At 64.9% G+C, this 115,343-nt stretch carries 99 protein-coding genes and 1 pseudogene (1 of these 100 running past the window's edge); 43 read left to right on the plus strand and 57 right to left on the minus strand.

Annotated elements, in window-relative coordinates; translation table 11 throughout:
- Positions 1-103: 103 nt before the first annotated feature.
- Positions 104-229 carry a transposase gene (locus OK349_RS19555; RefSeq protein ID WP_372340581.1) on the minus strand — a complete coding sequence of 42 codons (126 nt, stop codon included), beginning with the start codon at positions 227-229 and terminating at the stop codon, positions 104-106.
- Between the two features lie 317 nt (positions 230-546).
- On the opposite strand from OK349_RS19555, the gene OK349_RS17270 reads away from it, so the two are divergent.
- The 3 genes from OK349_RS17270 to OK349_RS17280 all read left to right on the plus strand — a co-directional run bounded on the left by OK349_RS17270 (position 547) and on the right by OK349_RS17280 (position 4,967).
- The gene (locus OK349_RS17270; RefSeq protein ID WP_265119146.1) at positions 547-1,881 is read left to right on the plus strand and encodes a right-handed parallel beta-helix repeat-containing protein; all 1,335 of its coding nucleotides are present in this window, start codon (positions 547-549) and stop codon (positions 1,879-1,881) included.
- Between the two features lie 106 nt (positions 1,882-1,987).
- Positions 1,988-4,051 carry a polysaccharide biosynthesis protein gene (locus OK349_RS17275; RefSeq protein WP_265119147.1) on the plus strand — a complete coding sequence of 688 codons (2,064 nt, stop codon included), beginning with the start codon at positions 1,988-1,990 and terminating at the stop codon, positions 4,049-4,051.
- Positions 4,052-4,301: 250 nt separating this feature from the next.
- Positions 4,302-4,967: a transposase gene (locus OK349_RS17280; RefSeq protein WP_265119148.1), complete on the plus strand. Its 666-nt coding sequence runs from the start codon at positions 4,302-4,304 to the stop codon at positions 4,965-4,967.
- A gap of 102 nt (positions 4,968-5,069) precedes the next feature.
- Here OK349_RS17280 and OK349_RS17285 read toward each other — a convergent pair whose 3' ends face one another.
- From OK349_RS17285 to OK349_RS17315, 7 genes are all read right to left on the minus strand, one after another.
- Positions 5,070-5,462, minus strand: a complete 393-nt coding sequence (locus OK349_RS17285) for a hypothetical protein (protein ID WP_265119149.1) — start codon at positions 5,460-5,462, stop codon at positions 5,070-5,072.
- On the minus strand, positions 5,459-6,709 hold the full coding sequence (locus tag OK349_RS17290; RefSeq protein ID WP_265119150.1) for a tetratricopeptide repeat protein: 1,251 nt from the start codon (positions 6,707-6,709) through the stop codon (positions 5,459-5,461). Before OK349_RS17290 ends, OK349_RS17285 begins: the two co-directional genes overlap by 4 nt.
- Entirely contained in the window at positions 6,709-8,925 is a 2,217-nt protein-coding gene (locus OK349_RS17295; protein ID WP_265119151.1) for a GumC family protein, read from the minus strand. Before OK349_RS17295 ends, OK349_RS17290 begins: the two co-directional genes overlap by 1 nt.
- 11 nt (positions 8,926-8,936) lie before the next feature.
- On the minus strand, positions 8,937-9,512 hold the full coding sequence (locus OK349_RS17300; RefSeq protein ID WP_265119152.1) for a polysaccharide biosynthesis/export family protein: 576 nt from the start codon (positions 9,510-9,512) through the stop codon (positions 8,937-8,939).
- 174 nt (positions 9,513-9,686) lie between these two features.
- The gene (locus tag OK349_RS17305; protein WP_265119153.1) at positions 9,687-11,069 is read right to left on the minus strand and encodes an O-antigen ligase family protein; all 1,383 of its coding nucleotides are present in this window, start codon (positions 11,067-11,069) and stop codon (positions 9,687-9,689) included.
- A 177-nt stretch (positions 11,070-11,246) separates the two neighbouring features.
- A complete protein-coding gene (locus OK349_RS17310) occupies positions 11,247-11,480 on the minus strand; it encodes a hypothetical protein (RefSeq protein ID WP_265119154.1) in 234 nt (77 codons plus the stop codon).
- Positions 11,481-11,667: 187 nt separating this feature from the next.
- Entirely contained in the window at positions 11,668-12,459 is a 792-nt protein-coding gene (locus OK349_RS17315) for a metallophosphoesterase (RefSeq protein WP_265119155.1), read from the minus strand.
- 75 nt (positions 12,460-12,534) lie between these two features.
- On the opposite strand from OK349_RS17315, the gene OK349_RS17320 reads away from it, so the two are divergent.
- Positions 12,535-13,575, plus strand: a complete 1,041-nt coding sequence (locus OK349_RS17320; protein WP_265119156.1) for a M48 family metallopeptidase — start codon at positions 12,535-12,537, stop codon at positions 13,573-13,575.
- Positions 13,576-13,679: 104 nt separating this feature from the next.
- On the plus strand, positions 13,680-14,012 hold the full coding sequence (locus OK349_RS17325) for a hypothetical protein (protein ID WP_265119157.1): 333 nt from the start codon (positions 13,680-13,682) through the stop codon (positions 14,010-14,012).
- Between the two features lies 1 nt (position 14,013).
- Here OK349_RS17325 and OK349_RS17330 read toward each other — a convergent pair whose 3' ends face one another.
- From OK349_RS17330 to rpsU, 6 genes are all read right to left on the minus strand, one after another.
- Positions 14,014-14,217 (minus strand): hypothetical protein, encoded by a 204-nt coding sequence (locus tag OK349_RS17330; RefSeq protein ID WP_265119158.1) that lies wholly within the window; start codon positions 14,215-14,217, stop codon positions 14,014-14,016.
- Between the two features lie 99 nt (positions 14,218-14,316).
- On the minus strand, positions 14,317-14,439 hold the full coding sequence (locus OK349_RS17335; protein WP_265119159.1) for a DUF2474 domain-containing protein: 123 nt from the start codon (positions 14,437-14,439) through the stop codon (positions 14,317-14,319).
- Complete coding sequence (cydB, locus tag OK349_RS17340) at positions 14,436-15,443, minus strand: cytochrome d ubiquinol oxidase subunit II (protein WP_265119160.1); 1,008 nt, start codon at positions 15,441-15,443, stop codon at positions 14,436-14,438. Before cydB ends, OK349_RS17335 begins: the two co-directional genes overlap by 4 nt.
- Complete coding sequence (locus tag OK349_RS17345) at positions 15,433-16,863, minus strand: cytochrome ubiquinol oxidase subunit I (RefSeq protein WP_265119161.1); 1,431 nt, start codon at positions 16,861-16,863, stop codon at positions 15,433-15,435. Before OK349_RS17345 ends, cydB begins: the two co-directional genes overlap by 11 nt.
- Positions 16,864-17,088: 225 nt before the next feature.
- Positions 17,089-17,712, minus strand: a complete 624-nt coding sequence (locus tag OK349_RS17350; RefSeq protein ID WP_265119162.1) for an FKBP-type peptidyl-prolyl cis-trans isomerase — start codon at positions 17,710-17,712, stop codon at positions 17,089-17,091.
- Positions 17,713-17,833: 121 nt separating this feature from the next.
- A complete protein-coding gene (gene rpsU / locus OK349_RS17355; RefSeq protein ID WP_010162663.1) occupies positions 17,834-18,040 on the minus strand; it encodes a 30S ribosomal protein S21 in 207 nt (68 codons plus the stop codon).
- Positions 18,041-18,287: 247 nt separating this feature from the next.
- On the opposite strand from rpsU, the gene OK349_RS17360 reads away from it, so the two are divergent.
- The 4 genes from OK349_RS17360 (at position 18,288) to recJ (ending at position 23,672) form a co-directional block, all read left to right on the plus strand.
- A complete protein-coding gene (locus OK349_RS17360) occupies positions 18,288-19,766 on the plus strand; it encodes a S41 family peptidase (protein WP_265119163.1) in 1,479 nt (492 codons plus the stop codon).
- 130 nt (positions 19,767-19,896) lie between these two features.
- Positions 19,897-21,195 (plus strand): MFS transporter, encoded by a 1,299-nt coding sequence (locus OK349_RS17365; protein ID WP_265119164.1) that lies wholly within the window; start codon positions 19,897-19,899, stop codon positions 21,193-21,195.
- Between the two features lie 4 nt (positions 21,196-21,199).
- On the plus strand, positions 21,200-21,838 hold the full coding sequence (locus tag OK349_RS17370; RefSeq protein ID WP_265119165.1) for a PIG-L deacetylase family protein: 639 nt from the start codon (positions 21,200-21,202) through the stop codon (positions 21,836-21,838).
- A 79-nt stretch (positions 21,839-21,917) separates the two neighbouring features.
- Complete coding sequence (gene recJ / locus OK349_RS17375) at positions 21,918-23,672, plus strand: single-stranded-DNA-specific exonuclease RecJ (RefSeq protein ID WP_265119166.1); 1,755 nt, start codon at positions 21,918-21,920, stop codon at positions 23,670-23,672.
- 650 nt (positions 23,673-24,322) lie between these two features.
- Here the strand turns inward: recJ and OK349_RS17380 are convergent.
- The 5 genes from OK349_RS17380 to OK349_RS17400 all read right to left on the minus strand — a co-directional run bounded on the left by OK349_RS17380 (position 24,323) and on the right by OK349_RS17400 (position 29,450).
- Positions 24,323-25,291: a D-ribose ABC transporter substrate-binding protein gene (locus OK349_RS17380; protein ID WP_265119167.1), complete on the minus strand. Its 969-nt coding sequence runs from the start codon at positions 25,289-25,291 to the stop codon at positions 24,323-24,325.
- Positions 25,288-26,028: a DeoR/GlpR family DNA-binding transcription regulator gene (locus OK349_RS17385; RefSeq protein WP_265119168.1), complete on the minus strand. Its 741-nt coding sequence runs from the start codon at positions 26,026-26,028 to the stop codon at positions 25,288-25,290. The genes OK349_RS17380 and OK349_RS17385 overlap by 4 nt, the downstream gene beginning before the upstream one ends.
- Positions 26,029-26,162: 134 nt before the next feature.
- Positions 26,163-27,212 carry an ABC transporter permease gene (locus OK349_RS17390; RefSeq protein WP_265119169.1) on the minus strand — a complete coding sequence of 350 codons (1,050 nt, stop codon included), beginning with the start codon at positions 27,210-27,212 and terminating at the stop codon, positions 26,163-26,165.
- Positions 27,213-27,220: 8 nt separating this feature from the next.
- Complete coding sequence (locus tag OK349_RS17395) at positions 27,221-28,774, minus strand: sugar ABC transporter ATP-binding protein (RefSeq protein WP_265119170.1); 1,554 nt, start codon at positions 28,772-28,774, stop codon at positions 27,221-27,223.
- Between the two features lie 7 nt (positions 28,775-28,781).
- Complete coding sequence (locus OK349_RS17400) at positions 28,782-29,450, minus strand: DUF2291 family protein (protein ID WP_265119171.1); 669 nt, start codon at positions 29,448-29,450, stop codon at positions 28,782-28,784.
- A gap of 252 nt (positions 29,451-29,702) precedes the next feature.
- Between OK349_RS17400 and OK349_RS17405 the strand changes: the two genes are divergently transcribed.
- The 3 genes from OK349_RS17405 to OK349_RS17415 are packed head-to-tail and all read left to right on the plus strand — an operon-like array spanning position 29,703 to position 32,994.
- Positions 29,703-30,566: a transketolase gene (locus OK349_RS17405; RefSeq protein WP_265119172.1), complete on the plus strand. Its 864-nt coding sequence runs from the start codon at positions 29,703-29,705 to the stop codon at positions 30,564-30,566.
- A complete protein-coding gene (locus tag OK349_RS17410) occupies positions 30,563-31,522 on the plus strand; it encodes a transketolase family protein (protein ID WP_265119173.1) in 960 nt (319 codons plus the stop codon). Before OK349_RS17405 ends, OK349_RS17410 begins: the two co-directional genes overlap by 4 nt.
- Positions 31,522-32,994, plus strand: coding sequence for an FGGY family carbohydrate kinase (locus OK349_RS17415; protein WP_265119174.1), 1,473 nt, complete (start codon positions 31,522-31,524; stop codon positions 32,992-32,994). Before OK349_RS17410 ends, OK349_RS17415 begins: the two co-directional genes overlap by 1 nt.
- Positions 32,995-33,052: 58 nt before the next feature.
- On the opposite strand, the gene OK349_RS17420 is transcribed toward OK349_RS17415, so the two are convergent.
- Positions 33,053-34,492 carry a DUF1593 domain-containing protein gene (locus OK349_RS17420; protein ID WP_265119175.1) on the minus strand — a complete coding sequence of 480 codons (1,440 nt, stop codon included), beginning with the start codon at positions 34,490-34,492 and terminating at the stop codon, positions 33,053-33,055.
- Positions 34,493-34,567: 75 nt separating this feature from the next.
- Positions 34,568-37,186 carry a TonB-dependent receptor plug domain-containing protein gene (locus tag OK349_RS17425; protein WP_265119176.1) on the minus strand — a complete coding sequence of 873 codons (2,619 nt, stop codon included), beginning with the start codon at positions 37,184-37,186 and terminating at the stop codon, positions 34,568-34,570.
- Positions 37,187-37,369: 183 nt separating this feature from the next.
- On the opposite strand from OK349_RS17425, the gene OK349_RS17430 reads away from it, so the two are divergent.
- Positions 37,370-38,965 (plus strand): carboxylesterase/lipase family protein, encoded by a 1,596-nt coding sequence (locus OK349_RS17430; RefSeq protein ID WP_265119177.1) that lies wholly within the window; start codon positions 37,370-37,372, stop codon positions 38,963-38,965.
- A gap of 68 nt (positions 38,966-39,033) precedes the next feature.
- Positions 39,034-39,780, plus strand: a complete 747-nt coding sequence (tpiA, locus tag OK349_RS17435) for a triose-phosphate isomerase (RefSeq protein ID WP_265119178.1) — start codon at positions 39,034-39,036, stop codon at positions 39,778-39,780.
- 40 nt (positions 39,781-39,820) lie between these two features.
- Here the strand turns inward: tpiA and OK349_RS17440 are convergent, their stop codons facing one another.
- Positions 39,821-41,419: a DUF1593 domain-containing protein gene (locus OK349_RS17440; RefSeq protein ID WP_265119179.1), complete on the minus strand. Its 1,599-nt coding sequence runs from the start codon at positions 41,417-41,419 to the stop codon at positions 39,821-39,823.
- Between the two features lie 474 nt (positions 41,420-41,893).
- On the opposite strand from OK349_RS17440, the gene OK349_RS17445 reads away from it, so the two are divergent.
- Positions 41,894-43,858 (plus strand): glycoside hydrolase family 3 protein, encoded by a 1,965-nt coding sequence (locus OK349_RS17445; RefSeq protein WP_265119180.1) that lies wholly within the window; start codon positions 41,894-41,896, stop codon positions 43,856-43,858.
- A gap of 356 nt (positions 43,859-44,214) precedes the next feature.
- On the opposite strand, the gene traA is transcribed toward OK349_RS17445, so the two are convergent.
- Positions 44,215-47,031 (minus strand): Ti-type conjugative transfer relaxase TraA, encoded by a 2,817-nt coding sequence (traA, locus tag OK349_RS17450; protein WP_265119181.1) that lies wholly within the window; start codon positions 47,029-47,031, stop codon positions 44,215-44,217.
- 171 nt (positions 47,032-47,202) lie between these two features.
- On the opposite strand from traA, the gene OK349_RS17455 reads away from it, so the two are divergent.
- On the plus strand, positions 47,203-47,529 hold the full coding sequence (locus tag OK349_RS17455; RefSeq protein WP_265119182.1) for a conjugal transfer protein TraD: 327 nt from the start codon (positions 47,203-47,205) through the stop codon (positions 47,527-47,529).
- Positions 47,530-47,545: 16 nt separating this feature from the next.
- Positions 47,546-47,800 (plus strand): conjugal transfer protein TraD, encoded by a 255-nt coding sequence (locus tag OK349_RS17460; protein ID WP_265119183.1) that lies wholly within the window; start codon positions 47,546-47,548, stop codon positions 47,798-47,800.
- Here OK349_RS17460 and OK349_RS17465 read toward each other — a convergent pair.
- Together OK349_RS17465 and OK349_RS17470 are read right to left on the minus strand one after the other, a co-directional pair.
- Positions 47,763-48,053, minus strand: a complete 291-nt coding sequence (locus OK349_RS17465; RefSeq protein ID WP_265119184.1) for a sigma factor-like helix-turn-helix DNA-binding protein — start codon at positions 48,051-48,053, stop codon at positions 47,763-47,765. The genes OK349_RS17460 and OK349_RS17465 overlap by 38 nt on opposite strands.
- Before the next feature lie 4 nt (positions 48,054-48,057).
- Positions 48,058-48,534 carry a hypothetical protein gene (locus tag OK349_RS17470; protein ID WP_265119185.1) on the minus strand — a complete coding sequence of 159 codons (477 nt, stop codon included), beginning with the start codon at positions 48,532-48,534 and terminating at the stop codon, positions 48,058-48,060.
- Between the two features lie 596 nt (positions 48,535-49,130).
- On the opposite strand from OK349_RS17470, the gene OK349_RS17475 reads away from it, so the two are divergent.
- The gene (locus OK349_RS17475) at positions 49,131-49,412 is read left to right on the plus strand and encodes an I78 family peptidase inhibitor (protein WP_265119186.1); all 282 of its coding nucleotides are present in this window, start codon (positions 49,131-49,133) and stop codon (positions 49,410-49,412) included.
- Between the two features lie 316 nt (positions 49,413-49,728).
- On the opposite strand, the gene OK349_RS17480 is transcribed toward OK349_RS17475, so the two are convergent.
- From OK349_RS17480 to OK349_RS17490, 3 genes are read right to left on the minus strand one after another with little or no spacing between them, the layout of a single operon-like run.
- On the minus strand, positions 49,729-51,198 hold the full coding sequence (locus tag OK349_RS17480; protein ID WP_265119187.1) for a PepSY-associated TM helix domain-containing protein: 1,470 nt from the start codon (positions 51,196-51,198) through the stop codon (positions 49,729-49,731).
- A 29-nt stretch (positions 51,199-51,227) separates the two neighbouring features.
- On the minus strand, positions 51,228-51,812 hold the full coding sequence (locus OK349_RS17485) for a hypothetical protein (protein WP_265119188.1): 585 nt from the start codon (positions 51,810-51,812) through the stop codon (positions 51,228-51,230).
- Entirely contained in the window at positions 51,809-54,088 is a 2,280-nt protein-coding gene (locus OK349_RS17490) for a TonB-dependent receptor (protein WP_265119189.1), read from the minus strand. Before OK349_RS17490 ends, OK349_RS17485 begins: the two co-directional genes overlap by 4 nt.
- Before the next feature lie 523 nt (positions 54,089-54,611).
- On the opposite strand from OK349_RS17490, the gene OK349_RS17495 reads away from it, so the two are divergent.
- Both OK349_RS17495 and OK349_RS17500 read left to right on the plus strand, forming a co-directional pair.
- Positions 54,612-55,637 carry a sensor histidine kinase gene (locus OK349_RS17495; protein WP_265119190.1) on the plus strand — a complete coding sequence of 342 codons (1,026 nt, stop codon included), beginning with the start codon at positions 54,612-54,614 and terminating at the stop codon, positions 55,635-55,637.
- Positions 55,638-56,027: 390 nt separating this feature from the next.
- Positions 56,028-57,005: a PAS domain-containing protein gene (locus tag OK349_RS17500; protein ID WP_265119191.1), complete on the plus strand. Its 978-nt coding sequence runs from the start codon at positions 56,028-56,030 to the stop codon at positions 57,003-57,005.
- 41 nt (positions 57,006-57,046) lie between these two features.
- On the opposite strand, the gene OK349_RS17505 is transcribed toward OK349_RS17500, so the two are convergent.
- Positions 57,047-57,286: a hypothetical protein gene (locus tag OK349_RS17505; RefSeq protein ID WP_265119192.1), complete on the minus strand. Its 240-nt coding sequence runs from the start codon at positions 57,284-57,286 to the stop codon at positions 57,047-57,049.
- Between the two features lie 124 nt (positions 57,287-57,410).
- Positions 57,411-58,277: a hypothetical protein gene (locus tag OK349_RS17510; RefSeq protein WP_265119193.1), complete on the minus strand. Its 867-nt coding sequence runs from the start codon at positions 58,275-58,277 to the stop codon at positions 57,411-57,413.
- 384 nt (positions 58,278-58,661) lie between these two features.
- Between OK349_RS17510 and OK349_RS17515 the strand changes: the two genes are divergently transcribed.
- A complete protein-coding gene (locus OK349_RS17515; RefSeq protein WP_265119194.1) occupies positions 58,662-61,772 on the plus strand; it encodes a YadA-like family protein in 3,111 nt (1,036 codons plus the stop codon).
- A 200-nt stretch (positions 61,773-61,972) separates the two neighbouring features.
- Here OK349_RS17515 and OK349_RS17520 read toward each other — a convergent pair whose 3' ends face one another.
- Genes OK349_RS17520 through groES form a run of 3 tightly spaced genes read right to left on the minus strand, consistent with a single transcriptional unit; the run spans position 61,973 to position 65,110 of the window.
- On the minus strand, positions 61,973-63,070 hold the full coding sequence (locus tag OK349_RS17520; RefSeq protein ID WP_265119195.1) for a calcium:cation antiporter: 1,098 nt from the start codon (positions 63,068-63,070) through the stop codon (positions 61,973-61,975).
- Between the two features lie 53 nt (positions 63,071-63,123).
- Positions 63,124-64,743, minus strand: coding sequence for a chaperonin GroEL (groL, locus tag OK349_RS17525; RefSeq protein ID WP_265119196.1), 1,620 nt, complete (start codon positions 64,741-64,743; stop codon positions 63,124-63,126).
- A gap of 52 nt (positions 64,744-64,795) precedes the next feature.
- Positions 64,796-65,110, minus strand: a complete 315-nt coding sequence (groES, locus tag OK349_RS17530; RefSeq protein WP_265119197.1) for a co-chaperone GroES — start codon at positions 65,108-65,110, stop codon at positions 64,796-64,798.
- Between the two features lie 251 nt (positions 65,111-65,361).
- Here groES and OK349_RS17535 point away from each other — a divergent pair, with 251 nt between their 5' ends.
- From OK349_RS17535 to OK349_RS17545, 3 genes are all read left to right on the plus strand, one after another.
- Positions 65,362-65,598: a hypothetical protein gene (locus OK349_RS17535; protein ID WP_265119198.1), complete on the plus strand. Its 237-nt coding sequence runs from the start codon at positions 65,362-65,364 to the stop codon at positions 65,596-65,598.
- Entirely contained in the window at positions 65,595-65,864 is a 270-nt protein-coding gene (locus tag OK349_RS17540) for an usg protein (protein ID WP_265119199.1), read from the plus strand. The genes OK349_RS17535 and OK349_RS17540 overlap by 4 nt, the downstream gene beginning before the upstream one ends.
- Before the next feature lie 74 nt (positions 65,865-65,938).
- Positions 65,939-66,247, plus strand: a complete 309-nt coding sequence (locus tag OK349_RS17545) for a hypothetical protein (RefSeq protein ID WP_265119200.1) — start codon at positions 65,939-65,941, stop codon at positions 66,245-66,247.
- A gap of 153 nt (positions 66,248-66,400) precedes the next feature.
- Here the strand turns inward: OK349_RS17545 and OK349_RS17550 are convergent, their stop codons facing one another.
- Complete coding sequence (locus OK349_RS17550) at positions 66,401-66,916, minus strand: Hsp20/alpha crystallin family protein (protein ID WP_265119201.1); 516 nt, start codon at positions 66,914-66,916, stop codon at positions 66,401-66,403.
- An 88-nt stretch (positions 66,917-67,004) separates the two neighbouring features.
- Positions 67,005-67,478, minus strand: coding sequence for an Hsp20 family protein (locus tag OK349_RS17555; RefSeq protein ID WP_265119202.1), 474 nt, complete (start codon positions 67,476-67,478; stop codon positions 67,005-67,007).
- Between the two features lie 296 nt (positions 67,479-67,774).
- Between OK349_RS17555 and OK349_RS17560 the strand changes: the two genes are divergently transcribed.
- The 4 genes from OK349_RS17560 to OK349_RS17575 all read left to right on the plus strand — a co-directional run bounded on the left by OK349_RS17560 (position 67,775) and on the right by OK349_RS17575 (position 72,891).
- Positions 67,775-67,921 carry a hypothetical protein gene (locus tag OK349_RS17560; RefSeq protein WP_306310670.1) on the plus strand — a complete coding sequence of 49 codons (147 nt, stop codon included), beginning with the start codon at positions 67,775-67,777 and terminating at the stop codon, positions 67,919-67,921.
- A gap of 282 nt (positions 67,922-68,203) precedes the next feature.
- Positions 68,204-69,436 (plus strand): DUF418 domain-containing protein, encoded by a 1,233-nt coding sequence (locus OK349_RS17565; protein ID WP_265119203.1) that lies wholly within the window; start codon positions 68,204-68,206, stop codon positions 69,434-69,436.
- Between the two features lie 2 nt (positions 69,437-69,438).
- A complete protein-coding gene (locus OK349_RS17570) occupies positions 69,439-70,698 on the plus strand; it encodes an acetyltransferase domain-containing protein (protein WP_265119204.1) in 1,260 nt (419 codons plus the stop codon).
- Positions 70,699-70,785: 87 nt separating this feature from the next.
- Positions 70,786-72,891 (plus strand): prolyl oligopeptidase family serine peptidase, encoded by a 2,106-nt coding sequence (locus OK349_RS17575; RefSeq protein WP_265119205.1) that lies wholly within the window; start codon positions 70,786-70,788, stop codon positions 72,889-72,891.
- A gap of 7 nt (positions 72,892-72,898) precedes the next feature.
- On the opposite strand, the gene OK349_RS17580 is transcribed toward OK349_RS17575, so the two are convergent.
- A complete protein-coding gene (locus OK349_RS17580; RefSeq protein WP_265119206.1) occupies positions 72,899-74,494 on the minus strand; it encodes a bifunctional AfsR/SARP family transcriptional regulator/alpha/beta hydrolase in 1,596 nt (531 codons plus the stop codon).
- Between the two features lie 298 nt (positions 74,495-74,792).
- On the opposite strand from OK349_RS17580, the gene OK349_RS17585 reads away from it, so the two are divergent.
- The 4 genes from OK349_RS17585 to OK349_RS17600 all read left to right on the plus strand — a co-directional run bounded on the left by OK349_RS17585 (position 74,793) and on the right by OK349_RS17600 (position 77,416).
- Positions 74,793-75,038, plus strand: coding sequence for a response regulator transcription factor (locus OK349_RS17585; RefSeq protein ID WP_265119207.1), 246 nt, complete (start codon positions 74,793-74,795; stop codon positions 75,036-75,038).
- Complete coding sequence (locus OK349_RS17590; RefSeq protein ID WP_265119208.1) at positions 75,023-75,619, plus strand: hypothetical protein; 597 nt, start codon at positions 75,023-75,025, stop codon at positions 75,617-75,619. The genes OK349_RS17585 and OK349_RS17590 overlap by 16 nt, the downstream gene beginning before the upstream one ends.
- Before the next feature lie 110 nt (positions 75,620-75,729).
- On the plus strand, positions 75,730-76,179 hold the full coding sequence (locus OK349_RS17595) for a hypothetical protein (protein ID WP_265119209.1): 450 nt from the start codon (positions 75,730-75,732) through the stop codon (positions 76,177-76,179).
- Between the two features lie 247 nt (positions 76,180-76,426).
- On the plus strand, positions 76,427-77,416 hold the full coding sequence (locus tag OK349_RS17600; RefSeq protein ID WP_265119210.1) for a hypothetical protein: 990 nt from the start codon (positions 76,427-76,429) through the stop codon (positions 77,414-77,416).
- Between the two features lie 279 nt (positions 77,417-77,695).
- Here the strand turns inward: OK349_RS17600 and OK349_RS17605 are convergent, their stop codons facing one another.
- The 3 genes from OK349_RS17605 to OK349_RS17615 all read right to left on the minus strand — a co-directional run bounded on the left by OK349_RS17605 (position 77,696) and on the right by OK349_RS17615 (position 82,697).
- Positions 77,696-80,638 carry a TonB-dependent receptor domain-containing protein gene (locus tag OK349_RS17605; protein ID WP_265119211.1) on the minus strand — a complete coding sequence of 981 codons (2,943 nt, stop codon included), beginning with the start codon at positions 80,636-80,638 and terminating at the stop codon, positions 77,696-77,698.
- 167 nt (positions 80,639-80,805) lie between these two features.
- The gene (locus OK349_RS17610) at positions 80,806-81,600 is read right to left on the minus strand and encodes a LytR/AlgR family response regulator transcription factor (protein ID WP_265119212.1); all 795 of its coding nucleotides are present in this window, start codon (positions 81,598-81,600) and stop codon (positions 80,806-80,808) included.
- The gene (locus OK349_RS17615; protein ID WP_265119213.1) at positions 81,597-82,697 is read right to left on the minus strand and encodes a sensor histidine kinase; all 1,101 of its coding nucleotides are present in this window, start codon (positions 82,695-82,697) and stop codon (positions 81,597-81,599) included. Before OK349_RS17615 ends, OK349_RS17610 begins: the two co-directional genes overlap by 4 nt.
- A gap of 155 nt (positions 82,698-82,852) precedes the next feature.
- Between OK349_RS17615 and OK349_RS17620 the strand changes: the two genes are divergently transcribed.
- On the plus strand, positions 82,853-83,320 hold the full coding sequence (locus OK349_RS17620) for a hypothetical protein (protein WP_265119214.1): 468 nt from the start codon (positions 82,853-82,855) through the stop codon (positions 83,318-83,320).
- A gap of 273 nt (positions 83,321-83,593) precedes the next feature.
- Here the strand turns inward: OK349_RS17620 and OK349_RS17625 are convergent, their stop codons facing one another.
- From OK349_RS17625 to OK349_RS17640, 4 genes are all read right to left on the minus strand, one after another.
- Positions 83,594-85,189, minus strand: a complete 1,596-nt coding sequence (locus OK349_RS17625; RefSeq protein WP_265119215.1) for an alkaline phosphatase D family protein — start codon at positions 85,187-85,189, stop codon at positions 83,594-83,596.
- Positions 85,190-85,211: 22 nt separating this feature from the next.
- The gene (locus OK349_RS17630; protein WP_265119216.1) at positions 85,212-88,355 is read right to left on the minus strand and encodes a TonB-dependent receptor domain-containing protein; all 3,144 of its coding nucleotides are present in this window, start codon (positions 88,353-88,355) and stop codon (positions 85,212-85,214) included.
- A 257-nt stretch (positions 88,356-88,612) separates the two neighbouring features.
- A complete protein-coding gene (locus tag OK349_RS17635) occupies positions 88,613-89,545 on the minus strand; it encodes a FecR family protein (RefSeq protein WP_265119217.1) in 933 nt (310 codons plus the stop codon).
- A gap of 93 nt (positions 89,546-89,638) precedes the next feature.
- Complete coding sequence (locus OK349_RS17640) at positions 89,639-90,211, minus strand: RNA polymerase sigma factor (RefSeq protein WP_265119218.1); 573 nt, start codon at positions 90,209-90,211, stop codon at positions 89,639-89,641.
- Between the two features lie 833 nt (positions 90,212-91,044).
- On the opposite strand from OK349_RS17640, the gene OK349_RS17645 reads away from it, so the two are divergent.
- The gene (locus tag OK349_RS17645) at positions 91,045-92,481 is read left to right on the plus strand and encodes a glycoside hydrolase family 55 protein (RefSeq protein ID WP_265119219.1); all 1,437 of its coding nucleotides are present in this window, start codon (positions 91,045-91,047) and stop codon (positions 92,479-92,481) included.
- A gap of 329 nt (positions 92,482-92,810) precedes the next feature.
- Here the strand turns inward: OK349_RS17645 and OK349_RS17650 are convergent.
- Positions 92,811-92,912 (minus strand): annotated as a pseudogene (locus OK349_RS17650) (integrase); the annotation flags it as partial.
- Between OK349_RS17650 and OK349_RS17655 the strand changes: the two are divergent.
- The 3 genes from OK349_RS17655 (at position 92,892) to OK349_RS17665 (ending at position 94,820) form a co-directional block, all read left to right on the plus strand.
- Positions 92,892-93,128 (plus strand): hypothetical protein, encoded by a 237-nt coding sequence (locus OK349_RS17655; protein ID WP_265119220.1) that lies wholly within the window; start codon positions 92,892-92,894, stop codon positions 93,126-93,128. The pseudogene OK349_RS17650 and the gene OK349_RS17655 sit on opposite strands and share 21 nt — an antisense overlap.
- Before the next feature lie 836 nt (positions 93,129-93,964).
- Positions 93,965-94,354 carry a hypothetical protein gene (locus tag OK349_RS17660; RefSeq protein ID WP_265119221.1) on the plus strand — a complete coding sequence of 130 codons (390 nt, stop codon included), beginning with the start codon at positions 93,965-93,967 and terminating at the stop codon, positions 94,352-94,354.
- A gap of 76 nt (positions 94,355-94,430) precedes the next feature.
- Positions 94,431-94,820: a hypothetical protein gene (locus OK349_RS17665; protein WP_265119222.1), complete on the plus strand. Its 390-nt coding sequence runs from the start codon at positions 94,431-94,433 to the stop codon at positions 94,818-94,820.
- A gap of 421 nt (positions 94,821-95,241) precedes the next feature.
- Here OK349_RS17665 and OK349_RS17670 read toward each other — a convergent pair whose 3' ends face one another.
- The 4 genes from OK349_RS17670 to OK349_RS17685 all read right to left on the minus strand — a co-directional run bounded on the left by OK349_RS17670 (position 95,242) and on the right by OK349_RS17685 (position 100,307).
- Entirely contained in the window at positions 95,242-95,871 is a 630-nt protein-coding gene (locus OK349_RS17670; protein WP_265119223.1) for a hypothetical protein, read from the minus strand.
- A 39-nt stretch (positions 95,872-95,910) separates the two neighbouring features.
- Positions 95,911-96,882, minus strand: a complete 972-nt coding sequence (locus OK349_RS17675) for an alpha/beta hydrolase (RefSeq protein WP_265119224.1) — start codon at positions 96,880-96,882, stop codon at positions 95,911-95,913.
- 19 nt (positions 96,883-96,901) lie between these two features.
- Positions 96,902-99,202, minus strand: coding sequence for a TonB-dependent receptor (locus OK349_RS17680; protein WP_265119225.1), 2,301 nt, complete (start codon positions 99,200-99,202; stop codon positions 96,902-96,904).
- A 103-nt stretch (positions 99,203-99,305) separates the two neighbouring features.
- Positions 99,306-100,307, minus strand: coding sequence for a helix-turn-helix domain-containing protein (locus OK349_RS17685; protein WP_265119226.1), 1,002 nt, complete (start codon positions 100,305-100,307; stop codon positions 99,306-99,308).
- 595 nt (positions 100,308-100,902) lie between these two features.
- Here OK349_RS17685 and OK349_RS17690 point away from each other — a divergent pair.
- The 3 genes from OK349_RS17690 to OK349_RS17700 are packed head-to-tail and all read left to right on the plus strand — an operon-like array spanning position 100,903 to position 105,081.
- Positions 100,903-103,611 (plus strand): TonB-dependent receptor domain-containing protein, encoded by a 2,709-nt coding sequence (locus OK349_RS17690; RefSeq protein WP_265119227.1) that lies wholly within the window; start codon positions 100,903-100,905, stop codon positions 103,609-103,611.
- 13 nt (positions 103,612-103,624) lie between these two features.
- Positions 103,625-104,344 (plus strand): PepSY domain-containing protein, encoded by a 720-nt coding sequence (locus OK349_RS17695; RefSeq protein ID WP_265119228.1) that lies wholly within the window; start codon positions 103,625-103,627, stop codon positions 104,342-104,344.
- Entirely contained in the window at positions 104,341-105,081 is a 741-nt protein-coding gene (locus tag OK349_RS17700) for a PepSY domain-containing protein (protein ID WP_265119229.1), read from the plus strand. Before OK349_RS17695 ends, OK349_RS17700 begins: the two co-directional genes overlap by 4 nt.
- Positions 105,082-105,084: 3 nt before the next feature.
- Here OK349_RS17700 and hutC read toward each other — a convergent pair whose 3' ends face one another.
- The 9 genes from hutC to OK349_RS17745 all read right to left on the minus strand — a co-directional run bounded on the left by hutC (position 105,085) and on the right by OK349_RS17745 (position 111,938).
- Positions 105,085-105,894 carry a histidine utilization repressor gene (gene hutC, locus OK349_RS17705; protein ID WP_265119230.1) on the minus strand — a complete coding sequence of 270 codons (810 nt, stop codon included), beginning with the start codon at positions 105,892-105,894 and terminating at the stop codon, positions 105,085-105,087.
- Between the two features lie 157 nt (positions 105,895-106,051).
- Entirely contained in the window at positions 106,052-106,219 is a 168-nt protein-coding gene (locus OK349_RS17710; protein ID WP_265119307.1) for a copper-binding protein, read from the minus strand.
- Positions 106,220-106,237: 18 nt separating this feature from the next.
- A complete protein-coding gene (locus OK349_RS17715; protein WP_265119231.1) occupies positions 106,238-106,684 on the minus strand; it encodes a DUF411 domain-containing protein in 447 nt (148 codons plus the stop codon).
- Positions 106,685-106,865: 181 nt separating this feature from the next.
- Complete coding sequence (locus OK349_RS17720) at positions 106,866-107,312, minus strand: DUF305 domain-containing protein (protein WP_265119232.1); 447 nt, start codon at positions 107,310-107,312, stop codon at positions 106,866-106,868.
- A gap of 97 nt (positions 107,313-107,409) precedes the next feature.
- Complete coding sequence (locus OK349_RS17725; protein ID WP_265119233.1) at positions 107,410-108,594, minus strand: copper resistance protein B; 1,185 nt, start codon at positions 108,592-108,594, stop codon at positions 107,410-107,412.
- A complete protein-coding gene (locus OK349_RS17730) occupies positions 108,591-110,531 on the minus strand; it encodes a copper resistance system multicopper oxidase (protein WP_265119234.1) in 1,941 nt (646 codons plus the stop codon). Before OK349_RS17730 ends, OK349_RS17725 begins: the two co-directional genes overlap by 4 nt.
- A 128-nt stretch (positions 110,532-110,659) precedes the next feature.
- The gene (locus tag OK349_RS17735) at positions 110,660-111,229 is read right to left on the minus strand and encodes an RNA polymerase sigma factor (RefSeq protein ID WP_265119235.1); all 570 of its coding nucleotides are present in this window, start codon (positions 111,227-111,229) and stop codon (positions 110,660-110,662) included.
- Positions 111,226-111,663, minus strand: a complete 438-nt coding sequence (locus tag OK349_RS17740; protein WP_265119236.1) for a periplasmic heavy metal sensor — start codon at positions 111,661-111,663, stop codon at positions 111,226-111,228. The genes OK349_RS17735 and OK349_RS17740 overlap by 4 nt, the downstream gene beginning before the upstream one ends.
- A complete protein-coding gene (locus OK349_RS17745; RefSeq protein ID WP_265119237.1) occupies positions 111,663-111,938 on the minus strand; it encodes a hypothetical protein in 276 nt (91 codons plus the stop codon). Before OK349_RS17745 ends, OK349_RS17740 begins: the two co-directional genes overlap by 1 nt.
- Positions 111,939-112,112: 174 nt before the next feature.
- On the opposite strand from OK349_RS17745, the gene copC reads away from it, so the two are divergent.
- From copC to OK349_RS17760, 3 genes are all read left to right on the plus strand, one after another.
- A complete protein-coding gene (gene copC / locus OK349_RS17750) occupies positions 112,113-112,484 on the plus strand; it encodes a copper homeostasis periplasmic binding protein CopC (RefSeq protein WP_265119238.1) in 372 nt (123 codons plus the stop codon).
- Positions 112,485-112,486: 2 nt separating this feature from the next.
- Positions 112,487-113,413, plus strand: coding sequence for a copper homeostasis membrane protein CopD (gene copD, locus OK349_RS17755; protein ID WP_265119239.1), 927 nt, complete (start codon positions 112,487-112,489; stop codon positions 113,411-113,413).
- Between the two features lie 192 nt (positions 113,414-113,605).
- Positions 113,606-115,343: the 5' portion of a heavy metal translocating P-type ATPase gene (locus OK349_RS17760; protein WP_265119240.1), read on the plus strand. The gene runs 635 nt beyond the window's last position; the window shows 1,738 of its 2,373 coding nt (coding positions 1-1,738); the start codon lies at positions 113,606-113,608; the stop codon falls past the right edge of the window.

Below are 115,343 nucleotides of genomic sequence, written 5' to 3' on the forward strand. Positions count from 1 at the left end.
CCTGCCGGTGGACACGAACGGAAGTGCTGTCGATCATCTGGATATCGCCCTCGTGCGCTTCAGTGATGGCCTCCATCAGCCAGTCTCACACGCCTGCCTTCCGCTATCGGACGAAGCGGTTGTGGCAGGTGGTGCGCGGGCCATAGCGCTCGGTCAGGTCACACCATGGCGCACCGGAGCGGAGTACTCCGTTCAGCACACGCCTGTCATCGACGCGTGGCAATATCACGTCGGCCTACCGTCGTCGGCCTTTATGAGTACACAACCCTGTTCTAAAACGACAATCCTCTCGATGACTGAGGGCCACTTATCATGTCATTGTCCAGTCAGCCCAAACATAACGACAGTACCGTAGAAGGCCTTGATCGCGATTTGCCAATCCAAAGCCGACGCCGCGCGCTGTTGACGTTGATGGGCGTCGGCGTCGCGGGGCTGGTTCCCGGAAGCGGATGCTTGTCCGCCGCCTCACGTTCCCGCATGGCGGGTGCTCAAATCGGACCCACATCCAGCCCCACAATTATCCCAGCGCCAAGCGGACGCTCGGTCATGGAGCGATCCCTTTCAAGGGCAGGCGCAGTCGGGAATGGAAAAACCGACGATACGAATGCTATCCAAGCTGCAATTAGTGAAATCGAGCGCAATACCCGATTTGAGACCGATGGTAGCAACACACCATTTCTGGGGATTGGCGAGTTAGTGTGGCCTCAAGGTCTTTTTATCGTCAGTGGTTCAATTCTTATTCAACGCAGTCTTCGACTGCTAGGAGAGGGTCAGGCGGAATATTCTAGTGGCGCGCGCATAGAACAGCAGCGTCCCGGACACGATCTCTTTAGAGTCGAACCGATCGCGCAGGGCTGTTCATTTGGACTGAACAATTTAGTGTTGCGTGCCAACGGCGGGGGTGGGTCGGGTGGAGCTTTGCTTCGTATAGTCAAGACCAAAGGTCAATGTAACTCGATCCGAATTCTCGATACAGTCTTTGCTACGCCGCAAACCCATGCGATCGATATTACTCATGGTGACGATATCCTGATCGATCGATGTCTCTTCGACGTATCGGCGCAGGAATGTATCCGGATCGGCCAGGGGGCTACGGGCGGACGGGTTTCAAATGTCAGGATCACCAGAAACAACTTCTACGCGATTGCTAGTGAGTGCATCGTCCTTGGCGGTGCTCGATCAGTCGTAATTGAGAGCAATAATGCTTTTACGGATCGCGCGACGCGCACCTTCGTGCGTATTGGGGACGACGCCGGCCAGAATCAGACGATCACTATCCGTGGCAATACGCTAAAGACCGTCGATTGTGCGGTCGATGCCACGACAGTGACAGGACTGGTCGTAGAAGGGAACAATGGCGAAGCGATCGGCGGTGGGGTAGCGCCGCGCCGAGCGGCGGTCACCCTTGCTGGTGCTTGTACAGGTGTGGTCGTGGTTGGAAATCACTTTTCGGGTCAAGGAACCCTAGGACTATACAACGATGCCGCAGCCCGCGTAACTGATGCAGTTATCGTTGCGAATGGCTTTATCGCTCAATCAGCACAAGGCGCAGCGCTCAATGTCGCAAACACCAGTGGGCGGATTGGTGACAATCAGGTGAGTGGCGCGCCGCGCCCCGCAGTTGGCCATCGCTGGTCGACCAGCAGAAACGCCGCAGCTCCGGGAGTGATCGAAGCATATGGTTCGCGCACGATCTCCCTCCCAGTTGCTGGTGCTTTGCCGCGCGATCATGCGGCCGTGGATCCCGATCGGCCCTTGCCCGACGCGATCGCTGTCGCAGCGCGGGCGAAGGATCACGCGATCGATGTCCGATATGCGAATGCTACGCCACGGCCTGTCCCAGTTCCACCGCACGACTTGACTGTCCTGGTCACGCGGTAGGAACCAAAGAGAGGCGGGGGCGCTTCGCTAACTTGGCGAGCTACTATTGTTGCGCCGCCGAAGGGGATATGTCAAATCCGATCACGCCGGTGCTCAGAGTGGAGTTTTGTCGCTCGATCTGAAAACAAAGGTGGCAACGACGAGCTTAGCGGTGCAAGGGGTGCGCATGGGGCAGAGCAAGGATCTTTCTTCGGTGCGCTTGTCTGCTGGATGGTTTACGGCTGCGGCGGAAGCGCTGGCGAAGGCCCTGTTGTCGCTGCCTCGCAGGACAAAATGGGTTATCGCGATCACTTGCGACGCCCTTGCCTGTGTATTTTCTGTCCTGGTCGCCTTCTATCTGCGTTTAAGCGAGCTGCCGGAGCTGACATTCGGGGTATGGTGCGCCTTATTGTTGGCGCCGGTCATCTCACTGCCGGTCTTCCATCTCTTTGGGCTGCATCGCGAGGTCTTCCGCCACGCCGGATCGCAGGCGATGATGCTCGTGACCTATGCTGTCGCTTGTGCCGCGCTGCCCGGCTTCGTGGTGTTCACGCTGATCACCGTGCCGGGCGTGCCTCGCACGGTTGCGATCATCCAGCCCATTATCTTGCTGCTCATCATGCTGCTGTCGCGGCTCGCCGCGCGCGAGTGGTTCGGTCGCTCTGCAGGAATAACAAATGTCCGCGGACGCGTCGCCATTTATGGCGCGGGCACTACCGGGCGCCAGTTGGCGCTGGCGCTGTCGGCGACGCAGGACATGATTGTGTCGATGTTCGTCGACGACGACGTGACGTTACAGGGCCGGACACTGAACGGCGTGACGATCAAGCGGCCCGAGGAAATGATCGCGGCGATCCGTTCAGGGATTATCACCGACGTCCTGCTGGCCATGCCAAGCGCAACGCGCAAGCGCCGCAACGAAATCATCGCCGGTCTTCGTGGGCTGCAGGTAAAGGTTCAAACTATTCCGGACATGTTGGATTTGGCAAAGGGCCGGATCAGCATAAAAGATGTTCGTGATCTCGACATTGATGATTTGCTAGGCCGTGCGGCCGTACCCCCCGAGCCGGATCTTCTTGCACGTACCGTGGCCCAGCAAATCGTGATGGTAACTGGTGCAGGGGGATCAATCGGCAGCGAGTTGTGCCGACAGATCCTGGACCAACAGCCTGCAAAGCTGCTGCTGGTCGAGCAGAACGAGTTCGCGCTCTATCAGATCCATGCAGAGCTCAGTAGCCGCTCGGTCGGTGAGATCGAGATCATCCCCCTGCTCGCCTCAGTTCGCGACCGAGCTCGAATCGATGAGATCTTGGCCGCCTGGCAACCCCACACTATTTATCATGCTGCCGCGTACAAGCATGTGCCGCTGGTTGAGCACAATGTGCTCGACGGTGTCGCCAACAATGTCTTCGGGACGCAGGTGATGGCCGATCTCGCCATTCTGCATGGGGTTGCGCATTTCGTGCTGATTAGCACCGATAAGGCGGTTCGCCCGACCAATATAATGGGCGCGACAAAACGTCTCGCTGAGATGGTGCTGCAGATGGCAGCGCGCGCGAATCCTCCTACCTGCATGTCGATGGTACGATTTGGAAACGTCTTAAACTCAAGTGGGTCGGTCGTGCCGTTGTTTCGACGCCAGATCGACGAGGGCGGACCTATTACTATTACCCATCCCGAGATCACCCGCTATTTTATGACTATTCCCGAAGCAGCCCAGCTCGTTGTTCAAGCCGCTGGTCTTGCGCAGGGCGGCGAGGTTTTCGTCTTGGACATGGGAGAGCCGGTTAAGATTTGGGATCTGGCACGCAACATGATTCTTCTGTCGGGTCTCCGTCCCCGCGACGAAACCAATCCCGACGGGGACATTGCGATCGAAGTTGTCGGGTTGCGTCCGGGAGAAAAGCTTTACGAGGAACTGCTGATCGGCAACCATCCGATGCCGACCGCGCATGAGCGGATCATGAAGGCGAACGAACCTCTGCCGTTCACGCCGGCGGCTTTTAACAAGCTCATGAATGACATGGCAGCTCTGGTCCAGTCGCGCGACGTGGCGGGCGCGCGCACGCTTCTAGCGACGCTGGTCACCGATTACCGTCTTGACAAGAAAATTGTTGATTGGGTTCACTATGAGCGCGTGGCAGAGATGATATCCGGAGATTTACGGCCGAACGTCGTCATACAGGCATGATCATCGAAGCGATCCAAGTACGCTATGACGTCTGCTGAGACACGCGGACCGGTGCCGACAGTCTAGGTCGTGTTGACAAAAGAGATTTCTCATGTGGCCCTAGTTCTGATTCAAGGCCGCTCTTTGGGGAGCATTCATGGGCCGTGGAAACTTGTCGGACGAAGAATGGGAACTGGTCGGTCCACTACTTCCATCTGAGCGGGGACGATGGGCGTGACCAGCGGGCGATAACCGACGGTTTCTCAACGGGATGCTCTATGTCTTGGGGGTTGGCTGCCCTTGGCGCGACATGCATGAGCGCTACGGTAAGTGGAACTCCGTCTATGTGCGGTTCCGGCGCTGCGCCGAGCAAGGCGTCTGGGATGCACTGCTGAAAACGCTGGTCGACCTGGCACTGACCAACGACTGGCAGCACATGATCGACAGCACTACGGTTCGCGGCCATGCTTCGGCGGCGGCGGAAAAGGGGATGTTGCGCAGGCTTTTGGCGATCACGCGGCGGCTTTACGAGCAAATCCACGCCCGCTGCGACAATCAAGGACTGCCTATCGGCTTCACTGACCGGTGGCGAGGCATCGGACTACACGGCCTCAGACGGCCTGATGGCCCTGCCGTTACCCAAGCCCAAAGGGGGTGCTCGCCGACAAGGGCTACGATGACGACAGGTTTCGGGAAAAAACCTGCTCATGCGTGGCATCCTGCCCGTTATCCCGCGCGCTTGACCGAAGCGCGCCCTCCGTCCCGATTATCGCCGCTGCAAAGATCGCAACCGCATCGAGCGCATGCTAGCAAGCTCAAACAGCAACGCCGTATTGCCACGCGTTACGACAAGCCAGCCTCTCGTTCGAAAGCTTCCTCAACCTCGCCGACGCTCGCCTATGGCTCAAGTCTTTTGTCAACGCGGTCTGGCCCGTGATGACGCTGGCGCTTGCACAGAAATCTGGGCACTCACGCTTGAAACAATGAAAGGTTGACACCCTCTAAACACGTGACAGGGGCCTTTTTAGACCAGCGCTTATTAGCGACGCGTTCGTCCAGCTACCTTGGCCTGATCCGCCGCCACCCCGAACGGCGATGTCGCATTCGCGCGCGGATCGTAAAAACGGTCGATCCGGCTCCGCAGGCGGTTCTGCACGCGATTGGCGATGCGGTTGCTGATCCGCGCCATCGGTTCGATTCCGGTTTCGCGAGCGGCGTCCTCTCGGGTCTGGCGCTGGCCGATCCGCCCTGCGTCGGTTTCCGCCGTCCGGGCAGCCCGCGGATCGACAATGACGAGCGGCGTTTCCTCTTCCACGGGGACGGGCCGGTTCTGCGCCTGGACCGCGGATGGGACAATCCCCGTCAAAAGCGCCAGCGCCACGCCGATTCGCCGCCTGTGCTTCGCGCCGAACCCTGAAAGGTGCGTCGTCATTGAGCGTCTCCCAAAGGTTGCAATGCAACCTCATCGATCTGGCCAGATACGCCGGATACAATGTTGGACGGCCGCGCGACAAGCCGCAATTGTTGGGTCGGGCAATCCCCACTCACGGAGAAGCTCCCACGAAACCGCCCGCTCGCTTCGGTTGAATTGGGGAGATCGACCCGCCCCAATTCGCGGCCATCGACGCAGACCAGCGACCAATAGGGACGCGCCCCGCGAGGCTGGTCGATTCCAGTACTGCGTCCTTCGATCCGATAGCGGCCCGGCGGGAGAAACTGCATCTGCTGCAGGATCACGCCCCCAACCGTGGGCGGCGTCGCGAAATCGAACACGCCGTCCCGATCGTTACGCTGGATTGTCGCGGCGATGCCGGGGGTGTCGGTCACCGGCACCCAGTCGAACGCGGTCGGCGTTTCGAGCTGGGCGGTGAAATGCGGATCTCTCGAGCGCCGCCGATCGGCAGACGCATGCAATGTGCGGTAGTAGCCCCAGGCCGCCTCATGCGCGTTGGCGGCGACTAGCGCATTCACCACATTTACCTCAGCGGCTTGGGGAATTGCGATACGGCGCGCTTTCAACGTCCGAAAGAATCGCGCGCGAACCTTGGGATCGAGGCCCGATCCGGCGACATGGGTGAGAAACGCATCGCCCCAAGGTGGCCGGCTCGCCAACACGGGTGCTAGTGCGGCCGCGATACTAGGATCTGCGATCGCGGACGAAAGCACCGGAAACAATATTTCAGGAGCCTGGCGCGATGCGCGTAACGCCAGATCGTAATTGCGAATGGCACCCGGAACGTCCTCACGTGCGACCGCGTCTTCGATCGCCCAGAGGCGCGTCTGTAGATCGCGCCGCGACAGTCGGCTCGAATGCGCGAACAGACGCCGCGCTCGCGGAAGATCTCCTCGCAATTGTGCATGCAGGCCTAGTGTCACGATCGCGGGAATGGCGAGCGGCTCGCGGCGCAGGGCGTCTTGCGCGAGTTGCTCGGCCCGGCGGCGCTGGGCATCGCCAGTCGCGGTCGTCAAGAGCTTCATCGCCAGTTGCGCCTCGATGCGCCCATCCGACGGTGAGAGCGTATGGGCGCGTTCCGGATCGGCCGAGCGCACAGAATAGGCAAGCGTCTGCTTGACCGAAACATAGCCGGCGGCAACCGCCGCCAGCGCGAGAACACCCCGCGCCAACCACTCGCGGGGGGTCCGCCCAAATGCTGGCGAACGAAATGTCCGGCGCGCCATCAGGCGGCGGTATCCGCTTTCCCGTCGCGGCCATAGCCATAGCCATATTCATAGCCGTAGCCATAATGGGCCTTGCGCACCTCGAACTTAGTGAGAATGCCGCCGAGGATGTGGGCGTTGGCGGCAGCGAGCCGAGCGAGGGCGGTTTTGACCAGGCTCGAGCGGATACGATGGGATTCGACCGTGTAGACGACGCCTTCGACCCGGCTCGCGATGAGCGGCGCGTCGGCAAGTCCCATCACCGGCGGAGAGTCGATCACGATATGGTCATAACTCTCAAGCAGTCGAGCGATCAGCAACTGAAGGCGATTGCCGGTTAGAAGTTCGGCGGCATTGGGCGGGATCGGGCCCGCCGACATCGCCGTGAAACCCAGATCACGCATCTCGAAGGTGAGTTGCGCGATATCGTCGTGGCCCGACAGGAAGTTGCTGAGCCCGCGATCATGGTCAACTCCGCCCAGCTGATGGATCGAAGGCGAACGCATGTCGCCATCGACGAGAATGACCTTCTTTTGCGCGCGCGCCAGCATCGTCGCGATGGCGAGCGCGGTAGTCGACTTGCCTTCTGCGGGCCTCGTCGAGGTTACGGCAAGCGATCGCGGCACGCCATGCTCGGTGGTGAAACCAAGGCTCGTCTGGATGGCAAGATAGGCATCGACCAGATCGGACTTGCGATCGAGAAGCGCTTCGCGCGGCGATTCGTTTTCGACCTTGGGCACCGACCCCAGAAGCGGCAGGCCGAGCCGCCGCTCAACCTCCATTGGATCGGCGATCGCTTCGTCCATTTGTTCGAGTGCGAAGGCCAGAGCGGCGCCGAGACCTAGTCCCGCCAATAGCGCGATCGCAAGATTGAGCAGCAGGCGCGGGCTCGAAGGCCTTTGCGGCACGTCGGCGGTATCGACGACCGAGATGTTGTTGACACCAACGCCGCGAGCGACGCCGATTTCCTTAAAGCGTTGCAACAGCCCGTCATAAAGTGCGCGGTTGGTGTCCACTTCCTGCTGATAGATGTTATACTGGATGCTGCGGCGCCGCAGATCGAGGAAATTTACTTTCAGCTGCTCGACCCGCCGGCGTAATTCATTCTCGCGTTCCTGGGCCTGACGATATTCGGCCTGTACCGAACCGGAGACTCGACCTTCCTCGCGCGCGATCGAGCGGTCGAGCTGGTCGATCTGCGATTTAAGCGCTCGCGCTTGGGGATAGCCCGGCTCGAACTGTACCATCAGCCGCTCATAATCAGCGGCGAGTTCCGCGCGGCGCTGACGCAAGGTATTGATCGCCTGGTTGCGAAGCGCTTCGCTCGATTGGCCGTTGCGTCCAGCCTCGCGGAAGCGCGCTTCGGCCGCGATTCGGTCTGCGGTGGCTTGGGACAAGGCCGAGTTAAGCGTCGCCAGTTCGTCCGCGACGATCGAACGCTCGGCAGTCGTTTTGCCGTCTCCCGCGCTCTGGCTGGGCAGGTTGATGATGCGCTGTTGCTCGGCATAAGTGACGAGCTGGCGCTGCGATTCGTCGAGGCGTTCCTTGGCCTGGACAAGTTCGCGCTGAAGCAGGTTACGGCCATAGGAGGTCGCCTGCACCTTGCGCTCAAGATTGATTTGAATGAAATTCTCGGACCATGCATTTGCAACGCGCGCCGAGAATGCGGCATCGGGGCTCATCACGCGGATCTCGACGAGACGTGAGAGACGGGTTGGTGCGATGTCGATGTTGTCGAGCAGGAATTCGCCGGCGATGCGCTGGCGGGTCGCCCGGCCGCTCGCCGAATAACGGCCATTGACCTGCTGAAATGCCGGATCTTCCTGATCGACGCCGAACCGTTCGAAAAATGCTCTGTCGTCAACGAGACGAAGCTGCGCGGCGACGCGTTCGGCGAGCGTGCGTGAGCGCAGCAGCCCATATTGGGTCTGGTAGAATTCCTGATCCGCGACGCCCGTCTCACGCTCCATTCCTTGGAAGTTCGTAACCTGGTTGGATTCGCGAGCGATTTCGATCGTCGCGGCAGCGGTATATTGAGGCGTCATCAGGAGCGTCGCGATCAGGCCCAGAATAAGGCATGCCGCCGCGGCGCCGAGGATCAGGTAGCGCCAGCGCATCGCGATGCGCAGATACTGGCGGATGATCGGCATCGGCTCGCCGCCGCCCGCAGGTGCGCCCACGCCGACCGCCGGACTTGCCGGCACTCCGGCACGCAGATTGGGATTGACCAGGTTCATGGTGGTTCGCCTTATTGCAGCACGGCGATAAGCGGCGACGCAAGCAACGGCGACAGCGCGACAAAATCGCGGAACAGTCGGCGCTGCGGAGAGTCGCCGACAATGATGACGTCGTTGGCATAAACCGGCGGGTCCTCATAGGCGCCCCGGCGGATTGCCGCGATGTTGTACAGTCCGGCCATTTTCCGATCGCCAACCTTGCGCAGGATCACGACATCCTCTTGCCGCGCGAACTCGGAAAGGCCCTTGGCCGACGCGATCACGCGCATCAGCGTCATCTGATTGGTGACCGGATAAAGCCCCGGCTCGACGACCTGCCCATCGATCGTCACGACTTGGCTGACCGAGCTTTTGATGTTCACCGTCACCTCGGGATCGCGGACATAGCGCGCGCGCAAGGCTATCTCGATCGCCGCAGCGAGTTCCTGCGCGGTCTTGCCGCGCGCATCGATGGTACCGGCGAGCGGCATCGCGATGCGGCCGCTCGCGTCAACCTGCATTTCGCGGCTGAGGTTTTCGATACCGAAGACATCGACCTCGATCGTATCGAGAGGGCCGATCAGGGCGGGCCGGTCGGCTGCGGTCAAGTCGCTGCGATCGGGTGCAGGCAAAACCTGGCTTCCTTCGATGACCGTCAGACTCGCGCTGGATCGAATGGGCTCGGGGGCACCGCAGCTTGTGACTGCCAGCGCAACACATAGAATGGGGATCGGAAAACGCATGTGGGCGGAGGTTCTTCCAAAGAAAGGAAACGACGAGGGCTATAGGTCCCTGACGCCCGTCGGTAAAGCAGCGTGAGGCTTGGCGGCGCTCCCCCGTGCCAGCCATACGGCAGCGATTGTTGCGAGCGCCATAATTATGGGCGTGCGCGCCGGATAATCGGTCGCGCTCGCCACCAAGATGAGGAAGAGCGTCGCGGAGCCTAAACGCGCGAAGGTGATGGTTTTACTTGCTGGCATACGCCACATGCGGACGGTTGCGATCAGCCACCATCCGATCGCCGCGCCAAGCACGGCAAGAGCCAGCAAACCGCCGTCGAGCGCGATACCCAGAAAGTCGTTATGCGCCTGATTGAAATAGGTGAATTTCAGCAGCGCGAGCGGCTCATGAATCCGGAATACTGGGTCGAACCCCCCGAAACCCGATCCGAACGGAAAATAAGCGCGGATCATCGTCAGCACACTGGGGAGCGCTCGTGCACGCATATCTTCATTCGTTTCAAGATGGATCAGCCGGTCAATCGATTCGGCGCGATCGGCCGCGAAGCTCAACCATACGAAGCCGCCAATTGTGATCAGCCCCAAACAGAGCACCGCCGGCAACACCCAGGCCGGGGCGTGCTTGAGGCGGCGCCGCAGATGGTGACCGATCAATATCGGCGCGATCACAAGCGCAATCGCGCCAAGCAGCATGCCGCTCCGCGACCCGGTTGCAAGGATCGTAAGCACGAATAGCAGAATGAGCCCACCAGCGACCGGAGCTCGCCAGCCCGGCGCGTCGCGCGTACTGAACGCCCAGACCGGCGCAAGTAGGCAGCCGATCGCCAGCAGCAGCGCAAAATGGTTGCGATTGGCGAATATGCTGCTGACTTGCCCAGGTACATCGTTCAGCAATGGGTTGTCGAAGCGGGCGCCGGAAAATTGCAGAAGGCCGAGCAGTACGGCCGATCCTATCATCGCAAGCAGAATCGATGGCAGCCAGCCGCGAGCTGTTTCATCAGCTTGCGCGAGCAACAATAGCGTCGCCGCCGGGACGACGAGCGACGCCAGTGCATTGCGCGTGGCGGCGGGGGTCATTGTCCAGGGGCGGAAAGACGGTGGTTCGCCGGGGAGGAGCAAAATATCGCGGCCCGGCAATGCCTGCCACCAGGCAGGCGGAAGCGGGATCAGCTGGATGATCGGTAGGGCGATGGTGGCGACGAGAAGGATGAGGACCGGCCGGATCCCACCCAGCGCCGGTCGCGGCCCGGCAAATATGGCGACGGCGATGACCATCCAGGCCCCAGCCCGTACGATCACCTGCCCAGTCGCGTCCCCACGCGAGGCCCCGCCGGCGAGCCACAAAAGGCCGAGCAAAACCGCCAGCAGCGTGAGCGGCAAGCTGAAGCGGTGGTCGGGGCTTCGAATTGGACGTGCGTTACGCATCGGCGCTCATTAGTAGATTGCCGATGCGCGGGAACGCGGCGCGAGCGATAGCTTGCTGATATTGCGCAGAATTGCCGCAATGGCGTTCGCTTGCCCCGTCAGCAAATCAAACCACACGCACCGGATAAAAAAACGGCAGCCTCTCGGCTGCCGTTTCGAAACCTTGCGCAAAACCGCTTACGGGCTGTCGGGCGAATCGTCATCGTCCACAAGGACGATGATGCCGCCGATAACCGCCACAACAGCGATCAGGGGGATCAGAAAGCCGCCGGCAGCTTCGCTCGAGCGACCCGCATCGGTCGACGCGCGGACGTTCGAAAGCGACAGCTTCGAAGCCGCCGACGAGGCAATCGCCGGAGACACCGCAAGCGAGCAGGCCGCAATGGCCGTCATCATCTTCGCCAACCGCATCTATATACTCCCTTTTTTCTTTACGACGGTTCAAGTGCAGACGCCTATTGGCATAGCCGAACAAAGCCTGCAACCCAAAACCTGCAGCGCACAACAAACCAAATCTGAGCGTTGCATAGGCACAACACCGATTCGGACCACAGGTTCCACCGCCAATATAGGGGCGGGCAGGCGCACGGCAAGAAGGTCAGCGCAAGGCGCGCGGGCCGTTCGTCTGCAATATCCAACGCTCTGCGCCTTCGAACCCCATCGCGGTCAGCCGGCCGCTTGCATAGGCGCCGGTGTCGATACCGATGCGCCACGGCCCCTGCTCCACTTCGTCGGCAATGGTATGGCCGTGAATCACGATCTTCTCGAACGGGCCGCCGCTGTTCAGGAATTCCTCGCGGATCCAGCGCAGCGTTTCGGGCTTCTGTGCATCCAGCGGCACGCCGGGCCGAATCCCCGCATGAACGAACGCGTAGTCGCCGATCACGACGACATCCTCGAACGAGGACAGGAAATCCAGATGCGCCCGCGGAACCCGCTCGCGCAACAGGGCGAGCAGCTCGGGATAGTCGCACTTATTATACTCCGCTTCGCCCACCCCGTAGCTCAGGATCGTTTCCTTGCCCCCGATCCGCAGGAAGAAAGGCAATGCTTTGCTTTCACCAGCGATCGACCTGAGAAACACCTCCTCATGATTGCCCAGGAGAAAGCGAACCTTTTCGGCTCCCGCGCCGATCTCCAGCAGGCGCTGCACGACCCCCGCCGAGTCCGGGCCCCGGTCGATCAGGTCGCCGAGGAAGATCACGGTCGTGTCGGCAGGGCCGCGCGAGGCATTGTCGACTTCCATTCGGCGAAGTAGATCGTCGAGCAGGTCGAGCCGGCCGTGAATATCCCCCACGGCATATACGCGCGCGCCTGCAGGCACAGATCCGGTCGGCTGCGGTGGGGCGGCGCCTTTCCGGGCGAACGCTGAAAGAAGGTTGCGAAGCATGATGGTACCGTCGGTGGCGCGTCCATAGCGCCGCCCCGCTTTCGCACGCAACCATCATCGTTCATAGGGCGAGGCATGAAGGAACGGATCGAGTCCTGGCCAGGCGGCATCGCTTTCGCTCTTGCCGCCTGGGCATTCGCCTTCCCGACCTCGGCTCTTCAGGCGCAGGATCGCGATGCTTTCGAAGCCATGCGCTCGGCCGATATGCGCCTGGCCGCCATCGGCTATCGGCTGAGCCGTGCGGCCGCGCCCATGTGCGACCGGCTCGAGCCGGCGACGGGCCTCCAGTTGCATACGCTTGCACAATATGCCCCGGGCTCGCGCGAGGCGATCCGCACCCATTTCAGAATGTCAGGCGTCGTCGCGGCCGAAGGCGTCATCGCGGGAAGCCCGGCTGATCGAGCCGGCATCCGGCCCGACGATGTCATCGTGCGCATCGGCGCGATCGCCCCCCCCTCTGTATCTCCACCGGACGCATCGACCGCCGTACTCGAGTCGCTCTATGCGCAGCTTTCGGCATTGCCGCCACAGAGCGGTATCGAGGTGATCGTCCAGCGCGATGGCCGCGAACGCAGCTTTCAAGTACAACCCGAGCCGGCCTGCCGGACTCGATATGAGTTGCGTATCGCTGACACATTCGATGCGCGGGCCAATGGCGAACTAGTTCAGCTGACGTCAAAATATCTCCAGACCGGGGATCCCGAACTGCTGCCTGCCGTGGTCGCGCACGAGCTGGCACATAATATCCTGCGGCACCGTGAGCGACTCGATGCCGCGGGCGCGGAATTTGGCCTCGCCTCGGGCTTCGGGCGCAATGTCGGCCTCTTCCGCCAGACCGAGATCGAGGCGGACCTCCTCTCGGTCCATATCCTTGCGCGCGCTGGCTATCCCCTGTCGATCGCCGGACGCTTCTGGCGGGAGATCGGACCGCAGCTGCTGCGCGGCAGGATTCGCAGCCGCTCACATCCGCCGCTCGAGGATCGTGTTGCGACCGTGGAAGCGGAAGCCGCCAAGCTCGCGGCAGCCGGCCCCTCCGCTTCGCTCCCGGCCTTTTTCGCGGGACGCCACGCGCCGTTGGACGGGAACTGGCAGCCTTTGTTGGTGCGCGCGCGATAGACCACTATCCCCCGCTACATTGCCCGCCTGACAATCGTCGGATGAGCAGTATCGCCAGTACGACGGCTCTCGACTGCCGCATTCAACCGTCGTAGCGCAGCGCCATGCTCTTCTACGCCGCAATTAAGGACGCTATCGCTGATGATACCGGTCTTGGAAACACGATCCTCCATATCCATGCGGGTATGCTGATCCTGCTAGTCGCCCGCCTGATCTCGGGCCGCTCACTTCCCACGTTTGTGCCATTCGCCGCGGTGCTCGCGCTCGAACTGGCGAACGAAGGGATCGACCGGGTCAACCACGGAACGTGGCGATGGGTCGATACAACCGGCGACATGGTGAGTACATTGTTCTGGCCGTTCGTCTTGAGCCTCGCCACTCGCCTCCGGCCGATCCGCGAAAGCGCCAGCCCGCCCGAAGCGGGAAATAGAGATTAGGTCAACGGTCTAGCGAACGATCCTCTGCGCGGGCCATCTCGTCCACAGGCGTGCCTTTCTGGTCTGGCGAGGATTGATCACGCTCCGCATCTTTCTGCTCGGCGCACTCAGCAACCTCGAAAGGGACATATTCCCAGCCATCGAACATCATGGGAATCGCCGGTCGATTGTCAGCCGGCGTGAGCTCGCCCGCATAGCGCTGCATGAGTCGCTCCATTTGATGACGCGCTTTCATACCGCCGATGTGCGGCAAAGTTAAGCTGACAGAAACGGTCTTTTCAACGGTATGACGAGGCGAACGAGCTCACGATAGCCAGTAGCGGATGATCGCGGCGACCAGTCCCAGAATGGCGACGCTGGCGGCCCAGATCGCGGCCATCCACGCCAGCCGCTTCCATAGCGGACCGGGTGCCTCGTCCGTACTCAATGATAGCCCTCCGCGCCGACCTTGCCGCGAAACACCCAATAGGACCAGGCGGTGTAGGCGAGGATGATCGGGATCAGCAGCCCCGCCCCGATCAGCATGAAGCCCTGGCTCGCCGCGGGCGCGGCGGCGTCGAGGATGGTGACGCTGCGCGGGATGACATAGGGCCACATGCTGATCCCGAGGCCGATGAAGCCCATCAGGAACAGCCCGAGCGCGAGGAAGAAGGGCCGCACCTCGCGCTTCTTCTTGAGCGAGCGATGGAAGGCGAAGGCGGTGATCGCGGTGAGCAGCGGCACCTGCGCGGTCGCCAGCACCTGCGGGAAGTCGAGCCAGCGTTGGTAATAGCCGTGTGACAGGAAGAGCGTCGCGATGCTGACCGCGATAATCGCCGCCAGGGTTGCGAGGCCGAACCAGCCGGCGAGACGATAGGCATGTTCCTGGCCGCGCCCGTCGGTCTTCCAGATCAGCCAGGTCGCGCCGAGCAGCGCGTAGCCCGCAACCACACTGATCCCCGTAAGCAAGGTGAACGGGGTCAGCCAGTCGAGCCAGCCGCCGCCATAGGCGCGGTCGGCGACCGTGATTCCCTGCAGCAGCGCGCCGAGGATGATCCCCTGGCTCAGCGCCGCGACGAACGAGCCCGCGGTGAAGCTCAGGTCCCACCATCGGCGATGCCCCGGATCGCGCCAGCGGAACTCGAAGGCGACGCCGCGGAAGACGAGCGCCAGCAGCATCGCGATGATCGGCGGATAGAGCGCGGGCAGCACGATCGCATAGGCCAGCGGAAAGGCCGCCATCAGCCCCCCGCCGCCGAGCACCAGCCACGTCTCGTTGCCGTCCCACACCGGCGCGATCGAGTTCATCGCCTTGTCGCGCTCCTCCCCCACCTCGAAGGCCGGGAAGAGGATGCCGATGCCGAGATCGAACCCGTCCATCACCACATAGGCGAAGACTGCGAAGGCGATCAGGAACGCCCAGACCATCGCGAGGATGGGATCAACGGCCATCGGGCAGCTCCCCCTGCTCCTTGAGTTCTTTTTGGGCAGGCCCCGGCACGATCCCCGCGGTGCGGATCGGCGCGTCATCGGTGATCTCGGGCTCGTGCGGCTGCGCACCCTTGGCCATCAGCTTGAGGATATACCAGGTGCCGAAGCCGAACACCGCGAAATAGACCACCACGAACGCAACCAGCGAGGCGCCGACCGCGGGCGCGGCCAGCGGCGAGGCGCTGTCAGCGGTGCGCAGCAGGTTATAGACGGTGAAGGGTTGGCGCCCGACCTCGGTCGTCACCCAGCCGGCGATCACCGCGACGAAGCCCGAGGGACCCATCAGGATCGCTGCGCGATGCAGCAGCGGCCATTCGTAGAGCTTGCCCCGCCAGCGCGCGATGAGGCTCCACAGGCCGAGCCCGAGCATCAGCAGGCCGATGCCGACCATGATGCGGAACGACCAGAAGACGATCCATACCGGCGGCTCGTCCGCGTCGGGGATCGTGTCGAGCCCGGCGAGCGGCGCGTTCGGATCATGCTTGAGGATCAGCGACCCCGCCTTGGGGATCTCGATCGCATAGTCGACGCGCTTTTCCTTGCTGTTGGGGATACCGAACAGGATCAGCGGCGCGCCCTCGGGATGGCTGTGATAATGCCCCTCCATCGCCATCACCTTCTGCGGCTGATGCTCGAGGGTGTTGAGGCCGTGCTGGTCGCCGGCGAAGATCTGCACCGGGGCGACCAGCGCCGCCATCCACATCGCCATGCTGAACATTTTCCGCGCATGCGGATCGGTCTTGTCGCGGAGCAGGTGCCAGGCGCCGACCGCGCCGACCACCAGCGCGGTGGTGAGATAGGCGGCGGTCACCGTGTGAACCAGGCGGTAGGGGAAGCTCGGGTTGAACACGATGTCCCACCACGGCGCGGCGGGGACGAACTGCCCGGCTTCGTTGACCGCATAGCCGACCGGGGTCTGCATCCAGCTGTTGACGCTGAGGATCCAGAAGGCCGAGATGAAGGTGCCGACCGCGACCATGCAGGTGGCGGCGAAGTGCAGCTTGCGCCCCACCTTGCTCATCCCGAACAGCATCACGCCGAGGAAGCCCGCCTCGAGGAAGAAGGCGGTGAGCACCTCATAGGCCATCAGCGGCCCGATCACCGGCCCCGCCTTGTCCGAGAACACCGCCCAGTTGGTGCCGAACTGGTAGGACATGACGATGCCCGAAACCACGCCCATCGCGAAGGTTACGGCGAAGATCTTGATCCAGTATTTGAAGAGGTCGAGATAGAGCTGCTTGCCGGTGCGCAGCCACAGCCCCTCCAGCACCATCAGATAGCTGGCCAGCCCGATCGAGAAGGCTGGGAAGATGAAATGGAAGCTGACCGTGAACGCGAACTGGATTCGCGCCAGGATGATCGGGTCGAATGCGTCGAACACGTTGCCCTCCGCCCGGGGCTAGTGCGCCTTCTTTTTCGACATCGCAAGTACGTGAAGCGCAACCGCGCTTGCACGCAATTCCCGGAAGGAAGCTTGTTTTGAGAAGGCCGCACCAGCCCGCTCCCCCACCCGGCCACCCAGCGGTAGCATCATATGGGGGCCGGGTGGGGGAGCGGGCTGGTGCGGCGAATGCGCCGCTAAGGCGCATTCCAAACAGGTTCTAAATCAGCGGCCCTGCGGGGGCCCGGCGCCCGGGGGCGGGCCCCCGGGCATGCCGCCGCCCATCTGCTGCTGTTGCTGCATCATCTGCATGAACTGCGCCTGCGGCATGAACTCGAACAGCTCGACCTCGAACACCAGCAGCGAGTTGGCGGGGATTACTTCCTTGCCAGCCTGATCCTTGCGCGCCTCGGCGCCATAGCCCAGCTCGGGCTTGATCCAGATGCGGTACTTGCCGCCCTTCTTCATCAGCTTGAGCGCTTCGGTGAAGCCGGGAATCATCCCGGTGACGGGCAGCGGGGTCGGCTGCTGGCTGGCGTCGAACTGAGTGCCGTCGCGCAGCGTGCCCTTGTACATGGCGAGCGTGATGTCACCATCGGTTGGGCTGGCGCCAGTGCCTTGCTTGAGCACTTCATACTGCAGGCCCGAGGCGGTCTCGATCACGCCCGACTGTCGCTTGTTCGCGGCCAGGAACTTGTCGTTGGGCAGCGAGGCGCGGACGGCCTCGGTCGAGGTGCCGACCCAGGCCAGCGCCGCCGCGGCGGCGACCGCCACGGCGATGCCGATCCACAGCCAGACGAGATAGCTGCGCTTGGTCGGCGCAATCGGCACGGCGGTGACGGTCGACATGGCTCAGCTATCCCGGGTAGCCGCGCGGAGTAGGCGGCGGAAAGTCACAAAAGTCACGCCACCCACGCGCGAGCGCAGATGGCGCCACAGGCCTTAACGGGCGCCGTCGCGCCCGCCAAACTCACCGCGCGCCGTCGCGCTCCATGCGCTTGCGCTCGAGCTTGCGCGCGCGGCGGACCGCGGCGGCGCGCTCGCGGGCGCGCTTCTCGCTCGGCTTCTCGTAGTGACGGCGCAGCTTCATCTCGCGATAGACGCCCTCACGCTGCAGCTTCTTCTTGAGCGCCCGCAGCGCCTGGTCGACGTTATTGTCGCGAACGATGATTTGCATAAAGCCGTTCAACTCCGAATCATATTCAATAGAAAAGGGTTCGCCGAGGCACCTGCCCCGGGCGTTGGGACGCGCCACTAGCAGGGAGAGGGCGGAAAGACAAGGGTGCGACTTCACGGCGGCACCCTCTGGGGCCTCCTCTATGGCCTTGTCTTTTACTCTCGAGTGGAGATGATCGGCGTATCGTTGTGACGCCGGCCCTGCGGATCTGGTTGGCGGCGCGATTCGAACGGGGTAAGGTACTGAAATGATGCGCGTATCCAAGAGTGTCGCCGGCCGGCTGACGGCGATGGCCGCCATCCTCGCGTTGCTCTCCGCCTGTGGCGGAGGCGGCTCCGGCAGCGTCGGCGGCGGCGGAGGTGGCGGCGGGACCGGCGCCACCCCGACGCCGAGCCCGTCGGGCACCTGTTCGCTGCGCGCGCGGCAGGACTGGGTCGCGGCGCGGATGAACGAATGGTATCTGTTTCCCGAGACGCTTCCCACGGGCCTCAACCCGGCCGCCTATTCGACCGTCGAGGCCTATCTCGACGCGCTGACCGCGACCGCACGGGCACAGCGCAAGGACCGGTTTTTCACCTACATCACCTCGATCGCCGAGGAGAATGCCTATTATAATTCGGGCTCGAGCGCGGGCTTCGGCTTCCGCCTCGCGCTCGACGGGTCGAACCGGCTGGTCATCACCGAATCGTTCGAGGGGGCGCCGGCGCTGAACGGCGGGGTCGATCGCGGCGCGGAGATCGTGTCGATCGGCACCAACAGCTCGAACCTGCGCACGGTGAGCTCGATCCTGGCGAGCGAGGGGACGGCCGGCCTCAACAACGCGCTCGGCTCGCCCGCCGTGGGGCTCACCCGCGTGTTCCAGGTGCGCGACGGCGCCGGCACCCGCAACGTCACGCTCGCGATGGCCGATTTCACGCTCACCCCGGTCTCGTCGCGCTACGGCGCCAAGGTGATCGACGATGCCGGGCGCAAGGTCGGCTACGTCAACCTGCGCACCTTCATCAACACGGCCGAGAGCCCGCTGCGCAACGCCTTCGCCAATTTCAGGGCGCAGGGCATCACCGAAGTGATCATCGACCTGCGCTACAATGGAGGCGGGCTCATCTCGATCGCGGATCTCATGAACAACCTGCTCGGGGCAGACCGCACGACGTCGACCGTCGCCAACTATGTGACCTTCCGCCCGTCCAAGGCGTCGGAGAACGAGACCGTCTATTTCGCGCCCCAGGCGCAGTCGATCGCCCCGACGCGCATCGCCTTCATCGGCACCGGCGGCTCGGCATCGGCGAGCGAGCTGGTGATGAACACCTTCATTCCGTATCTCGGCAACCGTTCGGCGCTGGTCGGCACCAACACCTATGGCAAGCCGGTCGGCCAGATCGCGCTCGACCAGGCAGCGTGCGACGACCGGCTGCGCGTCATCGCCTTCGCGCTGGAGAACGCCAATCACCAGGGCGCCTATTATGACGGCCTCGCCGCGTTCATGGGCGCGACCTGCCGCGCGAGCGACGACATCACCCGCCAGATGGGCGACCCGGCCGAAGCCTCGACGCGCGCGGCGCTCGACTTCCTCGCCGGACGCAGCTGCACGGCGATCGCGTCGGCGTCGGCGAGCGCCCCCGGCCTTGCCCCGCAATCCGCCGGTGCGCAGCTCAGCAAGCCGATGGAGCTGGTGACGCCCGATCGGCCGACCACGCCGCAGCGCGAGGTGCCGGGGCTGTTCTAATCCCTTTTCCGTCACCCCGGCCTTGTGCCGGGGTCCACCGGAAGGCAAGCAGCCACATAGAGGCTTGAGGTCAGCCCACCGGGAGCCGTGGGCCCCGGCACAAGGCCGGGGTGACGGTTGAGGAGTGGGGATGACGGTCATAACTGCGAATGAAAACCTGCACACGCGCCAGCGCCTCAAGTCGATCCTGGGCGGATCGGCGGGCAATCTGGTCGAATGGTATGACTGGTACGCCTATGCCGCCTTCACCCTCTATTTCGCGCCGCATTTCTTCCCCAAGGGCGACCAGACCACCCAGCTGCTGAACACCGCCGCGGTGTTCGCGGTCGGCTTTCTGATGCGGCCGATCGGCGGGTGGCTGATGGGGGTCTATGCCGACAAATACGGACGCAAGGCGGGGCTGACGCTGTCGGTCTCGCTGATGTGCGCGGGATCGCTGCTGATCGCGGTGACGCCGGGCTATGAGACGATCGGCTGGGTGGCACCGGCATTGCTGGTGTTCGCCCGGCTGATCCAGGGGCTGTCGATCGGCGGCGAATATGGCGCGAGCGCGACCTATCTCTCCGAGATGGCGGGCAAGAAGCGCCGCGGCTTCTTCTCGAGCTTCCAGTACGTCACCTTGATCTCGGGCCAGCTCATCGCGCTCAGCGTGCTGCTGGTGCTGCAGGCGTCGATGAGCGAGGCGGCGCTGGAGAGCTGGGGCTGGCGCATCCCCTTCTTCATCGGCGGCGCGCTGGCGGTGATCGTGTTCTGGCTGCGGCGGCGCCTCGCGGAGACCGAGAGCTTCCACAATGCCAGGGCGGAGGGGCGCAGGACCGGCGCGCTGGCCTTGCTCAGGGAACATCCGGGCGAGTTCCTGCTGGTGATGGCGCTGACCGCTGGCGGCACGCTCGCCTTCTACGCCTATTCGATCTACCTGCAGAAGTTCCTGGTCAACACCTCGGGCTTCGACCGCGAGACGGCGTCGGAGATCAACGCCGCCGCGCTGTTCGTCTTCATGTGCATCCAGCCGCTGGCGGGCGCACTCTCCGACCGGATCGGGCGCAAGCCGCTGATGGTCGGCTTCGGGGTGCTCGGGGTATTGGGCACTTACCCGATCTTCACTGCGCTGGAGCAGGTGACCAGCGCCTGGGCGGCGTTCGCGCTGATGCTCGGCGCGCTGGTGATCGTCACCGGCTACACCTCGATCAACGCGGTGGTGAAGGCCGAGCTGTTCCCCGCGCATATCCGCACGCTCGGCGTCGCCTTGCCCTATGCACTGGCCAATGCGATCTTCGGCGGGACGGCGGAATATGTTGCCTTGTGGTTCAAGGACGCCGGGTTCGAGCGCGGCTTCTACTGGTATGTGACGGGGATGATCGGGGTATCGCTGGTGGTGTACCTGCGGATGCGCGACACGCGGACGCACAGCCGCATCCTCGAGGATTGATGTCGTGAGGCTGCATGTCGCCCATGCGCGCGCGGCGCTTGTCGTCGCTCCGCATCCCGACGACGAGCTGATCGGCGCGGCTGGGCTTATCGCCTATCTCATTCGACGAGGAACCACGGTGCATGTCGCCGTGGCGACCGATGGCGCGGCATCGCACCCGCACAGCCGCAAATGGCCGCGCCGCCGGCTGATCGCCGCGCGCCAGATGGAAACGCGGCGTGCGCTTCGTCGATTGGGGGTGATGCCCGCGTCGATCCATTTTCTGGGTCTGCCCGATGGAGGGGCGAGCGTGGACGATTGCCGCCGCGCATTGACCAGGCAGATCCGCCGATTGCCGCGGCTCGATCTGATCGTTGGCCCCACACGCGACGATGCGCATCCAGATCACCAGGCGGTCGCCATTGCTCTCGATGCAATTGGCAAGCATGTCCGCCTGCTCGGCTACCGGGTCTGGCCGCCGCATCCGCTACGGCGCGGCCGCCTCTGGACCCTGCCGGTCAATTCAGCGGCGAAACGCTCGCTGATCCGGCTTCATCACACGCAGCTCGGGAGTATCCGCGATGATCCCGAAGGATTTCAAATCATGCCCCGCGAGCTCGACGCCTTTGCGCGCCCGCTGGAACGCTATGTGGCGTTGCGATGATCGTTGAGAGAAGTTCAGAAGCACCGTGAATCGATGGCGGACGATTCCCCTGCCCCTCGATCCGCGCTAAGACCCCCGGATGACTCCCGTGCTCAACGTCCACAGCTCGATCCTCGGCCAGCCCTGGCGCTGGCGCGGGCTGGCGGCGGATGCGCGCGATCCGGGATTCGCGCCCGATGACCTGGTGACTCAGCTGCTGCTCACCCGCGGCTGCGCGCGCGAGGAGCTGGAGGCGCATCGCGCGCCGAGCATCCGCGCCTTCATGCCCGACCCCTCGATCTTCCGCGACATGGACAAGGCGGCCGAGCGGCTGGCCGACGCGGTGCAGCGCGGCGAGGCGGTGACCGTGTTCGGCGACTATGACGTCGACGGCGCGACCTCGGCGGCATTGCTGATCCGGCTGCTGCGCGATCTCGGTCTCGATCCCCGCGCCTATATCCCCGACCGGCTGATGGAGGGCTATGGTCCCTCGGGCGAAGCGCTGGTGCGATTGAAGCGCGAAGGCGCGGACCTGATCATCACGGTCGATTGCGGCGCGATGGCGTTCGACGCACTGGCCGAGGCCAAGGCGGCCGGCGCCGAGGTGATCGTGGTCGATCACCACAAATGCGCCTCCGAGCTGCCGGTCGCATTGGCGCTGGTGAATCCGAATCGCCTCGACGAGGAGGAAGGCCGCGAGCACGGGCATCTCGCTGCTGTCGGCGTCGCCTGGCTGCTCGGGGCGGCTTTGGTGCGCGTGCTGCGCGGGCGCGGCTTCTTCGCGAGCCGCACGGAGCCCAAGCTGCTCGACCTGCTCGACATCGTCGCGCTGGGCACGGTGGCGGATGTGGCGGCGCTCAAGGGGCTCAACCGCGCTTTCGTGGCGCAGGGTCTCAAGGTGATGGCGCAGCGGCGTAACGTCGGCATGAACGCACTGATCGAGGCGAGCCGGCTGACGCGGGCACCGACCTGCTCCGACCTCGGCTTCGCGCTGGGGCCGCGGATCAATGCCGGCGGGCGCGTCGGCAAGTCGGACCTCGGCGTGCGGCTGCTGACGACGGAAGACGCCGACGAGGCGCGCGCGATCGCCGAGGAACTCAACCGCCTCAACGAGGAGCGCCGCGCGATCGAGGGCGAGGTGCAGCAATCGGCCGAGGCGATGTCAGCCAAGGGCGCGGTCGCAGTGGTCGCGGCGCGCGGCTGGCATCCCGGGGTGATCGGGATCGTCGCGGGACGCCTCAAGGAAAAGATCGGCCGGCCCGCGATCGTGATCGCGATCGGCGAGGACGGCATCGGCAAAGGCTCGGGCCGCTCGATCGCAGGGGTCGATCTCGGCGCGGCGATCCTGTCGGCGAAGGAGGCCGGGCTGCTGATCGCGGGCGGCGGGCATGCGATGGCGGCGGGCGTGACCGTGGCCGAGGGACAGATCGCTGCGTTCGCCGCCTTTCTGGAGACCAAGCTGGCCGAGAATGTCGCGCGCGCTTCGGGCGAACGCGCGCTGCTGCTCGACGCGGTGCTCGCGCCGGGCGGGGTCAATCCCGATCTGGTCAACGCGATGGAGGCCGGCGGCCCCTATGGCATGGGCTGGCCCGCGCCGCGCGTCGCGGCGGGGCCGGTGCGGATGATCAAGTGCGGCATCGTCGGCAACGGCCATGTCCGCGCGATCGTCGCGGGCGAGGACGGGCGCAGCATCAAATGCGTGGCGTTCCGCGCCGCCGAGACGCCGCTCGGCCTTGCCCTGCTCGGCGCGCCGCGCGACCGGCGGCTGTGGATCGCCGGCCGGGCCAAGATCGACGACTGGGGCGCGCGGCCCGCGGCGGAGATTCATGTCGAAGATGCCGCCTGGGCGGATTGAGGCGCTGGGAAATTGGAGAGGCCACCCGGCGGCTGTCGCCGCCGTCACCAGCTGGCAGGTCGGAGTTTGTTGAAACGCCACCCGGCGGCTGTTCGCCGCCGTCACCAGCGGCCGAAATCATGCCCCGCATGATTTCGAGTCTGCTGGTGACCCCTACGGAAGTGGTAAACTGCAGGTAAGTAATTGATATCGCAGACAAATGGCTTTTGCGGTGAGTATGATACCATCACACATACCATCAATTTTGCTGGACATTGTGCGATAGAATGGGGCGTTCACCTGCCGCCGCTGGTAAGTGAGGGGAGGGCACGACGCGCGGGCAAGATTGTCCACGGCAGGACTTGGGCCGTCAGCCGCCTGGCAGCTTTGAACCGACGAGCAAGCGATAGCGGACATCGCTGATCTGCTCAGCTGGACGACGGGATTTGGGCCGCTACCGGACCGGCGGCTTCCAGACGAGCAGACTGTTAAAGCGGACACGACCTTGCGAGGCGGCTATCCGCGATCCGTATCAACGAAGGTCATCGTCATCGGCGACCTGGAGAATCTCCACAGAGAGCATGGCCGATTTGAGATTGAATGCCATCGCTAGCACAGTGATCGACATTGCCAGGCGCCGACACCGTAGCGGTACTTTGCTATAGGATCTTCTATCTTGAGTCCGTGGTCAGCGCGAAGTTCTTGAGCTGCGGCGCGTTATCCCTCTCGACGAGGAAACAGTCCATCAGCAGCTTCTCGGGCTGGCCGGTGCTGCCGGTCTTGAGATAGCGGTCGGCGAGATCGATGGCGTATTGCGCCTGGCGCTGCGCCGGCTGGAGCACGGTCGCGCGCATCTTGCCGGCAAGGATCGCGTCGCGCGCGTCGTTCGAACCGTCGAAGCCGACCACCACCACATCGCGGCGCCCGGCGCTCTCCAGCGCCGCGATCGCGCCCAGCGCCATCGTGTCGTTCCCCGCGATCACGCCCTTGATCCCCGGATGCGCCTGCAGCACCGATTGGGTGACCGAGAAGGCCTGCGCCTGATCCCAGTTGGCGCTCTGGCGCGAGACCATCTTCATGCCGGGATATTGATCGAGCACGTCGTGATAGCCGCGCGAGCGGATTCTTGCGTTGGTATCCGATTCGCGTCCGACCAGTTCGAGATAGGCGCCGTTCTCGCCCAACGCCTCGACAAAGGCCTGCGCGCCCAGCGTCGCGCCCTGGTAATTGTTGGAGACGAGTTGCACTTCGGCGGCGCCGCGCGAGGAGATTTCTCGGTCGATCAGGAACACCGGCACGCCGGCGTTCTTCGCGCGCAGCACCGCCGCGACGCTGGCGTCGGCACCGGCATTATCGAGGATGATCGCGGCCGCGTTGCGCGCGATCGCATTGTCGATCAGTTCGCTCTGCTTGTAGGCGTCGTCGCCATGCGAGAATTTCAGTGTCTCATAGCCGAGCGCGCGGGCGCGCTCCTCGGCGCCGATCGCTTCTTGCCCGAAGAAGGGATTGTCGAGCGAGGGCGTGATGATGACGACCAGCTTCGACTGATTCGCCGACGGGATCGCCAGCAGCAACAATGCCGCAGCGGCCGCGACGAGCGCTCCCGCGATGAGGAAGGTCCGGGAGCGCCATTGGATCATGCGATGATTACCTCGATGCCGGCATCGGCGAACGCACGGCGGTCCGCGTCGCGGATGCCGTCGTCCGTGATGAGAACGTGGATATCGTCGATCCCGCCGAGCGATGAGAACGAAGTCTTCCCGATCTTGCTCGAGTCGGCGAGCAGATAGACGCGCGACGCGGCCTCGATCATCGCGCGCTTGACCGTGATGTCGGCGATCGCGGGATAGGTGAGCCCTGCTTCGAACGAGACCGCAGCAGTCGCGAGGAACAGCTTCTCGGCGAACAGGCCCTTGAAATAGTCCGCCGAGCGTTCGCCCGACAGCGACAGCGTCGGCGCCTTGAACTGGCCGCCTGGCATATGGACCGTGCAGGTCGGCATCGCCCCGAGCATCAGCGCGATGTTTAGTGCATTTGTGATCACCGTCAGATGCTCACGGCTGCTGAGATGCATCGCCACCTCTGTGGTGGTCGAGCCTGAATCGAGGATGATCGTCTCGCCGTCCTCGACCAGCGCCGCGGCAGCGCGGCCGATGCGGCGCTTCTGCTCCATGTTGACGAGGTGGTGCAGCGCCATCGCGCGTACCTGCTGGGGCACCGACTTGAGATAGGCGCCCCCATGCTCGCGGACGATATGTCCCTCCGCCTCGAGCCGTTCGAGATCCTGGCGCACCGTCACTTCGGAAACCGAGAAGGCCTCGGCGAGGTCGCGCACGCGCGCGCTGCCCTCCTCCTGGAGCCAGGCGAGCATCTTCATCCGTCGCGGTTCGGCGAGAAGCAAGGCACGGCGGCCCCGCGCCCTCGTTTCGGGGTGTTCCTTTGCGGCCGGACCTGAAGTTGCCGCCGGCGTTGTGCGGCCTTTGATTTTGCGCTGCTGCGCCATCTTGCTCCTCAATCCTTCGCGCCGGCAAGCCGGCTCTGAAGTTGATCGAGTATCACGGCCGCGACAATTACCGTACCTTTGATCACCATCTGCCAGAATTCACTGACGCCCATCATCACCATGCCGTCGCTCAACGTGCCGATGACGCACGCACCGATGATGGTCCCGCCGATTGTGCCGCGTCCGCCGGCGAGCGAGGCGCCGCCCAGCACCACCGCCGCGATTGCGCTGAGCTCGAAGGTCTCGCCGCTCGCCGGATGGGCGGAAACCAGGTCCGAGGCGACGAGCAGCCCGACCAGCGCGGCGCACATGCCAGAGATCACATAGACTGCCGTCTTCACCCGCCCCACACGCACCCCCGATAGCAGCGCCGCGCGCGCATTGCCTCCGACTGCGTAGACATGCCGCCCGAACGGCGTGCGCGAAGCGACCAGGGCTGCGGCTAGCGCGAGCACCAGCACGATCAGCACCGGCAGCGGCACGCCCAGCATGCGGCTGGCGCCCAGCATCGGAAATCCCTCATTCCCATAATCCGGGCTGCCCACCAGATTGGAGAAGGTCGTTCCATCCGACAGCAGCAGCGCGGCGCCGCGCGCGACATAGAGCATGCCCAGCGTGGCGATGAACGGCGCCACGCCGAAGCGCGTGACCAGCGTGCCATTGACCAGTCCGATCAGCCCGCCCAACACCACCACGATCAGGATCACCACGGGGATCGAGGGATAGATGACATAGCCCAGCGGCTCGATCACCAGGCCATTGAGGATCAGCGCGCCCGCGACCATGCCGGACAAACCCGCGATCGATCCCACCGACAGATCAATCCCGCCGGTCAGGATCACATAGCTCATCCCGATGCCCAGGATCGCGATGATCGCGATATGCTTGGCCATGATCAGCATGCTGCCGACCGACAGGAAATTGGGCGCCATCACCGAAAAGAAGGCGAACACCACGAGCAGTGCGATCAGTGCGCGCAGCTTGATCAGCAGCGCGGCAATGCCCGGCCCTTCGGCGCGGGGTCCGCTGAGCGCAGTGGAGGATGCCGTTGTCGCCATGATCGCCTTCAATGCTGGCCGTGCGCGGCCGTCATCGGCGACGCCTGGGAATGGGATTGGAAGATGCCGTTGGCGGCCTGCACCAGCATCGCCTGATCAGCCGCGTCGGCAGCGAAGTCTCCGGTTACCCGGCCACCGGCCATCACCACGATACGATCGGCGATGGTCAGCGCCTCGATCAGATCCGAGGTGGTGAAAGCGATCGCGATCCCCTCGGCGGAGAGCGCTCGCATCGTCTCGAACACCTCGGCGCGCGCGCCCACGTCGATCCCGCGGCTGGGCTCGTCGAGCAGGATCGCGGTAGGTTCGCGCATCAGGCAACGGCCGATCACCACCTTCTGCTGGCTGCCGCCCGAGAGCGCGCCGATCGGCGTCTCGCCCGAGGGCGCCTTGATCCCCAGCCGGCCCATCATCTGCGTGACCGCGCCCTTCTCGGCGGGGAGCGAGAGCAGGCCCAGCCGCGCCAGCCGGTCGAGGAACGACATGCTGAGGTTGCCGCCGACATGGAGATTGGGGAACAGCCCCTCACGCTGGCGATCCTCGGGGACGAGCAGCAGGCGACGCTCGATCCGCTCGGCGATCGACAGCCGGTCGATCCGTTCACCGCACAGCCGGATCACGCCTTCGCCCCCGCGCGCGCCATGGATATATTCGAACAGCTCGGTCCGTCCGGCGCCGAGCAGGCCATAGATCGCGACGATCTCGCCGCCGCGGAAGGTGAGCGACACATCGTCGACCAGTGGCGCGCCATCGGGGCGACGCACCGTCGCATGCTCGATCTCGAGCACGGTCGCGCCCGCTGAGGATATGGGTGGCCGCGGCGCCAACGCGCCTGCTTCGCCGAGCATCTGTTCGACGATCCACGGCACGGAAGCCTCATTCGCGGGCACGGAGGCAACCACCGCGCCATCGCGCATGACGGTGATGTGATCGCCGATCCGCATCAGCTCCTCGAGCCGGTGCGAAATATAGACGATACCGACGCCGTCGCGCTTGAGCTCCGCGATGACGTCGAACAGCACCGCCACCTCGCCCTCGCTCAATGCGGAGGTTGGCTCGTCGAGGATCAGTATGCGGGCGTCCTCGGCGAGGGCACGCGCGATCTCGACGATCTGCTGCTGGCCGATGCGAAGATCGCCGGCGCACGTATCCGGGTCGATGTTCGTGCCGAGCCGTGCCAGCACCTCGGCCGCGCGCTTGCGCTCCGCGGCCTTGTCGATCCGGACGCCGTTGACGATGCTCTGGCCGAGGAAGATGTTCTCGACGACCGAGAGGTTCGGGCAGAGGTTGAGCTCCTGGAAAACGATGCCGATGCCCCGGCGCGCCGCTTCGCGGACCGAAGCGAAGGAAACCGGAACACCGTCGAGCAGCAAGCGGCCGTGATCAGGCCGCTCGACGCCGGCGAGGATGCGCATCAGGGTCGACTTGCCCGCGCCATTCTCGCCGATCAGCACGTTGACCGCTCCAGCATGCACCGCGAAGTCGACGCCGCGCAGCGCACGGGTCGCGCCATAGGATTTGACCATGGCTTCGGCGCGGAGCGGAATCGGGGCGGCAGCCATGGCGCAGTCAGCTTACCGCGCCGATGCTGAGCGCGACCGGCGTCACCACCAGCGGCTCGTCGGGCGCGCGGACATTGACCACGCCGGTGAAGCGGATCGCCTGCCCCGGCCGCAGTTGCGCGATCCCAGGCCGCAGTGTCCGCAAGGCACGCGCGGTGAGCGCGCGGCCGACATCGGCGAAGGCGAGCTGGTTGGCGAAGTCGTTGAACGCGACGAAGGGGAGCGCGTCCCGGATCGCCGTGCCCGAAACCACCGGTCCGATCTGCAGCCGCACGGTACGCGCTGGTACGATCCCGGCCAACGTCACCTCGGCGCCACCGCGCCGCGAGGCGGCATCGACGCTGGACACCACGCCCGTCCCGCTGACGACGAAGGTCCATGCCGACCCTTCGCCGGCGCGTCGGCCCAATTCGACACCCGCACGCTCCAGATCGGCATCGATTGCCGGCACGAGCTTGTCGGCGGGGACTGCCCGCCGGTCGAGCGCGGGAATGGCCTTCGCCGCCCAGATCTCCTCAACATAGCGCGCGGCATCGAAATCGCCGCCGCGGCGCGCGCGCAGGGCGCGATCCTCTTCGATTGTCAGCACCTTGCAGCCGCCAAGCAGGGTCGCGCCGAGGAGTACGGCAAAAAAGGCCGTAAGATCGATGTGGCGCAGCGATGCGATGACCTTCAACTCCCCTCTCCGAGCGCCGCAGAAATTGACGCTTTAGCTTCGGTAATTTTCATTTTGTGTTGCGAGGATGCCCAGTGAATCTCGCCTTGTCAAACCGTCAAAACACAATTCTCGGGATTTCCTCTCGCGAATTAGCGAGATTTCTGCCACCCGAGGAGACCGCCGCTGCCGCGGAAAAACGAAAATAATCGAAGGATTCACTTGTGAGCGCGCCGGGTTCCCGATACATCGGAGTTCCACAGGAGGTTGAGCTTGTTACAGAATCCCATCGCCGGGCAGGGGAGCGGCGACGATTCCGCGATTGCGACGGTCCGCAGCCGCGCGAATTGGATGCGCCGGCGCAGTATCCACATGATTTTCGAGGCGGGGCAGGGCCACCCGGGCGGCGACATGTCCGCCACCGATGTGCTCGCGGCTCTCTATTTTGGCGTGATGCGCTACGATCCGGCCAATCCGCTCCATCCCGCGCGCGATCGCTTCGTGATGAGCAAGGGCCATTGCACCGGCGCGCTCTACACCGCGCTCGCCGGGGCGGGGTTCTTCCCCGAAGAGGAACTGTCGACTTATCTTCAGCCCAATTCGCGGCTGAACGGCCATCCCAACCGCATGTACCTGCCCGGGGTCGAGACCAACACCGGCCCGCTTGGACACGGGCTTCCGGTCGCGGTGGGCATCGCCATCGCCGGCCAGATTGACCGCGCTGACTATCGCGTCTTCGTCCTCACCGGCGATGGCGAGCTACAGGAGGGCAGCATGTGGGAAGCGGCGATGCTCGCCGGCCACCGCAAGCTCGACAAGCTCACCGTCATTGTTGACCGCAACCGGCTCCAGCAGGGCGCGCGTACCGAGGATACCAACGGGCTCGAGCCGCTCGGCGACAAATGGCGCGCCTTCGGCTGGGACGTGGTCGAGGTCGACGGTCATGACCATTCCGCGCTGCTCAGCACGCTCGGGGCCGCCGGCTGCGGCAAGCCGCGCTGCGTGATCGCCAACACCTTCAAGGGATATGGAATTTCCTTCATGCACGACCAGGCGAGCTGGCACCATGGCGTGCCTGACGCCGAGCAATATGCCCAGGCGATCGAGGAGCTGACGCTTTCGGAGGCGGAGGCGTGAGCGCTTCCGTCGCAGCTCCCGCCGGCATGTTCGACTGCCGCGATGCCTATGTGCGTACGGTTGAAGCGCTGGCCGCCAACGATCCGCGTATCGTGGCGGTGGTGAACGACAGCGTCGGGTCGAGCAAGCTCGGCAAGTTCCGCGAACGCTTTCCCGATCGGCTGGTGAACGTCGGCATCGCCGAACAGAACATGGTCGGCGTCGGCGCTGGCCTCGCCAATGGCGGCAAGATCCCGTTCGTCAGCGGCGCTTCCTGCTTCCTCACCGCGCGCGCGCTCGAGCAAATCAAGGCCGATGTCGCCTACAGCAATGCCAATGTGAAACTGTGCGGCATTTCCAGCGGCGTCGCTTATGGCGAGTTGGGCGCCACGCATCATTCGACCGAGGATATCGCCTGGTTGCGCGCAATGCGCGGCCTGACTGTGATCGTTCCTGCCGACCCTTCGGAGACTTCGGCAGCCATCCGCGCGGCGGCGGCATATGACGGCCCGGTGTTCATCCGCATCAGCCGCATGCCGGTGCCCGAACTCAAGCATGCCGCGCCGTTCGAGATCGGCAAGGCCGAGACGCTGCGCGACGGCGTCGACCTCACGATCATCGCGGCCGGCACGCTCGTATACCGCGCACTCGCCGCCGCCGAAGTGCTCGCAGCCGAAGGCATAGAGGCCCGCGTGGTCAACATGGCGACGATCGCGCCGCTCGACGAGGCTGCGGTGCTCGCTGCCGCCCGCGAGACCGGCGGGATCGTCACGGCCGAGGAGCATGTCGTTCGCGGCGGCCTGGGCGGCGCAGTTGCGGAGATCGTCGCGACCCGCCAACCCGTGCCGATGCGAATCCTGGGCTTTGACGGGTTCCAACCCACCGGCTCGGCCGAGTGGCTGATGGAGCGCGCCGGCTTGACCGCGGACGGGATCGCCAGCGCCGCACGGGATCTGATCGCGCAAAGGCGCGGTTGATGCCGTCTTCGGCGATCCTGGCGATCGACCAGGGAACGACCAATACCAAAGCGCTGCTGGTCGCGCAGGACGGTACGATCCTGTCGCGCGCGGCCCGGCCGATGACCCTCGCGCATCCGCGCCCTGGCTGGGTCGAGCAACCGGCGGATGACATTTGGACGAGCGTCGCCGGTGCGATCGCCGATCTTGTCGCCGAAAACCCCCATATTGCGGTCGAAGCGCTCGCGATCAGCAACCAGCGCGAGACGATCGTGCTGTGGGACGCAGCTACCGGGATTCCGCTCGCACCCGCGATCAGCTGGCAATGCCGTCGTTCGGCTGACCGCTGTGCAGCGCTACGTGCTGCGGGGCACGAGCCGTTATTGGTCGAGCGCACCGGATTGGGCATCGATCCGCTCTTCTCCGCCGCCAAGCTCGGCTGGCTGCTCGACTCCGTACCCGGGGGCCGTGCTCGCGCCGAAGCCGGCGAGCTTCGCGCCGGTACCGTGGATTCCTGGCTGCTCTGGAAGCTTACTGCCGGCGAAAGCCATGCGACCGATCATAGCAATGCGTCGCGCACCCAGCTGTTCAACCGGCACAGCCTCGACTGGGACGCCGGGCTCGCCGAGCTGTTCCGGATACCGCTTGCCCTCCTGCCGGCCGTCCGGGCTTCGGACAGCTTGTTCGGCACCGCCGCCGCGGGGGTGACCGCGCTGCCGGCCGGCGTGCCGATCCACGCGATTATGGGCGACTCGCACGCGGCCCTGTTCGGCCACGGCATCGATGCGCCGGGCACCGCGAAGGTGACGGTCGGCACGGGCTCCTCGATCATGATGCTCACCGATGCGCCCATCAGCTCGGCCAACGGGTTGTCAGGGACGATCGGCTGGAGTCGCGAGGTGGGCGGCGTCCGGCACGCGTTGGAGGGCAACATCACCGTTTCCGGGCAAGCCGCCGCGTTCGGCATGCGGCTGCTTGGGCTTGCCGACGAAACTGCTTTGTCGGCACTCGCCCAGAGCGTTCCCAATTCGGGCGGCGTGGTGTTCGTGCCGGCGCTCGCTGGTCTCGGCGCGCCATACTGGCAGCCCGACGCGCGCGGGCTGCTGACCGGTCTCACGCTAGCGACAACCCCCGCGCATATCGCGCGCGCGGTGTTCGAGGCGATCGCAATGCAGATCGTCGACGTCTGCCATGCGATGGAGGCCGACCTCGGCGCCGTGATGCCCGGTATCTCGGCTGACGGCGGCGCCACGCGAAACGACTTCCTGCTGCAGCTACTCGCCGACCTGCTCGACCGCCCGGTGACTCGCTGCTCCAGTCCGGAGCTGAGTGCGCTCGGTGCCGCGCGCATGGCCGCCGGGATGCCAGCTCGCGTGCCCGCCGCCGCGCTCGACGACGCAGTCACGTTCGTGCCAGCGATGGACGCTGCTCGACGCGAAGCGGTCCACGCGGATTGGCATGCGGCGGTGCGTCGGACGCTCGCGCAAGTTTGAGGGCGCGCAAGTTTGAGGGAAAGCGCGACGACCTGCGACCGTCCCCGCCGCAGCTGATTCAGGGCGTGACCGCGATCACCGCACGCCGATAGTTAGTCAGCGCCGGAGTGCCCGAATCGGTCACCTCGAGGATGACGTGATAGGCGACCGGCTCCTTGGGGATTGGCACGTTCTCGGCATTAACCTTGAAGGCCGGCGCCGAAAAGCTCGCCTCGGGGGTGTCTGCGCCGTCGATCTTAAGTGTTGGGACGAGGAACCCGGGTGCCGCGCTCGGCTCGGAATATTGCCACCAGCGGTAACTGAGCCGGTCGCCGTCGCGATCCTGCGTGCCCGCCGCGGAGAGCCGCACCGCCGATCCCGCCTTGACCGTCAGGCGGAGCGGCGCGCGCCCGGCCTGCTGGTTCAGCACAACATCGGGATTGTGGTTGGCGCGCTTCACGTCCGGAGAGAGCGTCCAGGCGATGCGCGCGGCGAAATCGTTCTGGAAGGCACGGCGCCAGCGATAGATGGTCGCCTGATTGCCCGACCAGCTCTTGCCCTCGGCATCGGTGAAGCGATCCTGCGCGTCGCCGCGATGGCCGCCGCCTTCGTAGGACGGGAGATAGCGGCCGCCCCAGCCGCCCCATTCGGGATGCTCGGGATCATTGAGGCCGTTGGCGATCAGGCCAAGGAACGACGGCGTGTCGCCTTCCATGATGAAGGCGTGCGGCGGGTACATCATCCCCAGGGGACCGCGGCGGATGTGCTGCGCGAGCCATTCGTTGGTCACCGTCTCGGCCGCGGGCCATTTGCCCGGCGCCATGAGGTCTCCCGAGATGCCGGTCCATGCCGCCATCCCATATTGGCCCCAGCCATGGACGCTGGCGATCCAGAAGAGCTCGGGAAAATTGCGCCGCGCCCAAGGGCCGGCGTCGTCCTGGTCGGAGATGGAATAGACGCGCAGCTTGGCGACGAACGCCTGCACCTGCTCGGGCGTGCGCGTCGCGCGGACGCTCCACAGCGCCTGGGCCAGATCCGCTGCGCCGCCCCAGACCGGGATGTAGACGGGACGCGGATCGGGCCGATCCACCACCTCGATGATCCGCCGCGAGGCAGCGGTATCCCTGCCTTCGCCCACGCCCGCCATGCCGTAGAGCGGCGAGCCTTCGAGGACCACAGCATGGAGCGCCGACGCATCCGGATAGCCCTCGGCGTGGCGCCGCAGGTTCGACAGTACCTTGGCATAAGCGTCGATCCGCTCGCGCAGCAGTTGCGGCTGGACGCGCTTGCGCTGCCAAGTCGAAGTGGTCGCGACAAGCCCCTCGACGTCGAACTGGTTGGCATAGAGCAGGAAGCGGACGAAGCTCTCGGAATCGTCGGGTTCGTTGCCGATATCGGTGAGCACGAGAACGCGGGATTTCTCGCTCGCCGCAGCCTGCGCGCTCCAACTCGTCGTGGCGAGCAGCGCCGCGCCCGCGAGTATCAGTTTCCGTCCCATCTGCTTCATGCGCTTGCTCATATTCGTCACCCTCTCTTCCGGGAGAAAATTACCCGCCGACGCTAGAACGTCGGCGGGCGAGTGGGGATGGATTGGTCAGAACTTGGTACGGATTCCGACCGATATCAGGCGGCCGAGCGTCGAGCCGTTCGCGAAGCCCGTGCCCGAGGTCCGGAAGGGTGGATCCTTATCGAACAGATTGTCGACGTTTAGCGTGAGCATCGCCGATTTCATCAGTGCGATCTTGCCCAGATCGAGGGCGAAGTAGAGGTCGACGGTGTCGAAGGCATTGACGTGCGTCTGCGTCGCATCGAACAGCACCGGGAGACCGCCACGGTGGTTGAGCTGAGCCCGTCCGGTAACCGGACCAACGGTCGCGCCAAGCGCCGCGATGAAGTTGAAGCGGCTGATCGTGCCGTTCGCCAGCTGATCGACATAGACGCCGTTGTTCGCCGGGCTCGACTTGCGACTCAGCGTGTAGGTGCCGCCGAAGCTGGCGTTGATCGAGCCGAAATCGGTGCGCTGGTTCAGCACGGCGTTGAAGTCGATGCCGTCCTGCTTCAGCCTCCCGCGATTGTAGCGCCGCAGGTCAAGCACCGAATAAGGCACGCCCGAATTGGCATAGAGCGACTCGAGCGACGGGAAGTTGTCCGGCGCCAGCCCGCCAGAGAATGCGTTCACCTGCGCGATGGTCGGATTGAGGATGAAGAATGGAGCGTTCTCGGGATCGGCGTAGAAGGCCGTTCCGAAGAAACCACCCGCGTTGACGCTGATGATGTCGGTGAAATCGATATTGTAGTAGGTCGCACTGAGCGTCAGCGAGGGGAAGAAGGACGGCTTGACGTCTGCACCGACCGACCAGGTCTTGGCGGTTTCAGGCCGGAGGGTCGAGCTGCCGCCGGAAATCCAGATGACCGGCCGTCCGGCCGAATAGCCAAAGTTGGTGGACTGGGAGATGCGCGCATCGACGGCGCCGACCGTGTCGGCAAGACTCGGCGCGTGGAAGGACGTACCGTAGTTGCCGCGAATCGTGATACCCTCCACCGGCTTGAAATTGAAGCCGATCTTGGGATTGGTGGTGCCCCCGACATCGTCATAATGGTCGTAGCGGACCGAGCCGGTGAGATCGAGCATCTCGAAGACCGGCACGAAGATTTCGCCGAACACCGATTTGACGTTTCGCGTGGCGAGTGCGGAGTTCCGGAAGGGATTGGAGATCGCGCCGAACGAGACATTCGCCGCGATCTTCTCGAAATGATATTCGGCGCCCACCGCCAGGCGGACATCGCCGGCCGGCAGCGTGAAGAGCCGCCCGTCGGCGACCAGCCGCGCTTCGGCAAGCTCCTGGGTAGCGATCGCACGGTCCCGATAGTCGAGGATGCCGGCAAGAACCGCCGGATTGGTCTGTGCCACATTATAGGGATTCAGCGCCGTCGCGGTGGTCGTTCCCGCCAGCGCCGCGAAGACATTGCCCTGGTTGACGCCGCCCTGATTGGTTTCGTTGTAGCTGCGCCCGTAATTCGCCAGCCCGCGCAGATGCCAGCCGCCGCCGAGATCAGCCTCGAAGGTCGGCGTCACGCCCCAGGAGTCGAACCGTTGCGGGCTGCTCCGGCCGATGCCGAACACCGGCCCGAAATCGAAGAAGACATCATAGCTGGTCTGGCCGGCCGGCCCCGGCCGGAAATAGGGATTCGAGCTGTTGATCGGCCCGCTGCCCGTCAGCGTCGCTTCCGCGGTCAGTGTGTCACGCCGCGAGAAATAGGCGGTGATGTTTGTCGAGATGCTGTCGTTCAGCTGCTGATCGAGCGTGGCTAAGACCGCATGGCGGGTCTCGCGCGGATAGATGGCAACATAGTCGGACGTATCGCAGCGATTCGGCGCGCCGGAAAAGCCGGGCATCGGATAGAAGGTGCCGGCACCCCCGCCGATCCGGATATTGCCGGGCGTGCAGGAGAAGCTGCGATTGTCCCGTCCGCCAAAACCGGTGTGGTTCTGCGTGACGAAATCCCGCTCGATGCCCAGAACGTCATTGTGCCAGGCATAGGCATAGGACACGAAAAGCGATCCCGAGCCCCAGTCCTTGCCGACCGTGATATTCGCGTCGATGCTGTCATATCCGTCAGCGAAGCCATAGCGCGCGTTGGCCTCGATTCCATCGAAGCGCTTGCGCGTGATGAAGTTGATGACGCCGCCGATCGCGTCCGACCCATAGATCGACGATCCCCCGTCGGGGATGACCTCGACGCGCTGGATGATGCCGGGCGGGATGATCTGCGGGTCGACATAGGTCTGCAAAATGCCCGAGCCAACGATGCGATGACCGTTCACAAGTGTCAGCGTTGTCGTGCCGCCCGACGCGCCGAGGTTGCGCAGATTGGTCTGCACGATGGGCTGGCCGAAATTGGCACCGCCGTTCGGGATGGTATTGAAGTTGCTGATCTGGGGAATAGTGGCGAGCAGGTCATTTGACGACTGGGCGCCGGTCGCAACGACATCGGCCTCGGAGATGCTGACGACGTTGGTGCCGACGGGTGCGATGCCGCGAAGCAGCGTCCCGGTCACCACGATCTCGCCTTCGCCCCCCGCTTCCTGCGCCTCGGTCTCGGGAAGGCTCTGCTGGCCGTCGGTCTGCGCTTGGGCAGGGGCGCATGCGAGCACCAGTGCGAGCGCGCTCGCCGAAGCGAATGCAAGACGCCGATATGCGAAAACTTTCATCTTTTTCCCCTCCTTCTAATCGCGATTCCGCGCATTTTTGCTGCGGATCCGGGAGGCTTCACGACCCTCCGGCATCCTTCGTAATAGCTCGAAGACTTACGCATTGCAATTGACTACTTTCGATTTTCTTCATATCGAAAGTTCCAAGCGGCAATCGACCGCCTGCCTCTGGAGGGGAAATTCATGGAGAAGCAGTTCCGGATTACGCGCCGCAGCCTGATAAGCTCAGTCGCCGCGCTGACCGCATTGTCGGCGAGTCGCGTTCTCGCCCGCGACGTGGGCGCCGCCACGGCAGTCGTGAACACGACGAACGGGCCGGTCCGCGGCCGCTTCGAATGGGGACTCGTCCAGTCGTTCAAGGGGCTTCGCTATGCGGCGGCGCCGGTCGGGCCGCTGCGCTTCCGTCCGCCCCAGCCGTTGCAGAAATGGACGGAGGTGGTCGACGCCGACCGGTTTGGCAACGCAGCGATGCAGAGTCCCGGCCAGCCCGACGCCCCGTTCGACGAGAAGCGCAGCGAGGACTGCCTGTTTCTCAACGTGTGGACGAACAATCTCGAAGGCCGCAAGCCGGTGATGGTGTGGCTGCACGGCGGCGCCTTTTCAAGCGGAGCCAGCAGCCGACCAACCTATTGGGGCGACCATTTCGCACGCAGCGGTATCGTGCTGGTGTCGCTCAATCACCGGCTCAACGTGTTCGGCTATACCCAGCTACCCGACAGCTGGGGTCCGGACTATGCGTCGTCGGGCATCGCCGGCATGCTCGACATCGTCGCAGCGCTCGAATGGGTGAAGGCGAACATCGCGCTGTTCGGCGGCGATCCCGACAACGTCACCATCTTCGGCGAGAGCGGCGGGGGGGCGAAGGTCTCGCTGCTCCTCGGCATGCCGCCCGCCAAAGGCCTCTACCACAAGGCGATCATTCAGAGCGGCGCCGCCCTCGACGCCACGCCTCGCGCCTATGCCCTGGCGCTCGGCGGGGCGCTGACCGAGACGCTCGGCGTCAAGCCGGGGGATGTCACCGCGCTGGCGGCGATCGATACGCAGACGATCTTCGCCTGCCAGAAGGCCGCCACCGACAAGGTCATCCATCTCAAGAAGGACGGCTTCCTCATCGGCGACTTCACGCCGAGCATCGACGGCAAATCCCTTCCTCGCGGTCCCTTCATGCCCGAGGCGCCGACGATGGCCGCGGACATTCCGCTCATCATCGGTACCAACAAGGACGAGGGCACGATGTTCGCGCTTGGCGACAAGACGCTCGCCGCCGAGACCGATGCGGGCTTTGAGCAGCGCGTTCGTGCGCGCTATCCCAAGCAAGGCAGCAGGATGGCCGCCGCGCTGCGCGCCGCCTATCCCGGTTACACCCCCGGCGAGCTGGTCACCGCGATGAACGGCAACCGGATGTTCTGGATCGATTCGGTCATTCTTGCAGAGCGCAAGCTGAAGCAGCCCGCGCCGGTTTGGATGTACCGGATGGACCGCGAGATCCCTACCTTCGGCGGCGCGATGAAGGCGGGTCATGCCACCGAACTTTCCTATGTTTTCGGAACCTACGAGAATGTTCGCAGCTTTGTCGGCCCCGGCGCCGATCCGGCGCGCATGTCGGCCCAGATGCACGCCGCCTGGGTGGCGTTCGCGAAGACCGGCGATCCGCAGTCGCCCGCGATTCCCGCCTGGCCGCGCTACGATCTCACAAAGCGCCAGACGATGGTCTTCGACGTGCAGAGCCGGATCGTTAACGATCCTCAATCGGACCTGCGCAAATTGATGCAGGCTTGACCAGCCGGGGCGGGGCGGTCCCGGGCCGCGCCCCTGGCTCTTCACACAAGCAACGGAGTGGCCAATCCATGGCGGCGCGCCCCCTGATCGTCGGCAACTGGAAAATGAACGGCTGCCGGAAGAAGCTCGCCGAGCTCAACGCGATCGAAAGTCATGCCGCCACCGCCTCGGCCGAGGTCTGGATGGCGCTTCCTGCGACACTGGTTGGCCTCGCAGCCATTGGTGCCCGCAACATCACGATCGGCGGGCAGGACGTGCATTTCGCCGATGCCGGTGCCTATACCGGCTCGATTTCCGCCGCGATGCTGCGCGAGGCAGGTGCCTGCTTCACACTCGTTGGTCATAGCGAGCGGCGTGTCGGCCATGGCGAGACCGGCGCGGTCATCCGCGCAAAGGTCGACGCGGCGTGGCGCCATGGGCTAGATGTCGTCCTCTGCGTCGGCGAGACCGCGGAACAGCGCAACGCTGGAACGGGCAAAGAGACGGTGGCAGCTCAGATCCGTGCAGCGGCCGGCGGGCCGATCGCAGGCGGCCTGGCGATCGCTTATGAACCGGTATGGTGCATCGGCGCTCCAACCGCCGCGACACCGGAGCAGGTCGCGGCCATGCACCAGGTCATTCGAGGTACGCTGGGCGCGCTGCATGGCGAGGCCGGGGTAGCGGTTCGGCTGCTCTACGGCGGCGCGGTCGACCCGCAAAGTGCCCCCGCAATCCTGCTCGCCGCCGAGGTCGACGGTGTGCTGGCAGGGCGTGCGAGCCTCGAGGTGCCCGCCTTTTGCGCGCTGATCAACGTCGCCTCGGAGATCGCGGCCTAGAGAATGGACGGCGGGGCGTTGGTCCCGCCGCGCCGCCGTCTCAGCTACCCACGGTGACGACGATCTTCTCGTATCGCGTCAGCGCCGGCGTGCCATCGTCAGTCGCCTCCGCGATCACCTGGATCGTGTCGCCCGGCCTGGCATCGAGCGGAACCAGCAGGGTTGCATCCGCGCCGACGGGCTTGAGACCGGCCGCTCCCTTGTAGCTCCCAGCCTCCTTCCACACCCACCATTTGAGCGCGACAGCATTGCCGTCCGGATCGGAGATCTTCGCCGACAACGCGACGCGCTGACCCGGTTTTGCGGTGCGTATGTTCGGCCCCGCCAACTCGATCCGGGGATTGTGGTTCGCGCCGGCATAGTCCGACGTCACCGCCCATTTGAACCGCGCTGCCCAGTCGCGCTGGGCGGGCGCGAAGAACGGATGCGTGGGCGCGCGCGTGATCGCCCCTCGCGCGCCGGGATTGGCGGCATCGGCCTCGATCCCCGCCAGCGCCTCGCCGAAGCCCGCGAAGCCGCCGCCTGCAGGACCGCTGCGCGCATAGCCGCCCCAGCCGCCGAAGCTGTCGCCGCGATAACCGCGAAGGCCGTTGTCGAGCAGGTTGAAGAAGGTTCCGGTATCGCCTTCGCCGAGATAGTCGCCCTTCGGGCGCGGCGGCGTCCAGACGATATAGCCCTCCTTCCTCAGCTCCTCGCCCGACTTTCCGGCGATGCCGAAATAGTCGAACCGGTCGCCCTTCACCATCTGTTTGCCGTCGCCCCAGACGCGGATGAAAGCGCCAAGCGGCCCCTTGTTCCGCACATTCTCCGCGATCCAGGCCGCTCCCAGATATACGGCGTCCTCGAGGCTCACTCGCTCCTGCGAATTATAGCTGATGCCGACGCCGCCCGCCTGCTGGCGATAGCGGATCTCAGGCCAATTGGGCTGGATGTATTTGGCATAAGTGTCGTCCTGATCGCCCGAGGGGTGGATCACCGCCTTGCGGATGACCTTGGTGCGGATCGCCGCCCATTGCGGTGTGCCCTTGTACTGCTCCTCGATCGACTTGAGCGCGCGCGCGATCGTGCTCTGTCCGCCCCAGGCGTGCAGGTAGATCGGCGCCTCCTCTGGGTCGAGCAGCAGCGCCTTGATCAGGTCCGATCCCGGCGTGTCCTTCTCCATATCGCCATCGAATTGGACATTCCCCCAGCGAATCTTCGACTTGAGATCGCCCGGGGCCGGATAGTCCGGATTGTGGACCTTCAGATTGGGATATGCCTCGGCATAGCGCTCGACGGCTTCGTCGATGAAGCGCTCACCCGGATCCCAGCGCCACGAAGTGCAGGGGCAGAGATTGACGCCGAAGCGATTATATTCGCGCCCCGGCACGCTCAGCTTCGTTCCCTTGCCGTCGCCCGTCCAATGGAATTGGCTGCTGGCATAGATCAGCCCCTCGGTACGGAAGTCGGTGGCGTAGAGCAGATAGCGCACCAGCGAATTCGAATCGTCGAGCTCGGGGTCGGCTGTGATCACCACGCGCGGCTTCTGTCCGGGGGGCGTCTCGAGATATTGAGGCACGGCCTTGCCCGGCATTTCGTTCGTCTGCGCCAGGGCGCCAGTCCATGCGCCGCCCGCCAGCAGGACAGCCGCTATCGTCAACCGAACGCGTTTTGCCATTCGACACCTCTCTTCGTATTTTTTCGTATATCTTCATCCGAAGGAGTGGCCCTTCGGGCTGATCCTGTCAATTCCCGAGGAGCGAGGCGTGGCGACCCAGTTGGGCGGCAGGGACACGTTGCGTTCCATGGTGCGATACGAAGATAAACGAAGATTTCCATTGACGTTTTAACCCCGAAATCGGAAGCTTTCCGTATTCTGCGCATGCCGGACACCTAACGCCTCCGGCCGTAGCGAACGAAATAATGGGGAGAGGGCAGGCGTGACGATCCGTGGGCATCTGCACTGGTTTCCTATCGCGGCTCCAATCTTGCTGCCGGGTCAAGCGCGTTCACGAGCCGACCGAGGCAGGACTGCTCGACGGCATCACCACCCCAGGCTCGCTGATCCGAAGGCCGGTGGCGACTTCCCCGAGGTAGCGCAAAAGATCGCCGACAATGTGGAGGAGCAACCAACATGATGCGTGCAACGACCCTTCTCGCCAGCATTGCACTCGGGTTGCCGACATCAACGCTCGCGCAAACCGTGGCACCTGGAAATCGCATCCCGGAGCTGACGGTCGATGGAAAGCAGTTCCGTGACCTCAATCGCTCGGGGGGGCTCGATCCCTATGAGGATTCGCGCCTCAGCCCCGAACAACGCGCCGACGATCTCGTCCGGCAGATGACGCTGGAGGAAAAGGCCGGCACGATGATGCACGGGACCCTTCCGGGCCTCGGCGGTTTCGCCGGAGCGACAGGGGCGTCAAATCTAGGCTATGACCTCGATCGCGCCAGAGGCATGATCGCCGGCAAGAAGATCACCAGCTTCATCACGCGCCTATCGCTCGATCCGAAGTCGATGGCCGAGCAGTCGAACGCGATCCAGCGGTTGGCCGAGGGAACGCGGCTCGGCATCCCGGTGACGATTAGCACCGATCCGCGCAACCATTTTCAATATGTCCTCGGCGCAACCGCCGAATCCAGGGGCTTCTCGCAATGGCCCGACCCGCTCGGCTTCGGCGCGATCGGCGAAGCGGCGATCGTGAAGCGCTTCAGCGATATTGCACGCCAGGAGTATCGCGCGGTGGGCATTCACATGGCGCTGTCGCCCCAGGCGGACCTCGCGACCGAGCCGCGCTGGAGCCGTGCGACGGGTACATTCGGCTCCAACGCCAAGCGCGTCGCTCCGCTCGTCGGCGCCTATGTCGAGGGCTTTCAGGGCGGCGCCGACGGGCTCATGGCCGATGGCGTGCTCACCGTGGTCAAGCACTGGGTCGGCTATGGCGCGCAGCCCGAGGGCTGGGACGGGCACAACCATTATGGCCGCTTCGCGGTACTCGATGAGGCCGCGTTCGATGAGCATGTCGCCGCATTCAAAGGCGCGTTCGACGCCAAGGTGGCAGGGGTGATGCCGACTTACCCGATCCTCAAGGATCTGAAGCTCGGCGGCAAGCGGACCGAGCAGGTCGCGGTAGGCTTCTCGAAGGAACTGCTCACCGATGTGCTGCGCGGCAATCACGGGTTCGACGGTATCATCGTCTCGGATTGGTTGATCACGCGCGACTGCGACGAGATCTGCCAGCGACCGACCAAGGACAGGCCGCAGGGTTTCGGTGACCTTGGCATGCCGTGGGGCGTCGAACATCTCACCGAGAGCGAGCGCTTCGCCAAGGGCGTTGAAGCGGGCATCGACCAGTTCGGCGGAGTCGACCAACCGGAGAAGATCCTCGACGCGGTCAGGGCGGGCCGGATCAGCGAGGCACGGCTAGATCAATCGGTGCGCCGCGTGATGATCGCGAAGTTCCGCCAAGGTCTGTTCGACAATCCGTTCGTCGATGCCGAGGCGGCTGTTCGCATCGCGGGCAATCCAGAATTCCAGAAGGCGGGCGATGCCGCACAACGCGCGAGCCAGGTGCTACTGCAGAATAATGGAGCTCTGCCGTTCAAGCCGGGCATGAAAGTCTTTGTCCACGGCATGGCCACTGAAGCGGTACGGGCGGCCGGCTTTACGCCGGTGCCGACGCCGGCCGAGGCGGAGGTTGCGATCCTGCGCATGGCGGCGCCCTTCGAGATGCTGCATCCATATTTCGTGTTCGGACGGATGCAGCACGAGGGCAGGCTGGACTATCGCGATGGCGACAAGGATTTCGAGATTCTAAGGACGGTGGCGGCCGCCAAAGTGCCGGCGATCGTCTCGGTCTATCTGGATCGTCCCGCGATATTGAACCGCGTCAAGGAACTCGCGAATGTGCTCCTCGTCAATTTCGGCGCGACTGATGCCGCACTAATGGACGTGATCACTGGTCAGGCCAAGGCGATGGGCAGGCTACCCTTCGAGCTGCCTTCATCGATGGCGGCGGTGGAAGCGCAGAAGCCCGGCGTACCGGATGACAGCGCCCAGCCATTATACCCTGCCGGATTCGGGCTGGGAGCGCCGTAGACTGCCGGACGGTTTAAGCGAACGGCTTCGAATCTCCGATCGATAGCGTTGGAAGCCGGTAAAACCTACCGCGCCAGCAACGGCACAAGATCCTTTACGCGGAAAGCGAGGCAGGCTCGCTGGTGCGGACGGCTCGGCGTAACCGAAATCACCGCGTCCGATCATTCTGGGCACGATCAGCCGCTTCACGCGGCCAGCACCTGACCGGACTTAGCGTGGAGGTAATGCGGATTGACTGGAAAGGCCTTGCGCGGCCGTTTGCTCAACGTCGACCTTATCATGAACATACGACAGGTTCCGGGGACCGTGAGGATGGCGCGGAACGGCGCATGTTGGGGCGCAAAGCCGACACCACTTCAGCGCCCAAGCCCACGTCCTCGCCCGAAGTCGATTCCGTGATTGAACGCCAGTTCCGCTCCAAGCCTGCGACCGGTGTCAATCGTGATCCCGAGCTGCGCCTTGCGGCCTGCGAGGATCGATTCCATCTGCGGGTCTCGTTCGAGGCTCTTCGCCATTCCCGCCATCTCGCTTTGGATGGCTTTGCGGCCCGCCATGTCGCCCACCGCATAGGCGCGGTCAGACTGCTTCTGCAGCTTGCTCCAGCGCGCAACGAACTGGTCGGCGCGCCTGGCTGGATCGGCCCGCACCTCCGCCTCCAACATCATAGCCCGGATCGTCCGTTGTGGCCGCCCGCTCGCAGCCTCATCGATCGTCGTGCGATCGGCGTTGAACACGTTCTGCAGGTCGCGCTTAACACCGGGGCGTAACGCCTCCATTTCAGCGACCGCCTTATCGAGCGCGGCACGCTGGTGCGACAGCTCCGCATATCCTTCCGTCCGCACGCGTACGATGTCGGCGACCGAGCGTGCAACGCGCACCACCGCCCGCTCGAATGGGCTCAACTCCGGAGCATCGGGTGTCACGCGCAGCTTCAACCCCGCGAACCGGTCGTGTGGTGCCCGCCGCTCCTGCGCCGGCTCGGTGGCCAGATAGTCCGATGCCATGTCCTTGCCGCGCTCGCGCGACAGTGTCCGGGTCAACGCATGTCCGTCGGCAAAATCGTCGCGACCATAGTGGAGATCGACGCTGTCGCGGTGGCGTGACAACGCTACGTAAGCGGCATGACGATCGAGCCCTGGCGTCGCCAGCACATGGACGCGATCGACTGTCACACCTTGCGCCTTGTGCACCGTCGCGGCGTACCCGTGATCAACGTTCGCGTAATCCTTGACATCGAACGCGATCGAGCGCCCGTCGTCGAGCAGCACCGCCATGCGCGCCTGAGTGAGAGACTGCACTTGCCCAAGCGTCCCGTTCTTCACGCCAAGGCTGCGCTCATTGCGCAGGAACATCACCCGGTCTCCGGGCGCGAATTCACGCTGTCCCCGCTCGGTCGAGATCATCACATCCTCGCCGAGCTCGCCGTTGGCGCGCAGCCTGTCGCGTGCGGAGGTATTCAGCTCGCGCACCTCGTCATTAGTGTGCGTGAGGATGATCCGCGAGGCGCCGGGCGCCTCCAAACGATCCCGATCCCATCGGTCGATCAGGTCGGCGCGTGCATGCTCACGCGTATCGGCAACATGGATGCGATCGTGCCGACTATAGGCGCTGATCGCTTCCACTGTTCGCTCCGTCGCGAGGTAGCGCGTGGCGTCACGCTGCCAATCCTCGCGCTGGCGGCGGATCTCGGTGATCTCGATACTGCCATGCCGCTCGGCGGTCGCACGGAACGCAGCGCCGGCCTCGATCGCCTGGAGCTGTTCCGGATCGCCGACCAGCACCACCTTGGCGCCGCGCTTTTCGGCTTCGGTAAGCACGCGTTCCATCTGGCGCGTGCCGATCATGCCGGCTTCGTCTATCACCAGCACATCGCGGTTGGTGAGCAACTCGCGGCCTTCCGCCCATTGATGCTCCATGCTGGCGATGGTGCGTGAAGCGATGCCCGAGCCACTCTCCAGATTCTCGGCGGCAATGCCGGATAGCGCTACACCGCGGACCAAATAGCCTCCGCTCTCCCAGGCCTCGCGCGCGACGCCGAGCATCGCCGACTTGCCGGTTCCGGCATAGCCGATGACCACGCCAAGCCCCTGGCCTTTGGTGACATGGTCGAAGGCGCTGCGCTGCTCGCTCGACAACACCAGCCCGCGCATCTCTGCACGCACGAGCGCGAGCTTGCGGTGCTGCTCGTCCACGCCGTGACGGCGGACCGCTTCCAGCCGGACGGTAGCACGCTCGAGCCGTTTCTCGGTCTCGATCATGTCGCGGCTGGTGAAGCGATCCTGGCCGCGTCCGTCCCTGCCAAGCGCGATCAGTTCCGGTGATGCACGCACCGCCGCAATCACGCGGTCGAATTGGTCCTTCCCTTCGCTGTGGCGGTGTACGAACATCGCCAGATCGCGGGTCGTGAAGGTCGCCTGGGTGCGGGTGATCGCGTCGATTGCGGGCGCCGGATTCGCGAGCAGCTTCTTGCCATTGGCGCGCGCGATCGCGTGATGTTCTTCAAGCCGCTCCGAAGCGAGCCCTTGACGCCCCATTCGGGCGGCCGCCGGGCCGATCTTGTTCTGCGGATCGAGGTCGATGCCTTGCGCTTCCAGGGACCGATGATCGATACGCGCATCGATATCCAGTTCGGCCAGGCGTGCATTGACGTGCTCTGCCCAGCGCTCGCGCCATTCCTCCAGAAGATCGGTGCGATTCCAGTCGCGGTTCTTCTTGCCAAATCCTTCCTCATCGACATCGCGAAGGGTCAGCATCACATGCGCGTGCGGCTTGGCCTCGCCATCGGCGCCGACATCCCAGTGCACGTTGAGATCGGCGATCATGCCTCGCGCCACGAACTCGCGCTCGACAAACTCGCGAGCCAGCCGAACGCCCTCGGCCTGGTCCAGTTCGCGCGGAATCGCGAACTCGATCTCACGTGCAAGCTGCGCGTCCTTGCGCAGCTCGGCCACCTCGACAGTGTTCCAGAGTTTTCCCCGATCAGCGAGACGCTCGGGCGCGCCTTCTGGCAGCAGCACTTCGGAATGGACGACGCCTGCCTTGTTCGAGAAGTTGTGATGCCGTTCAAGCCGCTCGTCATAGAGCCGCGATGCCGAGCGATAGGCGGCGGACGCCAGTGCCGATGATCCATTGGCACGGGAGATGATCTTGGCGGAGAAATGGTAGATCGCCATGGCGATCTACCAGTTACTACGCTGAGCGCACGTCGGCACGACGTATAAGCGCGCCCTCACACGAAAAATTCCTGTGAGGGACCGAGCAGTTTCAGACTGTCTCGGCGATCCTACAGCATTGCGATCGTCACTCTATTATCATGTCCGCATCACCCGGCAATGGAGACTGTGATGCGCAAGCCCCGCGACTTCGATTCGGAACTGAAGACACTCGCTGACAAGGCAAAGCAACTCAAGGAACGCCAGGTCCGCCAGTTCGGCGAACTGGTCGTCGCCACCGGCGCTGATGCGCTGGACGCCGATCAGCTCGCTGGCGCACTGCTTGAGGCCGTTGCCACCAAGGACGACGCGACGAAGGAGGGGTGGCGCGAGCGTGGTGCGGCCTTCTTTCGCCCGGCGCGGCGGAGCGCTGCGCGCGGCCCTCAAAGCCGGGCGCGCAGCGCTCCGCCGGACGCAAGCGGCTCACTACCGTTTGGCCGCACGGATCGCGCGTCATGACACGCGAGTCTGGGTCGTGAAGCGCCGCGAGCGCACGCGCCAGTTGATCGAACTCGGCGGCCTCGTCGTGAAGGCCGGTTTGGTCGAGCTGACCGGCGACGATCGCGCCACGCTCTATGGCGCGTTCATCTCGGTCGCGGCCAAGTTGCGAAGCGAGGAGCGTGAGCAAGCGCTGGCGCTATGGCATCGACGCGGCAAGCGGGCATTCGCTTCCGATGCTGAAGGCGATGCGGTCAACGATTGTCGTCCAGTGCACGACACAGATGGATGAGGGCAGCGGCGATATGCGCCTCGACCTCATCGACTTCGATCCCGAGACGAACCGCGATGCGATCATATGGAAGATCGTCGAATCGGTGCATCGCGAAGATGTCGCGGGTCGGTGCCGGCATGCTCGCGAACGCTGCCCGCAGGCGCTCCAAGCGTGCCGGTTGAATATCCCGGCGCTCCCTGTCGAGGCCACTGCGGTCGATGCTTCGCCAATACGCGATCCGTGCGCGAATCTGCAGGGCAGAGAGTCGCATGTTCCTACCTCCGCGGCGATGCTTCACGCGCGTTAAGTGGCGCGTCGCGTGAAGCTCGGTAGAGCGTGATCCCGGCCTCAATCCGGTCGAGGATGAAGTGGTCGCGCTCGGCCCGCGCAGCTCTGACATCCGCCTTGGACAGGATGTTCAGATCGACTGCACAGCGATTGCCAAGCTCGCGCTCGATGATGTTGCGCGCACGGCACCAGCAGCGCTCTTCAGTGAACAGCGGATGGTTGACGATGACCCACAGCTCGTAGTCCGAAAACTGGAGCGTGTGCTTGTCCTCATACCAGCCGCGCCGCGCATAGGGACCGATCAGCAGAATGCGTGTGATGCGCCCTGGCTCGGGCGCCAGCACCTGATCGGGATCGAAGCAGCCGCGCAGGATGCGCGCGATCCGTTCGATCTCATACTGTTTGCGTCGGATGAGATGGCCGACGCGCGCCATCACGACTTCGCGTGCGTAGATGTCGTTCACTGTATCGATCGTCATGGTTTTGCCTGCATGCCGGCGGTCCGCCGCTCAAAGAGGCGGATGATGCAAGCGATGCCCACTGCTCAGCAGCGGCCGTCCGGCCATGACGAGCGGACGTGTTTATGCCTGGCAGGATGATCCCACAGAACGGCTGCCAGCGCTCCGTTCCATGTACGAGACTATGTCTCAAAAGTAGCGAAGGCGCAATCTGGGGATGACGCAAATTGGGCCGTTAGCTGACTGGCAGCTCTCGAGTTCCCGGGACATGAAAGCGGACTGCCGTTCAGCCAGTCGATCAAGCGGGCACCATCAGCGGCGCCGGTCAGCGTGTCGATACCCGCCACGCCGCCGCCATGCGCTGCGGGAGATTATGAACGCCCTAGCATCCTAATCTCGATCCAGGCCGCAAGAATAGTCCTGGTCGGCTGGCGGCACCATAGCCGACCGCCGGGAATCAATCCCAAACCGGTGCCAATCGGCGATCCCGTCAGGAATCCGCGTGGTGCATCTTCTCCTAGTTGATGTGAACGGGATCGATAAACCTGCTTCGTCTACGTTCAGGTTGGCCACGATACTATCGGTCGAGGAGGATCACGCGGATGAAAATGATGGTTTCCACGCTCATTGGTGCCGCCGCAATCGCCGGGGCATGCACGACGAACACTCAGGAGAGCCGGGCCACGCATGTGTGCCGCCCCGAGGCGGCGTCGATGCTGGTCGGGCAGGCCGCACCCGAAGACGCTCAGGTCAGGAAGGTTACGGGCGCGGAGCTGATCCGGCGGATCGCACCCGGCGACGCGGTCACGCACGATTTCCGAGAAAATCGCGTCACGATCGCCGTCGAACCCGCGGGCAAGGTAGTGCAAGCGCTTTGCGGGTGAGTGCAAGTTGCGTTGCTACCATTTCCACCGATCCGCTTCGGAGTCTGTTTCCCAACGCGCGACCCCGGGGCATATGGAGGTTAGCGCGCCGACCGCTTTGCGCCGCGAAATCGGGAATACCGCCGTTCGCATTCTGACGCCGTCTGGGCCGGTTGCTGGCTTTCCGCTTCTAGTCTGTCCAACCGGGAAGCAGACCTAGTGATTTCGAGCGCAAGCTCGGCGATGACGAGCAAGCCAGGGTGCGGCCAAGCATAGCGCGTACAAAGCTAAACCTGGCGTGCTAAGCTTGGTGTGCGGTTGAACCCAGTGTTCAATATCAGACCGCAGCAGCGCGGCCTGCGCTGCGCGCAAACCAGAGCAGCACAAGGCCCAGCCCGATCAGGACGGCATTGACTGTCCAGGCGATCGGATCCTCGCCGCCCCGCAACACCATGTGTGCAAGCGCAAGGGCTATCAACAGGCCCACGGTTGCAATCTTGCCCAAGCGCGACAGCGGTGCAGCGGGCAGCAGCGCGGCGGCAACCAGCGCCGCGACCGTGACGCCGCCCCAGATCGCCAACGCCAGCGACATGCTTACGCCGATCCCGACCAAAGTCACGCCGGCTGCCGCGACCAGTGCGACCGGCTGGCCCCATACCACCGCGGTCCACACGCGCTCCCAGCCCGGTGCCGACCGTCCCTTGTCGCGCCGCCGGGCGAGCCAGATCGTCACACCGCTCGCCGCCAGATACGTGAGACCGAGGCCCAGGAGGCCATAAGCGATCTTGACGACGCTGCCGCCGAACCAGCCGAAATGCAGAACCCCCAGGGAGCCGAGGATCTGCTCGCCGACATTGTTGGCCTCGGCCTTTTTCGAGAAATAGAGTTTGGCGTTGCGATCGAAGGTATAGGCGTCGGTGTGCGACAGTCGGTTCGATCCGTCCTCGACGTTGAACAACGCGGCGCCGCCCATCTCGGTCGGGTGCTCCATGAAGACATAGGCGACCCGGCCGTCGGTCAGCTTCGCGACCTGCGCGAACATCGGCCTCAAATCGAGCGGCGGCGCGGGCGCGGGATTGTCCACGGGATGTGGCGGCACGAACAGCGCGTAGACCTTATTGACGTCACCCTGGAACATCGCGAAGCCAAGCGCGCCGACGATGATCGTGGTTAGGCCGAGCAGCGCACCGGTGAGCGACACCGTGATGTGAAACGGCAGCGCCCAGATGCCCAGCCGGTTGTGCAGATCCGCTTCCTGCAGCCGTCGCGAGCCGCCGAGCCGGAGGTGGAAGGCGTCACGGAAGATGCGCGGATGCGCGAGCAGCCCAGAGATCAGCGATGAGAGCAATGCGACGCCGATCAGCCCGACGAGAAAGATGCCGATCGTACGCGGCAGATGCAGGTTAATGTGCAGCCGGGTGAGGAATTCGGTCCAGGGCGATGATGCCTCGACGATCGTCCCGCGCTCGTCCGCCGCCCAGCTTCGGTAGTGGCCTCCGACATCGGTGGTCACCGTCAGCCGGGGAAGATCCGCGTCCGGCATGGTGATAAAGACATGCTCGACGCCCTTGCCGGTGGCATCGAGCGCAGCCGTATAGCCAGCCTGCACGGCTTCAGGCGATGCCGTCTCCAGCCGCGGCGCGGATGGATTCTCCCAGCGCTCGAATTCGTGCGAGAATACCGCGATCGTGCCCGTGAGGCAGACGAGATAGATGAGCGCCGCGAAGGCGAGGCCCAGCGAGCTATGCCCCTTGAGCACGGCGCGGACGAACTCGGACGGGACCTTCGGCCAGATCGGCTTGCGCATCGGACGCGCGGGTTTTGCCGGTTCCACGTTCATACGAACCCCCTCAGCATCGCCGAACCGAAGCCCAGTATCACGGTCCCGACCAACACGGCGGTTGCGCGCAGGATCCGGTTGTCGGCCAGCGTCCACGCCATCGCGCCGCCCCAGGCGACAGGCACGATCAGCCCCCCGATCACCAGCCGCGTCTGCGGCTCACCCGGCGCGAAGGCGGCATAGGCGATGCCCACCGCCATCGCTGCGATCATCCCGATCGGTCCCGCGAGCAGCCAGCGCAGCACGCCGCGCCATGCCGTCGAGGGGCGCTCGGACGGCTCGGGCGCGAGACTGTCATTGCCGTTCGCACGGCCTGCACGCGCCGCACGCACCTGGATGCCTGTGGCGACGACTACCAGCACGCCGACCGCGATCAGCATCACCGCGATGAACGGCCCGCGCGCGGACCCCAGCACCCAAGCCGGCCACAGCATCGTCGCGAGCAGCAGCGCCCAGCCGCCCCACAACCACGGCCGGCGAGCCTCGATCCGCGCCTGCCACGCCTTGCGCAACAGCCAGCCTGCAACGAGCCCGCCGGCGAGCAATCCGCCGGCGGCCAGCAGAAAGGCACCGCCGCTCAAAGCCGCAGATCCAGCGCCGCGCCGACCACGCGCGGCGCGCCGAGCACCGCGATGCCACGCTGGGCGGTCACGTCATATTGCATGTATCGCTCGTCGAGCAGGTTGCTGACGAACACCGACACGCCCCACTTGTCCTGCGTGTAGCCCAGCCGCGCATTGACCAGCGTACGCGCGCCGACGCGCGAGCCATCCTGTGGCTTGACCGCGTCGGTGAACACCGCACTGCGATGGCTGGTGTTGAGGTTGAAAGCGAACCCGTCGGCGAAGCGGAAATTGGCGCCGCCCGACAGCGTCCAGCGCGGTGTATAGGGGAATTCGATCCCGCTCAGATCGGTGACGGTGCCGACATCGGTGGTGAACTCGTCGAATTTGGTCCGCACATGGCCGAGCGAGGCATACCAGTCGAATGCGCGGTTGACGCGGTGGCTGGCTTCGATCTCGAAACCGTAGAGATGCGACTTGCCGGCGTTGACCGTGTGATAGTCGTAGAGGTTGAGTCCGAAATTCGCTGAGGTCTGCTGGTCCTTCCAGTCGACATAGAAGGCGTTGGCGTTGAGCGTCAGGCGACCGTCGAGCCATTGCGAGCGGAAGGACAGCTCGTAGTTCCAGGTATATTCGGGATCATAGGCAAAGGCCTGGGAGCGTGCGGTGTTGGCGGTCGTGCCGCCCGAGCGATAACCACGCTGGACGACGAAGGCGGTCGAGACATCGTCGGTCCATTGCATCTCGATACCCGCCTTGGGCAGGAATGCCTCGAAGGTGCGTTTGGCCGGCGGCGTCGCGCCCGAGGCCTGGTTGACCAGCCCCTGCACGCCCATGTTGATTCCCGTAACCGCCAGATAGAGCGGCGAGCCGACCGGCCCGAAGGCCGCCGGATCGGGAAAGGTGCCCGCGAATTCGGCGTTCTGGGTCACCTGCACGTGATTGGTCTCGCGGTCGTAGCGGAAGCCGCCGAGGAGCGAGAGCCGGTCGGTTAGCGCCACTTTGCCGTCGCCGAACACCGCCCAGGTCTCGACCTGCATCGGGAAGTCGGAGGAATATTGCACCGGGATCGCCGGCAACGCGGTCACATAGAGATTGGAGACGAACCCCGCAGTGGCGGCATCGAGTCCGTTGCCCATCAACAGCGCGGTGATCGTGCTGCCCGGCGTGGGTACCAGAGTCCGGCTCGCGGTCCGCGAATGCTGATCGCGGTTGTAATAGAACAGGCCGAGCAGCCCGCTCAGCGGCCCGCTCTTGTAGTTGAGCCGCAGTTCCTGCGACCATGTCTGGTAGTCGGCCGGATTCTCGCCATAGCCGATGCTCTCGGGACCGTCGTCGCCGTCATAGGAGCGGCGCATCGCCACTTCGCTGTAGTTGCTGACGCTGGTCAGCGAGAGGCCGCTGGCGATCTCGTAGCTGAGTTCGAGATTGCCTATGTCGGCACGCACCGAACTGGCGTTGGGAAAGTCCGACGCGTTGACGCGGTCTTCCCAGAAGTTGGGCCGGTCCGTCTCGGTATAGGCGAACATATAGGCGCCATCGCCCTCGAAACGGGTATAGCCCGCCCGCGCCTCGAAGCCGGGCAGCGCCGACGGAGTCCATAGCAGCTTGCCGCGGATGTTGAGCGTGTCGACCGGCGCTTCGGGGACGTCGCGGGTGATGTTGCGGACGAAGCCGTCCGAATCGCGCTTGTCGGCGGAGACGCGGAAGGCGAGTTCGCCCGGCACGATCGGCCCGCCCGCGGCGATCGCGAACTGGGTCGTCGAATATTCGGACACGCTGGCGCGAGCGCGGATGTCCCAGTCCATGCCGGGATCGCGCGTGCGGATCACCACGGCGCCGGCGAGGGCGTTGAGGCCCTGCAGCGTCGATTGCGGCCCGCGGAAAATCTCGACCTGCTGCACGTCCCAGCTGTCGGTCGGCGCGGCGGAGAGGATTTCCCTGGGAAGCGCGGTGCCGTCGACATAGACCGTCGCCAGCGGTGCGTCGCCGCCCGCGGCGATCCCCCGGTCGGCGATGCCGCGGATGGTGAAGCCCGAAGCGCCATAGGTCTCCGCCATGTTGGCGGTGCGCTGGTAGATCTCCTGAACGGTCTGGATGTTCTCTTCGTCGATCCGGCGCGCGGTGGTCACCGCGACCGAGCTCACTGTCTCCTGAAGCGAACGCTCGGCCTTTTCGCCTGTGACGACGATCTCGTCCTGTGCCTGCGGATCTGCAACCTGCGCCCGGGCCGAAACCGGCAACAGCGCGAGCGCGCTCACGCTCACCGAGCGGAACAGAAAACTACGGAACATGCGAACCCCTTGCTTTCAGCACGGGCTACCCACATTGCTAATGCAAGTCAATCGCGGTAATTCGAGGAGTAACGATTCTGCTCGATAGGGCTTGGGGTGGATAATAAGCACCTCGCGCCACACAGGCCTGGCCTGTCAGGCAATTGGCTGGGCGGACTAATCGGGTCGTTAAGCCCCGCCTCGCTGGGCGGGCCATCCCGCAGCATCAGAATGCGACGCGATGGGCAGCTGAGAAATGGCCGCTTTCGCAGGACGACAAATTTAGCACGAACGACCGATTTTGGGCGCATAGCAATCACGTAGTTGTGGGCACGAACACGCGCTGCCTAAACCCCACGTCAGCCGCCGCCCGGACCCGATCGACCCCGACTGCGGCTAGCGTCGAATAGACGCTGGGTCGGCGCGCCGACCATGCTATAGTGCGGCAGCGAGTCGATATCGCCGACCTACGACCGGCTCGCGACTGCCCGGACCAGCTTTCATTCCCGCGAGCTTCCCGGTTTCCCCGGAAGGGGCCATTATCATGCATCGAATTGCTCATCCCGACGTCGCGCACAGCCTGGCGCTGGCGATCCTCGCCTCCTCCGATGCGCCTGCGCTGCTGCTCGACGGCAACCTCGCCGTCATTGCCGCCAGCGACTCCTTCTATCGCGCCTTCGCGCTCAAGCCGGAAAATGTGGCCGGGCGCCCGCTGTTCGAGCTCGGCGCGAGCGAGTGGGACGTGCCGCAACTCCGCTCGCTACTCGGCGCCACCCTTTCGGATCTCGCCAGGATTGAAGCCTATGAGATGGATCTCAAGGGCGACGCCGCGCCACGCCGCCTCGTCCTCAATGCCCGGAAGCTCGACTATGGTGATGCCCAGCAGGTCCGCCTGCTCCTGACGATCTGCGATGTCACCGAGGCGCGGATCAGCGCAAAGCTGAAGGACGACCTGCTGCGTGAGAAGGCGATCCTGCTTCAGGAGCTTCAGCATCGCGTCGCCAATAGCCTTCAGATCATCGCCAGTGTGCTGATGCAGAGTGCGCGGCGGGTGCAGTCCGAGGAGGTGCGGGGCCATCTCCACGACGCGCATCACCGGGTGATGTCGATCGCCACCCTCCAGCAGCAATTGGCGGCGTCGCGATTGGGGGATGTGGAACTCCGCGGCTATTTCAGCCAGCTCTGCGCGAGCCTTGGTGCATCAATGATCCACGATCATGATCGGATCGCTATCGCGGTGACCGCCGATCACAGCAGCGTGAATGCAGACATCTCCGTCAGCCTCGGACTGATCGTCACCGAGCTTGTGATCAATGCGCTCAAGCACGCTTTCCCGGGCGACCGCAGTGGTAAGATCCTCGTCGATTATCACGCGCATGGACCGGATTGGACCCTGTCGGTCAGCGATAATGGCGTTGGAACGGCCGAAGCGTTGGCGGCGGCAAGACCGGGCCTCGGCACCAGCATCGTCGAGGCACTCGCCAACCAACTTGACGCTGCCGTTGAGACCGAGGGTGGGTATCCTGGAACGACGGTCTCGATCACGCATACCGAGTTGTCGGTCGTCTGATGCCGCCATAGAAGCCGGGCCGATGGCGTGGCCGCCGTACTCAAAACGCCGCTAGTCCTGGTAGAGCCCTGCGCGTCAACGGCCTAATCCGCGAATTGTTCGTCGCTGACCTCTTTGGCCTGGCCGATAGTTACCGCCGGATCATCCCCTGAATGACGACTTCCAGGATTTGTTGCGAGATGGCTGAACAGCCGAAATAGGGCCGCATGCCGTAAGCGAGGCCAGATCCACCAAGCGGCAGCTCACGACCCCAAGGCAGTCATTCATGGATCTAGGACGTAAACCCATAAACGCAGGGTATGCAGTCGCCATGGTATAACCGGCGAACGGTCGGCGTCGGTTGTAATCAATTGGTCGCCCTTCGGATTTCTTTGCAACCAGCCCAGTTCAATGCACACTGCGCCGAATGCGGAGGCGGCGATGGTTTCGACGGATACACTTAGTGCATTTGAGGATGCCAGCGCGCTGCTCGCCATCGTGCTCGATCAGACTCATGACTGCATCAAGCTTCTCGATCGCGACGGCACGATCCGATATGTGAATGAGCGCGGGGCGATTGCCATGGAGCTTCGCACTCCGTCCGAGCTTCTCGGTTTGAATTGGGTCGAGCGCTGGCCGGCCGAAGCGCGCCCAGTGGTCGAGCGAGCGGCCGACGAGGCGCGCTCGGGGAAAGTCGCGCGGTTCACTGCCTCACGCGTGATCGGGAGCAAGCCCAGCTGGTGGGATGTGACGGTCACGCCGGTTCGGTCGAACCAAGCGGTCGAGCATTTGCTGGTGATCGCCAGAGATATGACCGCCGAAGTCCAGGAGCGCGAGCGGGCTGAGGCTGTGAGCGCCGAGATGCGGCATCGTTTGCGCAATGCCATGACCATCGCATCCGCGCTCGTGCATATGGCCGCGCGTGGCAAATCCGAGCTCCAGGATTTTGCCGGCGAGGTTTCATCCCGGTTTGCACAGCTTGGCCGGGTCCAGGAGCTGATACTCGACCCGACCACCAAAAAGACATTCAGCCAGATCATGACGCTGCTCGGGGATGTTTACGGGCACCTCGAGATTGGTTCGCTGCCTGAAGTGGAGCTGGATGACCGGCTGATGCAGACGATTGCGCTGGCCTTTGGCGAGCTCGCTACCAACAGCTTGAAGTACGGCGCGCTAAAACATGGCGCCCCGGTGCAGGTGAGCGGGCGCATTGCTGACGATGGTCTCGAGCTCATCTGGCGAGAGGAAACCATGTTCGGTCAAGCTCGTGACGGTGGCCAGGGCCTCAATCTCATTGACAGGATCGTTCAGGCCTCTGGGGGCCAGATCGAACGTCGCGTTGAAGGCCGCCAGTTTGTGGCCAAGGCGACTTTCCCGATAACCATGTGACGAGACGCGCGGCTGACGATCAGTCAATCGTCTGAATGGCGTCATCGGTCTGATTTGCGCTGAATGCTCACACCTTTTTCAAAGGGAATTGCTTCAACCTTGTCGAGCTCGGCGATCAGGTCGGCGAATACGTCTTCTTGCTCGACCGGGAAATAGCGGTCAAAGCGCTCTCCCAACAGCCTGAGATCGGCATCCGTGAGGAAGCCGACAGCGACAATGCGATCCTTGCCCATCGGCACCTCCGGCGAACCAACAAGTGCGTCGCCAAATCGTTTCGCCAAGCCGTCGAAATTTCTATGGATGATTTTGAGGTGCGGCTTCGCTCTAGATTAGTTTCTAGTAGGAATCTTTGGTAGCCGCTGCGCTTACAGCAATTTTCGGCGGCTTGCGGCGCGGATCTTCGGCTCACTCGGCTAGAATAAAGTCGGCGAGAACCGCGTGATGCGCCATCTGCCTCGCGGTCCATACTTTAAAGCTCTCCAGAAATCCTTCATCGACCCAGGCCAGCCGGCCAAGACCATCGGTCGCGAACCAGCGCTCTCGCTCGGCATGCGCCATCAGATTGCCGATGTGCGAGCGCGAGACCCGGCATTGACGTGCCAGACTGCGGCAGGAAAGCGATGGCGCATCCGCCTTTGGCGCAAGCGCCGCCGCCATCACTGCCGTAAGCACGATGTAGCCGCAATCCTTGATCGTGAAATGGTTCACGCCGGGGTGCGGATCGAGCAGGCTGCCATGCGCGAACACGAAAGCGGCGGAGCGATAGATCAGTTCGTTCTGGAGCGCGGGATCGGCCTCGAACATCGGCGCGCGCGGGCGCACCGGCGCCTCGATCGTGTCAGCCACGCGGAGAAAGGCGAGCGCCGAGCTTGCGATCGCCGCGGTGAGCGGCGGGGCAGGAGCCAGGATCCGGGCGCGCTGACCGTCCACGGTACCGGGCGCAAGCAACGATCCGGCGCGTAGCCCCGCGACCACGCTCGCGGTCTGGCGCGGGCTGAGGCTGCTGCTGGACTGTAGCAGGCGGAGCGTCGGCGGCGGACCGCCATGATGGCGCCAGGCCTGGTAGTGATGAATGAGCAGGAAGCTGACCATGTAGCGCCCGAACTGGTTGAACAGCTTGACCATGGGCCAATCCCCGCCGTCGAGCGCAATCATCTCGCTGCAATAGGTCGCGGTGGCCGCAGAAAGCCGGCGATCGGAGAGAAAGGCGTCGGTGCGCGCCTCGAAGACCGTGACCGGCGGGATCGGCTCGGCTTCTACCCTAACATGCAACTTTTGGACTCCTCCGCGTCGTCGTGCCCGCATTATCAGATTGCTGCACCATCGAAACGGGTTGAACCCTGTTTCGATGGTGCGGGACGTCTCATCGGCCTGCCGCCGGGAATTGGACGGCCGTGCGGCACATGGTGTCGGGATGCGGTAAGGAAGAGGGGGAACGACATGATCAACGAGCGGCTGGCCGGCCGAAAGGCTTGTTGCATGATGCGGACTTCGGTCGCTGGCGCGGCGTTGGCGACGGCGCTTGCGCTGGCGACCCCGGCGCTGGCCCAAGAGACGTGCACGACCACGCCAGCGCCCAGCCCTGCGCCTTCGGCGGCTGGCAATGGGGCACTTGCGTGCGGCTCGGGTGCGCAGGCAACCGCAAACGGAACCGCGATGGGCGACGACGCGTCGGCGGGGATCTCGGGGGTCGCGATCGGCAGCTCCGCGGATGCAGGAGGTAACGGCGCCATTGCAATCGGCGGCTGGCGGGATCTCGACAGCGACGGCGTCATCGATCCCGGTGAAACGACCACCGCGGCCGGCCAGAGCGCGATTGCGCTCGGAGTCCGTGCGCAGGCGCTCTCGTCGCAGACCATCGCAATCGGAAACAACGCGCGCGCCATCAACAATTTCGGAATCGCGATCGGCCGCGATACGGTCGCGGACAATCTGGCAGTAGCGATCGGCGATCACGCCTCGGCAACGGGGTGGAGTGCCGTCTCGGTCGGTGAATTCTCCAATGGCAGCGGGGAAAATGCAGCCGCCTTGGGCGCCTTCGCGACGGCGGATCGCCTTTATAGTGTGGCGCTGGGTTCGAACTCCCAGGCAAATGCGGACTACGCCATTGCCATCGGCACGTCGCAGGCATCCGCGGCCCATGCGATCTCGCTCGGCGCGGACGCGCTTGCATCGTCGGCCAACAGCATGGCCCTTGGTCATCTCGCCCGCGCGACAAGCGGTACGGGGATCGCGATCGGGCTCGAGGCCTCGAGCAATGGCGGGATCGCGATCGGACGACGGGCGGGCAGCGGCGCCGCGGGATCGGTGGCGATCGGCGGAGGAGTGGACTTCAACGGCGATGGTTCGATCTCCGCAACCGAGATGGGCCTAGCGAGCGACACCGGCGTCGCGGTCGGCGGTGCGGCCCAGGCCGGCCAGCGCTATTCGACGTCGATCGGCTTTCGCACGCAGGCGAACGGGGAAAGCAGTACGGTGTTGGGTGCGCTCACCACCGCGTCCGGCGCCAATTCGACGGCGCTCGGCGCCTCCGCCGCGGCGAGTGATACGCTGGCGACCGCGGTTGGCAGCCTCGCTTATGCCGCCGACGCCTATACGACGGCGCTGGGTGGCTGGGCTTCGGCGTATGGCGATCGCTCGACCAGCGTCGGCTCGGGCGCGCTGGCAAACGGTGGATTGTCGACCGCCGTCGGCGCAGCCGCGCGAAGCGCCGCCGGCGCGGTCGGCCTGGGCGCCAACGCCTCGGCAGAGGGTAACAATTCGGTTGCAATCGGGCTCTGGTCCCGCGCGAGCCAGACCAATGCCATCGCCGTCGGCGGCTGGGTCGATCTCGACAATGACGCACAACTCGACCCTGGCGAATTCACCGCTGCGACCGGCGTCGACTCGGTAGCGTTCGGCTCGCGCGCCGTAGCGAGTGCAGCAGATGCGCTCGCTTTCGGGCGGAGCGCGAACGCCGGCGGGATCGGCTCGATCGCGCTTGGGGCGGGGTCGGTGGCGGACGCCGACTATGTCGTGTCGGTCGGCAGCGCGCTCCAGCAGCGCAAGATCGTCCATGTCGCGGCGGGAAGCGTGAGCGCCGGCAGTACCGATGCAGTGAATGGCGACCAGCTCCATGCGACCAACCAGAATGTGAGCGCGGCACAGGCCACGGCCGACATTGCGCGCAGCGAGGCGGCGGCGGCGCAGGCGACGGCCAATGGCGCAGTGACGGCAGCGGCGGCGGCGCAGGCGACGGGCAGCAGCGCGCTGGCGCACGCTGCGACGGCCCAAGGCACCGCGAACACGGCGCTTGCCAACGCTGCAACAGCGCAGAACTCGGCGAATACGGCAGTCGCCAACGCCGCATCGGCGCAAGGAACCGCGGACCTCGCCCGCAGTGAGGCCGCTAGCGCGCAGTCAACGGCGAGTACGGCACTCGCCAACGCCGCATCGGCGCAAGGAACCGCGGACCTCGCCCGTGCCGAGGCCGCTAACGCGCAGTCAACGGCAAATACGGCGCTCGCCAACGCCGCATCGGCGCAAGGGACCGCGGACCTCGCCCGTGCCGAGGCCGCTAGCGCGCAGTCAACGGCAAGTACGGCGCTCGCCAACGCTGCCACTGCACAGACCACCGCCGAGACAGCTCGCGCCGAAGCCGCGACCGCCCAGTCTACGGCGAATACGGCGCGACAGGAAGCCGTGGCCGCGCAGACGCGTGCCGATACCGCGCACTCGCTTGCCCAGCAGGCCGTGGCGGGCAACCAGGTGACCAAGGCGGTGGCCGATGCGGCGCTGGTCAATGCGGCCACCGCGCAGGCCACCGCGGACTATGCGCGCCTGCGCGCAGACCACGCGCAGGTACGCGCCGACGCGGCGCAGACCAGCGCCCAACTCGCACAGGCGGTCGCCGAAAGCGCACGCGACAGCGCCTTGGCAGCGCAGACCGCCGCCGACCAAGCGCTCGCCCGCACCGACTATATGGCGATGAATGGCATGACGGGTGCCAAGCCGGTCGCGACCGGCGCAAATGCCATGGCGCTGGGCAGCGGCGCCGCCGCCAGCGGCGACAATGCGGTCGCCCTTGGCAGCGGCGCGATTGCCGAGAACGGCGCAGCAGTTGCGATCGGCTATGGCAATCGCGCCTCGGGCGCCGGAGCGGTGGCGATCGGTGATCCCAATGTCGCGACCGGTCGTGGCGCAGTAGCGCTCGGCGCCGACAACCGCGCTACTGGGACCGGCGCCGTAGCCATCGGCGCCGACAGCGTCGCGAACGGTCAATCGGCTGTAGCCATTGGTTACGGCGCCAGGGCGTGGGCGGCCGGCAGCGTCGCGATCGGCGAGGGCGCGGTGGCGAGCCGCGCGGGTCAAGTTGCGCTCGGCACCAGCGTGTCGACCTACAGTATGCCCGGCATCGGCTCGACAGCGAGCCGGGCGGCGCAGTCGGGAGACGTACGCTATGTCACGTCCGACGCTTCGGGCAATCTCGCGCTGTCCGACTTCGGGCCAGGAACGCTGGCCCAGCTCGACCGCCAGATGCGCGTAGACCGGCGCGAGATGCGCCAGGGCATCGCCACCGCTGTAGCAATTGGAACGGCGCCGATTCCGTCGGAGCCGGGCCGGACCAGTTACGTTCTCAACGGCGCGACCTATCGCGGCGAGCAGGCAGTGGGCGGCGGCATCGCGCATCGGCTCAATGTCGAGGATCCCGTCGCGCTCACTGCCGGCTTCGCCTATGGGGGTGGCAGGAACACCGCGGTGCGCGTCGGGGTGGCGGGCGAATTCTGAGCAGCGACGCGTCGAGATCCTGTTGCGCCGCATGCCCGCCAGATGAGAACAGGGCCCCGAACGCTATGCGCCGGAAACGACGAGCCGCTTTCGGGATAGTCGATGCAAGCGGCGAATAACCGCTGTGCGGGCGCCTAGCCGCCGCTCGCGAGCAAACCCGGTCGCCTTCTGGTTGGCTGGGATCATTCCTGCTCCATTCCTCAAGGGACGATCATGGCGAAGACATACGCGGCGAGGACGACCAGATGAACAGCGCCCTGCAGGATTGTCGTCCGTCCGGTTCCAAAGGATAGTACCGCCACGATCAGGGACAGCGCGAGCAGTGTGATACCCTTCGCATCGAGGCCCAGCGAGAGCGGCCAATCCATGATCAGCGCCGCGACGGCGACCGTGGGAATGGTAAGGCCGATCGTCGCGAGGGCCGATCCCAAGGCGAGATTGAGGCTCGTCTGAAGACGATTGCGCCGCGCGGCTCGGAGCGCGGCGAGGCTCTCCGGCATCAGGACCAGGGCTGCGATCACCATGCCGACCAGCGCGCGCGGCAAAGCGGCCGTCGCGACCGCCGCTTCAAGCGGGTGCGACAACGTCTTCGCCAGAAGAATGACGCTGACCAGGGCGATCAGGAGAAGCGCGAGCGATCGCGCCGCCCGCCGGTTGGAGGGAGGAACGGCGTGCGCGTCCGAATGCAGGTCGCCGGTGCCCTCCGGCAGAAAATAGTCTCGATGGCGGATGGTCTGCACGAAGACAAAGGTCGCGTAGAGGGTCGTCGAGACCAAGGCGATGAAAGCCAGCTGGGATCGCGAATAGCCGGGAAGGGCCGCACCGACGGTGAAGCTCGGCAGCACCAAGACCAGCGTCGCCATCGCCGCCAGCACGCACAGCGCGGCGTTGACACCCTCGAGCACGAAGCGCTGCTCGCGATGACGCACCCCACCGACCAGCAGGCACGCCCCGACCAGCCCGTTGAGGATGAGCATGATCGCGGCAAACACCGTGTCGCGCGGCAAGGCAGGGTTAGCCGAGCCACTCAGCATCATCGACAAGATTAGCGAGGCTTCAATGATCGTCACCGCGACGGCGAGGATCAGCGTGCCGAACGGCTCGCCGACCCGGTGCGCGACGACCTCGGCATGATGGACAGCTACCAGGACGCAGCCGGCAAGCACGACGCTCGCCAGGATGATGCCGGCGCTGCCCAGGGCAAGCGGTCGAACCCAGAGGAAACCAAGGCCCAAAACGGGCATCCAGTGCGACCAGCCCGACGCGATCGCGCGATATCCCTGAAAGACGGTGGGCACTGCCGGAAGACCGGAAAAAAGGGGAGCCCGATCTCGGGCTCCCCTGAGGTCAATCAATAGTCCATCGCCGGCATCGGCGCTGCCTTCTCGTCCTTGGGCAGCTCGGCGACGAGCGCTTCGGTGGTGATCAGCAGCGAGGCGACCGAGGCCGCGTCCTGGAGCGCGGTGCGCACGACCTTGGCAGGATCGATCACGCCCGCCTTGACCAGGTCCTGATATTCGCCGGTCGCGGCGTTGAAGCCCCAGTTATAGTCCTGGCTCTCGAGCAGCTTGCCGACGATCCAGGCACCGTCCTCGCCGGCATTCTCGGCGATCTGGCGCGTCGGCGCGCGCAGCGCCCGCCGCACGATGTCGATGCCCGACTGCTGGTCGTCATTGGCGGCTTTGAGGCCGTCGAGCGCCGGAAGCGCACGCAGCAAGGCGATGCCGCCACCGGGAAGGATGCCCTCTTCGACCGCGGCACGGGTCGCGTGGAGCGCATCGTCGACACGGTCCTTCTTCTCCTTGACCTCGACCTCGGTCGCCCCGCCGACGCGGATCACCGCGACACCACCGGCGAGCTTGGCCAGCCGTTCCTGCAGCTTCTCGCGATCATAGTCGGAGGTGGTGGTTTCGACCTGCTGGCGGATCTGCGCGACGCGGCCGTCGATGTCCGACTTGGCGCCGACGCCGTCGACGATCGTCGTGTTGTCCTTGTCGATCGTGACCTTCTTGGCGCGGCCGAGCATCGATACGGTGACGTTCTCAAGCTTGGTGCCGAGCTCTTCGCTCACGACGTTGCCGCCGGTCAGGATCGCGATGTCCTCGAGCATCGCCTTGCGGCGGTCGCCGAAGCCCGGCGCCTTGACCGCTGCGACCTTGAGCCCGCCGCGCAGCTTGTTGACGACCAGCGTCGCCAGCGCCTCGCCCTCGACATCCTCGGCAATAATGAGGAGCGGGCGGCCCGACTGCACCACCTTTTCGAGCAACGGTACCAGCGCCTGCAGGTTCGAAAGCTTCTTCTCGTGAATCAGGATGTACGGATCATCCAGCTCGACGCGGAGCTTCTCGGGGTTGGTGATGAAGTACGGGCTGAGGTAGCCGCGGTCGAACTGCATGCCGTCGACCGTCTCGAGTTCGGTCTCGAGGCTCTTGGCTTCCTCGACCGTGATCACGCCCTCGTTGCCAACCTTCTCCATCGCCTCTGCGAGGATCCGTCCGACTTCGGCGTCGCCATTGGCGGAGATCGTCGCGACCTGGGCGATCTCGCTATTGGCGCCGACCTTCTTCGCATGGCTTTCGAGGTCCTTGACCACGGCGCTAACGGCCAGATCGATGCCGCGCTTGACGTCCATCGGGTTCATGCCGGCGGCGACCGCCTTCGAGCCCTCGCGGACGATCGCCTGGGCGAGAACGGTCGCGGTGGTGGTACCGTCACCCGCCTTGTCGTTCTGCTTCGAGGCGACCTCGCGCAGCATCTGCGCGCCCATATTCTCGAACTTGTCGGCGAGCTCGATCTCCTTGGCGACGGTGACGCCGTCCTTGGTGATGCGCGGCGCGCCGAAGCTCTTGTCGATCACGACGTTGCGGCCCTTGGGCCCCAGCGTCACCTTCACTGCATTCGCAAGCGTATCCACGCCGCGCAGCATGCGGTCACGCGCGTCCGACGCAAATTTCACTTCCTTGGCAGCCATCTTGGCCAACTCCTTTCCGTGTCCTTCCTGAGAGTTTGAGGGGTTCAGGCGATCACGCCGCCTGCTTGAGTTCGGCGATCGTCTCGATCACGCCGAGGATGTCGCTCTCCTTCATGATGAGCAGGTCCTCGCCGTCGATCTTGACCTCGGTGCCCGACCATTTGCCGAACAGGATCCGGTCGCCGGCCTTGACCGACAATTCCACCAGCGTGCCGCTGTCGTCCCGGTTGCCCGGACCGACGGCGACGACCTCGCCTTCCTGCGGCTTTTCCTTGGCGGTGTCAGGGATGATGATGCCGCCCGAGGTCTTCTCCTCGGCCTCGATGCGGCGGACGACCACACGGTCGTGCAAGGGGCGGAAATGCATGCATAACCTCCAGATGCAAAACAGGATGTGATAGCCCTCTCGTCCGTTTCGAACGTGAGGCGGCGCCGAGCTAGGAAAGCGATTTTTGGCGTTCAAGAGGGCCGCAGAAAAAATTTAGCACTCAGGCTGCAGCAGTGCCAACCCGGATGCACGAGCCCTCTTGACGGGGCCGGCAGCCGCAACAAAATTCCTCCTGCGGACTTGGATCCGCACCGACGAGAAAGGAGCGACACAAGGAAAGGAGGCCGGTCATGTCGCAGCCATTTTCGCGTTTTTCACACCCCTTCGACGTAGCGCGCCATCCGAGCCTGGAGCCGGAAGTCAAGCGCGCCATCCTTGCATCCTGGGCATCCGATCGTTCGGCGGTCGAGGATCATCCAGCGTTGCGCAAGCCGCCTGGCGCGAACCGTGCCGTTCCGATCGACGACGTCCTCGAGGCCATGCGCGCGCTTGATGAAGACGCAGGCGCGGGAACGCCGCTGCAATGAGCGATCGCGCATTCATCGCTCAGCTCGACGGCTATGGCCTGACGATGGCGGAGATCCACTATCACCGCCCCGACGCACCCTCGCTGCTCCAGCTGTTCGTGTGGCAGGACTATGATCTGGCTCCGGATTTTCCGGTGCTGTTCGCCTTCCTCGATCACTGGCACCGGGAAATCGAGGCCGCGCTGCATTCCGTCCGCGTTGCTCACAACCAGCTCATCAGGCCGGCGGAGTGGCGCGCGGTCGACGGGGTCATCTCGATCCAATGAAGCGATCGCTTCGTCAGCGGTGGCGCGAGCGCGGCGGCCGAATGGTGCATATTGTGCTCCCATTCGACGACATCATGGAGTTCGCGCTCGCCCTCCTCGCGCTGACGCCGGTCGAGCTCGAAGCATTGGGCTGGACCTTTGCCGACCGCAAGCGCCTGCTCGATCATTTCCTCGCGTCGGGGAAGAACGTTCAAGGGAGAAAGGTCGAAGACATTGCGAGGATTCCGGTCGAGCTCGCGTTGCCGCAGCGCGACGTGGATCGTCTGCAGCAATTCGCGCGGCGCGAGCTTCCCAAGACGGTGAGCAATGCCGGCGTGATCGATCGCGTGCTGAACGCCCTCGACCGTGCCTCGCATCGATCGCTACAGCCAATGTCGGGCTAAGCGGCTCCTCCGGGTCGGCAAGCTCTGACCGCGGGTTGATCAACGCATGCGCGATCAGGCGCCGCTCAGCACGACGACGCCTAACCGTGCCGGTCCGACATGATCCCCTCTTTGGCGAATGGCCCGGAACCCGCGTTCCGGGCCAAACCGTCGTCATGCCGCCTTGCCATTGACCGGAATGCGCCGGACATTTTCGTTGGCGATTTCAGTCCTGGGTAATGTCACAGTGAGCACCCCGTTCCGGAAGGTCGCGTTCGCCTTGTCGCGATCGATGCCCTTGGGAAGGCCGATGCGCCGTTCGAAGCGGCCGTAGCTGCGCTCCGAATAGCCGCGATCCTTGTCCTCGATTTCGGACCGCTTCTCGCCGCGCAGCGTGAGGACGCCGTCCTCGACGGTAATCTCGACATCTTTCTCGTCGAGACCAGGCAGTTCGACCGTGATGCGCAGCTCCTTGTCGGTCTCGGCAAGCTCGACATGCGGCCAGCCGACCGCGCGATCGAGACCGGTGAACGCCGGCGTCCCGAACCCACGCAGGACATCGTCGAACAGCCGGTTCACTTCGCGATGAAGCGAGAGCAGCGGATGGGAATCACCGTCGCGCTCGGGGCGGACCGGAACCGGAAGCCGGTTTTCCTGCCGGCTCCAGGGAATGAGATCACGAATAGCCATGATGATCATCTCCTTTTCTGGCTGGATGTGGGACATGGCCTGCCGGTCCGTCCAAGGACGGCGCCGGCAAACCGGTTGACGCCAAGAATCAAGCCGCTTCGCGATCCTTGCTCTTGGACGCTTCGATCCGATCGTTGGCAGCGTTGCTGCCGCCGATCGCGATCCGGCGCGGCTTCATCGCCTCGGGCACCACGCGCTTCAGCGCGATGTTCAGCAAGCCGTTCTCGAAGCTGGCATTGCCCGCTTCGATGAAGTCGGCAAGCTGGAAGCGCCGTTCGAAGGCGCGCGCGGCGATGCCGCGATGCAGATACTCGCCATTGCCGTCGTCCTCGGCGCGCTTGCCGGTGACGGTAAGCTGGTTCTGCTGAGCCACCACCTCGATATCCTCGGGGCGGAAGCCTGCTACTGCGAGGGTGATGCGATAGCTGTCTTCACCATCTTTGAGGATATCGAACGGCGGATAACCGTCATCCTCGCGCGCGCCCGCTTCGAGCAGGTTGAACAAGCGGTCGAAGCCGACCGTCGAGCGCCGATAAGGCGCAAAGTCAAAATTGGTTCTCATATCCAAATCCTCCATTGAAGCGATCTGGGCATGAGTAGCGCCGGAAAGAGAGAGCCGGCGCCCTCTGTGTCCAGCCGGACCCGAACAACGGCGCCCGGTACGAAGATAGTTAGGAAACGGGACGAACGCTTCAAGAGCATTTATGCACCTGGCCGGCTAACTTCGGCGCCACCGCGTCACTCGCGCATTCTTCGGTTAATGAACCAAAGGCAGCTTTAGGGTCTACCCGCGGAATGGCTGAACGTCTGCAATGAGGGCGCGTAGCTGCCCATCCACCGCGTGGCCGATCCGCTGGCGTGTTCGGCACCGGAACGGCCTGGCCCGACATCGCCGTCGCGCTCGTTCTGGCCGGCCTCGGCATTTCGGGCGGCTGGCATATCGTCGGCCAGGCGTTTGGCGAGGCGAACAGGCTGACATTCGCTTCGACCGGTCCCTTGGCATAGCCGAAATCGATCGATGCGATGTCGGCGGTCTCTGCTTTGAGCTTCGCATAGGGAACGACGCGCGACGGACCGTTCGCCCCATCGCAGTGGGGCCGTGCAGCACGAGCTGGCGAACGCGATGGTTGAGCAGATCGAAGTCGCGAGCGCGATCGAGAATGTCGCTTGAGGTCCGCCTCGCATAGACCCGGGTCTTCATTTTCCACGCCGGTTCACACGCTCTCCCAAACGCTCCCTCACCCGGCCCCTCCCTATCGGCCGGGCTTTTTGAGGAGCAACACAGACATGAATCTGCTCGATGACGGGTCTGCCGTGCACCGTCCGGTGCGCACGCGCGTCACCCATATCGATTCGCTGCGCGGCCTCGCGCTGCTGGGCATCATCGTCATGAACATCGGTTCGATGGTGATGATGTTCAACGGACGCCAGGTGTTCGGCGCGGCGACCGGGGTGGACATGGGCATCGCTGCCGTCGACCTGCTGTTCGTGCTGGGCAAGGCGCGGTCCTGCTTCGCCTTTCTGTTCGGTGCGGGCTTCGCCATCTTGCTGACGCGCGCCGAGGCGAAGGGTGCGGATTTCCGCAGCTTCTATATGCGGCGCCTCGGGGCGCTGCTGCTGTTCGGTCTCGTCAACCAGATCTTCCTTTTCTGGGGCGACATCCTGGTGACTTACGCGCTGCTCGGTTTCCTGCTGATGCTGTGCGCAAGCTGGCGCAACGCCACCCTGCTGAAGGTCGGGCTGGCGCTGACGGTGGCGCCGCCGCTCGTTGACGGTCTGGCGCAGGCAGTGCTCGGCCATCCGATCCCGAGCCTGTTCACGCCTACTGCGGCCGATCGTGCGGCACATGGTCTTACCGCCTATACGAGCGCTTCCTATCTCGACGCGATCCGCGCGAACATCTGGATCGGGGCGACGCGTCACGCGAGCGCTACCGCGCACATGATCGTCTATGATCTCAGCGTCTTCGGCCTGTTCCTCCTCGGCAGCTGGTCGGTCCGCACCGGCGCGCTGACCGATCCCGCGCGCCACCGGCAGCTGCTTCGGCGGATCGCCTGGTGGGGCATTCCCTCGGGTCTGATCCTGAGCGCCGTGAACATGATGCCGTTCCTCGGCTTTCAGGCGAAGGGGCTTGCCGCCGCAGGCGCCACCGCTGCCTTTGCCGGCGTCCCGATCTTGGCGTTCGGCTATCTCGCCGCGCTGACCCTGCTCTTTTCGCGGGGCGCGCGCCAGCTGCAAGCCGTGCTCGCGCCGGCCGGGCGGATGGCGCTCACCAACTATCTCTTGTCGGGCGCATTCGGCGGCTGGGTCTTCTATGGCTACGGCCTGGGTCGCATCAGCGCGTTCGGCATCACCGGAATCACCGTCTTCGCGCTGCTCCTCTTCCTCGCCCTCGCGCTGCTCAGCCGCTTGTGGCTGTCGGTCTTTCCTTACGGTCCGGTGGAATGGCTGTGGCGGCGGCTGAGCTATGGCACCGCCGCGAACCGGCCGGCCGACCTCGCGCAATCGATGGCGGGCTGAGCATGCGCATCTTCCCGCTCGCCCTGCTTCAGTCGGCATCCGCTGGCGAACCCGCCGGCGCGGCGTATCGGCCGAATACGTCCGCCACGACGCGCGCGGCGGGCACACGGCTGCGCGCCATCGATATCCTGCGCGGGCTGGTCATCGTCCTGATGGTACTCGACCATGTGCGCCATTACTTCCACGTCAGCGGCTTTGCCTTCGATCCGCTGGATCCGGCGCGCACCACCGCGCTGCTCTACGCCACCCGCTGGGTGACGCATTTCTGTGCGACCACCTTCGTCTTTCTGACGGGCGTGTCCGCCTGGCTGCAGGCCGCCAACGGCAAGGCGAAACCGGTACTGTCCGGATTCCTGCTGAAGCGCGGCATCTGGCTGGTCATACTCGAGGTGACCGTGGTGAGCTTCGGCTGGTCGTTCAGCCTTCCCTATTTTATGTTCCTGCAGGTGATCTGGGCGATCGGCTGGGCGATGGTGGCGCTGGCGGCGTTCGTCTGGCTTCCGCATCGCGTCATCCTCGGCATCGGAATCGCGATCGTCATGGGCCACAACCTGCTGGACCCGCTGACCCCGCAGCAATTCGGATCGCTGGGCTGGCTCTGGGTGTTCCTGCACGAAGGGGGCATGTGGTCGGCGGGCGGCGCTCCGATCGCCTTTGTCGGCTACCCGGTCCTCGCCTGGATCGGCGTGATGGCGCTGGGCTTTGGCCTCGGCCCGGTCTTCCTGTCGGCGAAGCGCGACCGCGCGCTGGTCCTGATCGGCGCGGCGATGATCGTCGCCTTCCTGACGCTGCGGGCGCTCAACGGCTATGGCGATCCGCGCCCCTGGGCCGCCGAGACGTCGTGGGCCGCGACGGTCATGCGCTTCCTCGACGTGACCAAATACCCGCCCTCGCTCCTGTTCGTCTGCGCCACGCTCGGCCCGATGCTCCTGATCGTCCCGTTGCTCGAGCGCTGGAGCGGCGCGGCGGGGCGGGTCCTGCGGGTCTTCGGCGCCGTGCCGCTGTTCGCTTATCTGCTCCACGTCTATCTGGTCCACGCCCTGAGCATCGTTGCCCATCTGCTGTCCGGACGATCGACCGACGGGCTGTTCGACTTTCTGCGGAAGGCGTTCCTCGATCCAGGCGCGCTGTCGGCGCTCGACTTCCCGATCTCGGCCACCTTCGCCGCCTGGGGCACGACGCTGCTGCTACTCTATCCCTGCTGCCGGTGGTGGGGCGCGGTGAAGGCGCGCCGCCGCGACTGGTGGCTGTCCTATCTCTGAGCAGCTCCTGTCGCTCAATCGCTCTCCCGAGCGGGAGGCGCATGCGCCGCCGCCGAAATTCGGCCTTCCAACATAAGGATGACAATCGTGACTCGTAGCTTCATCGCTGCCGCACTTCTCCTGTCGGCAACCGCCATGCCTGCGTCGCTGTGCGCCCAGCAGGTCCATGCTCCCAAAGTGCCTTTTGCCGAGAACGTCTTCGGCGACGCCGTCTCCGATCCCTATCGCTGGATGGAGGATCCGGCACGCCGCGGCGAGATGCTCGCCTGGCTGGAGGCGTCGAGCAGCGCCGCCAGGCGGCAGCTCGAAGCCTTGCCGGAGCGCCCGGCGTTCGCCGCGCTCCTCGCGGCCGCGACCGCGGCGGGCACGAGCCAGGGCGAGGCGCAATCGGCCGGCAACCGGCTCTTCTTTCTCCGGGCCGAGCCCAGCGACCAGACAGCGAAGCTGATCGTCCGCGAGGGCAGGGACGAGCGTGTGCTCTTCGCGCCGCCAAAAGGGGCGGCGATCAGCAACTACAGCGTCGCCCCGGATGGCCTGACCGTGGCGGTCCATGTTGCCCGCGGCGGCGGCGAAGCCGGCGACGCGACGTTCATCGACGTGGCGAGCGGCATGCCGCGCGGCACCGCCCTCGGTCCGATCTGGGGGCAGCTCCCCGTCAGCTGGCTTTCGAACGAGCGCGTCGCCTATACCCGCATGGCCGGCTATTCCGGCGAGGACCTGCAACGCGGCATGCAGGTCGTTGTGATGCAGCCGGGCGCCGCCGATGGCGGGCGAGCGGTTTTCGGCCACAATGTCTCGGGCAACGTTTCGGCGAGCGAGTTTCCCAGCATCGGCCGCGGTATCGCAAGCGATCTCGTGGTGGCGATGGCGGGAGGCGCCCGCGCTGATGTTCGCGCCCTGGTGACCCCGGCGAGCGCGCTCGAGGCGCCCAGCGTCCAATGGCATGAAGCGGTCGGCTATGACGCGCAGGCCTTGAGCGTCGCGGTGCGGGGCCGGGACATCTTCTATGTGTCCACGCTGGGCGCATCGAACGGCGCCTTGATGCGGCGGCGCTTCGGTGCAAACGGGGTCGAGGCGGCGGAGCGTGTCCTTGCGCCCGGCGATCTCATCCTCTCCGACGTTTATGCGACCCGCGACGGCATCTATGTCGTCGGCCGGCGCGACGGCATCGTCCATCTGCTGTTTCTCGCCGGCGGCAACGCGCCGGCGCGCGAAGTGCCGTTGTCGCGCGAGGCGGACATTCGATCCGCCACCACCAGTACCGACGGGGCTGCGTTGCTCTTCGGGCTGACCGACTGGACTCATGCCACCGACTTTCATCGCGCCATTGGCGGAAAGGTGTCGCCGCTCGGGCTCGAGTCGGCGACCTGGACCGCTGCGCGCGACATCAAGGTGATCCGCGAGGAGGCGGTCAGCCGCGACGGCCAGCGGGTGCCGATGATCATCCTCGCCCCGCGCCGCCGCTCGGGCACGGTCCCGACCATTTTGGGAGGCTATGGCGCCTATGGCCAGGCGACCACCTCGCCCTGGTACCAAAGCTATTTCCTGCCCTGGGCCGCACATGGGGGCGCCCTCGCCCTGTGCGGAACGCGGGGCGGCGGCGAGCGCGGGCGCGACTGGCATGAGGCGGGCCGGTCGGCGAACCGCCCCATGGCGCATGCCGACTTCATCGCCTGCGCCGAACGTCTGGTCGAGGCGGGCTATGCGCGCCGCGGGACGATCGCGGCGACCGGAACCAGCGCCGGCGGCACGCTCGTCCCGCCAGCCGTCCTGATGCGGCCCGAGCTGTTCTCGGCGTTGCTGCCGCGGGTAGCGATCCTCAACCCGACCCGGCTGGCGGTTGCGGACAACGGTCCCAACCAGTTCGCCGAGATGGGCGATCCGGCAACGCCCGCAGGCTATGCGGCGCTGGTCGCGCAGGATTCCTATCGGATGCTCGAAACCGCCCGGGACCTGCCGGACACGCTGCTGACCCTCGGCCTCAACGATCGGCGCGTGTCGCCGTGGATGTCCGCCAAGTTCGCGGCGCGCGCGCTCGAGCGGTTCGGGGATCGCCGCCGCGTGCTGATCCGCGCCGATGCCGAGGCCGGTCACGGCGTCGGCAGCGCCCGTGATCGGCTGATCGCCGAGTTCACCGACCTCTACGCTTTCGCCTGGGACCGCGCGTCCGCCGGCGGCAATCCTGGCCGCTGATCACCGATCAGCGGTGGTCGGCGAGGAACTGGCGAATGTGACCGACAAAGGCCGCCGACGCCGGTTCGCGGCCGAGGAGGAGGTGGTTGTAGCTGTCGAGCGCCACGAACTCGGCCCCGGCGATGCCCGCGGCGATCGCGCCGCCCAGCGCCAGAGGAACGCGCTGGTCGCCGCGTGCGTGCATCACCAGGGTCGGCGCGCGGACATCCTCGAGCCGGTGCCGCACGTCGATGTCGGCGAACACTTCGAGGAAGCGAACGGCGTTTTCCGGCGAGACGGTCTCGCGCTGGAAGTTGTTGAACCAGTCGAGCTCGGCCGGGGTCGCACCGGGCATGAAGGTGGCGGAAAAGAGGTGCCGATAGGCGGGATCGGCCCGACCCCATCCCTGGCGGACCAGAGTGAAGATCGCCTCGCGTTCGGCGCGGACTTCCGGCGTGGCGTTGATCCGCCAGCCTTCGGCATAGCCGCCCCACAGGATCAGGTGGCTCACGCGCTGCGGATGGCGTGCGGCATATTCGATCGCCACCGCGCATCCCTGCGATATTCCGAGCAGCGGGACGGGCCCTGAGGTCGTCGCGTCGATGACGGTTTCCAGATCCCGCACGAAGGCGTCGAAGCTCAGGTCAGCGACCTGCCAGTCCGAAAGGCCGTTGCCGCGCTCGTCGTACCGAATGAAGCGATAGTCGCGCGCCAGCTCGCGGAACAGCGGCGCCCAGATCGGGCTGTACCAGTCCAGCTCGAGATGGTTCAGCCAATTGGCGGCCTTGACGATGGGTGGGCCCCGGCCGACCGTGCCGAGCGCGATCCGCACGCGGTCGGACGTCGTGCAGAAGCTGATCGTCTGGCGATTGAGGAAGTCGGCGCCGGAGCCGGCAGGTGCCGGAGCCTGCGTGTCCGGGTCGTCCTGGCCTGGGCCGACCTCCTCCACCTCGAGGCCCGCGGCCCGGGCCTCCTGCGAATAGCGCTCGATGACCGCCCTGGCATCCAGCGCACGGCCGAGGCGGATGAGGGTTCGGTTCAACGCGGAAGCGGCGCGCACGTTCAGCGGATCGCACTCAAACCATTCGCGGCACCATGGCAGTGCTTCCTCGGGCGAACTGTCGCCGTCCAGCGCCAGCCGCATCAGCAGGCGCCGGTGCGTCATCTCGGCCTCGTCCCGCACCGCGGTCAGCCATGCCTGGAACTGACTCTGGTTGGGGAGATCGAGGCCGGCGAGCAGCGGCTGGCGCAGGGCGGCGGCGGCGGCGCCGAAGTCGGCGACCGCAGCCGGGCCGTTTCCCGCCCGGTCGAGCAGCCGCTGATGATCGAACAGGTCGACAATGATCTGGCCCTCGTCGATCCACACCCGCTCGCGATCCGCCTGTAGGCACGCGGGCGCGAAGGGGCTCAATGCGGTGCGCAGCTTGCTCAAGGACCAACGCAAGGCCCCCTTGGGATCATCCGGCACATCCCAGAGAAGGTTGCACAAATGCTCGCGGCGCTGGGCCTGGCGGCCGATGGTCAGATAGGCGAGCAGCGCCCGGGTCTTTCGCGACGCCGGAAGCGCGAGAACCTCGTCCCCCGCACGCAAGGTCAGACCACCGAGAACGTCAATCCGCAACATGGTTCGGTCCGGTTTCTCCGCGATTGGCGAAGGCGAAGCCTGCCATGCCGCTGACGTGATGTCCCATCATTTCCGGATGAGAAGCCGGCCGACGAGCAAATTCCACGGTTCTCCACCGAAAAACCACGCTCAATTCCCCGCTAATTCAAACGCTGGTCGTCGACTGCACCATCGCTCCCGGCGGACTTCGGAGCGTATTCGACAATTGCTGGATGATATAACTAGGATGCCTAACTACGTCGCCCTGCGAGCCCGTCCCGCTGCCCTCGCATCCACGCACGGTTCCTGGACGCCCTCCGTGTCCCGGAGACTCCGGACGGACCCTGCTCCGCCGAGTTCCTCCGGCCTCCCGCTGACCGACCGGCAGCTGGAATGTCTGCGCTGGATCAGCCAGGGCAAGAGCTCCGCCGATATCGGCGTCATCCTGCGCATCTCCGGCCGCACCGTCGACTATCACGTCACTGCAATCTGCGAGCGGCTTGGCGTGCGCACGCGCATGCAGGCGGTCGCTCAGGCGATCCAGCGCGGATGGTTGGCCAGCTAGATCGAAAGCAGCTTCACGATGAGGATCGCGCGATGATTCATCATGCGTCATGCGGGGCGAACCACCCGGCGCGCGTTGCGCAGATGCTTGCCGAGCTGACCGGCGCGAGTCCCATACGGGCGCCGAGTCCGCCATTCCCGTATGGATCCTGGTTCGTCGTCATGGGCGATGACAAAGGCTCGATGCTCGAGATTCTTCCGGCCACCTCGGTCCTGACGCCGGACGCGCCGCTGGGGGTATGCCAGCGGTCCAGCGGTGCTCAGCCGGGGAGCGCGCATGTGCTCGTCAGGGCCGCGGTCGATGCCGCCACGATCGCAGCAGCGGCAAAAGCAGAAAGCTGGCCGGTGCAAGAAGTGGAAACGGGACTTTTCCGCGTCGTGAAGCTCTGGATCGACGGCGTGACGCTCATCGAATTCCTGACCGGGCCCGAGGCAGCACGCTACGAAGCGGTCTTCGGGACCCTCGGCCTGACCTCCCTCGACGACCGCCTGCGCGGCCTCGAAGCCGAGCTCGCGCCGCGACTGGCGGCCAAATTGCCGCCCAAGCTGCTCAGCGACGCGCTCGGGCACCCGCCGCAATAGGGCGTCGCCGACGAGCGGAGATCGGCGAGATGCGGTCTCGGCCGCCCCTTCGGGCGATCGGTCACCCGCGCCCGGCATCCCGCCAATCCTCATTGCAAGAAAGGTACATCATGGACGCTTCCCATTTCTTCCTGCTGCTCTGGACCGGGCTGATCTTCTGGGTCCTGGGCCAGATCTGGCTGGTCCAGATCGTGACCTATCCGCTGTTCGCTCGCGTGGGAGAGGCGGATTACGTCGCCTATCACCGCTTCTATTCGCGCCACATCCCGTTGCCGGTCATCCTGCCCGGCTTCGCCGCCTTTCTGACGCCGATCCCGCTCGCTTTGCTGGGGCCCGCGGTCCCGGCCTGGATGAGCGCGGCGAACATCGTCGGAGGCGTCATCGGCCTTCTGGTGACCGTGCTGCTGGAAATTCCGCGCCACGCGCGGCTCGAGAAGGGCGGCAAGGACATGGGCGTCATCGTCGAGCTGATCCGGTTCAACTGGCCGCGGACGATGTCGATCACCCTTCAAGCCGTGGTTACCCTGCTCATGCTCCGCCACGTTCTGGTCGGGGGATGATCGCATTCCGGCGGGGTCTCGCCCGACCCCGCCGGGACCGCGCTATGGACGCGCTGGCGGCACCATCGCGCTGACCAGCAGCACCGGGGACATCAGCGGCACAGGTACGACTGGCACCAATCTAACCTTCGACGCCGCACGCAATTTTGCGATAACCGGAGCCGTCTCCGGGGCCGAAATCCGGGTCACTTCCGCAGACATCAATCTGGGCACGGCGGCGCGGCTGGGTGGTGCTGGGACACAATTGGTGGCGCTGACCGCGCGGCCCAGCACGCTGCCGACCGTGGTCGGTGGCGCCGCGCAGGGCCCGGGCTACACGCTGACCAACGATGAAGCCGGCAGGATCCGCGCGCCGCAATTGTCGATCACGGCTTCGGCGACCGGCACCGCCGCCAATCGCGCGCCGGACATCGTGCTGCGCGACCTGGATCTTTCGGCAACGCTGACCCCGAACGGAACCGGCGTGGGCCGGTTTTCGATCGAGGGATTGGGCAACACGATCGTGCAGGTCGAAGGCGCCGTCCGCATGGCTGGCGCAGGCATTGGCAACGGCATTTCGATCACGTCGTCCGGACGGATCCAGATCGTGACCGACACCGGTAGCCTCAGGGTGTTAGATGCCGGCGGGCTCGCGGCCGGTGAGATCAGTCTGTCCTCGGCCAATATCTGGTCGGCACGCAGTGACGTGCTGTCCCAATTGGCCGCTGATCCGGCATTTGCCGGCCGCGACGACGCGCTGCGCAACAATGGCGGCGCGGTCAATGACCGCGGTTTCATCGAAGGCGGCCGTGTGACGCTGCGCGCCGGCAACAGCATATTCGTCCAGAACAGTGGTACGAACATCGCCTTCAGCGGCATCACCACCCGCGACCTGCTCTCGTTGGTTCCGACCGGCATGACACCGCTCGACGTCTATGCCTTCGGCCGGCAGATCAATCCTGATGGCAATTACCTTATCAATGCGGGCTATTTTCTTAGGGCGGCGCTTGATCAGCAGGGCGCGGGCTTTGCAAGCGACGCTCAGTTGAACCTTTGCCTGTTGGCCACCGGCGCGTGCGCGGGAGTGTTCAACAATGACGGCTTCTCGGTCGCACAGGACGAGATCATTGGCCCGGTCCTGCGCTCTGCCACGCCACGATCGGTGGGCGATTTCCCGTTGATCGATGTCCGGTGGTGGGACTGCGACCCTAAGGAAGAGGCTCCTTGCCAGCCCGCTGGTCCTGGATCGGATTGGTAATCGTGCCGCTGTAGAACCCAATCGCGACGCGAACACCATCAGGGGCGGACCGCGCCCGTATTCCCGCCGCCGCAAGGCGCCTCGTCCGTGCCCCGGAGCCGTCAGACCAAACTGCCTGAACGAACGGCAGCCCTTGGGGTCCGAGTTCGGGAACTCGAATGACCGGACGGCGGGCGCAAAGCCGTCCAGCGTCAGAGCGGCCCGTCTTTCGTTCAGACGAGCCGCTCTTAGGCCAAATCTCCGTTCGCTCGGCGACATCTCGGCGCCGGCACGTTGATCTCAGAAGGTCAATCGCGTCCCAACAAAATAGGAGCGGCCAAAGACATCGTAGAAGCCCGAGATCGTGTTCTGCGCCTGCGACCCCGACGTATTGTCCGGAACGATCGGAGGCTTGCGGTCGAACAGGTTGTTCACGCCCGCATAGAATTGCATTTGCTCGGCGACCGAGAAGCTCATCCGTATGTTGTGGTAGTCGGCGGCGGGAATCTTGGGGAACCCCGTCAAGAACGGGCTGGCTTCCGTCTTCGGGATGTACCGCATGCTGTAGGTGAGGTCGAAGGGCCCCGAACTGTACATCACGTTGCCGGTTGCCTGCCAGCGCAGGAAGCCCTGGTTCGAGGTGTCGCCGCCGGCGTAGCCGTCCAGCTTGGTGATGCTGCCGTCGGGCTGAGTCTGCTCAGCCTCGTCATAGATCGTCGACAGGACCTGCAGCGTCAGCCGGCTTGGCCCGCTGAACAACGCCATCCCCGGATCGAACGAATATCGCGCCTCGATATCGAAGCCCTTGACCCGAAACTCGCTGACGTTGAGCAACTGATCGTCGATCGCCGTCAGCGCCCAGTTGCCGGGGATCTCCGACCGCGGGCCACGCGTGATGTCGTCGCAGAATTGCCGGTCGGCAGTGTCGTAGCAGAGGTTGACCTTTGCCTGGCGCCCGACGGTGTTGATGAAGCCGCCGATCTTCACGTCGAACCGATCCACCGTCAGCGTAAAGCCCCGCAAGAACTGCGGCGCGAGAACCAACCCATAGGTCCAGGTATCGGCGCGTTCAGGCTCCAAATTGGGATTGCCGCCGATCGTCCCGGCCACATTCTGCTGAACGGACAGCGGCGGCGCATAGTCCGCCGGCACGCCATCGGCCGTGCAATTGGCCGCGCGCGTCGGATTGGCATTGCGATTCACCGCGCGGCACGGATCGTCGACCGAGCCGAAGGTCTGCCCGAGGCCGGTCAGCTCGCCGGGCGTCGGTGCGCGAACGGCGCGGGCGCGCACGCCGCGGAAACGGATGCCGGCAATGGGCTCCCACGTCCCGCCTAGTTTCCAAGTCTGATAGCTGTCGCCGCGGTTCGGATCGGAAATGCGGTAGCCGCCTTCGAACTCCAGATTCTTCGTGAACGACTCGTCCCGCAGGATCGGCACGATCAGCTCGCCAAAGGCTTCCTTGGTGCGGATCTCCACGAATTCATTATCGCCGATCTGGTTGCCGGTCGTCAGCCCGCGCTGGATCGATTCGTCGGTATCCTGGAACCCCGAGAAGGTGCGGTATTCCACGCCCAGCGCCACGCTGACCGGTCCGGCCGGCAGCGAAAAGGGCGAACCCGACACGAACGCGTTGAAATCGTGCAACGTGCTGATGCCGCTCTGCCCGGCCTTCACGACCAGATAGTCGATCTGATCCTGTGTGTAAGGCGCGAACGGATTGATCGGCACGCAGCCGGACGCCCGGGCGCCGGCGTCACTGCACCGATAGCTGCCGGGATTGGCGGGATCGGCCTCGACCCGAAGACCGTAGTAAAGCCGGTCGGTACCGACCAATCCGTCGGTCGAGCTGTTGAGCTCCGTCCGGCCGTAGACGTAGGACGCTTCCCAATTCCATTCGGAGTCGCCGATCGAGAACTCGCCCTTGAGGCCGGCCGCAGCTCGAATGGTGTTGCGCTCGTTCGTCGCGCCGCGCTTGCCGAACTCGGAGAAACGCTGCGACCAGTCGATGCCGTTCGCGATTTGCGCCGGCGTGAGCGCCGCACGCTGCGCCGGCGTCGTTGCGGCCAGGAAGAACGGGTTATCGACCGGTATCGTCACGGGCACACCGGGCACTCCGGGTTGGCCGCCGAACACGTTGGTCGTGCCCTGGAATGGTGCAGCCTCGATCGGGCCATCCGTCGATGAACGGCCGTAGTTGAATTCGGCAAAGGCGGTGACTGAATCGGTTATGGGATAGTCGGCCTCAGCCGCGAACATGATGCGGCGGGTGGGGATCGCCAAAGTCCGTTCCGGATTGCGATTGAAGCCATCCCGCGCGAGGTTGAACGTCTGCAGCTGGCCGGTCGACAGGTTGCGGGTCAGGCTGCCCGAACCGATGAAGAACCGACCCCCCGGCACGACACCCGAATAGGGCGGCACGCCGGTCAGCCCGCCGTCCGGCGCGCGCACTGGGCCCTCGGCCGGATTGTTGTAGCGGATATCGGTATTGCAGATATAGGCATCGGCGCAGGACACCAAGCCTTCGTAAGTATATTGCAGCGTGAACAGCGCGTGCCCGCTGTCGCCCAGGCCGGTGCCGAACATCACATAGCCGTTCGGGTTCTCGTTATAGCCGCGCTCGGCGATGCCGTAGCTCGCTCCCGCCTGGAAACCGCGGAAGTCGCTCTTGGTGATGATGTTGACCACGCCGGCGACCGCGTCGGCGCCATAGACCGCAGAGGCACCGCCGGTAATGATCTCGATCCGGTCGATGTTCGCGGTCGGCAGGGTATTGAAATCGACTGCCGTGCTGAGCGGCGTGCCTCCGGGCACGCGGCGGCCGTTGATCAGCACCACGCTGCGGATCGGCGCCAGGTTCCTGAGGTTGGTCGTGTTGAGGCCGGAGGCAGTCGCCCCCGAGAATGACGAGGTGGTACGCCCGCCGCCGAACGCGGGGGCGAACTGTGGCAGCGATGTCGCGATGTCGGCAATGTTCTCGAATCCCTGGCGGTTGAGCAGGGTGGAATCGACGACCAGGGTCGGCGTGCTGTTCTCGAGGTTGGGCCGCGCGATGCGCGATCCGGTGACGACGATTTCCTCGCTCCCGCTCCCGGCCGGTTGGCCATCGGGTGAGGAAGGCACGTCATCGGCCTGCGCCGGCGCGGCGGACATGTCCTGCGCGAATGCCGGCTGCGCCAGCGTTACGGCGATCGCGAGCAACGCGGCGCCGCTCAAGCCGCGGCGACAAAGGATCTTGGTCATTCGGCCCTCCCTTTTTGCCCCGCCGGTAAATCGGTCTGCGGGCATTGGGCCGATCAAGACGACCGGTGGCCGGATCGAACAACGCCGTTGCGGGCCAGCCGGGCAGCGTGCCCGGTGAACGTCGCGGCGCGCGGCGAACGTCGTAATTCGCGTGGCGAGCGTTGAAGTCAGCCGAGCTGGGCGCTGCGGATCATGTCGAGCAGGCCGCGGGCGTAGATCCGCCCCGCCTCAACGGTGCGGCCATCCGCGAGCACAGCCTGAACCCGGGATCCCGTCCGGATCACATCGATGATTTCGGTGCGCCGCACCAGCGCGCGCCGGTGAACGCGGATGAACTCGTCGACCGGCACCTGATCGGCAAAGGCGCGGATCGACATGCGGACCAGATAGGACCGGTCAGCGAGGTGAAGGCGAACATAGTCGTCTTCGCTGGTGACGAAGCGGATGTCGGCGATTGCGATCCGCGTCATCGTACCCCGGCTGCCGCGGACCCAGACTTCCCGCTCGCCGGGCACCTCCGCCGATCCGGGCGTCGCGCGCCGCAGATTCTCCACGACGGCGCGCAGCTCGGCAATGGTGGTCGCCGCGGCGCCGTCGGCCAACCGCGCCCGTGCGCGGTGCAGCGCGGCCCGCAAACGCGGAATCTCGATCGGCTTCAGGACGTAGTCCACCGCTGGCGTTTCGAACGCGCGCGCTGCGAAATGGTCGAACGCCGTCGCGAAGATGATCGCCGGGAAACGCGTTGCCTGCAGCCGGTCGACAAAGTCGAAGCCGGTACCATCGCGCATCTTGATATCGACGATGATGATATCGGGGCGGCATTCCGCGAAACGCGAGAGGCCCGTCCCGCAGCCATCCGCGTCGGCCACGTGAACGAAACCGGGCACCTCGGCGATGGCGAGTTCGAGCCGGCGCAGTGCCAGCGGCTCGTCATCGATGGTCATGACGGTGAGCGGGATCATCGAAGGACGCTCAACGGCAACGAGACCACCGCGCGGAACGTGCCGTCGTCGAGCCGCCCGGCGGCGAGCCGGCCGCGCTCTCCGAAGAGCCGCGCCAGTCGGTCGCGGACATTGGCGAGCCCGACGCCGGCGCCGTCCGGCTCCGCCATGCCTCTTGATTGGCCACCGCCGCCATTCTCGACAGTGACTTCCAACTGCTCTTCGTCAGCGCTGGCGGCGATCCGGATCCAGGTCGGCGGCGCCGAACGCGCGACACCGTGCTTGACAGCGTTCTCGACCAGCGGTTGGAGCGAAAGCGCCGGCAACCGCGCGTTGACGAGCGCTTCCGGGATCTGGAATTCGGCCGCCAGGTCGGGAAAGCGCTGCTGCTCGATCGCCAGATACTCGCGCTGAATCGCGACTTCCTGGCCCAATGTGATGTCGGATGTGGGATCGAGCGCGAGCGTATGCCGCAGAAAGCGCGCGAGCCGCGTCACGATCTGCTCCGCGTCGGCGATCCGGCCATCCAGCATGAGTGCGGAAACCGCGTTCAAGCTGTTGAACAGGAAATGGGGGTTGATCTGGTAGGCCAGCGCCTGGAGCTGTGCCTGTTGGGCAAGCACGCGCAGCTGACCGGCGCGGCGCTCCTTGGCTTCGGATTCGGCCGAATAATAGAGCGCAAAGTAGAAGCCGGCCCAGGCCAGGAAAAGCCAGGTGAATTGCATCACGCTGCCGATCGCGCTGGCCAGGTTCACCGCGGGCACGTGCACAGGCACGCCGAACGCCACCTCCATTCCGAAATAATTGGCCCAGGCGAACAGTTCGGCACAGACCGGCGCGACGATTACCAATGCGATCACGCGATCGCGAAAGCCGCGGTGGTGAAGGCGCCGCAGCAACAGGTGAATGAGAAGGCAGAAACCCATGCCCAGTGCGGTCAGCGCGATCCGCATCCCGACGATCGCCAGCGCGCGATCGGGCGCGCGCGACATGTCGCCCACCGCCAGCACGGCGAAACTGGAAATCCAGAATACCGCGCTCATCGCTACCAGGCCCCGAATAGGCGGCGAGGCAGCGGCGGGCAGTTCGTCGATGATTACAGGCGCGGGGCGGTCCATCACATTCTGAGACCTCAGTTGGGCCGCTATGCCAGCGCGCGCACCCGAAGTCACGGACGTTGCACCGCAGGAATTGGACGTTCGCCCGCACCTCGAATGTCCTATCGCGAGGCGCCGGGCACAATCGCACAACTTGAACGGGGGAGGATATATTGGTGCCACTCAAGCAGCTGTCGGTCGCGGTGCTCGTTTGCGGGACATTGGACATCGGCTATGCGATCGTCACGACCCTTCTGAAGGGCGGGACCGCCGGGATGGTCCTGCGCGGCGTGGCGTCAGGCCCGTTTGGGGATGCAGCCAGCAGGTGGGGCGCGGGCGGCGCGCTTCTCGGCTTGGGCGTGCATTTCGCGATAATGATCGTGATGGTCGCGGCCTATTTCATGCTGGCCGCCAATCGAAAATTGGACGCGGTGCCGCCATGGGTGGCAGGGACTGGTTACGGCCTGGCGCTCTACGCCCTCATGTATCTGATCGTACTGCCGTCGCGCTGGCCGACGATCTATCCGCTGACCGGTCCGGCCGAGATCGCTATTTCCCTTTTCCCTCACATCGCATTCGTCGGAATCCCGCTGGCGCTTATCGCGTCTCACCCAATCGCCATCACCAAGAAGCTTGACGGCTAGATCGGATAACCTGACCGATCGCTCCCAATGAACGACAGCTTTCGGGATCAATCGGGCGCTGATTGACCGATCGGAATGAGGGCGCATTCCTGACGGGCAGCTAACGCCGAAACCGGTCCGGCCGAATGTGGGGCCGGTTACGGCCCGTCAGCTTTCACTAGATGAGGCTGCCATAGCTGATAGACGGACGCCCCGCCCGCATCGATGTGCCAAAGTGGAAGTGTTGTAGCGCCACTGAGAGAGGCGCCCGCGGTGTACGTTACCATAATCCAGTCAGGCTCGATGCAATTCAGCCCTGTCGGGCATGACGGCGAAGCGCGCCAGAGTGCGCAGCGTCCCGCCGGGGCTCTGGATGCGGTCGAGCACCTTCACGTCGGTACGCCACTCCTTCGGCGTGAGATCGTAGGTGTGGTATCCGCGCTGATTGTTGAGCAGCGACACGTTTGGGCTGGCATCGAGCAGGGCCCGATGCCGCGGGATCACGCCGGGACTGCCGTCTCCACCGGAAGTGATCGAGGTCGCGAGGAACTCGGTCGCGGCCGCCGGTCCGTTCGGTTCCTGATCGCGTAGCGGCACGGTGCCGATCGCGTTGATGTGCGCGTCGCCAGTGGCGATGACGACGTTGCTTAGCTTGCGGTCGGTAATCGCCTTGACCAGCCGTGCGCGCGACGCCGCATAGCCACTCCAGCTGTCCTCGCCCGGGCGCATCTGCCGCTCGTCGTTCGCACCCTTCGTGTAGAGCGGCATGACGAAAACCTGCTGGGCGATGAGGTTCCAACGCGCCGAATTGCTCAGGCCCTCGCCGAGCCAGGCTTCCTGGGCTGGGCCAAGCATGGTCGTGTCCGGCCCGACCTCGGCACGGCACGCCTTCTGGTTCAGCTTGGCGCAAAGCTGATCGGTGCGATAGCTGCGCGTGTCGAGCACGTGCATGCGGAGCAGCCGACCATAATCGAGCCGGCGGTACATGGCGAAGGCACCGGGCTGCGGCATCTGCGCGCGGCGCACGGGCATGTTCTCATACCATGCCTGCATTGCGGCGAGGCGGCGCAACAGAAAGGCTTCGGGCGGCGTGCCGTTCTGATCCCAGATCCCCGCCCAGTTGTTCTCGACCTCATGGTCGTCGAAAGAGCTGATGAACGCGGCCGAGGCGTGCGCGGCCTGAAGATGCGAGTCGCTCTTATATTGGGCGTAGCGGCGTCGATAATCGTCGACCGTGTAGATCTCGTCGCCGAAGTGCGAGCGATCGACGACATTGCCTGCTGCGTCCTTTATGAGCAGATGCTCGGGAGCCGGGTGGCCTGCGGTCTCGTAGATATAATCCCCGTAATGGAAGACGGCGTCGAGATCGTCCTCGAGGCTCAAGTGGCGCCACGCCTCGTACCAGCCGTGCGGATATGCTTGGCAGCCCGCGACAGCGAGCCGGACGCGATCGACGGCGCCGCCCGCCGCCGGCGCGGTGCGGGCCCGCCCGACCGGGCTCGCCTGCGCGCTCTCCACCAGGAAGCGATACCAATAAGGCCGGTGCGGCTTGAGCCCGCCGATCTCGACATGGACCGAATGCCCGAGCTCCGGCCGCGCTACCGCCTCGCCCGACTGAACGATGCGCGCGAAGCGCTCGTCCTCGGCCACCTCCCAGCGTACCGCCACGGCGGCCATCGGCATGCCGCCATGTTCCTCCAGCGGCTTGGGAGCGAGCCGCGTCCAGATCACGAAACCATCCGGCAGCGGATCGCCCGAGGCGACTCCGAGCGAGAAGGGATAGGCAGTGAACTTGGGCGCGGCCCAGGCGACGTGGCCGAAGCCGGAGAACAGCGCCAGTCCGCCGGCACCGGCCAGCAGCTTGCGGCGATCGAGCACGGGCATCTTCATTATCACTCTCCGTCAGGGAGGATCAGAAGCGCGCGCGCAGGCCGAAGGTCCCGCTGCGCCCATAGTGATGGAAGACCGCGCTGTGATCGACGCCGCCACCGCCGGTCGCAAGCGAGCCGGGGACGATGACGTTGCTCGGCCTGTTGAGGAGATTGCGGATCGAGAAGAACGTTTCCACGCGGCGTCCAAGCTGGACGCTGCCAGAGAGGCTCATATCGACATATTCCGTGTACCAGGAAGGCGTGGTGCTGCGGTATTTCTCGCCGGTCCAGGCGGTGTTGAGGAACAGCCGCACCGGCCCTTTGCGATAGGACAGCGACAGCGAGCCCATCTTGTCCGCGACGCGCACGATCGGGATGTCGGGATCGTTGATGTTGAGCGAGCCGCGGATCGAGAGTCCGTCGAACGGTGATGGCAGATAGTCCATCGCGTGGTTGAACTCGAACTCCCAGCCGCGGATGTTGATCGCCTCCCCGCTCACCGTGGTGGTGGTGCGGAAGGTGTAGCCGGCATATTCCTCGCCGGTGTAGCCGAACTCCTGGGCCGTCAGGTCCATGGTCTGGAACAGGCCTTTCACCTTGTTCTGGTAATAGTTGATCGCGATCATGCCGACCGGCTCGAAATAATGGGCGAGCCGGGCAGAGAAATTGTCCGAAATCTCTGGCTTCAATCCGGGATTGGGCGCTCGCACGATCATGTTGATGTCGTCGACCGACCAGATGCCCGTCAGCGTTCCCACTTCCGGCCGGCGGATCGTGCGGCTGTAGCCGAGCTGGAGCTGGGTACTACGGCCGAACTCATATTTGAATGAGGCGCTCGGGAAGAAATTGTCGTAGCTGCCCGTGCGCTCGGTGCGCGGGCGCGACAGATATTGATATTCGAGCCCCGGGATGGTGGTTGCGCGGCCGGTGGACGCGGACACGGGGAAGCCGGCCGCCGTTACTTCCTCGGGCGAGAGCGGATCGGCCTCGAGCGCCGTCGTCTGCGTCTGCTCCCAGCGGAGCCCCGCGCGCAGCTTCAGCCTGTGCGTCAGCTCCGCGGTGGCCATCGAATAGAGTGCCGTGGTCTTCTCGCCGAAGTCCCGATTGTTGCCGACATGGATATTGTACCATTCGGTTGGCGTCGTCGCCGAAGTCGCAGTCCAATATTCTGGATGCTCGCGATAGAGATCGAGCATCCTGTACGTGTCCGGCGTGTACAGACTCGTGCCGCCGTTCAGCGTGCGGATGTTGATGCCGGTGTCGGCGAACGACACCTGCTTCGTGCTTTCGAGCTGCTGCAGCAACTGGCTGGCGGGCAGGCTGCCCACATAGCGGAACCGGGCGAGATCGGTGGTATCCCGGTACAACCAGTCCGACTCCCGAATCTTGAACCCGGACTTGAAGGTGATCGGCACCGAGCCGGCATCGATCTGGAAGGCCAGGTTGAACGCCGCGCCCTTTTCGGTGCGCTTGGCATAGGGGCCGTTGTTGGTCCTGAGGACGAAGGTGGCGGGCGCGGTCCAGCTCGCCGCATCGCCCCAGTCGCCGCCGCTCAACTGCTGGATCTGCCACGCCTGCCCGTGAGAATTGCCGGGCTCGCGCTGTGCCGAGAAGTTGCCGCGGGCCGTGATCGCGCTGGTCGTATAGGCCGAATCCGCCTCGCCCTGCGGATCATAGGTGCTGATCGAGTCCGAGTAATAGAGATTGCCGTCGAGCGAGACGCGCCCCTTTTCCCAGGTGAAGCTCGGGACGATCGTCTTGCCGCCGCCGGTCTTGTAGTTGAGCGTGTTCTGGACCGAGAGCGTGTTGGCCGTTGCCGCCTGCTGCGTGGTGATATCGTAGAGGGGATCGCCGGTGACACCGCGCGTGCGTGCGCCAGTGGTGAAAGTATAGGCGGTGCTGCCGGCCCAGGTGTCCGACTCGTTGTAGATGCCTGCCAGGGACAGGACCAGGCTGTCGGTCGCCTTGAAATCGAGGTTGAGCGATACGGAAAGCCGCTTGATCTCGCGCGTTTCGTGCTGGGTCTCGATCGACGAGATGGCGATCGGATCGGGGCTGATCGCTGTGGGCACATAGCTGCGCCCCAGAGTGGTCTGCTCCTTTTCGACATAGAGGGTCGACTGGCTCACCGCGGCCACCACGCCCAGGCGCCGGCCGAAGAACGAGTCCGAATATTCGAACTGCCAGTTGGGAAGAAAGCGCTTGCCGCCATAGCCGCCGTCGCCCGGGCCGGTCCGGTCGGCATCGTCCCACATGTCCGCATGGGTGCTGGCGCTGATCTGCGCGGTGATGCGGCGGCCCTTGCGATCGAACGCGCGCTTGGTCTTGATGTTGATTGTGCCCGCCGGCGCATTGGCGTCCACGTCGGCGCTGATCGTCTTGGAGATCTCGATCGAATCGATCGCGCTCAGCGAGAGCTGCTCGAAGCTGAAGCCGCGCGAGCCGTCCGCGCCGGCGCTGGCATCGACGCCCGCGAGGCTCACGCCGTTGAGCGTCACGCCGGTATAGGCGGCCGGAAGTCCGCGGAGCTGAATGTTGCGCACCGTGCCGTCGCCATCGCCGCCGGCGTCGGTGTCGACGCCGGGCATGAACTTGATGAACTCGCCCGGATTGCCGTCGGCGATGTCGCCATAGGATTCGGCCGACAGGCTGTTCTTGATGTCCATCGACTGGCGCTGGTTCATGATCGCGCGCGCGTCGCCCTCGAGGACGCCGACGACCACGATCTCGGTATCGGCCGGGGCGTCCGCCTCGATGCCATGACCAAGCGCGAAGTCCTGCCGCATGGTCTGCCCGCCCGCAATCCGGAGGCTAGCGCGCTGCGGCGCATAACCGGTGTAACGCACCACGATTTCGGCCGTGCCCGCGGGCACGTCGACCAGTCGATATTCGCCGCTTTGGCCGGAAGTGACGGTGCGCCGGCCCCCGTCCTCGGCGACCAGCTCCACGATCGCGTCGCGCAGATATTCCCCGGTGGCGGGATCGAGCACCTGGCCGGTGATCGTGCCCTTCGAAACTTGCTGCGACGCGGCGACCTGCCCAGCGAGCACCACCGTGCGACCGTCGTCGCTGGCGACGCGCAGGCCGCTGCCGGAGATCAGCCGCGCGAGCGCCTCCTGGCGCGACATCGCCCCCTTGAGTGCAGGCGAGCGCCGGCCGCGGATCGCCATACTCGGAAAGAACACCTGCACATTCGCCTGACGGGCCCATATGGTCAGAGCGCTCGACAGGGGTTGTGCGGGAATGTCGAACGAACGATCGGCGGCGGCTGCCGGTGCCGAAACGAAGACGCACGAAGACAACAGCGCCGCAGCAAGCTGCGGGCGACCCAATAGACCTGCCATAACGGAACCTTTGCCCCTTTTTGTCTCAGGCGCTTTTGTCCGCGCCCCCAATTGCTCAGACGAGCGGGGTCCGTGGCACCTCCAAATTCCGCGAAAATTTATTTGTCGAGATGGTAGCCAGTGGCGGTTTCCTGCACGCGCACGCCAAGGCTGGTCGATATCGCCTTAAGGAAATCCGCAGGATCGGACGACACAAACCGTCCGCCAACGCGAACGGCGCCGACCGAGCGATCATCGATCACGATCTTCCGCAGCAGATAGCGATTATATTCCGCGATCGCCTCCGACAACGGCGTGTCGAAGAACACGATATCCCCACTTTGCCAGGCGAGGACCGCTTCCGCCGCATTGCTCGATACCGGCTTTATCACCGGCACGCCGCCCGCGAAGGAAAGACGGTGGTGAGGCTTGGCCTGCAAGGCCGCCGGATTGAGTGCCGAATCCGCTGGGAACGCGCCGCCGCGGAACACGATCAGGTCGAGCGCATCGTCCTGCAGCCGCGCGTTGAAGCGGCCGCCCGTCAGCGCCGCACCGTCATGCCTAGTACGCAGCCGTGCATCCGGGCCCGGCTCAAGATCGAGGGCCACTTCGCCGCGTTCCAGCCAAAGCTCGCGCTTCGTGGTGGAAAAGCGCCAATAGAGCGCTGTGTCGGTATTGAGCGCGATCATGCTGTTGTCGGGCAGTCGCAGCTTGCGCGTCTCCCCGACTCCGGTGGAAGCGCTTTCCCAAGCATAGGCACGAGACGCGAAGAGGCCGGAGCCGGCCGCGAGCAGCGCAGCGCCGGCCACGCTGGCTCCCACCAAGCGGCGACGCGTAACGGAAGTGGTCTCGGCCGCTCCTTCGTTGCGCCCCATCGCTTCCCAGACCGCCATTACCCGCGCATAGGCGAGCGCATGCGCGGGATCGAACGCGCGCCAGCGTTCGAATGCCTGCTCGTCGATTGTGCCCGCCTGCCAGCTCGCGAACCAGCCTGCCGCCTCCCTGGCGATGGCATCGCGTCGTTCGCTGGAAGAGCGTCCCCCTTCATCCATACCGATAGCCGTGTTTCCAATAGTCCTAGAATTCAAGACGATTGGACCGGTCTGCACCACCAAAATCGGTGCCCTAATCTGGCAGAAATGCTTTCAGGCGCTTACGCGATCGTGATTATCCTGATCGCCATCGGCTTCGTCCCATGCTGTATCACCGGGCTCGACCGCGCGCGTCAGAAGATAGAGCGCTCGCGCCAGCCGCTTCTCGAATGTCGATATACTGATGCCAAGGTCGCGAGCGATATCACGCGGCGCCTGTTCGCGGACACGGCGGCAGACGAACACGGTGCGGCAGCGTTCCGGGAGGGCGTGGAGCGCCTGGGATAGCCGCTCGACCTGATCGCGGCCGGCAGCCACCCGGAACGGATCCGGATCCTCGTCGCGCAGGTTGACCGTGTCGATCTCAGCTAGTTGCTGGAACTCGATGATCCGAGCGCGGCGGATGCGCTCTATGGCGAGATTCTGGATCGAGCGGATGACATAGGCGCTCGGATTGGCGATCGCCGCCCAGCCGTCGACCGCCATGAGCTTGACGAGCGCGTCCTGCACCAGGTCCGCGGCCTCCTCCGGCGTCCGGGTCAGGCGTCGCGCCACTGCGAGATAGCGCGCCTCGTGCGGCAGCACTTCTTCAATGAGCCATCGATCCAAGGGGCGTGGAGTGAGCATGACCCTGCCGACCAGCTGAAAGACACGGCGTGCCTAGGACGTAGCGATGTCAGTTTCGCGACAGCCGTGTTGCACCAAGCAGTCTAACGAACGGCAGCTTCGGGAACCGCTCAAGCGGGAGCTGAGCGACCATAACGAGGGCGCGTAGCAGCCGGCGCAGCGAGCTTGAGATCGAACGACTGTTGCAATCCCATTGCCGTCGTCCCTGCCACTCCTATCGCGGTGCTGAGATCAAGCGGGCAAAGCCTCCATGGACAGAGAGAACGCGGATTTTGAACGCGTTGGAATTGCCTATATTCCGTGCACAATCGCAGGAAGGGGTTATCTGTTCGCGTTCGTATTCCGACCGTAGCTTTAGTATCGCGCGGGCACTCTGGGTACGCGCAGGTTGGCAGGGCGCTGATGCCGTCCAAGCGGCGATTTTGGTGGCAGGAGCTGTGGCCACGCTTCGTTTCGCGAATAAGAGATGCCAATAAACTGCCATTCAGGCGACCGTTTCCTATCCAATAGCGGGCGTTTCGACGCTAGCTGAACGAACGACGGCTTTCGGGATTTCCAGCCCCTGGTCTAAACGACCGCTATTGGGGCGCATTGCCGACAGGCAGGTTGTGCCACACCTGCCCGGCGGCCCTTAGGCCGTGAGCGGCCAGGCAGGTTCAGGCGGATTCGGGCAGCCTCGATCGAAGCGGACATAGCCTCAGCGTAAACAGGATATCCGGAACTAGCGCGAGGTCGCTTCGGAACAAACTTAGAACATTGTTGGATACATGTCGGATTTCAGATGCCACCGCTTCGATGGCCTGGCCGCGAGTCGGGCTACTTGGAGATGAGATATGTCCACAAACAACACCTACTTCACGCTTGCCGACCTCAAGGCGTCACCAGTGACGGAGGGCACGACCTTCCTCGTTCAGGATACGACAATCGCTGATGGTGTGTTCTTCTGGAGCCTGGGTGATTTCACGGGCCAGGCGGACGATGTGAATGTCGTAAAAGCAGACAGTGAACCGCTCTCGAACGGTGCTTGGGTGCGACAAGACGGCAAGTCCGTTAAGGCACAGCACGCGGGCCTGCCCGCCTCGATCATCCGATCCCTTGGCGACAAGGTCTGGGACGGGATTACCGTCAAAGACTTCGGCGCGATTGGCGACGGTTCGAATGATGACACGACTGCCTGCCAAAACGCGATCGAAACTGTCACCTTTGCCAGCGGCGCGCCGTCAGATTTGAATCAAACCGGGCTGGAACTGGTGTTTCCTCGCGGAATCTATAGCGTTGACAACCTCAAGGTCGTGAACGCCGCTTCAGCGAACAATGGCGGTATGAATGGCTTGCGGCTCAAAGGGCATTTTGCCGTCCTGAAGGGTCGCCCCGATGCTACGAGCATTCTATCAATCGAATCTGCTGTCGATGGACAGAATGTGTCCGGGGTTCGGGTGGACGGTTTTCAGTTCGACCTAACCGCGATGACGACACCCGGCTATGGCACTCGCGCACTCTATCTCAAGGACGCTTATCGGATCGTTTTGCGTGACATGCAGTTCTACGGGGGGCCTGCTGACAATACGCACATCCAGTTCAGTGGCAGTGGATCTCAAATTGTCGTTGAAGATGTGCATTGCGCGCGTATCCGCATCGAAGGCGATGACTATGGCCCCGGCCAGATCGTGTGGACCACGATGAATTTCCGCGGAGCGTCCTGGGTGGACCTGCTCGTTGATAAAGCTTGGGGGTTGAACTTCTGGGGATGTGTAGCGCAAAATCCTGATATCGCCGCCTTTAGTCTCAGTAACTGTGACAATATCAATATCTATGGTGGAGATTTTGAAGGTAATGGAGGTGTATATATCGATGCCATGGGAGGGAACGTAAGCCGAGTAACCTCTTCTGGCAACAGAACATCCTCCCTATCGACATATATTCTGGGGTCGGCAAGCAGCAGTCGCTTCCTTGATCGCTACCCGACTGACAGAAGTACGACCATCTCGACCAATCCATCGGAAATCTATAACTTTAACGGCGATCCCCTGATTTCCAATATCTGCTACACCTATGCCTTGCTGACGATTTTTGGCGACAACGGGAGTTTTGGATTTGTTGACCAAGTTGCAGTTGCATTTGGCGGGGTGGTAACGGTGCTAAGCAGTGTGACTGCGTATGGCTCTCCACCCGCTCGAAATTACACGTTCAGTGGAACATCTTTTCGAACCCAAATCGCTAGCGGCTCAGCTCAGGCCCGCGTAATTCCGGATACAAGGCCGATTCAGTAAGGATCCAGTTTATGTTGTGGAGGCCATCGGCGATTTCGCCGACGGCTTTCCTTTTCATGGGGGAAGCTAGGCACTGCAAAAGTGCCCAGCTGCTAACGCATAGCGAACGGTCGCCCTCACGGCGCGGCGCGAACGCGCCAAAAGAATGGATCTGGCCGAATTGGCACCGCTGCGACGAGTATGCTGGTGTCTAAAGACGGTTGATCGCGGACTGAGCGAACGGCGGCTTGCGGGATCGTCAGCGGGCAGTCTGAACGTCCGCAATTAGGGCGCATAGCAGTCCGGCGTCAAAGCGGCCCACCTGTGGTCTCGATGGGCCGCTCCAAGGGTCAGATTTCCGTCCTTTCAGCGAGGATCAGCGCATCCTCGATGTCGACGCCGAGATATCGGACGGTGTTCTCGATTTTCGTGTGGCCCAGCAGGATCTGGATCCCTATATCGACACGATCGAGTTTGGTCCGGTCGAGTTCAGGGCAATCGAGTGGCTGGAGATCCCGGCAGTGGCACGCCTGTCGCGACCCTCTAACGTCCCCGATCGGGAGATCCCGCAGAACCTCGCCCAGTTGGAAGCGCGTCTCGCCTCCTGTGGTCTTTTTCCGATCCAGCGATCGGACGAAAGCCTACGGATCGTCGGTTACAGTCGCTGACAAAACGGCAGCTAACCACCCAATTTCAGCCGTTCCAGGGTGAGGACGCCGCGCCGAAAGCTGTCCGGCGGCAAACGACCCCGTTGCGGACGATCGTTGTCGTTGAACCCTATCCCTTGGTCCGAAGGAATTGTGCCATCACTGGGATGCGGTCGAGTGGAGTTCGTTCCAGAAAATCATCTCCGAAACTCTGCTTTATGTCAGTGATTGTGTTCGGCAGCATACCCATCAATTTCCGAAGGGTTGAAGCGAACTCGGGGCTTATGTCACCGCTCTCCGGCAGCGCGGAGCAAGCCATGATCGTTGGAAGGTTCATTAGGTCACACATGCTTAGCGACGCTGGTCGAACGAGCCACGCGCGAGTGCCCTCGTTAGAAAGTTCGGATCGGAGAACAATCCCGATGCTGCCCGTAAGGACGCGGTCTTTGGGTTGCCCGCCAAGCCGACGAGCTGATCGAGGGTGATAGAGTTTGAGCACGTCTTTATCTGCGATGTAGGCGCATTCAAACCGCTCACGGAACCGAACCACGGAGTCCATGCCGAGTATCCGGGCTAGGTCGATAACTTGGGACGAAAGCACTGCGAAGCGATACGCAAACAAACGACCGCTTTCCACCCAATACCGGACGCACGCTCCGAGCCTGAACGAACGTCAGCTTTCGAGGTCAGCCGGCGGCACACTGAACGACCGGAATGAGGGCGCGAAGCAGACCCGCAGCATCGAGCAATCTTGAGCGAATCTGTCCTCCAAAATTGACGCGAGCTGTCATCGACGGGGACCGGGATCAGACCCTAAATCCAGGCGAAGAGGTTCGAAGCCGGTGGTGGGGAGCAGGATGGAAGCTCTCATCTCATGCAATCATGTTCTGCCGGCGCGGCCTGCGTTCGCAAGCAGATGGGCGGCGATATTCGCGATGTCCTTCCTTGCGTCATGTTCGACGATCTCCCTTTTCAGCACCCACTCCAAGTTCACGCCCACCATGGCCTATACGCGCGTCTCGCGTGCGCCGGATAAGATCGTGCTCGTCTTTCAGGGAAATGTCCCCGCGCGACCGATCGCGCGCGTCGGTATCGTGAGCTCGAACCGGTCCGACATATTCTCGTCCGAGGAAAATCTTCTGAAGGGCCTGCGCGAGCGCGCGGCGAAGAGCGGCCTCGACGGCGTCGCCGAAGTGTTCTGCGACCTGGGGTACTGCACCGGCCAAGGGTTCGTGTTCATCGACTAAGCCTGGCGCCACCGGGCGAGGCGCCTTTCCTTCGTGGGGCGCACACGCGTATCGAAGCAGGAAGAGGATCGAGCGAATGATCATGATCCCAATCGGCCAGTTGCTACTGCTAGCATCGATGGCAATGCCCCAAGCGACGACTGCCACGCAGGCACAGATTGATGAGGATGTGCGCTGCATGCTGGTGGCGTCGTGGTTCGCTGACGATTTCGCAAACGACCCGGAGACCAAGAAATCCAAGGTATTCAGCGACATTGCCCGGCAGATGAAGGACTCCGTCCCCTATTTCATGGGCGTGATGACCTCGCGCTACTCCGACGATACGCAGCTCAAGCGCCGGGTACAGGCGGCGACGGAATCGATTGCCCGGACAGATCAGAAGGGGCTCGCGGCTACCGCGCTTCGCTGCAACAATCGCTTTGAGCAGGCAATGCGGCGCACCGGCGAAATCCTGAAGGGGATATGAGGAAAATCGCCTTTCGCGCCGCGATCATCTGGGAACACGCAAGAGAGGATTTCGCCATGAGGGATATTGCTCGTGCCATATTCGCCGCTGGACGCCTGCTCCCGACCGTTGCCACACTATCGCTCGCAGTCCCCGTCGCAGCGAATGCACAAGACCCATTGGCCGACGGTTCTCCTTTGAATTGCAGCGCCGGCGTGGGGTTTAGTGATCCCCAAATAGGAAAATATATGGTCAAATGCGTTCACCCGAAAATGGCACCTTTAACATTTATAATAGCAACCACAGATCTACCCTTGAAACTAGGCAGGCCGGATTCAAGCGGATTATTCCTGGATCTTACATGCGTGGTGCGGAAAGCGAGAATTTTCTGCTTGGGAACGGGCGGTAGCTATTTGGACGTCGGTTCCACCAAGGAGTTTGACTATCGCCCCGGGCAACGCCGATAGCCCGACACGGCACCTTGGCCGTCGGTCATGCCGATGTGATTGCGATCGAGCCAATATACCCGAAGCTTCTGCGCCGCTTTCCCGTAGCTGAGGTTCAGGCGGCCCGAAGCATATGACCATGTCCCGCTTCCCCCGGCTTCGGAGACCACGCGCCGGGGCTCGAACTGCATGACGTCGTCGCACGCGATGGTTCGGGCCCATCGGCCGATCAAAGCGTCGCGGCTGCCGTCACGCGCGATAGGCCGCAGCTCGAACGGGCAGCGATAGAGGCCCGACAATATTCCCGCATGATTCGTCAACAGCGCCGTTTTCGGATTGACCGTGCCGACGCGCATCCTCAGCGCCTTACCCTCCGTGTGGGTGAGGGTGACCCAGCCAAAGTCCGAACGCTTGGGATCTATCTCGAGCGACCATTTGGCGGTCCGTCCGTCCAGCTCCGAATAGAGCATGCCGCCTGAAAAGAAGATGAAGCCGGCCCGGCACTGGCGATCGTCCGCCCAGCGCTCCGTCATATAGTCCCGGGACAATGGAATAGTCTGTCCGAAGGCCGCCATCGACCACGACAAGATCGGAATGACGATCAGCGATCGCTTGAGTTTCCGCATCGTCCGTCTCCCTCGCGAGTCTGCAACAGGGGCCCTACGTCAAGAGCGATCGCCCAGGCGATCCCGCACATCCTGCGCGAGCGCGCCGCGTGCCGTCTTCGCGACGTCGAGCACGCCGAACGACAGGAAGGCGTGGATCGCGCTGTCGTAGCAGCGCCAGCTCGCGTCCACCCCGGCCGCAATCAACCGTTCGTAATAGGCACGCGCCTCGTCCTGAAGGGGATCGCAACCGGCGACGACGATCCCGGTCGGCGGCAGGCCGGTCAGATCCCCCGCTTCGAGCGGCGATACGCAGGGATCGGCGGCGAGGCCTTCCCGCTCGTCGAGATACCAAGCCCGGGCGGCGTCGACCGCGCCGCGCGCCAGGAACAGGTCGCCTTCGCCATAATCGATGCGCGACGCGAACGCCTCATGCGGACGGCTGACGTCGGTCATCGGATAGAGCAGCCATTGACCGGCGATCGCCGGGTCGCTGCCGCGCTCCAGCCAGCTGGCGACGGCAGCGAGATTGCCGCCCGCGCTGTCGCCCATCACGCCGATCCGGTCGGCCCGCAGGCCGAGCTCCGATGCCGCGCCGCGCAGCCAGGCCAGCGCGGCCGCAACATCTTCCAGCGCGGCGGGGAAGCCATGTTCCGGCGCAAGGCGATAGTCGAGCGAGAGAAAGGCGACGCCGCTCTCGGCGGCGAGCGCATGGACCAGCACGTCATAATCCGCGATCCCGCCGAGCGACCAGCCACCGCCGTGCAGGAACAGCACGACCGGCTGCAGCGCCACGCCTCGCGACCGATAGAGCCGCCCCGGCCGGACACCGTCGCCGCCCGGCACCATGAAGTCGGCGATCTCGCACAACCCCGCTTCGGGCGGTGGTCCGGCGAAGGCGCGGAAGATCACCGAGGCATAGGCGCGCGATGCCGCGATCCCGCCGGTGAGCAGGCGATCCCGCCAGCCCGCAATGATGAGCTCGATGCCCTGCAGCAGCTGTCGCGTCTGTGCGTCCGGTTCGTTGCGCATGCTGGTCACCCCCTCCATGTCAGAAGCGCAGCATCAGGCGCAGGTCATAGGTGCGCGGCGCGGCGTAGAAGCCGGCCTGGACGCCCGGAAAGCCTTCCAGGTTGAAACCCTGCACCCGGATCGCCTTGTCGGTGATGTTCTTGACACCGGCGCGCAGCTGCCAGCGCTCATCCGGACTGCCGATCGCCACGAAGCCGTTGAGCAGGCCATAGGCCGGCTGGCGCAGCACCGGTGAATCGGTGATCTCGATCGCCGAGGTGTCACGCCAGGCGGCATCGGCATGGATCGTGCCGACAAGGCGGGCGCTCAACGGCACGCGCCACGTCGCGCCGATGCTCCCGTTCCAGCGCGGCGCATTGACCATGCGGCGGTCGCTGACGTCGGAGATCGCCGTCCCCACCAGCACCTCGAACTCGCGGTAGCGCGCATCGAGATAGCCGAGCGAGGCGTCGACGGTCAGGCCGCGCACCGGCCGCGCCGACAGCTCGAGCTCGGCGCCATAGGCGCGGGCACGACCGGCATTGGTGAACAGGCTCTGGAACACGCCGGTCGCCGGATCGGCGCCGAACGAAGTCACCTGCATATCGGTATAGTCGTTGTAGAAGACCGCCGCATTGGCGGTCAGCCGCCCGCCCAGCCAGCGCGTCTTGATGCCGCCTTCGTAGCTCCAGACATACTCGGGCCGGAAGGGACGGAACGCGAAGTCTCTGGCAGCGCGCCCATCGAAACCCCCGCTCTTGAAGCCGCGCGCGGCCGAGGCGTAGATCAGCACGTCGTCGGTGGCGTCGTACGAGATCGAGACGCGCGGCGTGAAGGCTTCGAAGCTCGCGCGGCCGCGGATCGGCTGACCGGGCACGCCGACGCCCTGGAGATAGGGTGGCGTGTCGCCGATCACCGAGACGGCGGGATCGAAGAAATTCTCGAACGTCCGCCCCGAGCTGCGGCGCTCATAGGTGTAGCGCAGCCCCGCGCTGAGGCTGAGGCGGTCGGTCAACGCATAGGTGCCGTCGCCGAAGACGGCATAGGAATTGGTGATCTGCCGCGTTTCGGCGAGCGCCGCATTGGGGAAGTTGAGGCTGGTGACGGAGCAGAAGACCGGCGTCGGGTCCGGGGCGTTGGCGGGGCAGCTCGGAAAGAAGATGGTCGCCGCGCCGTCGTCATAGCCGGAAAAGCTGATGTCCCGGTCGTAGAAATAATAGACCCCGCCGGTGAAGGTGAAACTCTGGTCCTGGTAGAGCAGCCGCAGCTCCTGGCTGAATTGCCGCTGGTCCTGGCGCAGCAGGATGTCGAGCACGGGATAGGGGGAAGCGTCCGTGTCGAGGATGAGGTCGAAGTCCATCGTGCGATAGGCGGTGATCGATTCCAGCGTGATTCGGTCGCTCGGCCGCCAGCGCGCGGTCAGCGACACGCCATAGGCGTCAAGATCGTTGAGGCCGTTCGCATTGGCCTCGACGTGATAGGGATCGCCGAGCGCCGGCAGCGTCGTGACCGCGGGCGCGGCGACGGTGATCGGCGTTTCCCGGTGCGGGCTGCGCGACGTATCCGGCCGGTCGATGCGGCCGTCGGCACTGAGCAGCAGCTCGAACCGGCTGCTCGGCTCGAACAGCAGCGCGATGCGTCCGGCATAGGTCTCGAGGTCGCCGTCGTCCTCGCCGGTGAACAGATTGTCGTTATAGCCGTCGCGCCGGGTGACCGCGAAGGCGATCTTGCCGCGCAGAACATCCCCCGCAAGCGGTCCGCTGATCCGGCCGCGCAGCGTCAGGAGATCGAAATTGCCGGCGCCTGCCTCAAGATAGCCTTCCGGCTCGCGTGCCGGGCGGGTCGAGACGAACTTGACCGCGCCGCCGATCGTGTTGCGGCCATAGAGCGTGCCCTGCGGTCCGCGCAGCACCTCGACCCGCTCGACGTCGAACAGCTCGAGAAAGGCGGCCTGGGAGCGTGCGATGAAGACGTCGTCGACATAGACGCCGACCCCCGGATCGGCGAAGGCGAGCGAATCATTCTGGCCGACGCCGCGGATGTAGATGACCGCATTGCCGCCGTCGCCCTGGTCCAGATAGAGGTTGGGCACCGAATAGCGCAGGCCGGACAGGTCGTCCGCCTGCAGCTCCGAGATGCGGTTCGCATCGAAGGCGCTGACCGCGACCGGCACGTCGTGCAGTGATTCCGCGCGCCGCCTGGCCGTCACGACGATCTCGCCCTCGGCGGCTGCTTCGGTCGCCTGGGGCGCAGCATCTTGCCCGGATGCCGGCTCGACCGCTCCCAGGATCAGAAGCGCGCCGGCCCCCGGTCCGGCCTTCCATCGCGCCGCGTTTCCCATTCCGCCTCCCCGATCGGATTCTGCGCCGACTTGCGAGGATTTTAGAAGCAGGACCGGCGGTCGGTCGATGACACTCAGCGTCAGTTTTAAGGGACAATTTCGCTCATGTCGAAAGCCCGCGCTGGTCGGGTCCGGCGGCGTAGCGGGCCGGCGTCGTTCCGTTCCACGCCTTGAACGCCCGTGCGAAGCTGCGCCCGTCGGAGAAACCGAGCTGCTCGGCGACATCGCCGGGATGCCGCCGGCCGGCAAGCAGTGCCCGCGCCTGCGCGTTGAGCACCTCGGCACGCAAGTCCCGGAAGGTCAGCGAGGTTTCGGCGAGGCGGCGACGCAGCGTCGCGACACTGACGCCGAGCAGCCGCGCAACCTGTGCCTGTCCGGTCGCACCGCTGATCAGCGCCGCTCTTACCCGGCCCGGAATATCGCGCGGTTCGGTGGCACGCTCGCGTTCCGCGATCAGCGCGGCGATTACCTCATAGATGTGCGCCGCGCCTCCTGCCTTTGCGACGTCCGCGACCACCGGCAGGCGCGCGGCGGCGAGATCATAGTCGAGCATATAGACCGAGCTGTTGCGGCGGACCGGCGCTTTCCAGATGGCGAGGAAGCCGTCGGGTGCACCGCGCACGGCGCGCCGCGTCCGGACCGAGCGCAGTTCGGCCTCGAGGTCCATTCCCGTCGCACATGAGAACAGCGCGTTGAGGAAAATGAGCACGCCCTCCATCGGTCCGTGGATCGCGGCGCTTTCCCGGTCGACGGCATAAGGGAAGCCTACATCGTCGACGATATAGGCGATGGTGTCGCGGCGTCGCTCCACCCGGTTGTAGTCGCCGCCGTGGACGAGATTGTAGGCGCGGGCGATGCGGCGCATCGCATCCTCGAGGTCGCGGGCGCCACGCATCGTTTCGACGACGAAATCGTTCGTGCCAGGTTTCAGGATACGGCGAGAAAGATGACAGGTCTCGTCCTGACCGGCCACCGCGAGGCGTTGCACCAGGCGGAAATAGTCGCCCAACGCGATCCGCCCGCCCGCGGCCGGCAATACCTCACCGAGCGAAGCGGCATAATCGCAGAGCGCGGAGACCTCGGCGGCAGGCAGTTGCAGCCGCACGGCGATATCCGGCAGCGCTGGTGTCTCGCCACCCTTTCCCATTAGAAGAGGATGCGTTCTTTTACTGGTTCAGGCAAGCGGCGGCCTACAACCGCGTAAGCGCTTTTCCATGTCCGCATGCTCATCCCGCGCTCAACGTCAGCTCTCAGGTTCAGCAGAACCCATGCCGAACGACCGAAATCGGGGCGCGAGGCGGACTGGCGGCTGATGTCACAAGCAGTCCAGCTGCTTTTGGGCCGTTTGCCGGCTGTCGGCTTTTGGGTGTCGGACCGTGAAAGCGGACATGATTGATGCAAGGTGTAGATCGGCACGACGTGGTCGCCAGCTGTCGATTCGACTTCACACCGCGCCGGGCACGAACGAAACAATACCTGGGCGGCACCTTTGCCTTGCCGACTGTTTCAACGCCCGCGGCAGTCATGCAAAAAAATTTCGTCGGCGGATGAGGGATGAGGGAATTGGCTGCGTATTAGAGGTGCGTGCTGCGCGTGCGCAAGATCGCCTTAAATAATTGAAATATAAGGCAGAATACGTCTTGACCTGTATATACAATCGGTGTTCCTTCGCCCCATAACAAGGGTCAGGGAGCATTGGCATGAGCAAGAAGGGAGCGCTGCTTGTCGGCGCCGCGATGATCGCGGCCTATTCCACGCCGGTGCAGGCACAGACGCAGGCGCAGACAGAGCCCGCCGACACGGCGGCGACCAGTGAACCGGGCGGCGAGATCGTCGTCACCGGATCGCGTATCCGCCGGCAGGACCTCGCCGGCGTCGGACCGGCCACCGTCATCGGCGCCGAGCAGATCGAGAACACCGGCATCGTCAACATCGAGACCGTGCTCCAGCGCCTCCCCGCCAATGCGGGCTTTGCCGGCAATCAGACCTCGGCTTATTGGACGGGCAACGGCTACGGCACCGCGCAAGTCAATTTGCGTGGCCTCGGCATCAAGCGCACCCTCGTGCTGCTCAACGGCCGGCGGCTCGTCGCGGGCGGCACCGGCGCCAACTCGTCGCCCGACCTCAACATGATCCCGGTGGTCGCGCTCGCGCGCACCGACGTGCTCAAGGACGGCGCCTCGGCGATCTACGGCGCCGACGCGATGGCGGGTGTGGTCAACCTGATCACCCGCACCGACTATGAGGGGCTCGGCATCAGCGTCCGCCAGGGCATCACCGAACGCGGCGACGGCTCTGATTTCACCGCCGATCTGATCTGGGGCATCCGCAACGACCGTGGCGGCTTCATGGCCGCGGCGACCTATCAAAAGACGGAAGCGGTCAACATGGCGAGCCGGGCGCCGTGCTCGCTCGCCGAAGTGACCCCGGGCTCGCTGTCCTGCGTCAACAGCGCCTCGACCATCGGCGGGCGCGCGGTGCTGCCCAATGGCCAGCAGATCAACTTCAACCAGGTGCCCGGCGGCAACGGCAATTTCTATGAGCCGTACAGCGCGGCCAAGCACAACTTCAATTCGGCGCCGTTCCTCAATGCGGTGAGCCCGGTCGAGCGCGTGAGCACCGCCTTCTTCGCCGACTATGACCTGACCGACGACATCGAGGCATTCGGCGAGTTCCTCTACACTTATCGCAAGTCCAACCAGATCGCGACGCCGGGCACCTTGCGGAACCTCGCCATCTCGGCGAGCAATCCCACCAATCCGACGGGCCAGAACATCGTCCTCATCCAGCGCCGTCTCGCCGAGCCCGGCCCCCGGCAGTTCTTCCAGGAGACCGATACCTGGCAGGGCACGTTCGGGCTGCGCGGCAAGCTCGCCAACAACTGGGCCTGGGAAGTGGCCGGCAGCTTCGGCCGCAACACCGCAGTCGACGGCTCGACCAACATCGCCAACCTCGAGCGCGTCGCGAACACGCTCGACACCAGCAAGTGCAGCCTGGCGGCGGGCGCCGCCATCCCCTGCGCCGACTATCTCGGCTTCGGCGACCTGACGCCGGCGGCGCTCGACTATATCCTGTTCACTTCGCGCGACCGCGGCGGCAACGAGCTCGCCACCGTCACCGCCGACATCAACGGCGATCTCTTCCGGCTGCCGGCCGGCCCGGTCGCGTTTGCGGCGGGCGCGGTCTACCGCAAGGAAAAGGGCTGGCGCGACCCCGATCCGCTGACGGTGCTCGGCGTCGCCAACACCAACCAGCAGGATCCGATCTCGGGCTCGAGCACTGCCAAGGAAGCCTATCTCGAGCTCTCGGTCCCGGTGCTCGCCAACACGCCCTTCTTCAAGGCGCTGACGCTCGACGGCGCGGTCCGCTATTCGAACTACGACCTGTTCGGCAGCGACTGGAACTACAAGCTGAGCGCCGACTGGATGATCAACGACGATATCCGCCTGCGCGGCACCTATGGCACGGGCTTTCGTATCCCCAACGTGCCCGAGCTGTTCGGCGGCGTGTCCGAAGGCAATCTCACCACGACCGATCCGTGCAGCCGCTATTCGACCAGCGGCAACGCGACGCTGATCGCCAACTGCCAGGCCTCGGGCGTCCCCGCCAATTACGTCCAGCTCGGCACCACCATCCTCACCACCGTCGGCGGCAACGAAAACCTCAAGCCCGAGAGCTCGAAAAGCTGGACGATCGGAACCGTGATCCAGCCCAAGGGCCTCGTGCCCGGCCTGTCGCTCACCGCCGACTGGTTCGACCTCGACATCAAGAGCGCGATCCGCGCGATTCCGGGGTCAACCAAGCTCGCGGTCTGCTACACCAGCGCCAACCTGTCGCACCCGTTCTGCGGCGACTTCACACGCAGCCCGCTCACCGGCGAGGTCACCTATCTGTCGGCGCAGCCGATCAACACCGGGCGTGAGCAGATGAACGGGCTCGACCTCGGCCTCGTCTACGACCGCAAGGTCGGCACGGTCGCGCTGTCGGTGGACCTCAACGTCACCTATCTCAACAAATATGTCGTGCTGCCCTTCCCCGGCGGCGATCCGATCCCGTTTGACGGCTTTATCGGCGGCGGCAACGGCGGCTATGCCAAGTGGCGCGGCTATGGCGTGGTGACCGCGCGCAAGGACGGCTTCAGCGCAACCTGGTCGACGCAATGGATCGGCAAGGCAACCGATTTCAACGCCGCGCCGGGCGATATCGGCTACCGCACGCCGAACGTGTTCTACCACAATGCGCAGCTCGCCTACGAGATCAACGAGCGCACGCGCTTCCAGATCGGCGTCGACAACCTCTTCGATCGCAAGGCACCCTATATCCAGAGCTTCACCGATGCGAACACGGACACCATGACCTACGACCTCCTCGGACGGCGCTTCTATGTCGGTTTCCGCACAGGCTTCTGAGGCGCCCCGGACGGTGCGCAGCAAGGTCCGCTGGCCGCTCGTCGCGCGGCGCACGCACAAGTGGCTCGCGCTGCTGGTCGGGGTCCAGGTCGTGCTGTGGACGCTCACCGGCTTCTACATGGTCGTCGTCCATATCGACACGATCCATGGCGACCACCTCGTCCGCGCGCCCGCCGTGCAGCCGTTCGACTTGTCCGGAATCGTCCCGCCGGCGCGCATCGTGGCGGCGGAACCGGAAAGCTCGGAGCTGCGGCTCCAGCGCTATTTCGACCGGCCGGTCTGGCGTGCCGAGACGCCCGCGGGCCTCGCCCTGTTCGACGCGCACACGGGCGTGCGCCTCCCGCCGCCGACCGAACGCGACATCCGCCTGCTGGCACGGCGGATCTATGCGGGAGCCGGAGACATCGTGTCGGTGCGCCTGCTGACCACGGCGCCGCAGGAGATGCAGTCGCGCAAGCCGCCCTATTGGCAGGTCGAGTTCCAAGGCTGGAACCGCCCGACGCTCTATCTGTCGCCGGCCACCGGGGAACTGATCTCGCGGCGCCACAATCTCTGGCGCATCTTCGACTTCGCCTGGATGCTCCACATCATGGACTATGACGCGCGCACCGACGTCAACAATTCGCTCCTTCGGGTCGCGACCTGGAGCGCATTCGCGATGGCGCTGAGCGGTGCCTGGCTGCTCGTCTGGGCCTTCCCGCGGCGCAAGAAGAAAAAGAAGGCAGCGGCATGAAGCGCATCCGGCTCTCCCCGCTGCTCTTCCGCCGCATTCACAAATGGGTCGGATTGATCCTCGGCGCTCAGTTCCTGCTCTGGGCGCTGAGCGGTTCGATGATGGCGCTGCTCGACATGGGCGAGGTCGGCGGCCACGACATGCCTGCCGCGCATGCGCACCCCCTGCCGGCCGAGACCGCTTTCGTCGACCCCTCGCGGCTTGCGGCCCATGGACCGGTATCGGGACTGACGCTGCGCGATCTCGTCGGCCGGCCGGTCTACGAGCTGCGCACGGCCGGCGGTGTGCGGCTCGTCGATGCGATCGACGGCCAGCGCGTCGCGATCGATGCCGAGGTCGCGCAGGCGGTCGCCTCGATGGCCAATGAAGCGCCCGTCCGGGACGTGGCGCGGCTGGACAGGCCCAATCTCGAGGCGCGCGAGCATTCGGGGCCGATGTGGCGCGTGAACTTTGCCGACAAGGCCAACAGCAGCGCCTATGTCTCCGCCGAAACCGGCCGCTTCCTCGTGATGCGCGGCGACACGTGGCGGACCTGGGACTTCTTCTGGATGCTTCACAACATGGATTATGTGACGCGGACCAGCTTCAACCATCCGCTGATCATCTTCGTCGCGTTCGGCGTGCTCTGGATGTCGGGGACCGGCTTCTACCTCCTGTTCAAGAGTTTCCGCGCCGCCGATTTCCGCTGGCTGCGACGGCGCCGGCGCACGCCCGCGAACTCCACCGCCTCGATCTAGCGGTCAGGCGCCCGGCACCGCGAAGCTGGCCGAGAGCTCGAAGCGGCTCGCCGGATGGGTGAGCCAGGCATGGGAGACCAGCCGCCCCCGGCTCCAGGTCTGACGGATCATGACGAGGACAGGCTCGCCGTCGCTGAGGCCCAGCAGGGTGCGGGTCGGATCGTCGGGCATCGCCGCGCGCACCCGGTGCTCGACACGTTCAAGCGGCGCGATCCGCGTCAGATATTCGTTCGGCGTGGTGCGGGTGAAATCCATGTCGCCATAGTCCGGCGCCGCCGAGGCCAGCACGACGCGCTCCTCGAGCTGGATCGGAAACTCGGCCTCATGGTGCACGATGATCGAATGGAAGAGGCGCGTGCCGGCCGCCACGCCCATCAGCGCCGCGGTATCGGCCGCCGCCTTCACCGCCTCATTCTGCACGACCCTCGCCCGATAGGCGTGACCGCGCGTCCGGACCTCGTCGGCGATGTTGCGGATTTCGATCATGTGCCCGATCGGCCGGGGCTCGGCGACGAACGAGCCGCTCCCGGCCCGCCGCACCAGCACCCCGGCGCTCTGCAGCTCTCGAAGCGCGCGGTTCGCCGTCATGCGGGACACGGCGAAGCGGGACACCAGCTCGGCTTCCGACGGCACGCGGTCGCCTGGCCGCAGCGTTCCATTCTTGATCGCGTCGCGGATAAACAGCTTGATCGCCGCGTAGCGCGGCGCCTCGCCTGCGCCGTTGGCCGTTCGTCCGCTCTCGGGGTCTGTGCCTGCTGCCTCGCCGGCCGGGTTCGCCTTCGATTCCGTGCGTCTGGCCGCGGTCGCTGTCATGAGTTGTCTATACAGCCCATCCGAAATCCGCGCCACGGTTTCGCGAGGCGCGCCGGAGAAAAGTCTTGCTCCATTTCGGTAGCGTGCATGCGAACAATCCCGATCGCGCGGCGACGCCGCTTCCTACCGAATCATTCCCGCGGGCGGCCCGCCCGGGTTATTGCCTGGTGATCGCGGTGATCTCTCCGGAACCGCCCTTGAGCTTGAGATTGAACGCCACCCTGTCGCCGACCTTCACGCGGCCGGTCAGCCCCGCCGCCGCCTTGAATCCCATCGTCACTGCCGGCCAGTTCGCCTCGTGGATCGGCCCGTGGTCGAGCGTGATCGATGCGGTTTCGCCTTCCTAGCCGCCGTGGCGGGCAAAGACCTTCTTGCCGCCCGGTCCGAAGGCGAAGACGATGAACGGCTGCGCGCGCTGGCCGGGGACTTCCATTCCCGGAGAGCCGAGCGGCATGCCGGCAACCGCGAGCCCCGTCACCCCTTTCGGGCGCTGCGCGAGCGCGCGCTTCATGTCGGCGATCGGGACATGGCCTTCGAACGCCATGCCGTCGATGATCGCGGTGTGGCAGGAGGCGAGATCGGCGGGCATGCCGAACCGCTTGTGGAGCGCCTTCCGTTGCGCATCGTCGATCATGCGCACCTGCCGTCCGAATTGCGCCCGCACCTGCTGCGTCCATTTCTCGCAGCACCCGCAGCCCGGATCGCGGTGAACCGCGATCTGCTGGGCGGTCAGCGCCGCTGCGGGAAGGCCGAGCGCCAACGCAGCCAAGACAATCCTGATCCGTCTCATTCTCATCTCCCGCGTCCCCGCTCCATCGTCATGCAGGTGAAGCGTCATAGCTGTCCATCACCGGACGCGCTCACCAGTCTTACGCAGACCATAGGTCCGCCCCTCGGATTTTCTCTCTGCCGCACCTGAGATCGGCGCTGATCGAGCAGAGTGATTCTGCTGGCGCGGACAGATCAGATCATCACCGGCGCGCCAGGATCGCCTTCATCTGCTCGATCTCCTCGGCTTGCGACCGGATGATTCCGGCGCACAGCGTCTTGATCTCCGGGTCGCGGATCGACGCCTCGCGGCACATCAGGATCGCGCCCGAATGGTGCGGGATCATCGAGCGCAGAAAGGCAGTGTCGCCGATCGTCGTCTGGGTGCGGATCAGCGCGAACGCGATCAGGAACACGGCGGCCGCGCCGGCAATCAGCGCGCCGTTGGCGGCCCTGGACGGGAACATGTGGCGCATCGCGAGGATCATCAGCACCACCATCGGCGCGACCATCATCAGCGTCATGTAGAGCATGTTGAGGTTGTTGTAGAAGCTCGACAGGCGGTCGATCATCACGAACATCACCAGGTACATGATGATGCCGCTGACCAGGGTCTGCAGCGCGAGGCTGGCATAGGCGTTCTTCGTCATGGCGCGTCTCTCCTTGGGATTTCCCGCAGGGGTAAGCGCCGGATGCCTACGCCCCGCGCATGTGGCTGTCGTGCCTGTCCTCCACGTCCTTCATCATTCAGAACCAGATGCGCACGCCGGCCACCAGGCTCGTGGTGGAGGGATCCTCGCCGTCGGCGCGCGCGAAGTCGGCGGTGCGGCCGGTCTTCGCTTCATAGGAAACGCCGATATAGGGCGCGAACTGGCGCGTGATCTCGTAGCGCAGCCTGAGGCCCAGCTCGGCGTCGGTCAGCCCGGAGCCGATGCGGTTTGCGGGCATGTCCTGCGCCGAGAGGTTGAACTCGACGCGCGGCTGCACGATCAGCCGCTGCGTGATGCGCTGGTCGTAATAGCCTTCGAGCCGGCCGAGCAGATCCCCCTTGTCGGAGAGGAACAGCGCGCCCTCGACCTCGAACATATAGGGCGCGAGCCCCTCGAAGCCGACCGTCGCATAGGTGCGGTCCGGCCCCGGTCCGAAATCCTGGCGGATGCCCGCCTGGAGGTTGAAATAGGGATCGATCGCGCGGCTGTAGAGCAGCTGGACCTCGGCACTCTCGAGAGCATCGCCGAACGCGCCTTCGCCCTCCGACTTGAGCCAGAGGCGATTGATGTCGCCGCCGACGAACGCCTCGCCGTCCCAGTGATAACCGTCACGGCCCTGATGCGCGCGATATTCGGCGAGGTTGAACATGACCTGGTAGAAGGTCTGCCCGCCCTGCTCGCGCATCATGCGCTCGCGCGAACGCGCCATTTCGTCCTTCGGGAACTGGCGGTCGGCATAATGATCCATCGGTGGCCGCGGCGCGGGGGCATCGCCGGCGGGCAGTGCCGTCCCGGTCATCTCCATCCCGCCGTGCGCCTCTGCGGGCGCTGCGCCGTGCTGGCTGTGATCCTGCATGTCCATGCCGGGCATCGGCTCGGCGGGCTTGGCTGGCTCCGCCGCGGGCGCGGTCTGGCTCATGCTGTCGTGCGCCGAATGATCCATGCCCTCCATGCCGCCGCTTGGCGCGGCGGCGGGCTTCGGCGCCGGTTTGGGTGCGGGCTTGGCGGCAGGCCTGGGCGCGGGCTTTGCCGCCCGCTTCTTGGGGGCCGGCTTGGGAGCGGGCTTTTTGGCCGCCGGTTTCCTGGGCGCCGGCTTCCTGGCCGGGGCGGGCGTCATGCCGGGCATATTCATGCCCTGATGCTGCGAATGGTCCTGCGCCAGCGCCGGCTGGGCGAGCGCGAGCGCCGTGGATGCGGTAAGCGCGATGACGAGCCGGTTCATGCGGCCTCTCCCTTCGGCCGCACGCTCACGATGCGCATCATCCCCGCCTCCATATGGTAGAGCAGGTGGCAGTGGAACGCCCAGTCGCCGACCGCATCGGCGGTGAAATCCCAGGTCACTTTGCCGCCGGGCTGGACGATCACCGTATGCTTGCGCGGACCGTGATCGCCGTGCCCGGTGACCAGCTCGAAGAAATGGCCGTGGATGTGGATCGGATGGCTCATCATCGTGTCGTTGATGAGGTTGACCCGTACCCGCTCGCCCTCGATGAACGGGATCGGCTCGTGCTTCTCCGACATCTTCTCGCCGTCGAACGACCACATGAACCGCTCCATGTTGCCGGTCAGGTGGATGTCGATGCTGCGCGATGGCGCGCGCACGTCGGGGTTGCGATCGAGCGCCATCAGGTCCTTGTAGACCAGCACCTTGTGCCCGACGTCCTCGAGGCCCTGGCCGGGCTCGCCGGTGCGGTCCATCGGCATCGGCGAGATCGTCTGCACGCCGGGGCCCTTCTTGACCTGGGGCGCGTTCGAAAAGTCGCGCATCTTCATCGAACCCATGTCCATGCTGCCATGGTCCATGCCCTGCATCGATCCCTGGTCCGTCCCGGGCATCGCCCCATGGTCCATGCCCGGCATGGACCCATGATCCATCCCGGGCATCGCGCCGTGATCCATCCCCGGCATTGCGCCATGATCCATGCCGCCCATTGCCGCCGCGGTGCCGGTGGCGAGTTTGGCAGACGCATTCTGTTCGGCGGTGGGATCGATCCCGCGGGCGCCGCCGGACATGTCCATGCCTTCCATGCCGTGCATGCTCGACATGTCCATGCCCATGTCCTTCATCGTCGCGATCGGCCGCTTCCTGAGCGGCGGCACTTCGCCGGCCATTCCGGGCCGCGGCGCCAGCGTTGCGCGCGCCATCCCCGAGCGGTCGATCGCCTCGGCGACGATCGTATAGGCCTTGTCCTCCGCCGGAGTGACGACCGCGTCATAGGTCTCGGCGACACCGATCTGGAACTCCTCGACCTCGACCGGATGGACGTTCTGGCCGTCGGCCTGGACGATCGAGAGGGTGAGCCCGGGCACGCGCACGTTGAAGTTGGTCATCGCCGAGGCGTTGATCACGCGCAGGCGCACGCGCTCGCCGGGCTTGAACAGCCCCGTCCAGTTGTCGCGCGGCCCATGGCCGTTGACGATATAGGTGTAGGTCGAGCCGGTGACGTCGGAGACGTCGGTCGGGTCCATGCGCATGGCGCCCCAATCGATCCGGTCCTTGAGCTTCTGATCCTTGCCCGACAGCAGGCCGGCGAGCGTCTGGCGCTGGAAGTTGAAATGTCCCGCGTCGACCTTCATCCGGCGGAAGATCTCCTGCGGAGAAAGCGGGCTGTGATCGGCGAGCACGAGCACATGCTCACGGTCGTACTGGACCGGATCGGGGCCGGCCGGGTCGATCACGATCGGCCCGTAATGGCCGAGCTGCTCCTGGAGCCCCGAATGGCTGTGATACCAGTAGGTGCCGCTTTGCCGAATCGGGAATTGGTAGAGGAAGCTCGACCGAGGTTTGATGCCGGGAAACGAGACGCCCGGCACGCCGTCGAACTCCGGCGGGACGAGCAGGCCGTGCCAATGGATCGAGCTGTCCTCGTCGAGATCGTTGACGACGTTGAGCCGTACCGTCTGGCCTTCGCGCAGGCGGATGAGCGGTGCCGGCACGGTACCGTTGATTCCGATCGCCCGTGTACGATGTCCGTCGACCACCAGCGTCTGCCGGGCAATTTTGAGCGTGATGTCTTCGCCCGAAAGTGTCGGCAGCGGCCGGACGATACCGGGCGAGACCGTCTGCGCCCAGGCGGGAAGCCAGCCGGCGGCGGCGAGCCCGCCAGCGGTGAGCGTGGCGCCGCGCAGCAGCTGACGGCGGTTGATCGCATTTGTCATTCTTGTCCCCGTAACGGGCCTGAGCCTTTGATTGCCGATACGCACGCGCGCGGCGGCGCCCTCATGCCTGCTCCTGATTTTGCCACGGCTCAGTTAGGGTTTGACACCATGTCAGGGTCAAGAGGCGTTCAAGGATGCTTCAATTGCGCAGTGAGCTTTGCCCGCGCGCGCCGCACCCGGGTCTCGACCGCCTTCTCGGTAATGCCGAGGATCGCGGCGGTCTCGGCCTGGCTCAGGTCCTGCACCGTGCGCAGCACCAGCGGCTCGCGCAGCGGCTCGGGGAGCTCCGCGATCGCACGGGCGACGCGCTGCATCTCGGCGCGGTCCGCCACCTCGACGTCGGGAAGCGCCTTGTCCTCCGGTATCTCCGCGCTGCTCGCATCGAGCGGCAGCGCGAAGGCGAACAGGCGCCGAACCGCGCGCCGCCGCCGCCAGTCCCGGCATTTGTTGAGCGCGATGGTTGCCAGCCAGCGCCGCATCGGGCGCAGGCCATCGTAGCGCCGAAGCGCACGATGTGCCGCGACGAACGTCTCCTGGAGCAGGTCGAGCGCTTCCTCGGGGTCGGCGATGTTGCCGGCGATGATGCGATAGAGCGCGTCGCGGTGGCGACGCATGATCTCGGCATAGGCGGCGTCCCGCCCGCCGACACTCAGGGCTGCGAGCTCGCTATCGCTCAGCGCGGACAGGTCAAGGCTCACCGCGCGTCGGCGGTCAGCGCCTTCACCACTGCCCGATCGAACTTGTCCGCCTGGTCGGGGCGCAGGATCTGCCGCATCGCGAAGATATGCGCGAGCGTCGCCTTCTGAAGCTCGCCCATGGCGACGTGCGACGCGTCGACGGCGGCTGTAACCCGAGGACCATTGCCGTGCTCGGCCTGGATCGCGTCGGCGAGCCGCGCATTGGTAGCGCGCAGCTCGAGCTCGAGCGCGCGGCGGCGCACCGCGAACTGCTGCTCGATCGCCTCGAGCCGCGCCTCCTGACCGGCATCGAGCTTGAGCTGATGGTGCAGGACTTCGTGCAGCTCGGACGATTGCGGCCGCGCCGGGATCAGCGCGCGGCCGGCAAGGACGCCCGCGATGCCCGCGAGGAATACGATGATGGCAATGCCGACCGTCCAGCGCCAGGGCTTCATCAGTCTGCCGCCAGCAGCGTCGAGGGGGCAAGCGGGCTCGATGGTCCGAAGGGGGACAGCGTGTTCGGCGAAGCCGCTGCCGTGACCGGGCTGCCGGCAGCGAAGCCAAGGCCGAGGGCGGCAATCACCGCGACCGCGCCGACCCGCAGCCGCTGCGTCGCGAACGCCGCTTCCTCGCGCACTCGCGCGAACACCTTGTCCTCGATCTCCGCCAGGCCGGGGGGCACCGGCGCAGCCGAGAGCCTGCCAAGCGCCTCGTCCAGATCCATGTTCATGTCATCGCTCCGCTCGCCCCTTTTCTGCCTTTACGCAGACGGGCGGGCAATCCCTCGCGCAGATTGGTTTCAGGGCGCATCGAATCGCTTGAGCACAGGTTGATGAGGGTTGCGCGTCGGCGATGCGTATTCTCCAACACCGGCATGCCGCCGGCGTCCTGGAGTGATTCTCGAATGCGCATTGCCCCTCTTCTCGCGATCGCGGCGCTCGTCGCGCCGCTGCCCGCCTTCGCCCATCCCAAGCTGCTCTCCGCGACCCCGGCGCCCAATGCCACGACCGCGCCGACCGCGCGCCTTCAGCTCGTCTTCTCGGAAAAGCTGGTCGCGCAGTTCTCCGGCGCCGATGTCGTGATGACCGACATGCCCGGCATGAAGATGCACGGGCCGATGAAGATGCCGGTCAAGGCGAGCCTTGCCGGGGATGGCAAGACGCTGGTGCTGACGCTGGCCAGGCCCCTCCCCAAGGGCAGCTACCGCGTCGACTGGCGCGTCGTGTCCGCCGACACCCACCGCATACAGGGCAACTACAGCTTCAAAGTCCAGTAAGCATGGACGCAGTCGCGGTCGCCCTCCGGTTCGGGCTCTATCTCGACCTGACCGCGCTGTTCGGGATCGCCGCGTTCGGCCTTTACGGCCTGCGCGGCGACGAGCGCCGGTCGGGCGCCGCGATTGCGTTCCGTCCGCTGCTCGGCGGCACGGCGCTGCTCGGCCTGCTGCTCTCGGCGGCAGGACTGGCCGTGCTCGCCGCCGCGATGGCCGGCGTGCCGCTGACGGCGGTCGATTCCGCCTCGATCGCAATGATCGTCGAGGAGACCGCGGTCGGCACCGCCTGGATCGTGCGCATGGCGGCGCTCGCCCTCGTGCTGGCCTCGGTCCTGGTCTGCGGCAGGCGGCCGGTGCTCATGCTGTCGAGCGCCGGGCTGGGCGGAGCGATCGCGCTGGCCAGCCTGGCATGGGGCGGCCATGCCGCGATGCGCGAGGGCGCGACCGGCGCCGTTCATCTCGGCGCCGACATTCTTCACCTGCTCGCGGCGGGAATCTGGATCGGCGCGCTGGCCGCGCTCCTCCTGCTCCTTTTCCGCCGGAGCGACCGGATGACCGCGGACCATCTCAGGCTGTCGCATCGGGCGCTGGACGGTTTCGCGACGATCGGGACGATCGTCGTCGCCACGCTGGTCGTCACGGGCACGGTGAACCTGCTGCTGGTCGTGGGCTTGGGACAGCTCGCCGGACTGCTCGGCTCGCTCTACGGCCAGCTTCTGCTTCTCAAGCTCCTGGCGTTCGCCGTGATGCTCGGCCTCGCCGCGTCGCATCGATTCCGGCTCGTGCCGGCGTTCGAGCGGGCGCTCGCGGCCGACGACCACCCGGCGGCGCTCGGCGTGCTGCGCAAAAGCCTGATCGTCGAGACGCTCTGCGCGGTCCTGATCCTCGCGCTGGTGGCGTGGTTCGGCATGCTCGAGCCGGTGCCGGCCTAGCGCCGGATCGCCCGATCAACGGGCCGGGCGGACGAGGGCAACCGGGTTGCCCTGCGTAGAACAGTAACAGACCCGGCATGCGCATGACCGATTGCACAAGGGAGCGGATGGCCCTCGTGCCGTCCGGATTTTCCCGCTTGACCCTGACATCGTGTCAGACCTTATCTGATACTGCGTTGGAGGAATCGACGCATGAATCACGACCACCACGCGCACAGTCACGGCCACGGCAAGGGCTGCTGCTCGACTGACGGCGAACCGGCGGCCGACGCCGCAGAACAGGTCAAGGATCCGGTCTGCGGGATGACCGTCGATCCGGCGAAGACGCAGCATCATGCCTGGCATGATGGCGAGGAGTTCCATTTCTGCAGCGCCGGTTGCCGGACCAAGTTCCTGGCCGATCCCGAGCGCTATCTGAGCGATGCACCGCGTCCCGAGCCCGAGGGGACGCCGGGCGCGATGTGGACCTGCCCGATGCATCCGCAGATCCGGCGGGAGGGCCCCGGCACCTGCCCGATCTGCGGCATGGCGCTCGAGCCCGAGGAGCCGACGCTCGACGACAAGCCCAACCCCGAGCTGGTCGACTTCACGCGCCGGCTGTGGGTCTCGGCCATTCTCACCGTACCGCTGCTCGCCGTGTCGATGGGCGCGGAAATGCTCGGGCTCCAGCTCGTGAGCCCCGCGGCGTCGCCTTGGGTCCAACTCGCGCTCACCGCGCCGATCGTGCTGTGGGGCGGCCTGCCCTTCTTCGAGCGCGGCTGGGCGTCGCTCAAGTCGCGCCACTACAACATGTTCACCCTGATCGCGATCGGCGTCGGGGCGGCGTTCCTCTACAGCCTGGTCGCGACGGTCGCACCCCAGCTCTTCCCGCCGAGCTTCCGCCAGCATGGCATGATGGTGCCGGTCTATTACGAGGCTGCCGGGGTGGTGGTGACGCTGGTCCTGCTGGGGCAGGTGCTCGAGCTCAGGGCCCGCGCGGCCACCGGACGCGCGATCCGCGCGCTCCTGGACCTGGCGCCCAAGCTCGCGCGCCGGATCGGCGCGGACGGCAGCGAGTCCGAAGTGACCCTGGCCGATATCGTGGCCGGCGACCGGCTGCGCGTGCGCCCCGGCGAAGCGGTGCCGGTCGACGGGGTCGTGCTCGAAGGCCGCTCGTCGGTCGACGAGTCGATGCTGACCGGCGAGCCCGCCCCCGTGCTCAAGGAAGCGGGCGCGCAGGTTACCGGCGGCACGGTCAACGGCACCGGCAGCCTGGTGATGGAAGCGCGCGCGGTGGGTTCGGACACGGTGCTCGCGCGCATCGTCAAGATGGTCGCCGAAGCGCAGCGCAGCCGCGCCCCGATCCAGACCGTCGCCGACCGCATCTCGGGCTGGTTCGTGCCGCTGGTCGTGCTGATCGCGGTTCTGGCCTTTATCGTCTGGAATCTGGTCGGCCCGGAGCCTGCCTTCGGCCATGCGCTGCTCAACGCGATCGCCGTGCTGATCATCGCCTGTCCCTGTGCGCTCGGCCTCGCGACTCCGATGTCGGTGATGGTCGGCACCGGGCGCGGCGCGCATGCCGGCGTGCTGATCAAGAACGCCGAAGCGCTCCAGGCGCTCGAGAAGGTCGACACGCTGGTGATCGACAAGACCGGCACGCTCACGGAGGGCCGGCCGAAGCTGGTCGCGATCGAGCCCGCAGAGGGGTTGGACGAGGACGCGCTGCTGGCCGCCGCCGCGGCGGTCGAGAGCCGGTCGGAGCATCCGCTCGCCCATGCCATCGTCGCGGCGGCCGAGGAGCGCGGGCTCAAGCTCGATAGCGTCGACGCGTTCGACTCCCAGACCGGCCTCGGTATCAGCGGGCGCGTCGGCGCGCGAACGGTCGTGGTTGGCAATGCCGCGCAGATGCGCCGGGTGGGCGCCGATCCCGCGCCGCTCGAGGCAGCTGCCG

The sequence above is a fragment of the Sphingomonas sp. BT-65 genome (genome assembly GCF_026107375.2).
GTDB lineage: Bacteria > Pseudomonadota > Alphaproteobacteria > Sphingomonadales > Sphingomonadaceae > Sphingomonas.

Bases quoted from the DNA above. Each gene is read 5' to 3' on its own strand.
- OK349_RS17445 (WP_265119180.1), top strand. From the start codon at position 41,894: ATGATGCGTGCAACGACCCTTCTCGCCAGCATTGCACTCGGGTTGCCG.
- OK349_RS17545 (WP_265119200.1), top strand. From the start codon at position 65,939: ATGGAGTTCGCGCTCGCCCTCCTCGCGCTGACGCCGGTCGAGCTCGAA.
- OK349_RS17595 (WP_265119209.1), top strand. From the start codon at position 75,730: ATGGACGCTTCCCATTTCTTCCTGCTGCTCTGGACCGGGCTGATCTTC.
- OK349_RS17360 (WP_265119163.1), top strand. From the start codon at position 18,288: ATGATGCGCGTATCCAAGAGTGTCGCCGGCCGGCTGACGGCGATGGCC.
- OK349_RS17430 (WP_265119177.1), top strand. From the start codon at position 37,370: ATGGAGAAGCAGTTCCGGATTACGCGCCGCAGCCTGATAAGCTCAGTC.
- tpiA (WP_265119178.1), top strand. From the start codon at position 39,034: ATGGCGGCGCGCCCCCTGATCGTCGGCAACTGGAAAATGAACGGCTGC.
- OK349_RS17330 (WP_265119158.1), bottom strand. From the start codon at position 14,217: ATGCAGCGCTATGCGGGCGAGCTCACGCCGGCTGACAATCGACCGGCG.
- OK349_RS17280 (WP_265119148.1), top strand. From the start codon at position 4,302: ATGCTCTATGTCTTGGGGGTTGGCTGCCCTTGGCGCGACATGCATGAG.
- OK349_RS17315 (WP_265119155.1), bottom strand. From the start codon at position 12,459: ATGCTTCGCAACCTTCTTTCAGCGTTCGCCCGGAAAGGCGCCGCCCCA.
- OK349_RS17605 (WP_265119211.1), bottom strand. From the start codon at position 80,638: ATGACCAAGATCCTTTGTCGCCGCGGCTTGAGCGGCGCCGCGTTGCTC.
- OK349_RS17725 (WP_265119233.1), bottom strand. From the start codon at position 108,594: ATGAACCGGCTCGTCATCGCGCTTACCGCATCCACGGCGCTCGCGCTC.
- OK349_RS17745 (WP_265119237.1), bottom strand. From the start codon at position 111,938: ATGAACATGGATCTGGACGAGGCGCTTGGCAGGCTCTCGGCTGCGCCG.
- OK349_RS17730 (WP_265119234.1), bottom strand. From the start codon at position 110,531: ATGACAAATGCGATCAACCGCCGTCAGCTGCTGCGCGGCGCCACGCTC.
- OK349_RS17670 (WP_265119223.1), bottom strand. From the start codon at position 95,871: ATGCGGAAACTCAAGCGATCGCTGATCGTCATTCCGATCTTGTCGTGG.
- OK349_RS17385 (WP_265119168.1), bottom strand. From the start codon at position 26,028: ATGAAGATGCTCGCCTGGCTCCAGGAGGAGGGCAGCGCGCGCGTGCGC.
- hutC (WP_265119230.1), bottom strand. From the start codon at position 105,894: ATGACAGCGACCGCGGCCAGACGCACGGAATCGAAGGCGAACCCGGCC.
- OK349_RS17535 (WP_265119198.1), top strand. From the start codon at position 65,362: ATGTCGCAGCCATTTTCGCGTTTTTCACACCCCTTCGACGTAGCGCGC.
- OK349_RS17515 (WP_265119194.1), top strand. From the start codon at position 58,662: ATGGGCGACGACGCGTCGGCGGGGATCTCGGGGGTCGCGATCGGCAGC.
- OK349_RS17490 (WP_265119189.1), bottom strand. From the start codon at position 54,088: ATGTTCCGTAGTTTTCTGTTCCGCTCGGTGAGCGTGAGCGCGCTCGCG.
- OK349_RS17325 (WP_265119157.1), top strand. From the start codon at position 13,680: ATGCTCTTCTACGCCGCAATTAAGGACGCTATCGCTGATGATACCGGT.
- OK349_RS17635 (WP_265119217.1), bottom strand. From the start codon at position 89,545: ATGGATGAAGGGGGACGCTCTTCCAGCGAACGACGCGATGCCATCGCC.
- OK349_RS17425 (WP_265119176.1), bottom strand. From the start codon at position 37,186: ATGAAAGTTTTCGCATATCGGCGTCTTGCATTCGCTTCGGCGAGCGCG.
- OK349_RS17660 (WP_265119221.1), top strand. From the start codon at position 93,965: ATGGAAGCTCTCATCTCATGCAATCATGTTCTGCCGGCGCGGCCTGCG.
- copC (WP_265119238.1), top strand. From the start codon at position 112,113: ATGCGCATTGCCCCTCTTCTCGCGATCGCGGCGCTCGTCGCGCCGCTG.
- OK349_RS17395 (WP_265119170.1), bottom strand. From the start codon at position 28,774: ATGGCTGCCGCCCCGATTCCGCTCCGCGCCGAAGCCATGGTCAAATCC.
- OK349_RS17500 (WP_265119191.1), top strand. From the start codon at position 56,028: ATGCACACTGCGCCGAATGCGGAGGCGGCGATGGTTTCGACGGATACA.
- OK349_RS17540 (WP_265119199.1), top strand. From the start codon at position 65,595: ATGAGCGATCGCGCATTCATCGCTCAGCTCGACGGCTATGGCCTGACG.
- recJ (WP_265119166.1), top strand. From the start codon at position 21,918: ATGACTCCCGTGCTCAACGTCCACAGCTCGATCCTCGGCCAGCCCTGG.
- OK349_RS17615 (WP_265119213.1), bottom strand. From the start codon at position 82,697: ATGGACCGCCCCGCGCCTGTAATCATCGACGAACTGCCCGCCGCTGCC.
- OK349_RS17550 (WP_265119201.1), bottom strand. From the start codon at position 66,916: ATGGCTATTCGTGATCTCATTCCCTGGAGCCGGCAGGAAAACCGGCTT.
- OK349_RS17320 (WP_265119156.1), top strand. From the start codon at position 12,535: ATGAAGGAACGGATCGAGTCCTGGCCAGGCGGCATCGCTTTCGCTCTT.
- OK349_RS17495 (WP_265119190.1), top strand. From the start codon at position 54,612: ATGCATCGAATTGCTCATCCCGACGTCGCGCACAGCCTGGCGCTGGCG.
- OK349_RS17465 (WP_265119184.1), bottom strand. From the start codon at position 48,053: ATGCGACTCTCTGCCCTGCAGATTCGCGCACGGATCGCGTATTGGCGA.
- copD (WP_265119239.1), top strand. From the start codon at position 112,487: ATGGACGCAGTCGCGGTCGCCCTCCGGTTCGGGCTCTATCTCGACCTG.
- OK349_RS17565 (WP_265119203.1), top strand. From the start codon at position 68,204: ATGAATCTGCTCGATGACGGGTCTGCCGTGCACCGTCCGGTGCGCACG.
- groL (WP_265119196.1), bottom strand. From the start codon at position 64,743: ATGGCTGCCAAGGAAGTGAAATTTGCGTCGGACGCGCGTGACCGCATG.
- OK349_RS17285 (WP_265119149.1), bottom strand. From the start codon at position 5,462: ATGACGACGCACCTTTCAGGGTTCGGCGCGAAGCACAGGCGGCGAATC.
- cydB (WP_265119160.1), bottom strand. From the start codon at position 15,443: ATGGCCGTTGATCCCATCCTCGCGATGGTCTGGGCGTTCCTGATCGCC.
- OK349_RS17270 (WP_265119146.1), top strand. From the start codon at position 547: ATGGAGCGATCCCTTTCAAGGGCAGGCGCAGTCGGGAATGGAAAAACC.
- OK349_RS17305 (WP_265119153.1), bottom strand. From the start codon at position 11,069: ATGCGTAACGCACGTCCAATTCGAAGCCCCGACCACCGCTTCAGCTTG.
- traA (WP_265119181.1), bottom strand. From the start codon at position 47,031: ATGGCGATCTACCATTTCTCCGCCAAGATCATCTCCCGTGCCAATGGA.
- OK349_RS17625 (WP_265119215.1), bottom strand. From the start codon at position 85,189: ATGAAGATGCCCGTGCTCGATCGCCGCAAGCTGCTGGCCGGTGCCGGC.
- OK349_RS17415 (WP_265119174.1), top strand. From the start codon at position 31,522: ATGCCGTCTTCGGCGATCCTGGCGATCGACCAGGGAACGACCAATACC.
- OK349_RS17715 (WP_265119231.1), bottom strand. From the start codon at position 106,684: ATGAGACGGATCAGGATTGTCTTGGCTGCGTTGGCGCTCGGCCTTCCC.
- OK349_RS17310 (WP_265119154.1), bottom strand. From the start codon at position 11,480: ATGCGGTTGGCGAAGATGATGACGGCCATTGCGGCCTGCTCGCTTGCG.
- OK349_RS17480 (WP_265119187.1), bottom strand. From the start codon at position 51,198: ATGCGCAAGCCGATCTGGCCGAAGGTCCCGTCCGAGTTCGTCCGCGCC.
- OK349_RS17580 (WP_265119206.1), bottom strand. From the start codon at position 74,494: ATGTTGCGGATTGACGTTCTCGGTGGTCTGACCTTGCGTGCGGGGGAC.
- OK349_RS17350 (WP_265119162.1), bottom strand. From the start codon at position 17,712: ATGTCGACCGTCACCGCCGTGCCGATTGCGCCGACCAAGCGCAGCTAT.
- OK349_RS17365 (WP_265119164.1), top strand. From the start codon at position 19,897: ATGACGGTCATAACTGCGAATGAAAACCTGCACACGCGCCAGCGCCTC.
- OK349_RS17700 (WP_265119229.1), top strand. From the start codon at position 104,341: ATGAAGCGCATCCGGCTCTCCCCGCTGCTCTTCCGCCGCATTCACAAA.
- OK349_RS17590 (WP_265119208.1), top strand. From the start codon at position 75,023: ATGGTTGGCCAGCTAGATCGAAAGCAGCTTCACGATGAGGATCGCGCG.
- rpsU (WP_010162663.1), bottom strand. From the start codon at position 18,040: ATGCAAATCATCGTTCGCGACAATAACGTCGACCAGGCGCTGCGGGCG.
- OK349_RS17475 (WP_265119186.1), top strand. From the start codon at position 49,131: ATGAAAATGATGGTTTCCACGCTCATTGGTGCCGCCGCAATCGCCGGG.
- OK349_RS17455 (WP_265119182.1), top strand. From the start codon at position 47,203: ATGCGCAAGCCCCGCGACTTCGATTCGGAACTGAAGACACTCGCTGAC.
- OK349_RS17290 (WP_265119150.1), bottom strand. From the start codon at position 6,709: ATGGCGCGCCGGACATTTCGTTCGCCAGCATTTGGGCGGACCCCCCGC.
- OK349_RS17570 (WP_265119204.1), top strand. From the start codon at position 69,439: ATGCGCATCTTCCCGCTCGCCCTGCTTCAGTCGGCATCCGCTGGCGAA.
- groES (WP_265119197.1), bottom strand. From the start codon at position 65,110: ATGCATTTCCGCCCCTTGCACGACCGTGTGGTCGTCCGCCGCATCGAG.
- OK349_RS17645 (WP_265119219.1), top strand. From the start codon at position 91,045: ATGTCCACAAACAACACCTACTTCACGCTTGCCGACCTCAAGGCGTCA.
- OK349_RS17665 (WP_265119222.1), top strand. From the start codon at position 94,431: ATGATCATGATCCCAATCGGCCAGTTGCTACTGCTAGCATCGATGGCA.
- OK349_RS17720 (WP_265119232.1), bottom strand. From the start codon at position 107,312: ATGACGAAGAACGCCTATGCCAGCCTCGCGCTGCAGACCCTGGTCAGC.
- OK349_RS17295 (WP_265119151.1), bottom strand. From the start codon at position 8,925: ATGAACCTGGTCAATCCCAATCTGCGTGCCGGAGTGCCGGCAAGTCCG.
- OK349_RS17740 (WP_265119236.1), bottom strand. From the start codon at position 111,663: ATGAAGCCCTGGCGCTGGACGGTCGGCATTGCCATCATCGTATTCCTC.
- OK349_RS17555 (WP_265119202.1), bottom strand. From the start codon at position 67,478: ATGAGAACCAATTTTGACTTTGCGCCTTATCGGCGCTCGACGGTCGGC.
- OK349_RS17640 (WP_265119218.1), bottom strand. From the start codon at position 90,211: ATGCTCACTCCACGCCCCTTGGATCGATGGCTCATTGAAGAAGTGCTG.
- OK349_RS17690 (WP_265119227.1), top strand. From the start codon at position 100,903: ATGAGCAAGAAGGGAGCGCTGCTTGTCGGCGCCGCGATGATCGCGGCC.
- OK349_RS17675 (WP_265119224.1), bottom strand. From the start codon at position 96,882: ATGCGCAACGAACCGGACGCACAGACGCGACAGCTGCTGCAGGGCATC.
- OK349_RS17680 (WP_265119225.1), bottom strand. From the start codon at position 99,202: ATGGGAAACGCGGCGCGATGGAAGGCCGGACCGGGGGCCGGCGCGCTT.
- OK349_RS17380 (WP_265119167.1), bottom strand. From the start codon at position 25,291: ATGATCCAATGGCGCTCCCGGACCTTCCTCATCGCGGGAGCGCTCGTC.
- OK349_RS17420 (WP_265119175.1), bottom strand. From the start codon at position 34,492: ATGAGCAAGCGCATGAAGCAGATGGGACGGAAACTGATACTCGCGGGC.
- OK349_RS17390 (WP_265119169.1), bottom strand. From the start codon at position 27,212: ATGGCGACAACGGCATCCTCCACTGCGCTCAGCGGACCCCGCGCCGAA.
- OK349_RS17610 (WP_265119212.1), bottom strand. From the start codon at position 81,600: ATGATCCCGCTCACCGTCATGACCATCGATGACGAGCCGCTGGCACTG.